Here is a 115,343-nt window from a genome sequence, read left to right on the forward strand (position 1 = left end):
GGTTTCCGCGCGCCTACTCCCGGACAGGTAAACACCCTGAATGTCACGACAACTGCTGATTCCAGCGGTAATCTGATTCCGAATGGAACATACCCGGTGAGTCACCCGGTTGCTATGGCATTGGGCGCTGCAGAGTTAAGTCCAGAGGAATCCACCAGCTTTACCTTGGGGGCGGTTTTTTCACCGTTCGATAACACCAGCGTTACTGTCGATTACTACAACATCGATATCGAGGATCGGCTGGCCTTGCGCAACAATGCGATTGGTGATGCGGAAGTTGAACTCCTTCAGAGTGCGGGAGTTGAAAATGCGGCACTTCTGAGTGGTAGTAATGCGAACTATTTTGTCAACGCTTATGACTCTGAAATTTCGGGTATCGACTTGGCAGTTACCAGTGATTTTGAGGTGGCTGGCAATTTGTTAGTGGTAGATTTACGCCATAATCATAACCAGCAGGAAGTGAGTAATGTTGCAGAAAACACCATCAATGCCTCCAGGGTTTTTGACCTGGAAAACCAGGTGCCCAGTGATCGCACCACACTAACGTTGGATTTTGATACCGGAGATATATTCAGCGGTTATTTACGTCTGAATCGTTATAGCAGCTGGGAGTCAACAGGGGGGCTGTTTGGGCCGGGTGATGCTTCGGATACCTATAGCTATGGCAGCGAGATACTGGTGGACCTGGAGGCAACCTTCACGCTCTATGAGAATTACAAAATTGCCATCGGTGGTGAGAATATCTTTGATGTACAGCCTGATGACGAACAGGATGGAACCCTGCAGTTTCTGGGCGTAGACCAGGCATTGACCTCGCCTTTTGGTTTCAACGGCGGCTTCTGGTATTTACGTGCTAGTGCAGAGTTCTAAACAGTGGAAGTAAATAGTCTTTGGCTACTTTATTTTGTTAAGAGCTATACGTCGTAAGAGGCCATTGAAAGAAATAAACCCGGCACTTTTGCCGGGTTTATTTGTATGGTATTACATGAACGACATACCAAATATTCTGTTAGCAAAGTGCGCTGCTGGCGAGAACTCGTGTGTTGAAATCCAGTACTATCTGCGGTTCATCGGTGAAAACCCCGTCTACGCCTAGTGCGGCCAGCATTGCCAGGTCATTAGGGTTATTAACAGTAAAGACATAGTTTTTGAGTCCCCGCTGTCCGGCATCAGCCAGTAAATCTGCACTAATAAAATCCAGGTTAGTGTGTAGCGAATATGCTTGTAATGGCGCGGTACAGGCAGCTAAATCAAGGGGTACTCCACTAATTAACACCCCACGGCGTACTTCGGGTAATAGGCGCAGGCATTCATACAGCTGTCTGTGATCAAATGAGGAAATAATATATTGATCGAATGTAGTGCCTTTTTCAGTGACAAAACGCCGTATTTCCTTTGCCAGTAAGGAAGCGCAATTGGGGCCTTTAATTTCAATATTTAACTGTGCGCTGCCGCCGACCAGTTCCAGTACTTCCTGAAGTGATGGAATAGTATTGCCACAAGGGAGGGGTCTTTCTCTCAAATCCTCTGGGCGCATCTCAGTAATTAGCTCACTGCCCGGGATTAGGCGTCCCAGGCGCCGATCGTGCTTTACTAGAAGTTGGCCACCCACATTCCAGATATCAATTTCAATACCCCCGACTGCCATTTCCAGTGCGTGGCCAATAGCCTGCAAGGTATTCTCGCTGGCTCGCCGCTGGTAACCGCGGTGTGCAAAGCAGAAGAGAGTGCCTGGAGTCATTACCTTTGAGTCCAATCAGTAAATTTTGAGAGCCTGCCACTAAATTATTACGAGGGGGTTATGCCGCCACCAAAGTTTATCGAGTCTATTGACCTGTTAGTATAAAAAAAAATTTTTTATAGCGCCAAGGTATGAAAAGAGGCCAAAGTAGCCCTCCGGAAAGTGCCTTGATAACTAAAAGCAAACAGATAATTAATCGCCAGCCAAGGCGCGATAGCGGCCGCGATGAAAAACCAATGGTTCGCCGCCGGGGGCGGAAAACTCCAAAACTTCGCCCAAAAGGATGGTGTGATCGCCACCTTCGATACACTGCACACGGCGGCAGTGGAAGTAAGCTGCGCACTCGTCCAGACGGGGAATGCCATTGGGTCCTTCATACCAGTGTACCTGGCCGAACTTGTCGGCCCCGCGGCCAGCAAACAGGTTGGAGACATGCTGCTGGTCTGCACGTAAAACATGCACTGCAAAGTGTTCGCGAGTGGTAAATGCTTCATAGCCAAGAGATTGCTTGTCAATGCTCCAGAGTACCAACGCTGGATCCAGGGAGACAGAATTAAAGCTGTTTGCGGTCATTCCAGCAGGTTGGCCGTTAATATCCTGGGTAGTGATGACGGTGACACCTGTGGCGAATTGACCCAAGGTATCGCGCAAAAGGCGGCTTTGTTGGGTAGATGGGGTGATGATGGGGCTTCTTTCTGTCGTCATACGGAGCTTGCTTGTACAAAATCTGTGCTAGCCGACCATTTTACGGCAAAAGCGTACTTATTGCGCGCTTTGCCTCCAATACTAGCGAAAGAAGCTCGGTTAATGGTTTGTGTGTGGAGGGCCGTCCATGATTGGCACGCATTCTTCACAGAGGCGGTCACGCGCTGAGATTGAGGAGCCGGTCAGAGCAAAACCACGTAGCTTGCCTGACGGATCACGATACTCGGCACGCACACCTTCAGAGTCTTCGAAAACTTGCCAGCGGCCTTCAGTATTGGGTTGGGGAGGGCACACAGTGGTGGGGTGCAAGGTGGTTTTTACTGCAACCGGAATGGCGCCGTAGTTCACGGGAGTCGCTTCGCCGCTCAAGGTTTTTGCCAAGGCGCGGGCACAGGCTATGAGAGGTGCCACAAAAAAAAGTTGGTGGCCGTCCACCTCGGCACAATCACCGAGTGCAAAGATATATTTATTACTGGTCTGAAGGTGTCGACTGACGCTAATACCGCGTTCGACCGCGAGTCCAGCGGTTTCTGCCAACCTTATATTTGCCTTCAAGCCCAGTGCCGCCAGGGCGATATCCCCCTGAATTGTTTCGCCGTTAACGAGTTGGGCTTCCAGCCCCCCGGAAGTACGCTTGAGGGCTTGAACAGATGAGCCAAAGTGGAAGCGTACCCCGTGCTTTTCCAATGCCCTCTGCAGGTCACGTCCAGCTTGTTCCGGCAGCAGTCTCCCAAGAGGCCAGTTAAGTGGTTCTACTACCTCTACGGCAAAGCCAGCCTGCACCAAGTCGTTAGCAAATTCGCATCCGATTAGCCCAGCACCGATAAGAATCACCCGCCTATGGCCCACCAAGGCTGTGCGGAAACGATGATAATCTCCCAGGTTATTGATACGGAACAAGTGTGATTGGGCGTCACCTTCGATGTGGGGAATAGGAGGGCAGCAGGCACCGGTGGCTAATACCAGCCGGTCATAGTGTATTTCTGATATATGCTCGCCAGTCTCCTGGTGGAGAGTAAGTGTTTTGTCTTTTGGGTTGATTTCGGAAACCCGGGTGTGCACAAGAATTTCCGCATCTAGTTCTCTGGCCATCTCCTCAGCGCTTATTTGGCTCAGTTGCTGGGCGGTTTTGCCGTGAGATAGGGAGGCAGATAGAAGGGGCTTGGAGTAGAAGGCGCCATCATCTGCAGTAATCATCAGCATGGGAGTGTGGTTGTCCAGCTTGCGAAATTCCCGCGCCAAATTATATCCGGCAAGCCCTGTGCCGAGGATTACCAGAGGCTCTCCCGTATTCGTGATTGGTTTTGCTGAGCTGATCACCACTGATACAGAGGAGACCAACACCATGTCAAATTCTTCTTTACTGACTCCGCATTGGGGGCAGCTCCAGTCTTCAGGAATATCCTCCCAGCGGGTACCGGCGGTGATTCCCTCTTCAGGACAACCCTTGGATTCATCGTATACCCAACCACATACCATGCACTCCCAGATACGGTAGGTGGCTGTAGATGTTGATGGTGAAATGTTACTAGGGCGGGTGATACCTGTAGAGACTTCGCGCATTGCAAACTGGCTTTTGCTGGCACCGCATTCCGGGCAGCACCAGTCTTCAGGTATCTCCTCCCAGCGTGTGCCTGGCGCTATGTTGTCCTCGGGCCAGCCCTTAGCTTCATCATAGATCCAGCCACAGTTTTGGCATTCCCATACGCGATATTCAGACATAACGCTTCCCTGCTCGAGCCTGGGCCCCGGCTATGGAAGGACACCGGGGCTGAAATTTTTTATAGGAGCAAATATAAGGGAGTTCGGCAGGGAGTGCTGCTATTCGTTATTGCGTTTGGCTATTTTGGCTAGGGCGTTTTGGTAGGTGTCGGCAATTTCCCCCGGGTGGCTGATAGAGACGCCGAGATCGTGTACCAGGCCGTCTTCCAGGCCATAAACCCACCCGTTAACGGAGAGTTGCTGCCCTACGCGCCAAGCATCTCTCACTATGGTGGTCTGGCAGATATGGATTACCTGCTCCAGTACATTGAGCTCACACAATAGGTCTGTGCGCTGTTGTTGCTGGAAAAGGTCAATCAGGGTGTGATGCTTGTCGCGTACATCCTGGATATGGCGCAGCCAATTGTCGATCAGGCCGAGTTGCTCATTGTGCAGTGCGGCTTGGACTCCACCGCAGCCATAGTGACCGCACACAATAATATGCTTCACCTTTAAGATTTCTACCGCGTACTGCAACACTGACAGGCAGTTGAGGTCTGTATGCACCACCACGTTGGCGACATTACGATGTACAAACAACTCCCCAGGTAATAAACCCACAATTTCATTAGCGGGTACGCGGCTGTCAGCACAGCCTATCCATAAATATTCTGGGGTTTGTTGTTTCGATAGCTTGAGAAAGAAGTCCGGATTTTCCTCACGGGTAGCCTCGGACCATTGCTGGTTATTTTTCAGTAGATGATTAAGCGGGTGCAATGCAGTTGTATCCTAATGTGACCAGGTGGACATTATGGTTGCAGGATAGCGGCTTTGTTCGCGCGGGCCAAGGGGTGTTGGTCTAACCTAGATTATGACCAATATCTTGAGCTTGGTCTAAGTGTTCTAGATCCAGGTCGAAAAAGGGAGAATAAATAATGGCAAGAAAAAAAAGTTCTGGACCCGGCAGGCGGAGAGGTTCCTCGCTGCGTTCCGGATTTATGGATCGCCACCGATTGAGAATGCGCCAGTTACTGGCTAGACGTGCCCGCCTACGCAACGCCTTATCCCGCCATACTGATGGAGGTGAGATCGAGCGGGAACCTGTTCCTGAGGGCTTCAGTATTAAGGAGATTGAGGAGGAGTCTTGCTAGAAGAAGTTTGATAACGCATTTTTAAGCTATAGGTGTTATCAAGTGCCATCAGAACTTGAGCTGGTCAATAGCCGTGGAAAACTTACCAAGTCGCCAAACTATTAAAAATCTGTTTTTATTATGGGAATATTAAAGGTATGGCGTAAAGTGTAATTTTGCGCAGAGAGCTGAAAGAGTAGTATTAATGGAGTTTGTAAAATCTGAGGAAAAGGCATCCGTGCGAGTTGCGATGGCGGATTATAGAGACAGTCGCAACGGTGCAGATATTCTCGCTTTGATGGATGAGTATTCCCGCCACCCCTTTGGGGGAGGAGAACCCCTGCCTGAACAGTGCCGCAATCAACTGCTGCCCAAGCTGGCGGAGTTTCCAGGAGCTTTTACAGTATTGGCCTACAGCAATGAAAAAGCGTTAGGCCTGATTAATTGCTTTACTGGTTTTTCCACTTTTTCTTGCCAGCCCCTAATCAATATTCACGATGTTATCGTCAGCGAGCAGGCTCGAGGTTACGGAGTGTGTGCCGCTATGATGGAGTTTGTAGTGAGAGAGGCAAAAAAAAGAGGATGCTGCAAGCTAACAATGGAAGTTCTAGAGAAAAACCTTGCGGCCAAGAATGCCTACCGTAAGGTGGGGTTTAAACCTTATACCCTAGATGAGGAGTTCGGTCAGGCAGAGTTCTGGCAAAGATACCTGTAGCATTTTGGGGCTGGTATTACTATCAACCCCTACCTCCTTTTCAGGCCTCTGCGGCAATAAGGCCCGAACTGACTTTGCGCTGGTTGTGTTATTGAAGATAAATCATGGGCTAGACCTCCAAACTCGCTTGCTTTTCTTTTCCTTTTTTAGCACGAAAAAGTGCGAATAACGCGCACACAGCAATCAGCCCCACACTGAGGAGCATCCCTAAAAGAGGTTGTTGGGGGTGCTCCTCATATAGCCAGCCTCCCAGCGCGAACCCAATGGTATATCCACCGGTGTGCATTAGAGCTAAAAGTCCAAAGAGCCTGCCTCCACGTTGCCGGGATTGACTTAATAGTGCGCTGTAACCCGGCACCAGGAAAGCAATACCGACAACAAAGGCAAGTAACCCAAAAAATGCGAGAAGGCTCCCCAGGGTGGAGGAGAGAAAAATACTACCAGTGCACAGCGATGTGACCCCCAGCATAAAGCTCAACTGTGGTGCTTTGAGCCTGCGCACTAACCCCACTTGAACCAGAAAACCGCAGATTGCCACAGTAGCCAACAACACAGCGGTAGCAGAGGAGGCTCCCAAGGCGCTCAGGCCGTATAAATCTTTAAGCGCGGGCCCCATTATTACCTGAAGCTGGCCGACGCTGACTGTGCCGAGTAATGCTGTGGCAAATAAAGCCAGCGATCCCGGCGGCAAGGCTGCTTTCTCACCGGAACTAGGTTGGGATTTATTTGTGGTGGGGGGTAGGCTCAGGGTCAAATACAGAGCTGTGAGAGGTAGCAGAACAAGCCAAGCCATGGGCCACAAGTCGCCTGCCAGCAGCGCGGGTAAGGCCAGTAGCGGCCCAAGCCCTCGCCCCAGGTTCGCTGCCGCACTTAAACCTGAGAGTATCGACAAACGTTTTTCTGGTTCCCCCAATTCAACGGCCCAGGCTTGGCAGCATGGGTAAATAGCGGCGGCATTTAACCCGTAAATGATCCGGCTAATCGCCAGAGCAAACAATGCGCTACCTTCGCTGATAAGCCCCTGTGCCAGTGCAATTAGCAGTGCCACAAAGAGGCACTGAGCGAATAGGGCGCCAGTCAGTCCCGCGAGCAATACAGGCTTGCGACCAATCCTATCCCCGAGTTCCCCCCATAGTGGCCCGGCCACCATCAGGCATAGAGTACCCAGTGCCACAAGGCCACCGATACTGGCCAAACTTAAGCCGCAACGCTCAACGATCAGTGGGATTTGGGTAAGCAGCACGACCTGAGCTGCTCCCTGGCTGGCTACTATCCAGTGGATTTTTTTCTGGTGAGGGGATCGCCGCATTGGGTACTCCGCGGATTAAATGAAAACAGCTAAACGGACGCCCGCTTCTGTGCAGAAATTCTCATCCGAATCATTTTTTCAATAAAAAGCTTGAATAACGGAAATTTTACCTGCATGATTTTCTAAATACAAATCATTCGCATTTAGTATTTTCTCAGTTAAGAACCCCATTTATGAACGATCCCCAACCCGGTTCGGTTCAGTATGACCGCACTGTTGGCATGGTTGGTACTCAAGAGATATTTATGACTGATCAATACAGCCCGGTCAATGCATTTGCTGAACGAATGTCAGCCAATTGTTTCTTTAATGCGCTGTTGAGAGAAACGGGTTGCGGCACATGGCACATGCAGGAGGGTGAACAACTTCCGGATGGAATCGGTCTTCCAGCAGTAAGTATTCCCCTGCCGGCATCTAGCGCCGAACTTTGGTTGAACATTTCCTATCACAGTGAGTGTGGTAGGCACCAGTTCGCTCTGCCCATGGTATGGCGAGCGAATGATGGGAGCAGCAAGGTGATTGAGATGGCCGAGGCTGCAGAGTTGGTCGCCCAGGACTTCTCATTTTTTCCTGGCGCCACTGTGGAATCCCGAACGCAATTTACTCGCCGAGTTGCGTCCAGTGTAAAAAATATGACCCAGGCACTGGTTGCACGTAGTGCCGATACAGAAAAGTTATTTTCCTTACCCCTCAGTTTTGCCGAGGCAGAACAGGCGCTTTTATGTGGCCACTCCATACATCCAACCCCGAAAAGCCGAGACCCATTTACCGATAAAGATGCCGAGTGCTACGCACCGGAATTTAATAATCGCTTTGCCCTGGTATGGCTGGGGGTTGATCCTCAATTTTTGCAGGGGGCCAGTGGCGCTGAAATTAGTGAAGTACAGTTCGCCGACTTGGTGCGTGGAGTAGATGGTGGCCCCGTAGCGCCCGAAGGGTTTGTCGCTTTTCCCGCACATCCTTGGCAGTGGCGAAAATTGTGTGAAGTCCAGAGTGTTGTGGAATTACTTGAGGCTGGAAAAATTGTAGAGCTGGGTGAGGGTAGTGAATCCTGGCGAGCAACTTCCTCTCTGCGCGCAATTTACAGTGGCAATAGCCCATATATGCTTAAATTCTCTCTCAGTTTGCGGTTAACCAACTCCGTGCGCACCCTGCAGCCGAAAGAAATGGTTCGCGGACTTGAAGTGCTGAAGGTAAGGGGTACACCGGTAGGACAGGAATTTGCCAACCGCTATCCGAGATTTCAGGTATTGGCAGAGCCAGCCTACCTGATGCTTGCCGACATTGATGGTAAGCAAATTATAGAAAGCCTGGTTATGTTCCGGGAAAATCCTTTCCTTGGTGAATCAGCAGAAAATACTTGCTTGTTGGCTACTTTGACACAGGATCACCCAGACGGATCTCCTTGCAGAGCCGCGCAATTAGTTCAGTGTCTTGCCGATGAGGAGAGTATTTCTATTGAGGCAGCCACTAAACGCTGGTTTAACGCCTTCCTCGATGCAGTAATAGAACCTTTATTGATTGCCCAGGCTGATTTCGGAATTTTGTTTGGTGCCCACCAGCAAAACTTGATCCTGTCGTTTGAAGGTCCCCTGCCTGTTGCTGGTTATTTCAGAGATTGCCAGGGCAGTGGTTATAGCCGTTTGGGGGAGCAACTTCTTAAACCTTATCTGCCCAATTTGGCGCAGGGTAGTGAAAATGTAATTGATGAGCAAATGGCGAATCGACTGTTTGTTTACTATCTCATCGTCAATAGTTGTTTCGGTTTGATTTGCGCCCTTTCCGCTGCGGGCTTAATCACTGAGCGGGAATTATTGCGTCAGTTGCGTCAACGCCTTCTATTGCTACATGAAGGTCAGCGAAGAGATAGTAGTTGCCTGGAGTACCTGCTCAATTCACCTGAGATCTGGGCCAAGGGCAATTTCCAATGTGCGGTTATCGGGATGAATGAGACCACGACCGAAGACCCGCTTTCTATCTATCACAAGATGGCGAATCCCCTGATATCGGCAGTAGAGCTTACAGCTGAAGAAGCCTGATTAATATGTGTAAAAAAACTGCAAGGATAGATTTATGACCAGTTTAACAGCTGTGCCTGAACAGTCCCTGGAGGAGCATGGTCAGCTTCCTGATGGACGCTCTTGGCAAATTGCTCCTGGTGGATATTGTTGTCAATTTAATGGGAAAGATTACTTCCAAATTGAATACATTCCAGGGCGGGATTGCGCACGAATTATTTTAACACACGGTAATGCGCAGCTCGTAGAATTAGACCTATGGTTTGATTGGCTCTTTGCACTGAACCCGGCATTACAAAACATAGATATCGTTGAAACAGATACAGTGGCAAGCCGGGTTTCCCGCAGTGGTTTTTATCAGCGTGCGGAGCTTTGGTATTGTGGAAATAACGCTGGAAAATTTCCTCTGCAGTGGGTGAAGAATGAGCAGGGAGTTCGCCATCCACTCCGTGCGGTACCACCAAAAGGGGAAGTCTATCGACGTTATTTCCACTCCCTGGGAATGGATTTTAGCTTGCGCCACTTAGACCCTCAGAAAGATTTGGAGCGCTTTACCGGCTGGATGAACCAGAGACGTGTAGCCCAATTTTGGGAAGAGGAGGGTGATGCAGACAAGCAGCGGCAGTTTATCGATACTGTTATTGAGGATCCTCATAAATACCCTTTGATCGCTTGTTTTGACGATGAACCCTTCGCCTATTTTGAAGTTTATTGGGCCCTCGAAGATCGTATTGCGCCCTACTACGATTGCCAGCCATTCGATCGTGGTGCACATATGCTGGTTGGTGACCTGCGTTATTTAGGCAAGCGTTTTGCCTATGCCTGGTTTAATGGTATTTCCCATTTTATGTTCCTTGATGATACACGGACTGAAAATTTGGTTGGAGAACCACGGGCGGATAACCGGGCGTTGCTTAAATATATCAACGGAACTTTTAGCTGGAAAAAAATTAAAGAGTTTGATTTTCCGCACAAACGCGCCGCGTTGGTGATGTGTAAGCGGAAAGATTTTTTTCGGAGCATGGGGGGAGTATGAGCGGGGACAAACACTGGAAGCTGGCAAATACAGCTCTATTGGTAAAGTCACTGGCTGAGCTTTGCTATGAGCAGGCGCTCAGTGCTGTAGTAGAAACAGATGGTCGATATTCTGTACACCTCTCCTCAGGGGTTGTTTATCGCTTCAAGGGCAAGTTGACCATCTGGGATTGGCTATTAATAGATCCATGTGACATTGAACGTATACGGGATACAGAAGTGAAGCCCGCCGATGATGCGGCACAATTTTTTATTGATGCCGCTCAGGATTTGGAGGCCTCGTCCAGTACTCTGGGTAATCTATTACAAGAACTTGCCAATACTCTGGTTGCCGATGTTGCTCTATTACAAAAACGCGAAAAATTAAATGCCCAAGCTCTGGCAAAATTGCCTGATGAACAGCTGCAATGCCTGCTGGATGGTCATCCTAAAGCGATGGTGAATAAAGGGCGTATCGGTTGGGGGGCACAAGAGTTTAATGCTTATGGTACAGAGGCTTCCCAGGGTGTTCGATTATTATGGCTTGCGGTCCGGCGGGAGCTGGTTGTTAGTGGAAATAATGATTCCTGGGACTGGCCAGATTTATTGGCAGAGAGCCTTAATGAAATACAACTGAAGCAGCTGTCTGAAGTGTGCCGCAAGCAAGGTATCGATTGGCAAGCATTTTTGCCACTACCAGTGCACCCTTGGCAGTGGCAACATCATATTCGCCAACACTATGCACAACAGATTTTTCGTGGCGATTTAGTATTACTTGGAGAATTTGGTGACCAGTACTTGCCACAAGTATCACTGCGTACCCTGTCGAATCTGGATCGCCCTCGAGCCCTGCATGTAAAGTTACCACTGACGGTTTTAAATACTTCTTGTTATCGCGGAATTCCGGGTAAATTTATGCGCTGCGGTCCAGGGCTATCCGAATGGATGCAGCAGCTTTGTGAACGCGATGGCGAATTACAATCTCGTGGCACAGGAGTTTTACAGGAAGTGGCGGGGTTGCACGTACCGCACTTTCATCATGAGTTAATTGATGGAACTCCTTATCGCTACAAGGAGTTGCTCGGGGCCACCTGGCGGCAGAGTCCAGCTGGACTATGTGCAGAGGGAGAGCGCCATCTTTTAATGGCTGCCTTGCTGCAGAGAGATGCCAGCGGTAAATCTGTAGCTGTGGCTCTGATAAAAGCTTCCGGGCTCTCTGCTCATGCATGGCTTGAGCATTTGTTCGAGGCGACGGTAGTGCCTCTTTATCATTTACTGAGTTGCTATGGCATAGGCTTGGTGGCTCATTCGCAAAACCTGACGTTGGTGTTGCGTAATAATAAAGTGGTGCGTGTCCTCTTGAAGGATTTTCAAGGGGATCTGCGTCTCGCCGAAGGGGAGTTTCCTGAGCGTGCAGATTTACCGGAAGCAGCGGTGCAAGCACTCGACCAGCTACCACCCAATTACATTATTCACGATCTGTTCACTGGTCACTTCGTAACAGTATTGCGATACCTGTCTGCTCAATTAATGATAGAGATCGGATTGGAAGAGCTGGAATTCTACGCAATTTTGGCTCGGGTACTGCGCCGTTATCAGGAATCTGCGCAACAGCACAGTGCTCACATGGCGAAACGTTTCCAGCTGTTTAATTTATTCCGCCCTCACATCGAGCGTGTTTGTATTAATCGTGTGCGCTTGCGGCAGGGCTATGATGACAGCGCTGAGCGCCCGGTCCCCATCGTCGGTGGTGACCTGCACAACCCTCTTTGGCTCGCTGAGCAAGAGTTCCAACAACCCAAATCACAAACAGAAACCGCTTCCGCTTTAGAGGCCTAATCATGAGTAATTTCCTAGATCTTGCCGGTATCGGGGCCGGTCCTTTTAACCTGGCCGTTGCCGCTTTAATGCAGGATAAATTCCTGAGCCATCGTTTCTTCGACGCTAAAGCGGAATTTTCCTGGCACCCGGGTTTGATGTTACCGGGCGCCATGATGCAGACTTCCTATTTAAAAGATCTGGTAACACCGGTTGACCCTACAAACCCCTATAGTTTTTTGGCATATTTAGTGGAAAACAAGCGCTTTTATGATTTTCTCCATGCAGAACAACGTACCGTGATGCGCCGGGAATTTGCCGATTACCTGGCTTGGGCTGCACGTCGTCTGGATTGTATCCAAATGAGTAGCCGTGTTCAGAGTGTGGTGGATAATGGTGATTATTTTGAGCTGGACGTACATGGGCCCAATGGTCGTGAACAGATACTTGCTAAGAATCTGTGCGTTGCGGCTGGTAAAAAGCCAAATATCCCGGAGTGTAGCCGACCATTCCTTTCTGAAAATTGTTTCCATGCGTTGGAAATAGCTTTGCGCAACCCCGATGTAAGTGGCAAGCGTGTTGCCGTGATTGGTGGTGGTCAGACTGGTGCTGAAGTGGTAATAAATCTTCTTGGCAAACACTGGGGGCGCCCGCAGCAGGTAACTTGGGTATCCCGTCGCAGCAATTATCTGCCCCTGGATGAAACACCGTTTACAAATGATTGGTTTACCCCAGAATATGTTGAGGTATTCCGCCAGCTGAGCCCTCATCGCCGTGAAGAGGTTGTTGCCGAACAGAAACTGGCATCCGATGGGATTTCTCCAGACACGCTCAAACAGCTATATCAGCTGTTTTATCGTCTCGTGCATCTGGAGAAGGATTCCGAACGAGTGACATTGATGCCCAATCGCGAATTAGTGAATATGTCCTGTCGCGGTGATTACCAGTTACAATTACAGAATCACTTACTGGGTGATGCAGATGGTAATGAGTGGATAAATGCGGATATCGTTATTTTGTGCACAGGTTTACGAGAGGCTCTTCCAGCCTGTTTAGCTCCTCTACAGGAGCGCATTCCTAGGGATGCAGAAGGGCGCCTGTTGCTTGATGATGCATTTGCAACAAAGCTTAATGGGGATGATAGTGAGCGTCGCCTATACTTCCTCGGCACTGGCCGTACCAGTCATGGTATTGCGGAACCGCAATTAAGTCTTTCCGCCTGGCGAGCTGCACAAGTAGTTAATGACTTACATGGCAAAGCGGTGTATGACAATCAGCAAGCAGGCAATTTGATGAAGTGGATTACCCCTGAAGCCCAGCAGATTGCGGTTGCTTAATTTATAGAGTTTTTTTTGATCGAATCTATCTTTTAATGCAGGGTAGATTCGATCATAAGCCTGGTTTTAGTTTTCTTTCCCCGTTGTGGTATCTATTCTGACTATCACTTGGCAACGTCAATAAAAATTCCCATATGATCGGTTACCGCGGCTGCCATGTCGGAACCGTTGACGCTAACCGGGGTGCTCTGTGAGATATAGTCCACCTTGATTACTCGAATGGTCTTGGTATTGTATGCGGCAACGTCATATTTTTTACTGGCCGTGCTGTTGGTACCAGTAAAACTACGCTGGTAGGAATCAAAAGGATTTACTTCGTCCTCTGTATGTGCATCGCGAAATAGTGTGCCTGTTGCCACACTAAGTGCGCAGGGGGTGAAACTGTCATTTCCCTGGTTAGTGTCGCCCATAACAAGGTCAATAGCGCCATAACCCTGCTGAATTAGAAGGTTATTAATATTGCGATAGAAAATGACTGATTCGCTTTCCTTCTTGGCAATACTGTTAGGTACATGCACGAACACGGCATTCACATTCCCGCTTCTGATTGCAATCCAGCCCATGCCAGAGCCGAGAATCTGATGTTGAGTGGTATTGGCTGCGTGAACACTGAAGCTGTTACAGGCCTTTCCTGTAGAACTCGACCCCACCAACCCCCCAGCATGTTGCTGCATGGAACTCCATTCGCTATTGGCTCCGTCCATTTCTCCATACACTAAAAGATCACAGGTCTGACCCAGTGAGCGATACAGGTGCTGGTGAGTCTGACGAGCTTTACCTTCAATCATACTGAGAAATTGTGCATTGTTGTGCTGGCCTTTAGCCATATAGCCGTGTGGTGCTTGTGCGACCAGCTGAGCTGGGCCGTGAATTGGAACATGAGGGTCCAAACCGTCAGCCGTTGGCATAATTAGGTGCCAGCGATCCTGGTTGGCGGCTTGATGGTTGTGAGTCATACGGGTGAAATGCTGGCTGTTGGAGGCACTGACCCCATGATTGGTACTCGCGTTTGAGTTAATGGATTGATAGGCGAAAGTTGGCATAGAAGTAACTCACTTATAATCAAAACAATTTGTCTTATTTCTAATAACATTGCTGAGCGTTAAGCTAACTTATTTTGCTTTCTACTTCGTCAATTAATTCTGGCGTTGCATTTAGATATGCCAAATATTATTTGACTGCTCTCTTGGAACGATGAAAGCATAATAATACATTTACATTGCAAATATTCGATTGAGATCAGTTTGTAATGGCCTGTATTAATCGGAATTGGACAAGAAGTGAAAAGGGAGGGAGTTACTTATTCAGGCTTTGTAATTATATGCAGAATACTTATCCGTTTTTTAAGGGGGTTAGAAAGAGGTGATAGTAATGCACAGTTAACCTGAAGATATTCATGAGTTGTGAATTTTACCCTTAAAATTAATTGCGGTTTTCACTTGTGAATACAGTTTTACTGTCTTATGGAGCCTATAGGTGGGTGTTTCACTATTTGTTATTACGTCGCCCAATTTATATTTGGTCGCTGGGCTATTATTTTATAGAGGATGAAACCCTCACAAGCAGGCGCTAAAATCTTCGTGGTCAATCTTCCATGTGCAATACTTTTTGGGTACTGAACTATCAGTCTGGTGCTTGCAGTAAGCAGGGAGGAAATCTGCAATGCGTTTGAACTCTACTCTTGCGCAAGGTCGATATCACTACAGCTGTGACGGGCGTGAAATGCCTGTGCGGGACAGCTGGCAATTGGGCCACGATTCAGAGGGGCGTCGTACCCTGGTGAGTCGACGCCTGGTAGGTGAACAGGGCTATGGAATAGAGGTTTCAGCGCTACTTTGTGCCGGCCTGGTAAGTGAGTGCCATGTCCACTGGCGCGACGAGGTGGATGAGGTAAGTGCTCATTATCGTCTAAGCAGTCCTCAGGGGTATGCGCCTCGCTTAGGGGATGAGATTGAAGCTTCCTGGGAGGGTCCTAACGGCCCCCAGCAGGCCCAATTGCTGGGCGAGTCTCGGCTGTTGTTTCCTCTGATGCGCGTGTTTATGGGGCCCCTCTTAAAGACACTTGTACAACACAAGGATGGTTTGGAAGTGGTTTCTCCGGATATTGTTGATCCTTCCCAGCGGGGGAAATTACTGTCACCGAGGGTCAGCCATCGCAGCGCTAGGACTATGGCCGGAGATCTGGCCAGCCAGCGTGCACAGGATATGGGGCCAGATATTTGCGGTTATATTTATCAGGGCGATGAAGCCGAGCGGGATGCGCACTGCTACGTTGATAGTCGCAGTCTATTGGTCGGTTACGACTGGCCATCCAGTACGGGTCGCCTATGGCAGGTTCGCCTAAGAGACCTCGAGTGGTCTCCATGTCTGACCAGTCTGGTTTGTTGAGCAATTTCGCCGACTGAGTTTGCCGAAACATGCGGTGAATGGAATGGCTTTATCAGTCGCTTGAATAGCGACTATCCATATAAAGTATCCGAGTAAACTTTTTGCCCTATTTCTGTGCTTAATATTGATTCATCTCCCAACTCCTTATTTTACCGGTATTTTCTGACTTAACATTTCCTTTCCGTTATTAATAAATCGGAAAATATACTGATTTTATACTTGCATCCGGGAACTAATGCGGCAGGATTTTTTCAGTTCTCCAGTGTAAGCTTGCGTCACTTTTACTGCGTGCCAATGGGGGAGCGCCTTTTGTCCTTTTTAAGATTCGTCACTCGCAATAGAGTTAGATTTTTTGCCTCTCTGCTTGTGGTTGCCCATTTTCCATTGAATACTGCCATGGCCAGTATTGGTGAGGAGCGCCAAGTAGAGATTAAGGAGCTGGATCAGCAGCATGAGCATGAACAGTGCCTGCAAGAACAGCTACTTATCTCTTCTGCCGATACCACCCTACGGGAAATACGCCTACTCTGTGCCGAGAGAGTGCGTGCCCAGTTGGGCATTGAGGAAGATTACTTTGAGGTAGATCCGGTAGTTGAGGAATATGCAGAGGAGCTTCCCACCGATCAGGTACTGCTGGGAGGGCGGGCCCAGGCAATTCGAGATGCAGCCAGTAACCCTTTCACCCTGGCCTCCCATAAGGCAAATTATATTTTGCCTTTCACCTACAATCCCTCCCCGGAGACAGGGGGGGTGACCGATTACGAGGACCGCGACCTGGATAATATCGAGGTACAGTTCCAGCTCTCGGTGCAGGTACCGGTGTGGCGTGGCTTTCTCGGTAGTGCCTCTTTCATGAGTGTGGCTTACACCAATCGCAGCTTTTGGCAGGCTTATAACTCGGATGATTCGGCGCCATTCCGAGAGACCAATCATGAGCCAGAGTTAATCCTGACCTGGCTCAACGACTGGAGCCTGTTCGGCTGGCATAACGTCGCCAATCAGATTGCCTTTAATCATCAATCAAATGGACGCAGTGAGCCCTACTCACGCAGTTGGAATCGAATTTATGCCAACTTTATCTTTGAGCGGGATAACTTTTCTATAGGTCTTAAGCCCTGGTATAGGATTCCAGAGGCGCGAGAGGATGATGACAATCCGGATATTGAGCACTACCTCGGTCATTTTGAATTGGGTGGGCGTTACCGGGATGGTGACCACTCTATCGCGATTATGGTGCGCAACAATTTGCGCTCAGATAATCGTGGCGCTGTTGAGCTGACCTGGGGATTCCCACTGGGAAAGCGGGTGGATGGTTATATCCGTTATTTCAATGGCTATGGTGAGAGCCTGATCGACTACGATGAGTCTGTACAGACCCTGGGCTTTGGTTTCACTCTGGCTCAGGGGTTCTAACAGCCTCTAACGGCCAGGGATGGGATCGATGGGGTTTGAAGACAGCTACCGCCTCAGTGCGCATGCGGTGATTACTAATGAAGTGGGCGAAGTCCTGCAGCTGCTGGCAACCTACGCCAATCGTAGCTGGGGGCTGCCCGGTGGGGCTCTGGACCCAGGTGAAACAGTCCACGAAGCCCTGCGACGGGAGTGTCGCGAGGAGTTGGGGCGGGATGTAGATATTGATTATCTGAGTGGTATTTATTACCACAAGGTCTATAACTCCCACGTTTTTATCTTTCGGGCCCGCTTTACCGACAGGAGGCATATCACCCTGTCAAACGAGCACTCTGAAATGGCGTATTTCCCTCTGGATCAGCTTTCCGAGGTACAGCGGCAGAGAGTCAGGGACTGCCTGGAGTTCGATGGCAGTGTGCGCAGCGCAAAGTTCTAACTTTCCACTTTTCCTTGGCAATAGATCTGGTCGGTCACCATGCATTTGGCGAATTTCGCCAAATGCTTCCCTGTCGCGGAAATCCCGCGCCTGCTCCATTAATATTTGCCCCCTGGCTTTTTAGCCGCGAAATTCCAGATCCTCCGCCATAGCTGGAGGACTTAAGAAAAGTTAATAAAATCAAATAGTTAAATAATTAAGGCGGCAGCCTGCAACAAGTTGCGGGCTATGCTGATGGATAAGAATATGGGCTTGGAATTGAAAATGCCTGAATTGGGCAACCTGAATGACAGCGCGCAGAAGCTGGAATGTCATATCGCTCTGGTGAGTGCAGACAGCAAATTGGCGGGGGACTGGATCAGTGCCCTGAACAGCACCGCCGCTCGCCATGAAAATCCTTTCGGACTGCACTTTGAAGCGGTAGCCCCCGCAGATGTAGAGCGCCTGGGGCGCGATGAAGATCGCTTACAAGCGGTTATAGTGGATGGTGGCAATGATGCTAAAGGCCTGCAAGAGGCCGACCAGTTGGCCGACCGCATCCATGCTCTGCGCTCTCAACTCAATATCTTCCTGGTGGCCCACAGTGATGTTGCCGGTGCTACCTCGCCAATTGGTGAGGCGGGGGCAGAATCCCTCGCCAACCTGCGTCGCCGCTTTGACGAGCTGTTTGATCGCCGAGAGGGCAATTTCAACCATATGTTCCGCCTGGTACAGGCGTTTATTGCCCGCCGCGCCTCCACGCCTTTTGCCGATACCCTGAAGGAATATGTATTCTCCGCACGTGACGCTTGGCATACTCCTGGTCACTCCGGTGGTGACAGCCTGCGCAACAGCCCCTGGGTTGGGGACTTTTACCGCTTTATGGGCGAGCATGTATTCAATACGGATTTGTCTGTTTCCGTACAGATACTCGACAGCCTGCTGGAACCGCACTCGGTAATTCAGGAAGCACAGGATCTTGCCGCCCAGGCGTTTGGTTCGCGCCATACCTTTTTCCTGACCAATGGCACCTCCACTGCCAACAAGGTCGTGATTCAGCAGATACTCGGTGGCGGCGGCAAGATTATTGTCGACCAGGCCTGCCACAAATCGGTTCACCATGCGATAGTGATGAATCGCTGTGAGCCGGTTTATCTGAAGTCGGTACTGCACCCTGAATTCGGCATTTATGGCCCGGTGAAGCGCTCGGATATCGAGGCGGCGCTTGATGAACATAGCGATGCGCGCTTATTGGTTATCACTTCCTGTACCTACGATGGTCTGCGCTACGATTTGAAACCTATTATCGATTACGCCCATGAGCGCGGTGTCAAGGTGCTGGTCGATGAGGCCTGGTTTGCCCACGGTTTCTTCCACCCAGAGCTGCGCCCGACCGCGCTTGAGTGTGGCGCCGACTATGTGACCCAGAGTACCCATAAGATGTTGTCGGCTTTCTCCCAGGCCAGCATGATTCATGTCCAGGACCCGGACTTCGACGAATTCCGCTTCCGCGAAAACCTGAACATGCATGCGTCTACCAGCCCGCAATACGCCATGATTGCCAGCCTCGATGTTGCCCGTAAGCAGATGGCGATGGAGGGATATGGGCGTCTCAAGCAGTGTCTGCAGATGGTGGAAACCCTTCGCCGTGCAGTCAATGAAACCGGAGTATTCCGAGCCCTCACCCGCGATGACCTGATTGCTGAGCCTCTAGCAGGTGACAATATCGGCCTGGACCCCACCAAGGTAACCATCGATATTTCCCGCAGCGGCTATTCGGGCAATGAGATGCAGATCAAGCTGTTTGATCAATACGGTATTCAAGTGGAAAAGACCACCTACAATACCATCACAGTACTGGTAACTCTGGGCAGTACTGAGAGTAAATTGTTGCGCTTGATTCATGCACTGAAGCAGCTGGCGGGGAATACTCACAAGCGTATTCATGTCGGTACTCCGCGCCGCCTGCCTGAGTTTACCCGCTTCACCTGTCTGCCGGCGGATGCCTACTTTGCCGATACGGAAGAGTTGCCGTTGATGGACAATGGGGTGGACGCTACACAGAATCTTATCGGTCGCACCAGCGCCGATGAGATAGTGCCTTATCCGCCGGGCATCCCTGTTCTGGTACCTGGCCAGGAGATTTCTGAGCAGATAGTGCAGTACTTGCAGCAGTTGTTGCAGGGGCAGAATACTACGGAGATTCACGGTCTGATTTTCCGCTCAGATGAACCTATGCTGCGTGTAGTCAAGGAAGTCGCTGAGAAATCAGAAAACAAAGACAAAAAGTCCGGCGGCAAAAAGGCAAAATAAAGCCACACGAGCTATCCGGCATGGAGGCCGGTATGTTTGATCAACCAAGGATGGTATTACTGGCGGGTGCCTCGGGCGGTTTGGCTCGCGCGATCGGCGCCGAAATTGTTCGGCGCTATCCCGATATTACTTTGGTGACTTTGAGCCGTGGTACAGTAGATCGGGTACCTGGACACGCCGGCGAGCGTCGTCACCTGACAGTCTCTCTCGCGGACGAGCACTCTACCAGGGCTGTCGAGACCTTCCTTTCTGAATTTTCCTCTCCGCCTGACTGGGTAATTAACTGTTGTGGATTGTTGCACGATGAATTTCATGGCCCGGAAAAATCTCTAGCGCAATGTGAGGATGATTGGTTGATACAGTCTATGCGTATCAATCTCCTCACTCATATGCACCTGGCCCAGGCGCTGGATAGAAAATTACAACGCAAGCGGCCGCTGCTGTGGGTATCCCTGTCTGCCAAGGTGGGTAGTATCGGCGATAATGAGTTGGGGGGCTGGTATAGCTATCGTATCAGCAAGGCGTCACTCAATATGTTGGTAAAAAACCTGTCTATTGAATGGGGGCGCCGATTGGAAAACAGTTGTGTGGTGGCCATTCATCCGGGCACTACGGATACAGCACTTTCCAAACCCTTCCAGGGTAATCTGGCGTCGGGAAAATTATACAGCCCGGCACTGAGTGCCGGGCGTATTGTGGATGTACTACAACAACTGGCGCCCGCCGATAGTGGTAATCTGTTTTTTTGGGATGGTAGCCGTTTGCCCTGGTAGTGAATCAGGGGGTCATCAAGCCTGGCCAGGTTTCATTATCTGTTGTTCTCGGATACCCACTGTATGCTTGATCAGATGTGATGGAGTAGCGTATATAGCGCTGGTTTTTGAGGAAAAAATATGCACGAAATGTGTTCCATTGGTGGGCTGCGGTAATCTCCGTAGCATAAGGACCGAGTCCTGGCCAATTGCTGTTATTGATAGGTTGGGGGTAGCCGCTGTCAAGTTGGTCTTCTTCCAGGTCATAGCGTAAATAATTCCCGTCTTTGAGAAAGAAATAAACTTTGCTATTAGGCCATTTCAGGACAGCGCGAATTTTTGTCGCGTAGGTAGCCAAACCAGGCCAAGTATTGTTGTCCACCAATTTGGGATAGCCGGAATCGACCCGATCTTCATTGAGGTCATAGCGCAGGTAACGCCCGTCATTTAAGAAGAAATAGCCTTTGTCACTGTTGGCTTTAAATGCAGCAACAATCAGGTGGGCATAGTCGCCCAAGCCAGGCCATGTACTGTTATTGGTCGTGCGCGGATAACCGCTAGAGGCTTTGTCCAGGGTTTTATTGTAGCGTACATATTGATCGTCACCGCGAAAATAGTAAGCACGTGCACTGCTCCAGTCCAGGCCAGCAGTAATTTCCAGGGCCGATTTACGCAAAGCAACTGGGGTATCGTTATGTACGAATACATAGTCTAGGACTCCCTGTGCTTCTGTATAGTCGGTCCAGCTTTGTGAGCTAGCGTCGACGACATCAATGAACTGGTCATTCTGGTGAATCTCCACGGGTCCGCCATCTGTGGAATACCATTTAATTGTCTTATTGTCAGCAGCCATCATTTTACGTATTCCAGGGCTGCCAATCAGTGGGTTACCATCCAGCTTCCAATTCGTTTGCAGCTCAATATCCATAAAACGCAACACCGTTGGCGCAATGGAGGTTTGGGCAGCATGGCCATAAATTCCCTTGAAATCTCCATTGTGGATATCTCCAATAAACTCGCTGTGCTCAGCATTTAACGGCAAATTACTGCCAATAAAAATTGTTTTCTCGCTGGCAGTTTGTGCCCCATGCCCGCAGCCGCGAGAATCACGGCCGTGGTCTGTAGTTACAAGCACTAACCATTCTTCACCTTTTGCAATACGTGTATCTACGGCATCTAACAGAGCGCCCAGCTGAGTGTCGCTTGTGCGAATGCTTTCGTTATAGTGATTGCCAAAACAGGAGCTGTGACCGACACCATCGGGGTCATCCAGGTGCAGGAAAAGGAAATCCACATGACCTGAGGATATTTCCTGCACGCCGCGTGTGGTGACATCCGCATCGGAGAGGCCACTTAAAACCAGGTTAGCCTGTGCCAGGTCGGTAGTAAAAAAGTTGGTATTTATAGGACTCCAATGGGATATGCTGCCCACCCAAAGGCTATTATCAGCCTCCTTTATCCGTTTGAACAAACTGGGGAATTCTGCATTTGCCAGGCCTGAGTCATTGGACGTGACTTGGTGCTTGTCAACCCAAACTCCTGTAAGGATAGTGGACCAGCCGGGGCCACTTTTAGTGTCCTGTTGACTTTGAGAGCCACTGATACCACCGGTATAAGCCCTGTGTAGAATTAATCGATCATAATTGGGGGTGTCTATATCCTTGAGCTTTTCGTACTGCAGCCCATCAACGCCAATTAGAAGTACCTTTTTATTATTCTGGGCAAAAACGAATTGGTTACTGGAAACAAACGAAATTAACAACAGGCAGGAGATAAGTGTCTTCATATCGAATATTCCGTATTTTCAATGATTTTCTGGTCTAGACCAGTGGTGATAGAATAGACGATAGCTATTAAATCCCAATGAAGGGATTTTTACAGCGATACTGCGAAGAAAAGACAGCTATTTAAAAGCTAACAACTAACCAATCTCCCTCATTAAAATTAAAGAGCAAGGAATTTTTTAGGTGCGGTAAAAAATAAGTACTATCTAGTGGCTACTTCCATTTCTATGGCGTGGGGTAGCCAGTATTCAATATTATAATCAATCAGATATTCAGCAGAATCATAGCGAAGTCTTAAGATTCTCAGGCCTGGAGCACCAGCGTGTATACCCAATGGCTCTGCATATTGCAACTCCAGGTTCGCAACCTGAATATTACAACGCTCGTGAGTGATATTTACCCTATAATTATCTTGCAATATTTCGGTAATAGATCCAGATAAATCGAAGTCAGATAATTCAGGAAAACACTCTGATGAGAGATAACTCTCTTCTACCATGACTGGCCTTTGGTCCAGGTAGCGGACTCTTCGGATTTCAAAGTAGCTGGTACTTTTAGTGGCGCTAAAGGCGGAATAAATATCGTATCTTACGGTCAGCTTACGGACCCCAAGTACTTTGGTGGTTGCTCTAAAACCCTGTTGTCGGGTCATGGAGTTGAAATTTACCTTTTGTGTCGGGTTCATCACAAATCGATCTGGTGCAACAAACCAACCTCTGCGATTTTGTCGGTACACCAGTCCCTCACCTTCAAGACGGTTTAAACCATCTCGTAAAGTAATACGTGTGACTTGCAGCTGCTCCGCCAGCTCGCGCTCAGCGGGCAGCTTGTGATTGGCGGCCAGGCGACCATTACCGATCAACAGTTGGATATGTGATTTAATTTCTACGTAACTGGAGGACACAGTATTTCTCTTGGGTTTGATCTAAAACTCGGTCTCAGGCCTGGGCTACCAAACTGGTATTCCTGAAGTTTGATAGCCTATCAGGGGCGTTGTCCAAGAGCCAGTCGGCGATTGATATCGACCAGTACGGGTTCAAGCTTATTGATATCGTCTATCAAATAATGAGCGCCGCAATTCTCAAGTTTTTGATAAGCGCCAATACTGTGATTTCTTTTTTCTTCCTCCGAGAGTGCTTGCCAACTTCCCAGAGATAATCCCGAAGCATTTCCTGAAAGTACTACTGCAACTGTCCACATGCCGGCATTGCGCCCCTCATAAATGCCTGCGGCGGTATCATCAATCTTGACACATTGGCTGACAGACGGAATTTCCATTTCAATGACGTTCTTTAATGCAGCTGCGGGTCCTGGTCTTGCGCCCACAGCTTCATCTGCTGCAATAACACAGTCGGGCTCTAGGCCTTGTTGTTGAGCTTTTGCCAGCATGCCCTCAATCATTATACGACTGTAACCTGTGGTGCTACCAATACGTATATTACGCTCACGCAAGCGGACAAATAGTTTGTCGGCTCCGGGTATTATTTGGCTGTGCCTATCGATTTCCTGAATCTGTATCGGGGCCAGACGGCGATATAGTCCGTCTATATCAGATTCCTGGGATGGGCGCCCATGAACCACTTGCCAGGCAGTTTGAATGGAATTTTGTTGTAGCATCTGGCGAATATGTTCTTTCTTCTCAGTACCCATTGGAATACGGGTTTGCTCTTCACTGACCGTAACTCCAGCCTCAGCAAAAATTTGCATAAACGCTTGTAAAGGGGCGCGGGAGCCAAAATCTACTAAGGTTCCGGCCCAGTCGAGGATAGCAGCTTTAAGTTGCAGTGGTTCCATGGATTATCTCCTTTTTGGTAATTGATAAGGGAGTTGAGCGGCAAAATATCTATCGACTAAGTACCTTTGAGCAGATCTTTAGCCAGTGATCCAAAGGAGCTACGGCTAAACCAGGCACTTTTCCTGAATCATCCCACTCGCGCAGACGCAGAGCATCCTCGGCGAAGGGGGTATTAAGAAAATTATCTTTTTCTTTATCTGTCATTATTTTTCCTTGTTTTTTTAGGGTTTTGTGGCTTGCTGCGGATAGCCGTGTCTCATAAATGTTATCTGTACTCATTAAAAATCTTTTAGCTTGAACATGTAGGGCGATAGGCTTCGTGACTGTATTGGAAAAACCCCACCTTTCGAGTAAATCTGCACCTATTAGGTCATGTGCACTGTAGCCTTCAGTATCCGTACCGGGTATTTTTTCCTTTATAGCGTGGAGATGGCCGATATCATGAAGAAACGCTGCAACAGTCATTTCATCGGAGATACCAGAGAGTTCCGCCAAGGTGGCACACTGGGTAGCATGCTGTAGCTGCGTGCATTTTTCTCCAAGTGTTAAATTCCCGTACTGCAAAAATAACTGTTTAATTTTATCGACAACATTAGCTCTCATCGATTAAGCACTCATCTAGAGGGATCTTGTCCAAAATACCCTTCACTACCCGTTCCATTAATGCTGGTCCGGTTGTCATACCTTTTCCTCCAATACCGGTTATTAAATGAATATTTTCTGTTGCGGATTTTAGGAATACGCCTTGGCTACTTTCCTGGCTGTAATAGCCATTCCAAATCCTGGCAACATTTAAATGGGGTAGATTAAGAATACGCTTGGCTTCAGCTACCATCAGTGAGTTGATTTCCTGACATATTTCATAGTTCAAAGTGCCTGAGTCCTGGGCAGTGAAGTACTCATGAGAATCGCCAATGATGATGCTGCCATCGGCAGATTGTCGAAACAGAAGGTGGATACCAAATTTTCCATAGCTTGGATCAATATGGGGCTTCGGTAGATTTTTATAATTAGGGCAACTTTTAAATGCTTCATAGCGGCGTATTGTCAGACCTGTAAGCAGGTTCCCTGGTATTTTGACTCCCTTGATTTGTTGGGTGCGCAACATCTGCAATTTACTAAGCCGTAGTTGTTCTGTTTGTAATAAGTGCGGAAATAAATGACTAAGTTGATGGCCACAACAAATCATTACCTGTTCTGAAATAAAAGACTCACCTGTTGAGCAGCGAAGCTGGACCCCATTTTTGACTTCCTCTACGGCTATTACCGGAGATGCCTTTTTAAAATGTAAATTTTTCGTGTCTTCAAGTAGTTTCCAAAAATACTTCATTAGCAGGGAGCTTTCGGCACTCATTTCCTGTGGATAGTAGAGGCCACCATGGCAGTAACTCTGCTTTAGTAAATTAATTTGCTTGTGACACTGCGTCGAGGTAAGAAGCCTGGAAACGTAGTTAGTCTCACGATTAATCTCATGCATTTCCTCTAGTAGATTGGCCTCTTCTAAAGAAGAAGCCACGTAGAGAGAGCCATGCTGCCAGAGTGCGTCCGGCATTATTGTCGCCAACTCGCCATAAAGTTCCAGCGATCGTCGCCCCAGATTTCGCCATAGTTTTAGATTCATACCAGATGGTACTACTTGGCCAAAATTGCGTACCGTGGCTCCGTGAGGCTTAGTGCTGGCTTCAATTAACAGCACTTTTTTTCCGGATTTTAGTGCATGGTAAGCAGCAAAACTGCCTAATATCCCGGCACCGACAATGGCAATATCAAATTTCATAACTGCTCTATAGCCTTTTTTACACTGGAGAAGTAATAAGCCTCAACCGTGAAGAAGAATTACGGTGCAAGCGGCGAAAGAAAAGAAGTGAGAGCAGCATTAACAAAATACATGCAATACCAGTAGCATAGGAAAGTTGCTGAGTAAACTGTAACCAGTTTAGGTTTGGTTGCGCGAAAGTCTTATAGAGCATGACACTAATGCTGCCGATATAACCCGCACTATCTGCCAGATAAATCACAAATCCTGCGTTACCTAGGCTCTTGGTGCAGGCGACCAGACGTTCAAATAATAAACAGTTAAATGGAACATAGCCTATATAGAGCCCGATATTGATCCCAATCATCCAGGCAGCCCCGGATACAATATCTAACTCAAATGCGAGAGTTGAAGTTATGCAGATTGCTCCCCCAGCCGCGACTAATAGCTGGTTTAGCTGCAATGCGCGATAGTTGTTACGTACAAAAATAAGTAGCGCCAGGGATGCTAAAACTATCAGTGCCACGGGTAGAGTGCTGGTAAGGAAGATCTGGGGTGCTTGACCATGACCCAAAGCTTGCCAAAGCTCTGCAGCGAAATTATCAGAGAAGTCACGAAATGCCGTTAGGAATACATAAGCGATGATTAAAGCCAACAATCCCAGATTCGTTTCATTGACGAAAGTCCAACGCATTTCATTCGTCATTGGTACTCTTTGTTTTCGTGCACGGATGTCTGCTTGATTGGGTTGGGGAATTCTACTGAGTGTAAATGTAGATAGAATCAGTGCAGGTAGAAATAATAAGCCCACGGTTGCAGGCATCCAGATTTCCGGCACTTTCCATTCCAGCATTAGATATGCGGCTACTGCTTTTACGGCTCCTGAAGAGATGATTAAGCTAACACATAAAATGGCGCCTAGTGCTTCAGTAAGACGACGCCCCTCTAAATAGCTGAATACTAGTCCCCACACCATTCCAAGTGGGAGACCATTAAAAAAAAGCATGACAACATTATAAGGAGCGGGGATCAATGCGAATGCTATCAAGGCCAGATGACTGAAAAGAATTAGAATTACCAGTATTCTTCCCCGCTGCAATGGCCGTAACTCTGAGACAACCTTAATCCCGATAATTTTTGAAAACGCATAACCCAGTACTTGGGAAATTATAAGTGCGGTTTTAAAGTCTAGAGTGAAATCCCAGCCGGAAATGTTGGCGTAAGATGCTGCTGCAAAGGGCTTGCGGAAAGCATACATACAAAAATAAGTGAAGAATGCAGCAACTCCGGAAAAGAGTAGCAAGAAAAGCTCACTGTTGAAATCTTCACTGGAATCAGATTCCTGTTTTTTACTGGTTTTTTCCATTTTATCGATAGCTGCCATTTGGTCTAGACCAGATTTTAGGTGCTTATGATTGCGTTTTTGTGACAGTCTTTTTTAAGTTCAATAACCATTCCAGATGGTAAAAATTTTTCATTTATATATTCGCAGGGAATATTCACACACCTGTTATACAAACGTCATAGCGGCAATTTAGGATTCTGGTCTAGTCCAGATTTATGTTGATGATCGAGCAAGTTAATTTGTGTCGATAAAAATTTGCCAATCATTTTTTGATTGATACAGGGGAAGTAAAATGATTTATGTCAAATTATTGCCTGCAACGATTACTCTGCTGGTGGGACAAGTAAATTACGCTCATGCACAAGAAAGTAGTAAGCAGAGTGTCCAGGATGATAGCGAAATAGAAGAGATTGTTGTGCTTGGACGAATGTTTGAGACAGAGTTACGTTCCCTGGAGTTACAGAGGGAATCCAACCGGATTGTTAATGTGGTATCGGCAGATGGTATAGGAAAGTTACCGGATCGTAACGCCGCAGAGGCAGTTCAAAGAGTCGCAGGCGTATCTATCGAGCGTGACCAGGGGGAAGGACGGTTTGTCGCTGTGCGTGGCCTCCCGTCCCAATGGAGTTCTTCTAGCCTTAATGGTCATCGTTTGCCATCTGCAGAAGAGGAAACTACCAGCAGGGCTACGGCGTTTGATTTCTTTCCATCGGAGCTGATTGAACGTATTGAGGTCTCTAAGGCTGTTACCGCGGATCAGGAAGGTGACTCTATTGGCGGCAATGTTAATTTTGTGACTCGTACAGCCCCTGAAGAACGCACTTTGGATATATCCCTATCTGGTGGCTATGCGGATAAAGCCGACGGTGATATTAAATCCATGAGCATTCTTTATGGGGATAGAAGTGAAGGTGGTAAATGGGGATTTTTGGCCAATGTAACTGGTTGGAGCAGGGATTGGGCAACAGATAACTACGAGCCTCGCCGTAAAGGGGAGGGAATATATCGATTGGAACTGCGGGATTATACCGGAATCAGAGATACCCTGGGGTTAAACCTTGCTACTGAATACCGATTGGAAGAAGGAGGTAAGATTTTTGCTCGTGGTTTGTATGGGACATTAGAAGATGAGGAGACACATTACAAGCACAGGTTGCGGTTCGATAAAGATAGAATGGAACTTCAGCATATCCACAATACTTTGATAACACGTATGCAAGGTGTTGAAGTTGGTGGAGAGCACTTTTTTGGTGATGATAAGCACCTGAATTGGAATTTAGCCAGCTATGATAATGAATTCCGCTATGGGAATACACCCAATAAAGATGATCGCTCTTATTTTGTAATGCGTTTTGATCAAACGGAAGTAGGTTATGTTGGTCTGGATGATGATGGGTTGGCTTACAACCAAATCGATGGTGGTACTGACCCAGCAGAAAATATACCCACTCACCTCCCGGATGGTTTTGTAATGGACCCAACCCAGTCCAGCCTATCTTGGGTTGAACTATATAAAGTGTATGTCAACGAAAAGGATAAAGTGGTAGCCACTTTTGACTTTTCTTCCCAGTTTTCCAGTGAGCTGGAGTTAAAGTTCGGTATGAAATATCGGGACAAGGAACGGGTGTCTGAATTCTCCGATGCATTTTACATTTGGGATGAGGAAAACTATGGGCCTGCCCCAGTTCTCTCTGACTTTACCTTGTCTGATCAGCCTGGCAGAAATGATTTCCTATCAGAGTTGGATATCAACTATGACTCCCAATTCTCTCAGGTTGCTTCAATGTCTCAATTGGAGAATTTTTGGAACCAAAACCGGGATAAATTCATTTTGATTCCCGAAGAATCAGCTCTAGTTGAAAATGGAGGGGCTCTTGGGCGAAATTTTGAGCTAACAGAGAGGCACCTATCGGCTTATGGCATGGGTAATTATGAGCTTTCAAATAGAGCCATTCTTGTAATGGGATTACGACTCACTCAGACACAAACGAAGGTGGAAAGCCAGGTATTTGTTAACGATGAAGCTAATAAAGGCTATTTGGTGCCGTTTAATGGTGATAAAGAGTATTTATCCATTTTGCCATCGGCACATCTAAAATATGCGCTCACAGAGGATAGCAATATCAGGCTCGCGCTGACCAGAACCTTTGCCAGGCCGGACTTTGGTGATCTGAATCCGGGAGGGTACTATGCCGAGCACGATAATGAGTTTATAGGAGGTAATCCAGATCTTGATCCTACTTACTCTTGGAATCTGGACTTTATGTATGAGTACTATTTTAATGACTCGGGGATTTTATCTGCTGGTTTATTTTATAAAGATATTACAGATCCAATCTTTAAAGATGTGAAAGAAGGTGAATATAATGGGGTGTCAGGAGTCGATATTTATAGTCCGGAAAATGGTGAAGATGCGTGGCTGAGGGGATTGGAATTTAATCTGGTGCGAAAAATGGATTTCCTTCCCGGATTTCTTTCAAATATCGGGTTGTCGACAAATTTAACTATGCTGGATTCAGAAATGCGTATTCCGGGCCGTGATGGTGCGGTGCCGATTTCCCGTCAAGCTGATTTATTACATAATCTCTCTATCTATTATGATGATGGTACTGTCTCCATTCGCCTGGCTCAAAACCATAAGGGAGAGTATATTGAAGAGCATGGTGGCAATAAAAATGAAGACCAGTACTACGGTGCTTACACAAGCCTGGATATGAGTGCAAATTATACGATTGGGGACAATTTAGTTATTTTTGCTGAGGCCTTAAACCTTACGAATGAACCTTTAACTTATTATATTGGTGATAAAGATAGGCCAAAGCAAGTTGAGTATTATGGGGTTCGTGGCCAACTGGGCTTTCGCTATAGTTTTTTTTAGCTGATCTTTATTTTTTATTAGAAAAAACCCGGTTATGCCGGGTTTTCAGTTTAAGTTAATATATAGCTCATTTTTTATACTGAAAGTGGGTTCCCGCGTGTGAGCAATTGTTCTATATCGACTCCCCTGGGTAGGCTACCAGTGCTATGGCCGCCTTTGCCCTCCAACCTTGATAGAATAAAAGCGCTACTGACTGCCTTATCACCAGATTGAATAAGTAGATGGGCCTGCATTGTAACTGCCATTTGATCTACGATAGCGCGAGCTCGGTACTCAAACTGATCTAAATCTGCCAATTCTTTCTTTAATGAATCTAGTGCTTTATCAAAATAATTATTCTTACCTGTGCTGGCTGCCATTTCGTCCAACCAGTGATTTACTACACTGGGTGTTTTTGTGATTGCCCGAAGGACATCCAGAGCCTGTATATTGCCAGAGCCTTCCCAGATAGCATTGATTGGAGCATCTCGGTATAGGCGGGCAGTAATAAAGTTCTCGATGACCCCATTTCCTCCCAGGCATTCCATAGCCTCATAGGCATGGTGAGGACTGCGTTTGCAGATCCAGTATTTTCCCACCGCAGCTCCCAGACGAAGTAGCATTTTTTCGTGCTCCTGGTCCTCCTGATCCATAGCCCTTGCCATACGCATAGTTAAGGCAATGGATCCCTCAATTTCTAATTGCAGGTCCGCCAGCACATTGCGCATTAGGGGGTGGTCAATCAACTTTTGGCCAAAGGCTTTTCGTTGTGAGGCATGGTAAATGGCCTGAACAACTGCTTGACGCTGACCTCCGGAAGAACCGACCATACAATCGAAGCGAGTGATGGCTACCATCTTAATAATTGCGTTTACGCCTCGGCCTTCCTCTCCTAACAACCAACCCATTGCACCTCGCATCTCCACTTCTGAAGAAGCATTGGAGACATTACCGGCTTTCACTTTGAGCCTTTGGATTTCCAGGGGATTTTTACTACCATCTGGACGCCAGCGGGGTACCAGAAAACAGGAGAGCCCTCCGGGTGCCTGGGCTAGTATCAGAAAACCGTCGCACATGGGAGCAGACATAAACCACTTGTGCCCGAGCAGCTCATAGACGTTATCCCCTAAAGGGATAGCGGTCGTGGTATTAGCACGTACATCAGAGCCGCCTTGTTTTTCCGTCATACCCATCCCGATAGTTAGAGAGGACTTTTCAAAGTAAGGGCGATTACTGTTGTCATATCCTCTGCTTAATATTTTGGGGGCCCATTCAGCGGCAACAATGGGGTTGAGTTGAATTGACGGTATAGAAGCAAAAGTCATAGTTACTGGGCATCCATGACCAGCTTCAAGCTGACATTGTAAATAGTTCTTTGCTGCCCTTACCACGTTCGCTCCCGGACGTGGATCCGTCCAGGGTGAACAGTGCAATCCTTCCGAGAGTGCCAGTTGCATTAATTGATGATATGAAGGATGGTAACGAACTATATCTATACGATTGCCGATACGGTCATGGCTTTCGAATATTGGCTTGAATTCATTGGCAGCGTAACCACGTTCAATCATTTCTGGGCGACCACATACTTCTCCATAGCGCTGTAAATCTTCCTCGGCCCAGTGTCCTCCATTGATATGTACTGCTTTTCTAAGTGCTTGATCCCCCGCGTATAAATTATGGCCCGTAAGAGGTGGAACCTGATTATTGATTGTATGAGTGGATGCATGTGCGGAGGGTTGGATACTGGTGCTCATGAATTTATTCCATGCAGTTTGGGCTGAATATAGCCTATTTCTTGGTCTAATCGGTACATTCATCCCAGCTTCAAGTGCTTTATTAACACTGGGAAGTCTGTATTTAAGGTTAAATCAACTTCAAACTGATTACTATTTATACGGAACCTGTTTGCGGATAATTCAGAAAAAATTGTGGCTGTGTTTTTAGACTTATATTTTTTGTGACTTTTATTCAAAGTAATACCGTTTGCTCTATTTCTCATTTTATTTTTATTTAATATCAATTGAATAGTACTAAACGATTTAATTTATATTTTAAGATGCTTCGTGGATTATATGTGACTGTTCACATTCTTCAGATCAGAAAAATTTGTTTTTTATCAAAATTAATCTATTAATTTTGTGGACCAGTACAAATTTCTCGATATTCGTTGAATTTTTTGTGGGCTCCTGAGTCTATACCAAAGGATGTTCTATGAGGTGGTTTACAGCTGTAAATGTAATACCTTTGTATGTAAAAATGACATTCTAAATTTATGTTGGCACACTTAAGATTGAAATTTTGATATCTAGATCACTTCTTGTTGCAGGCAGGGAGTTGATCGAATAGATTTAGCTCACAGCGAAAGACGGCCATAGAATAAATAGAAAATAAGAGCAAATCAGATATTAAGTAAGATCTTAAAAGGACCGCATGTTGGGGGAACCCAGATGAATTTGCATAAGGATTATGCACGCCTTGAAGTTGTGACTCCGGGTCATGAATCCGAAGGGCCGGAAGTAGCTTTTTTAACGGCTTCTATTAATCTTCAATCCTCTATCTTTGCAGGGCGTATAGAGGATGAGTTTAGGACTAAGTGTTCTATATTCCAGCGTTTGTCAATTTCTTCGCTTGAAGAAATTATCACTGAATATCTTCTCCTGGACTGCGCAGATCTCTCATCATCCGATCTGGACCTGATTCTGCGTGACATTCATACAATTTCCAATCCACCCAGTATTGTTCTGATTAATGTAGCGGATACAACTGATTTGGATTTTGTTCTTCACTGGGAGAAGGTTCTTGGCTTGATGCCTTCGGAATGTGAGCCCAAAGTGATCATGGAAAGATTGGGCAGGATTTTTTCTGGTGAATACTGGTTTCCCAGGGATGTACTGCATAATTTTTTACGTCAGCACCGGAAGCCAAAAAAGTGGCGGGAAAAAGCGTCGAATCTCACTCAGCGTGAGACGCAAATATTGCAGTTGATATGTGAGTGTCATACCAATGCAAATATTGCAGAAGTTTTATGTGTTAGTGAGCACACGGTTAAGAGTCATCTTTATAAGATATACAGAAAGATTGGCTGTAAAAATCGCTTAGAAGCAAGTAGTTGGGCTAGCCAGAACTTATAAAATGAGTATCTATTTTTACTGCTTTAAGAGAGTTTCTCTCCTAATTCTGCTTATCTCAATCTCCCCACTTGTCCAGTCGCAAGAGCTCGAGTCAATAGAGGGTGAGGACTCCCTTCTTACCGGGCTGGTTATCGACAGTACTGTGAGCGGTATTGGTCACGAATTTGCCCGTTCTCTTTCTATTTATATCACCAGTAACCTCACGGAATTCGATTATAACCTAACCGTTCATGAGCGACCTTCAGCAAGGTGGGGTAGCGTGGTGTGGGTTACCTATGAAAATAAACAGGTTTTTAGAACTGTGATCTACCCTGGGCGAAGGCGTTTTGGAGAGATTGCTGCTCAAGCAGCAACTCAAATAAATAACAATATTCGACAGCAGAGGCTGCAAGAGTTGTTCTCTCAAAATTTGGATTTGGCAGGGGATGAAATTTAATGAAAAGATTTTTAGTTACTCTCTTTACGCTTATATTAATGATTCCTTTTGCAGGGTATGCTACTGAGTTGATTTACACACCGGTTAACCCCTCGTTCGGTGGCAACCCATTAAATGGTAACTATCTACTGAATAATGCGAGTGCCCAGAATAGTAAGAAAGATCCAAAAGCAGGTAAGTCACCTTATTCAGAATCTTCCTCTCTAGATAGATTCACTGATACTTTGGAATCCAGATTGTTGTCTCAACTCTTGACCGATGTAGGTAATGGAAATGATGGTACTCTGGTAACCGATGACTTTATTGTAAATATAATTGATGTGGATGGAACTTTAACAATAACTATTACAGATGCTGTCACCGGCGAAATTTCTGAGATTGTCGTAGTAGGATTAGATCCGGGAAATTAACAGCCATACTGCCATTGGATGGCATTTTTGAGGATTTCAGGGGTGGTGGTGATGTTGCCTAGAATATTTCTTGTAGTATTTATTATTTTCATAAGTGGTTGTAGTTTTTTTCAGAAAACCCGTGAGGCTCTATTTGGTCCAGGATATGAGAAGGCCACTTTAACAGATCGAATGAGCACCTATGCCGACTTGATCAATTTGCCCTCTCCCAGGGGGAAAATTGTTGTAGCAGTTTATGGTTTTAGTGACCAGACAGGGCAGTACAGGCCGGCCCCATCAAGCTCGTTTTCAACTGCAGTGACTCAGGGCGCTGCTTCTATGTTGGTGCAGGTCTTAAATGAATCAGGATGGTTTGTTACTTTAGAGCGGGAAGGACTGCAAAACCTGCTGACAGAGAGAAAGATAATTCGTGCTGCACTGAAAGAGGAAGATACAGTTCCTCCTTTTGATTTACCCTCCTTGATGTCAGCAAATATTATGTTGGAAGGAGGGATTGTCGCTTATGACACCAATATCAAAACTGGTGGAGCAGGGGCAAGGTATTTTGGAATTGGCCTTTCTTCACAGTACCGTGTTGATGAAGTGACAGTAAACTTGCGCGCTGTCGATGTAAGAACGGGTCGTGTACTAAGTAGCGTGCTTACCAGTAAAAAGATTTTGTCCCGGCAGGTGCAAGGAGATATTTACACATTTGTAGAATATAAACGTTTATTAGAGGTTGAGGCTGGGATGACGACCAATGATCCTGCTCAGCTTTGTGTACTTTCGGCTATCGAGTCTGCCGTGATTCACCTTATTGCTAATGGGGTTACTGGAAATTTATGGGCTTTGCAGGATAGTAGTGAGTTTCCTGCATCGATCTTGGATGAATACTCTGAAAGTCCGGTGAAAATTCTCTGATCTCATGAAAACAATGTAATTATTGTTGATTAATAATAATTTAATTATTCAAAAAGCTGGCAATATCTATCTGAATTAAAAGTGGTTAGGTGGCCAGCTTTTTTGCGAGTTGAACTTTTCTGTAAGTTGGTGTAATTTACGGGACTCCTGGTTGCTCTCGCAGATTTTTATCTGTTTCATAGCTTTTATCTTTCCTTAATCATACAAAAGTTTTACGTTTCTGCTTATTTTTGTATAGAAAAATACGCTTTCTTCTGATTTATTCCTGTTCTTATTATTCCTATAGTTTCCTTAGTAGATGAGCTTTATATAGTTTATTTAATTTGACTGAGGAAATCTGAGTGACTGCTATTAGGGCGGCTGTTTTCTATCTGATTCTAGTTTTAATGCCCATTACATTGTCCTGGGCTGGAGATCTCGATAGTCACGATGAACTGTTATCTGGGCAAGGTGCACTTGATCTACTTCTTCAGCGGGATGATTCAATTAATGGACAGCTGGCTGAAGTAACGCAGTTAGGAGACTACAACGTAGCTGAAGTAGTACAGACAGGTCAGTACAACCAGGTATTCCTGGTTCAGGATGGTTCGTCCAATGAATCAGTAGTTCACCAAAGTGGTGACTATAACTATGCGGCTATTTCACAGTCTGGGGCTTACAACCAAGCAACTGCTATACAGAACGGTATAGATAATATTGCCCTTATAAATCAAGTTGGTTATGGAAATTCAGCCAACATCATTCAAAACGGTGATGGGCTATTTGGATTTGTCGCGCAGTTCGGTGACAACCATGCGGTGGAGGTAGTCCAGTATGACTAGCTCGCTGCTTTCTTTTTGTTTGTATTTGTTTATTTAGTCCGAGGGAGAAACATAAATGAAAAAGCTTTCACTTGCTGCCGCGATTGCAATGCTTGTAGGTGCTGGACAGGCCATGGCTGATGGTAACTACGGTGATCAACTGCAAGCTGGCAACGATAATGCCGCTGACATTTATCAGGTAGTCGAGTCTACCAATAATGCCGCTTATCAATGGCAGGAAGGTAATGACAATCTCGCTTCTACCGAGCAGTCATTTGCTGATAGTAACTTTATTGACCAGACCCAAGTTGGAAATCGCAACTATGCGACTACCAGCCAGAATAACCAGGATGGTTCACAAGCCTACACTTTCCAGCAGGGAGAGGGTAACCAGGGTGTTATTCACCAATGGGATGGTGCCAGAAACACAGCATTTGCTACCCAGATGGGCAGTGAAAACGTAATGCACCTGGACCAGTACTCTAATTCCCATGATAACACCATGGATGCTTTACAGGATGGTAATGACAATACTGCTTTCTTGCAGCAGGAAGGTGATGGCAACCTGTTTGTGAGCACCCAGGTTGGCGACTCAAACAGTGTTTGGGGCAGCACCTGGTATCCATCGGCGGATGGCTTCCTGGGCGGTCAAGTTGGTGAGGGTAACGTGGGCTTCGCTTACCAGAGCGGTGCTGAAAATACTGCAAATCTGGTGCAAACTGGAGATTACAACTACCTGGATATGTCCCAAGCGGGTATTAACAACGTTACGACCATTGCCCAGGATGGAATCGGTAACTCCAGTGTTGCAGCTCAGTATGGCGATGACAACGTAACCACTATCGCTCAGAACGACACTAATAATATTGGTGACATGTATCAATACGGCAACAGCAATACTGCTGCCCTGGTTCAAAATGGTGACATGAACTGGAGTGAGTTTTCTCAGACCGGTGATTTGAACCAGGTGACTATTGATCAGTCTGGTAGCGCTAACTCTACCTTCGGCTACAGTGAAGGCGTAGCTAACATGGTTGATATTGACCAGGTTGGCGAGCTTAACTTGGCAGAAGTTCACCAGGATATGGGCGGGGACAACATGATTGTTCTGTCTCAATCTGGCTTTGAGCATGGCGCCCACTTGGGACAGTCTGGTAACAATAACGCCACTTTTGTTACTCAATCTAGCGAGTTCAATATGGCCAGTGTTCATCAGATTGGTGATAGCAACATGGCTACGATTACTCAGAACTAACCCTGATTTTAGTTCGCCTAAACAACCCCTCCCCTTTAGGGGCAGGGGTTGTTTATTAAATAGATTGGTAGTTAGGTGAGGGTAAACCGAGAGCTAGACGCTGCGCTGGCCACTCAGGTTTAAAGTGAGCTCCAGTAGGCCCGTCCAGGGTGATTGGTGTCCAGTGCCACCCTTGATGGCGGTATCGATAGCGCGAGCGCGTAAAAGCAGAGTTTCAAGCTGGCGAGGCGCCAGCCGGGAAAGAGCGGATTGAATTAGTGGCTGACGTTTTTGAATACGCACCAGGCGAGCCAGTGGTTGGCCCTGATTGAGCTTTTCCCCAATTTCCAGCAATGAGCGAATTTCCCGTGCCAGGGCCCAAAGCACTACCGGTGCTTCAATGCCTTCACTGCGTAATCCCTGTAAAGTTGTTATTGCTTTATCGGCTTCACTGGCCAAGGCTCTATCTATTAGGTCAAATACACTATAGCGAGCGGAGCTGGTAACACTATGTTCCAGTAAGCTGACGGTAATTGTGGTGTCGCTCTTATTTAATAGCTTGAGCTTTTCTATCTCCTGGCTAGCGGCAAGTAGGTTGCCCTCCACGCGTTCTGCCAGTATTTTTACTGCTTCGGGTTCGGCAGTCAGTCCTGCAGCGCTAAGCCGCTGATTGATCCAACGTGGCATTTCCTGGGCAGGCACTGGCCAGATCTGGACTAGTACGCCTTCTTGTTCCAGTGCTTTTACCCACTTGCTGTTGAGCTGTGATCTTTCCAGTTTGGGTAGAATTAAAAGCAGAACCAAGTCCTGGCTGGCGAGGGCTGCGAATTCCTGAAGGGCCTTACTGCCCTTGTCCCCCGGTTTTCCACCAGGTGCGCGTACTTCGATCAACTTTTTCTCGGCAAAAAGCGACATATTGCCAGCAGAGGCGAGTAGAAGCCCCCAATCAAAGTTGTGCTCGGCATGGAGAAGCTCACGCTCATCAAAGCCAACCTTCTTCGCCGCCTTACGAACCTGGTCACAACACTCCTGGACCAGCAGGGGTTCATCTCCGGAAATAATATAAACCGGGGCCAGCCCCTTTTTGAGACTCTGTGGTAGTTGCTGGGGGTTGATACGCATTACTGTACAGCTACTTAGTAGCTTTTATCCTCCAGCGGGGCATTGACATCAATTCGACGCAGTCGGTCAATCATCCGGCTGATAAGTTCGCGACGCATTTCAGCACGCAGTAAGCGTTCCTCTTCGCCCTTACTCACAATCTCAGATACATCCCATTCAAGAGAACGGTAAACATCTGCCTGGGCTTTGTTTAGCAAGACTTCACCGCCACCGGTACGAACACTATAGATAGCGCTGGTGATCAGTTCGTATTCTGATGCGCGCCCCTCCGAGTCTACGGCAACTGTGAGTTTGCGTTCGATTTCCCTGTTAATAACCATTACGTAATCTGCTTCCATGGGAGTTGCAGCAACGGGAATACCACCGTTGTGGAGCAGGCGACTGAGTTCATCAGCAATATCACTGCGTGGGTTTTCGCTGGAAATATAAATAGTGCTGCCTGGAGGGAAGTTCTTTGGTGTGCCGCGTAAATGCCAGCCACAACTGGCAATGGCAAGAATGGCAATTAAGGAGATAACTCGTCTTGCGATTTTTTTCATAAACTACCTGGCTTAATCGGGCCTGAACTGTATGTGAGGCCTGAGTGAGCCGGGAGCTTATAGCTCCCGGCATTCGGGCTGCGAGTCTATTTCGCAACAATATTTACCAGTTTGCCTGGTACGACAATGACCTTGCGTACTGTGGCATCACCAATAAACTTCTGTACGTTTTCATTTTCCAGAGCCATTTTTTCCAAGCCCTCTTTATCCGCATCAGCCGGAGCATCCAGTTTTGCACGGACTTTGCCATTGACCTGGACTACCAGTGTAATGGTTGAACGTACAAGAGCCTTTTCATCCGCTTGTGGCCAAGCCGTATCAATCAATGCACTGGAATTACCCAGCACTTGCCACAATTGGTGACATATGTGCGGGGTAATTGGTGCGAGCAGTAAGACGGCAGCTTGTAGTGCTTCCCGCTCTACAGCGAGGCCCTGCTCATTATCCCGTTCTGCTAACTTACCCACTTCATTGAGCAGCTCCATAACTGCGGCAACAGCCGTATTAAAAGTTTGGCGGCGCCCGTAGTCATCACCCACTTTCTGGATGGTTTCATGGGCCTTGCGGCGCAGTTGCTGCTGCTGGTCACTCAGAGATTGTTGATCGATCTCTACATCGCTTGAACCCGCTGCGACATGACTGTGAACAGTTTTCCAGAGCTTGCGCAGGAAGCGGCTGGCGCCTTCCACTCCAGCGTCATGCCATTCCAGGGTCTGCTCAGGGGGAGCGGCGAACATAGTGAATAGACGTACGGTATCAGCGCCATACTGCTCGACTGCTGCGTGCGGGTCTATGCCATTGTTCTTAGACTTAGACATTTTCACTACTCCACCAGCAATAATCTCTTCGCCGGTCGCACGCTCAATGGCTTTGATGGGTTTCCCCTTGTCATCCCGCTCGACATCCACATCGGCTGGATTAATCCAGGTTTTATGACCGTGTTTCTCTTTATAAAAAGACTCAGCTAAAACCATACCTTGACACAGCAACTGCTTGAAAGGTTCATCGCTGTTTACCAGCCCCTCATCGCGCATTAGCTTGTGGAAGAAGCGTGCGTAGAGGAGGTGCAGGATAGCGTGCTCAATGCCGCCTACATACTGGTCGACAGGCAGCCAGTAGTTGGCGCGGTCCGGATCCAACATGCCCTCTTCAAAATCTGGGCAGGTATACCGCGCGTAGTACCAGCTGGATTCCATGAAGGTGTCGAAGGTATCGGTTTCTCGTTCTACGGCAGTGCCGTTGAACTCGTCCTTGCGCCACTCTGGGTCAGCTTTAATGGGTGATTGAACACCATCTAGCTCCACATCTTCCGGTAATAGAATCGGCAGTTTGTCCGCAGGAACCGGAATTTCCCCTCCGTCAGCTAAATTGAACATGGGAATAGGTGCACCCCAGTAGCGTTGGCGGGAGACGCCCCAATCGCGCAGACGATAGTTAGTGGTGACCCGGCCTTTGCCGGTAGCGACGAGTGCTTCGGAGATTGCGGTAAAAGCACTCTCGAAATCCAGTCCATCAAAGCTACCGGAGTTCACCAGCTTGCCTTTCTCTGTATAGGCTTCTTTATCCAGGTCAATAGGCTGGCTATCGGAAGCTTCAATTACCTGTACCATTGGTAGTTGGTACTTATGGGCAAATTCCCAGTCGCGCTGGTCGTGTGCCGGAACTGCCATTACGGCTCCAGAACCGTAATCCATCAATACATAGTTGGCGACCCAGACGGAGACTTCTTCACCAGTGATGGGGTGAATCGCTTTCAGCCCGGTATCCATTCCTTTCTTGTCCATTGTGGCCATGTCGGCTTCGGACAGGGATTGTCTTTTGCACTCAGCAATAAACTCTCTCAGTTTCGGATTACTTTCCGCCATCTCCAGGGCGATAGGATGCTCGGCAGCGAGAGATACATAAGTAACTCCCATTAAGGTGTCCGGGCGGGTGGTATAGACGTCGAAGTGATCCATGCCGGCTACAGTTGCAGGCAGGGCGAAGCTCAGCTCCACACCTCGGCTCTTGCCGATCCAGTTGCGCTGCATAGTGCGCACCTGCTCGGGCCAATCGGGCAATTTGTCGAGATCCTCGAGCAGTTCTTCCGCATAGTCGGTAATCTTGATAAACCACTGGGCTAGCTCGCGGCGTTCTACGGTAGTGCCACAACGCCAGCAGGCCCCATCTTCCACTTGCTCATTGGCAAGTACCGTCTGGTCATGGGGGCACCAGTTCACTGCGGAGTTCTTCTTGTAGACCAGGCCTTTTTCATACAGGCGGGTGAAGAACCATTGTTCCCAGCGGTAATAGGAAGGCTGACAAGTAGCTAGTTCACGGGACCAGTCAAAGCCAAAGCCAAGTGCTTTCAACTGGCCCTTCATGTAATCGATATTGGCATAGGTCCATTTGGCCGGTGCAGTCTTATTCTGGATCGCTGCATTTTCTGCAGGCAGACCAAAAGCATCCCAGCCCATAGGGTGCAATACGTTCTTACCCTGCATTCGTTGGTAGCGGGTGATTACGTCAGTGATGGTGTAATTTCGCACATGGCCCATGTGCAGCTTGCCGCTAGGGTAGGGGAACATGGACAGGCAGTAGAATTTTTCCCTGCCGGTGTCTTCCTTAACCTCGAAGCTTTTCTCTGCCTCCCAGAATTCCTGGGCAGAAGCTTCGACTGCGGAGGGGTTGTACTGCTCTTCCATCGATTGGGGACCTATACTCTGTGATCAAAAATTTGCGGGGAAACCGTTACATATATTGGATGGGACTGCTTATGATCTGCAATCCATAGGATTGATCGCGATCAATTGCTGTCTCCAGGGCATCCATTAGGATGCGTAAACGCGAGATTATAGGAGGGATACCGTGACGAAGGAACCAAAGTTGCCGCCGAAGGATGATCTAGCCGATGAGTTTCGCGAGGATCTGGAGAATCTGGTTGAGGGTGAGCTGGCAGTTGAAGACCTAACCGCGAATAAAGTCGCCTTCCTGCGTGCCTGGTTAAAGGATGACCTTCATCGTGCTTCTGATTATCTCCAAGGCCTTGGCGGCGAGTTGCGTACATTGGAAGAGCGCAGTGGCGATTGGCTGCTGAATGCGGCAGACCCGACGGAAACGGCCTGGCCCAACCTGATGCGCTGTATTCGTGAGGGAAAACCCTGGGCCCTGGCTGGCGAATATGTGGGTGCTGATGAGGAGCTGCAGTGCTTGGGGTGTGGCTACCGCGCTCTCCCACCAGAGAATACACAGATCACACCGTGCCACCGCTGTGGCTATGGTTGCTTTCGACAAATAGAGGGCGGTCTTGAATATTGATTGAATTTCATACGTTTATGACCAACCTGCTAATGCCGCCTTTGGCACCTATGTTGGGGTTAGTACTGGCGTTTTTACTACGATTTCTGCCTGAAGGATCCCTGCTGGGGAAAGTTTCCCTACCGCTGGCACTGGTTTCATTTGTTGTGCTCTGGATGAGTGCCACTCCGGCTTTTTCGAATTGGCTGGGAAAGCGCCTGGGGGCTGCACCGGACCTTGCCGGTTTTTCTCCTGAGGCAGTCATAATCCTGGGTGGTGGGCGCTATAGAAACGGGGAATCGGGCAGTGAACGTCTGTCGGCCGCTAGCCTGGAGCGTGTTCTGTGGGCTGCTGAACAGGCGCCAGGGGGGGTGCCAATTTTGGTTTCCGGAGGGCGTGTCTATCGAAATGAGCGAGCGGCTGAGTCTCAAATGATGGAGTCCCTACTGGAGGGAAAATTGGCTCGCTCTGTGAGTTGGCGTGATGATTGCAGTCGTACTACCGCAGAGAATGCAGTAAACAGCGCTGAGATATTGCGTGCAGCGGGTGTGAAACGTATTGTCCTGGTCACCCACTGGTGGCATATGCCCCGTGCAGCAGCTGTGTTCAATAAAGCCGGCTTAGAAGTACAGCCGCTTCCTGTTGGCAGCGCTGAAGAATTGTTGCCGCGGGCACAGGAGGGTTTGCTACGCTGGGTTCCCAGTGCGGCAGCCCTGTTGCAAACACAGACTTACTGGCGGGAATTACTGGGGCAGGCGTGGTACAGCATTAGGCCATTGCCGCCAACCAGGAAATGTTGAGGAACTTTTATATCAAAGGAATTTCAGAGGCCTACAGGATAAGAGGTAACAGGCGTCGAGCAAGAGAAAGTACTCTTGAATGCTAGTTGCACCGGATTTAGGATGACTGGCGCCACAGGACTAACCCACTGATTATTTTTTAACATGGAATGGCGACTGTGGATTACAAACATAACAATAAACGAGATAACCTTAAGATGAAGGGCATCCCGGTTTCTTTTACTCCCATCCAATTACACAACCGCTTGAATCGAGCGGTTTGGGTTGGCTTCAAGCGCGTAGAACAGGATGGGCGAACTCTATTATTTCTTAGTGCCGGCGCGGAGAGTGGCGCTCAGCTCAGCAAGAATTTTGAAACCTTCGCCGGGCAAATTGTCCGCGAGTACCGCTTTAACCCATCAGAGGTGGAGTTTATCGAGCTGCGCGAGAGAGCCGGTGAATCCCAGTGGTATCGATGGCACGCCCAGTGGGTAGGGTCCGCACCAATGGAGTGCCACGGGGATTTGGTAACTAGCGAATCCAGTCGTCGCTACCTATCGGAGGCGTTGGAGAGCAGTATGGCGGCTGCCTGAAGCTGTGCCCTAAGCCTGCGCTCTATTGGCTGCATTGCCGCCGTTCAGAAGGTCGGCAAGGGCCTGTTCCAAAGTGGGAAACTGGAAACTGTAGCCGTTGTCCAGAGCGGTGCGCGGCTCCACCCGCTCACTGGCCAGTAGCAGCTCCTCTGCCATATCTCCGAAGAGTGTTTTAAGCAACCACGCAGGCGAACGCATAAAGGATGGACGATGCAGCTGTTTGGCCAGCAATCTGGAAAAGCTGTTATTGGTTACCGCTTCGGGAGCACTGGCATTGAATGTTGTGCACAGGTGCTTGTCAATCGCATGTAGCATTAACCCCACCTCATCCTCCTCGTGAATCCAGCTCATCCAGTGTTCCCCGGAACCCATGGGCCCACCAAGACCAAGGCGGAAAGCTGGTAACATCTGTGGCAGGGCTCCGCCACGGGTGGAGAGTACAATAGCAGTGCGGATGATCCCGACACAGATTCCTGCTCTTTGCAGGGGAAGTGTTGCCTCCTCCCAGTCGCGACATAATTGAGCAGAAAACCCTCCTCCGGGAGGACTGTCCTCCCTAAGAAGTTCGCCACCACGGTCCCCGTAGTAACCAATTGCTGACCCGGAAAGGAAGTAATCTGGACGTTTCCTCTGAGTTAGGGCCCAGCGCACTAACTTCTCTGTGGTTTTTAATCGGGAGTTGCGAATTTCGGTCCTGCGCCTCTCACTCCAACGGCGGGAGATTGGTTCGCCCGCCAAATTTACTACCACATCAACTGCGTGTTTAACCTCTTCGGGTTCACTAATTGCTTCGACCGCCTCCCCGCAGAGTGTGCGCACCTTATCTGGCTGGCGGCTAAGAACTGTGATTGTGTCGCCGCGGGCGAGCCAGCGTTGGCAAAAAAGTCTGCCTATCAGGCCTGTGCCACCACTGATTAAACAATGCATACAAAGGCATCCCTGCCAAATTTTTACCGGTAATTTGAATGCAGCATAGCAGTCCGGTGCTGCTGGCGGCCGTAGGGTTGGTCCTGGCCCAGGAAGAATATCTGGGCATGGGATTGAGAGAGTGAATTTGGGGTCGGTTTACTGGTCAGTGGCCTCACCGGTGATAGGGCTACCGGTCTTAACGGCCTTCTTACGACGTAGAATGATTGCCAAGGCCAACATTGGCAAAGCCAGGGCAAATACGATAGAGATCCCGGCCAGCATAAATGGGGTGGAGCCGCGCATGGCACGAATGTCACCGGTCATATTGGCTTGCTCAAATTGTGGCAACTGCTCAAGGATCTGCCCGCGGGGGTTCACTATTGCCGTCATTCCGGTATTGGTGCCGCGTACCAGATAGCGACCAGTTTCCAGGGCTCGCATCTGTGCCATTTGCATATGCTGCAATGGGCCGATGGAATCACCAAACCAGGCGTCGTTGCTAATGGTGAGTAGCACCTGAGCGGAAAGGGCGCTACTGGCTACCAGACGTGGGTAAACGATCTCATAGCAAATTAATGGTGCCCAGCTGGCCCCTCCGGCATTCAGTGGGCTTTGCTCATCAGGCCCTGAGCTAATGAAGGAAGTGGGCAAATTAAAAAACTCGATGGTACCCCGGATAAAATCTTCCAGGGGGACATACTCACCAAAAGGTACCAAGTGACGTTTATGGTAGACACTGGGGTTCCGGCCATATACTGCAGCTGAGTTGTGTATGACATTGCCACTCTGGTCGGGGTCGCGTCTGTCAAAGAGAATTCCACTGATCAGGTCGATTCCGGTTTTTTCTGCATTGCGCTGTAATGCCCGCATTAGATTTGGAGCTTGGCCATAGAGCATGGGCAGTGCGGCTTCAGGCCAGATAATCACATCCACATCTTTGTCACTCAGGGCACGGGTGCCGTCTTGATAGCGGCTGATGGTTTCACCGCGAAACTCGGGCAACCACTTCTTTTCCTGTGGAATATTCGCCTGCACCAGGCCGACTGTGATAATTCCGCCTTCAGGGCGAGTCCATTCTACATTGGCCAGGGTGGCACCTATTGGCCAGGTAATTAGCGCGGCACCGAGCAATGCTATATGGCTGCGTTGTTTGAGAGGCACTAAACGACCACTGACTGCCAGGGCGAGTACTGCTGCGCTGAACGCGAGTATTAAACCGACGCCGTAAACACTCAGTACCGGGGCCCAGCCCGACAACCAGGTTTCCAGATGTGCATAACCAGAGAATAACCAGGGAAATCCGGTGAACATCCAGCTGCGGAACCACTCGCTGATAAACCAGAGGGCGGCAAAGGCCAGGGCAAAGCTGAATTTGTTATCGGTAAAACGGCCAAGGAAATAGAAGGGAGCGGCCAGCAATGCCGCCATCAGGGCAACGAATCCACCGGTAAGGGCCGCTCCTAATGGGGGGGCGGCGTTACCGAAGTTTGTAATAGAAACGTAAACCCAGGAGCCCCCGCTGGCAAACAGCCCCAGGCCAAAACAGAACGCCAGCCACAGGGCGCGACGCCCCTTTATTACCTTTCCCCCTGATGCTTGCAGGTAAACCCATGCAAGCAGGGTCAGGGACAGCAGTCCGCATACCCAGTAATTAAACGGGGCGAACGACAGTGTCATTAAGCCGCCGGCAGCGGCGCTGGTGATAGGAAAAAGTAATCTTCGCATAAATTCGCTTAGCTGATGCCGGACACAAGTGCCAGCGGATCGAATCTCTCTACCCCCAACACAGAGCGGGGAGCGCAGTCTTTGGCCCTCTCCCGGCGGTGGTCTGCGAGGAGTCGCGTCCTGGGTCAGTCCTCTTCTGGTGGTTTGCGCATATGCGCTACGCGCAGTAGGTGGATCTGTCGGCTGTCTGCATAAAGTACCCTGAACATAAAGTCTCCTAAACGGGTGACCTCATCGCGGCCAGGTAAATGACCGAAAGATTGCATAATCAAACCGCCAACCGTATCGAATTCTTCATCGCTAAATTCGCATTCGAAAAATTCATTGAACTCTTCAATAGGGGTAAGCGCTTTAACGATATAGTCATTGTCGCCAACCCGACGGATAAAGCTGTCTGCTTCTTCTTCGTCGGTTTCATCTTCGATTTCACCGACAATTTCCTCAAGAATATCTTCAATCGTGACAACGCCGGAGACTCCGCCATATTCGTCGATCACGACCGCCATATGGTACCGGTTCTCGCGGAATTCGCGCAGCAGGATATTTAGGCGTTTACTTTCGGGAATAATATTGGCGGGGCGAATAATATCTTCGAGCTGGAATTCGCCGACGCCTTTGAGGAGTAAAGGCAGCAGGTCCTTGGCCAGAAGAATTCCGCGGATATCGTCAATGCTTTCACCGACAACCGGGAAGCGGGAGTGGCCTGACTCAATAATTTTTGGTAAGAATGTTTCAGGCTTGTCCTCCAGTCCCACCACCACCATTTGCGAGCGGGGAATCATGATCTCCCGAACCTGCTGGCTGGAAACGTCCAGGGCACCCTCAATGATGGATAGTGCCTCAGCATCGACCAGCTGGTTGTCAGCTGCGTCTTTAATAATATCCAGCAATTCATCGCGGGATTTTGGCTCAGCAGAAAATGCGCTGAACAATTTTTCCAGCCAGTTTTTTTCACTCGATCGGGGTTTGTTTGAAGAGTGACTACTTGGGGGCTCGTCAGTGGTCATGGAAGTGGCCATGCTCCGGGTATCTCTCGTCTCTTGCTAATTAATTACAGTTAATCGGTAACTTTGGCTGGGCCTGGGTAGTTACCCCGCCTCTTCCAAAGGGGCATAGGGGTCGGCATAGCCTAGCCCTGTCAATAGTTTTGTCTCCAGCTGTTCCATAACCTCGGCCTCGGCGTCTTCTATATGGTCATAGCCCAGAAGGTGCAGTGTGCCATGGACCAGCATATGTGCCCAGTGCGCCGAGATCGATTTGCCTTGTTGGTCCGCTTCCATTTGTACAACTGGTGCACAGATCACAAGGTCTCCCAACAAGGGGAGATTCAGCTCCGCTGGAAAGTCGGTATGAAAGGATAAGACGTTGGTCGGTTTATCCTTACCTCGATACTGGCTGTTGAGCTGCTGGCTCTCCTCTTCGTCGACAATACGCACAGCGAGTTCCGCTTCTTCACGGTGGTCGGTCAGTGCCGTGATTATCCAGGCGCGAATATCTTCATCGGAGGGCAGGCCTGTACAGCGGCTGACCCGCTGTACATCGAGAGTTAAATCAATCATATGGGTACGACGAAACCTCAGGCGGCATTCTCGCCAGCCTTGTTGGAGACGTCCATTTCCCGATCAGCCTCATGGATATCGTAAGCTTCCACAATACGCTGAACCAGTGGGTGGCGTACCACGTCTTTGGCGCCGAAATGAGTAAAGCTGATACCGTTGACTTTGCCGAGCACTTCAACAGCGTGGCGCAGGCCCGATGCCTGACCGCGGGGCAGGTCTACCTGGCTGGGGTCCCCTGTGATTACTGCGGTGGAACCGAAACCAATTCGCGTCAGGAACATCTTCATCTGCTCGCGAGTGGTGTTCTGGCTTTCGTCAAGAATGACAAAGGCATTATTCAGGGTGCGTCCCCGCATATAGGCCAGTGGTGCTACTTCGATCACATTGCGTTCGATAAGCTTGCCAACCGTCTCAAAGCCGAGCATCTCGTAGAGAGCGTCGTACAGGGGGCGCAAGTAAGGGTCTACCTTCTGGCTTAAATCGCCAGGCAGAAAACCCAGTTTTTCCCCGGCTTCCACCGCCGGGCGCACCAGCAGAATGCGCTCTACCTGGTCCTTGAGCAGGGCCTCAACTGCGCAGGCCACTGCCAGGTAGGTCTTGCCGGTGCCAGCTGGGCCTATGCCGAAATTGATATCATTGGACTGAACGGCATGCACATACTTGCGTTGATTCAGCCCGCGCGGGCGCACGGAACACTTCTTAGTGCGAATTAAGACTACTTGGTCGACTTCTGAGGAACCTTCCTCATCGCCTTTATTGAGCAGTTCCTCGACGCCTGCCTGCTGCAGGGCCAAGTGAATCTCATCGGGCGTAAGGTGGTTTTGGGAGTCGGTTTCCTTGTAGAGAAAGCTCAGCAGTTCACCTGCAGCCTTGGCAGGCTTAGGTTCGCCATAGATGGCAAATTGGTTGCCACGATTGCGGATCTCAATATCCAGTCGTTGTTCAATTTGGCGTAGATGTTGGTCAAATTGGCCGCAGAGATTTGCGAGACGGCGGGCGTCGTTGGGTTCGAGAGTAATGCTGTGAGCTAGGGTATGAGTTTCCAAATTGGTTTCCGGCACCTTAATCTGTAGGGTTCATTGCTAGGGTATACCCATTTTCCCCGTATGGGAAAGTCTTGAGTGCTACCAATAGGTTCTAACTTTACCTAATTTTAATTACGTCTTGTAATTTAGCCAGGTTATAAGGGGCAGTTTGGCGGCAAGATGTGTTTTTAAAAAGCATCTTGCCGATGGTAAGGCTGCCTGTAGTGGCTTAGAACAGAGCCTCTTCCAATTCTGAAGTGACCAGTGTGCCACGTAATGAGTTAGGCAAGGCCTCCTCGATTACCACATCGGCAAACTTACCGATCAATGCCAAGTTATCGGCACGGAAATTGACTACACGGTTATTTTCCGTGCGCCCTTGCAATTGTCCCGGGTCTTTCTTGGAGACGCCAGTGACCAGAACCCGCTCAGTATTGCCCACCATACGCCGGGCGATGGCTGCGGCTTGTTGGTTGATACGGTTTTGCAGCAGCTGCAGGCGCTCTTTCTTCAGGTCTTCTGGAGTGTCGTCCGGCAAGTCTGCTGCCGGCGTACCCGGGCGCGGAGAGTAGATGAAGCTAAAGGAAATATCGAAGCCTACCTCCTGGATCAGGTTCATGGTGGCTTCGAAGTCCCTGTCGGTTTCACCAGGGAAGCCGACAATAAAGTCAGAAGACAGGCAGATATCCGGGCGTATCTTTTTCAGGCGGCGGATCTTGGACTTGTATTCTAAAGCTGTGTGGCCGCGTTTCATGGCCATCAGGATACGGTCTGAGCCACTTTGCACCGGAAGGTGGAGGTGGCTAACCAGTTCTGGTACCTGCGCATACACATCGATCAGGGCATCGGAGAACTCAACCGGGTGTGATGTTGTGTAGCGAATACGGTCGATACCATCGATTGCCGCTACATAAGTAATTAGCTCGGCAAAATCTACCTCGTGACCGTCTTCACCAGTGGCGCGATAGGCATTTACATTCTGGCCCAGCAGGTTGACTTCGCGTACTCCCTGGTCCGCCAGGTGCGCAATCTCTTCCAGTACATCGGTAACTGGACGGCTCACTTCCTCTCCGCGGGTATAGGGAACCACACAGAAGGTGCAGTACTTGGAACAACCTTCCATAATAGAGACGAAGGCGGTAGCGCCGTCAGCTTCTGGTTGGGGCAGTCGGTCAAATTTCTCGATTTCAGGGAAACTGATATCTACGACGACCACGCCATTTTTCTGCTCTTTGGTTTCCATCATCTCTGGCAGGCGATGCAGGGTTTGCGGACCGAAAATCAGGTCGACATAGGGCGCACGCTTGGCGATTGCCTCGCCTTCCTGGCTGGCCACACAGCCTCCGACGCCGATAACCAGCTCGGGGTTTTTTTCCTTGAGGCGTCTCCAGCGACCCAGCTGGTGGAATAGTTTTTCCTGGGCTTTCTCGCGAATAGAACAGGTATTGACCAGTAGCACATCCGCCTCTTCAGGGTCGTCGGTGGGTACCATGGCGTGTGACTCGCCGAGCAGATCGCGCATCCTGGCGGAATCGTACTCATTCATTTGGCAGCCGTGGGTTTTGATGTATAGCTTTTTAGCCGGTGTATCGGACATATTGTGCCTGATTAAAAACTGGTCAATTAAACGGGTGGGGCATTATAGCGACAGGACCAGGCACTGCATAGATGGCTATATTAGCCCTTGAGAACCTGTGCTATTCTTGCGCGCTTTTTCGGGCTTTGCCCGCTTTCTGAACAATTTCGAGCTTCGGGGTATTCCCCATCCTGAGAAACTTATGGCCAACCCGATATATAAAGTGATTTTCCACAACCAGAGCCAGGTGTATGAACTCTATGCCCGGGCTATTTATCAGAGTGATATGTACGGCTTTATCGAAGTCGAAGAGTTTGTATTTGGGGAGAAGGCCCAGCTGGTTGTAGACCCCAGTGAAGAAAAGCTGAAAACAGAATTTGCTTCGGTAACTCGCTCCTATATCCCGATGCACAGTATTGTGCGTATCGATGAAGTGGAGAAAGAGGGAACTGGTAAAATTGTCGAGGTTAAAGGCGATAAAGTTGCAAAATTCCCCTTTGCGCCGCCCATTCGTCATCCTCAGGACACCGAATAATCTTCCCTCCTTTTACCGAGTCAGCGGGCCTTGGGCCAGGCTGATTCGGGCGCCTAAAGCCCTCGCAGTCTAGCGGGTTTCACTGCAATATAAGCTTCAATAAAAATCCTCGTGACTGTCATCAAATCGCTGCAAAGTGATTGCCAGGGCGATCAGCGACCTTATTTCCATTGCTTGATCGCAGCTTGCGAACTATCGCCTGCAATCCTGGCTGAGTGGAAATGAGCTGAAGTTCACTCCCATTCTGTTGGTAGAGGCAATTGATCGCAGCTAATAACTGGTCAAATGCTGGAACCTTTCTATGAGCAATCGCTACCGCGCGCTGTGGATATCCGATGTCCATTTGGGTAGTAGAGACAGTGAGCCCCATCGTTTGGCGGATTTCCTGGCGCAAAATCGAGCCGAAACGGTTTATCTGGTGGGTGATATTTTTGATATGCATGCCCTGTCCCAAGGGCGAGGCACCTGGTGTCAGGCATCCAGCATGTTATTGGGGATGCTCTCTGAGTTGAGTAATGAGATTCCGGAAGTGATTTATATCCCCGGAAACCACGATGCACCCATGCGCAGCTGGTCAGGTAAGCGCCTCGGCAATATCCGTATAGAGCGTGACTGGGTACATACGGCCTGTAATGGTCGCCGTTACTGGGTCACTCATGGGGATCAATTTGAACACCATATAAAAATGCACCCGGTGAGCTATCACATTGGGGATCGCAGTTATTACCTGATGCTGCGTTTTAATCGTTGGATAAATTACTGGCGCAGCCGCTTCGATAAGCCTTGGTGGTCCCTGGCCAGCCAGATAAAAAACCGGGTGGGTGCGGCTAGGCAAATGATGAGCGACTTCGAAGATATTGCCGCGATATCAGCGGTAAATCGTGGCGTGGATGGTGTGATTTGTGGACATATCCATCGCCCCGCGCTACGGGAAAAAAAGATCGGGGAGGGCATTGTGACTTATGCCAATTGTGGTGACTGGGTTGACTCTATGAGCGCGGTGGTTGAACAGCACGACGGTAGCTTGGAGTTGTTGCACTGGTACAGGGCACCAAAAATTGCCAGCATAATGACGGAGGTGGTGGCAGCATGATCCAATTGGAAGCACTCCTACAAAAAAATGCTTGGTATAGCGCTGCGCCGCAAAAACCAACCCGTAAAATTGTCTCCGCAACTCTGAAAAAAATCTGTTGTGAAGAGCGGATTGTGGAGTTTGGTCGAAACTATCCACATCTGGGAGGGCTTGATTTTATTCGGCAGCTCTTTAGTGAATTGGATTTTCGCTATGAACTGAATCCCTCTGAGCTGGAAAGGATTCCGGTCAATGGACCGCTGGTTATCGTAGCCAACCACCCGCTGGGCAGTCTCGATGGGCTCGCTCTGATTGATATGGTGGCCCGGGTGCGCAAGGATGTCCGTGCGGTGGCAAGTCAGTTGCTGTGGAATATAAAACCGTTACGCCCCTATTTCCTGCCTGTGGATAATTTCCGTGGATGCACCCGCCGTGCAGATGTGCAGGGAATTTATGAGTACCTGGAAGAAGGGGGGGCGATTATTATTTTTCCCGCCGGGGAAGTATCGCGCTTTAGCCCGCAGGGGGTGCGTGACGGTCGGTGGAATCCGGGCTTCGTGCGCTTCGCAGAAAGAGTCAATGCTCCAATTCTTCCTGTACAGGTGCTCGGCAGAAATTCCTGGTGGTTTTACGGTCTGTCCATGCTGAATAAACCTCTTTCAACACTCTGGTTGATCCGGGAAATGTTTAAGCAGGAGAGACGCGGTATTGATATACGGATTGGCCATCCGCTTGAGGCGGAGCATTTCCGCAGCTGGCCGCTGACCCCTCGGGCCCAGGCGGCACTTTGGCGAAAGCATGTTTACAAACTGCAGAGTTCGCCGGCACCTCTTGGTCCAGAGTTGATTGCGCCGGCTGAATCTCAGACGGAGGTGGCGCATGTAATTGATAACTGTGAGGTGTTGGCCGAACAGGGAGCGTTTTCTGTACGTCTTTACCGGCAGAGGGCAGATTGTCCAGTGATGCGAGAGTTGGCAAGGGTGCGTGAGGTAGCTTTCCGTTCCGTGGGTGAGGGTACGGGGCAAAGCCGGGATTGGGATTGCTTTGATGCTCACTACGATCATCTGCTTTTATGGGACCATGAGTATCAGGTAATTGCAGGGGCCTATCGCATAGCAAGTACAGAGTCTCTGGGCGAGAGTGAAATTTATAGCAGCACTCTGTTCAATTACCCTCTGCCACCCAGTCAATGCCTGCCTGGGTCGGCAGAGTTGGGACGCAGTTTTCTGCTACCTCAATATTGGCGCGGGCGCGGCCTCGATTTACTGTGGAACGCGATCGGCCAGTGGGTGTTGCGCAGTAAAGTGCGTTATCTTTTCGGACCGGTATCAATGCCGGGAACTTTTTCGGTGCGTGCCAAGTCCGCAATTGTGCGCTATTTTTCCCATTATTTTTCCCCAGAGAATTCTCTCGGTGATGCTCGATTGCCTTTCTTACAGGCTGGTGAACCCCTGCCTGATCTTTCGGGGGATTCTGTTTTGGACATGCGCCAGCTAAAGCAGGTGCTACGTGAAGAGGGGGTGGTTTTGCCACCTCTTTTTAAAAAATATGCTGCCTTGACCAAACCGGGCGGAACCAGTTTTCACGCTTTCAATATTGACCCGGAATTCTGTGATTCTGTTGATGGACTTGTGGTGGTGGACCTTCATTTGGTTGACGAGAAATTCGCTAAACGATATTTGGCTAGCTGATTTAATTCCTCAATAAAAAGGCGGCCCTATTGGCCGCCTTTTTATTGGTATTTTCTACGTAGCTGTATTTAAGGGTTAAGCCAGTTTCTGCAACTGTTGTCGTATGCTCGCAAGTTTTACACAGAGAACAAATACAGCCATGGCGGTGTCGAGTTCGTCCAGAGGGGGGAAGCTTGGTGCAATACGGATATTGCTGTCTTCAGGATCCTTTCCGTAGGGGAAGGTGGCGCCTGCTGGTGTAAGTTTGACTCCGGCATCGGCAGCCAGTTTTACCACCGCTTTTGCACAACCCGGGCGGGTATTGAAAGAAACAAAGTAACCACCCTCGGGCTTTTCCCATCGACCAAGGTCAGTATCGCCGAGTCCATTTTGCAGGTGTTCCAGCACACACTCAAACTTAGGTTTGAGAATATCAGCATGTTTATGCATATGGTCTTTTAAGGTCGTGTGCTCGGCAAAAAATCGGGAGTGGCGTAGCTGATTTACCTTGTCTGGGCCGATGGTCATAGCCTGCATCTGCTGTTTTAAAGAATCCAGGTTGGCGCTACTCGCACTGACAAACGCGACCCCAGATCCCGCGTGGGTCACTTTGGAGGTGGAAGCAAACTGCAATACAGAATCTACGGTGTCATTTTCCAGAGTTGCAGAACGGATGCTGGGGAGGCCCACATAGTGACCGAGATCGTGCACTGAATAGGCATTGTCCCAGAAAATACGAAAACCAGGGTTTGCCGTATGTCCCAATTGTGCCAAGCGCTCGACGGTTTCTGGGCTGTAAGTAATGCCTGTGGGGTTGGAGTACTTGGGAACGCACCAGATGCCGATTATATCGCCATCTTCCTTGACATGTTTTTCCACGGCATCCATATCGGGCCCTCCCTCCCCCATGGGGATATTAATCATGCCAATGCCAAGTTGCTCACAAATTGTAAAGTGACGATCGTAGCCAGGTACTGGGCATAGAAATTTGGGCTCTTTTAGTTCCCTCCAGGGAGTGGTGCCGGCAAAGCCGAATAGGTAGCCGGTCATAACTGCGTGATACATCAGAGTGAGGGAACTGTTACCACAGGCGATAACCTCCTCTGTGGGTACCTGCAACATGTCAGCACCCAGCTCACGCGCACAGGTGAGGCCAATCAGGCCACCATAATTACGAGTGTCAGTGCCATCGGCGGCACGATAATCGGCAGAGAGAATCCCATCAAGCTTATCGGATAAGTTCAGTTGTTCCGCTGAAGGTTTGCCCCGGGTAATATCCAAGTTCAGTTCATGTTGGCAAATGCGTTCGTAGTGGGCGCTTAATTCCTTTTCCCATTCCGTAAGTTGGGCGCTATTAGCGGATTCAATATGCACGTAATTTCCCCTGGCAGGTCACTGGAGTTGGCGAGCTTAGCAGCCTATATGCAGATTCGTCAGCCCTGTTTAGGCACAGAATGAATAGTTTCTTTTGAATCTACTTTGGTTCTAGGAATTGGGACTGTTATTAGGGGGGGATGCTATTGACTGGCGAGGGTGCGGAAGTCTTGTGCATATTCTCTCAATGTATTGCTGAGGTGACTTCTTTGCGCTGGGCTGGTACTTAATAATATTTGCTTGGCCAACTCACGTGCTTGCTGTTTGCGTTTCTCTTGTGCCTGTTGATATTGTGGCGACCAGAGCTGCTCTGGATTCAGGAGTAGGCTACGCAGTTTGTCCAGATAATCCGTCGGCTTTGTTCGCAATAACTCCATGGCTTTTGCTTGCCAGAGTAGCCTTTGCTCACTGCGTTGCATGGGGTTGTATTCCATCTTGGATACCATAGCCGCAATCAGGTTTTTTTGTTCTTCTGTCAGGCTGCCAAGCCACCGGACGCTTTCCTTGCGGATCTGCTTGTCCCGTTTACGCCGGATTTTTTCTGGGGACTGCTGCCATTTCTTCAGTTTTTTTTGATCTTCTTTCAGAAGATTGCCTTGTAATTCATCAACTTGCTCATCATTGAGCTGCGCGGCAATAGGCAATAGTAAGTTGTAAGCATTTTCGCTGGCAGAATTTAGGAACAGCTCAACCTGTTTCTCCACAGGCTCCAACTGAGGATTCTCCAAACCGCCCTCATCAACTCTGTCTGCCAGATTGGTGAGGAAATCGGCGTAGCGGGGTAGCTGTGTTTGCCGGTGCCACCGGAAGAAGCTTTGTAATGCAGCTTGAAGTTCGCCTTTCTGTATCCTGTCCAGATTAACGTAGTCGTTAGCCTTCCAGCGTATCCAGTAATCGACGTTGTTGTAGACAAATTGAATACTGGAGCAGCTACTGATTAATAGAAGGGTGACAATTAGCGCGACATTGCGCCAGAAAACAAATGTTGGCGTACCAGCTGGCTTTGCCATCGACTCTTTCCTGTGGAAATTGTTCGGCCGCTGCCGATGGGTCAATCCCAAGCATAGATGATGAACTATTGGCCTGTGATGTGGCGCCTTAAAGATTGTGCATACAGTGAATACAGCACCTTGCTGGCAGGGGTATATGCTAATGGCAAACCATAGTGCTAATTAGGTATGGCCTGTGTGTGGCCAGCATTTAGACTAGTTGTTGCAGCACTGTTTTTTTGTCCTGTGCAAGGCGCAAAGCCGCGCAAAAATATCATCGCGAGTGGAGTTCGGCATGGCTACCACCTTAATGGAAGTCGAGGCTCGGGAGGCTCCGGCAAGAATTGCTGAGCAGCTACAGAATAATGCAGGGATTATGGCGTACCTCGGTGAACGCCTGCGCGCGCAGCCCCCGCGCTTTGTCATGATTGTGGGACGCGGGTCCTCCGATCATGCCGGCGTTTTTGCTAAGTATCTGATTGAAATTGAAACGGGGACGCCTACCTTTGCTGCGGCACCCTCTGTTTCCAGTGTTTATGGGCGAAAGCTGAAGTTGGAAGGCGCGCTTGTGCTGGTGATATCTCAATCGGGTCGCAGCCCGGATATCCTTGCCCAGGCACGTATGGCAAAGGAGTGTGGCGCCTTTACCGTGGCATTGGTGAATGATGAGGAGGCGCCGATTGGGGATATTGTCGATCAGGTGGTCCCTTTAAAGGCAGGGCCGGAAAGGGCTGTGGCGGCAACCAAAAGTTATCTGGCGACTCTGTCTGCTGTTTTGCAGTTGGTGGCATTCTGGACTGGAGATCAAGCTTTAAAAGAGGCTCTGGAGAAATTGCCGGATACTCTGGAGGCTGCCGTACGCGCGGATATCCAGCTGCGTCCTGAAGATTTGGCTGCGGTGCAAAATCTGGTAGTACTCGGCAGGGGGCCCGGCTATGGAATCACGCGTGAATTGGCGCTTAAGCTAAAGGAAGTGTGCAACATTCATGCAGAGTCTTTCTCCAGTGCCGAGTTTTTACATGGCCCTGTCACTTTGGTTGAAGATAAATTGACCGTGGTGAATGTCCCCATTGAAGATGAATCTTTCAGATGCCATAGCGAACAAATCGATGACATTATCCGGCGGGGCGGTGCCCTGATTAATTTGCATGTGCCGAGTAAAGGTGTGCACCCGCGAGTAGCGCCATTGGCACTATTGCAGCGCTTTTATATTGATGTTGCCCATGTAGCGGTGAGCCGGGGTATTAATCCAGATGAACCCGCGGGGCTGAAGAAAGTTACCCATACCGTGTAATAATTTGCCCGTAAACCCGCCGTGGGGAGATTAAGTGAGGAGGGGAGCGTGGGTTTTGCCCTGGTAGCAGAGCGATTATTTGATGGTGAGGAGATCCTTGAGGACGTGGCACTGGTTGTCGGTGATGACGGGCGAATTGTTTCTCTTGGAGGTGTTGCGCCAGCACACGCCCAGTATGTCCACGGCTTGATAGCTCCGGGTCTAGTGGATATACAGGTTAACGGTGGTGGTGGTGTACTGTTTAATCAGGAGCCGAGTGTCGAGGCACTGCGAACAATAGGGAAAGCTCATGCGCAATTTGGTACCAGTGCATTTCTCCCCACCTTGATTACTGACCGTCTCGACGTAATGCAGCTCGCTGCCAGTGCAGTCAGCGAGGCCCTTCGGCAGGAAATTCCTGGAGTTATCGGTATTCATTTTGAGGGGCCACATCTGAGTGTGCCTAAAAAAGGCACCCATGAGCAATCATTTATTCGCCCTCTGAGTGATGCCGAATGGGCCCTATATGCACGCGACGACCTGGGAATAAAAGTTGTTACCCTGGCTCCGGAAACCGTACCGGTGGAGGATATCCATCGGCTGGTATCTATGGGAGTCTGTGTATGCCTGGGGCACTCCAATTCGGATGGGAAAACCGCGCTTGCTGCGCTGGAAGCCGGAGCGACAGGGTTTACCCACCTATATAACGCCATGTCGCCACTGCACTCACGCGAACCGGGTATGGTGGGCACAGCCTTGATCAGGGATGAGGCCTGGTGTGGCTTGATCGCCGATGGTCATCACGTTTGTGTCGAAGCAATGAAACTTGCCTTAAAGGCCAAGCCCCGAGGCAAATTAATATTGGTTACTGATGCGATGCCTTTGGTGGGCAGTGATGCGCTTAGTTTTCCACTGTTTGATCGGGTGGTGACTCGGGAGAGAGATAAGCTGACCTCCAGTACCGGGGAACTGGCCGGCTCGCACTTGGATATGATTGGTGCAGTACGCAATATTTGTCGCTGGTGTCATTTGAAGATTGAAGAGGGGTTGCGCATGGCAAGCCTCTACCCAGCGCAGTTCCTGGGCCTGCATATGGGCAGAATCTCACTTGGCAGTAGAGCTGACATGATCCTGCTTGATAAAGATATACAGGTACAGAAAACCTGGATTGGCGGTTACCAGGTTTTTACCAGGTAACCTCAGTGTTTGCTGAATTGGGAGGAGTCATCTTCTGGCATTTTTTTGCGGAGCGGCTCCAGTGGATTCACGCACGACCAGCTTTGGGGTGAAGTAGCAGCCAGTATTGCTTTTCTGCTTAGTTGATTTTGCGCCATTCTTTTCTTTTATGCCCTTTTCCTCACAGCTCTTGAAGTGAATACGCTCCAGGGCCAGTTCCGCTGCGCGCTGGGCGATTTCCTCGTTAGGCTGGTGAGCGGTGGTGAGTTTTGGCCATGTTTGGCGTGAAAAAGGGCTATCCTCAAAACCGGCAATAGACAGCTGTTCTGGAACGTCAATATTGAGCATGCGTGCCGCAAACAGTGCGCCAGCGGCAATCTCATCATTGCCGGCAAAAATTGCTGTCGGCGGTTCGGCAGACTGCAACAGCTTAGTGGCACTTTTTACGCCGGAATCAAAAGAGTATTCCCCCTGTTCAACTAGCTGCTCATCGAAAGGTAATCCAGCATTTTGGAGGGCCTTCTTGTAGCCCTCCAGGCGTCCCTGGGTGGAAAAGTGCTCAGTACCCCCGCTTAGGTAAGCAACGCGTTTGTGCCCAAAATCCAGCAGGTGTTGCGTGATTGCAAAAGCGGCGGCGGTGTCATCGATCAGGATGCAATTACTTTCCGCCACTTTGTGGCCGTGAGATGAGACAATACGTACAAACTCTACATCCATAGCTTTGAGCGTATTGATTACCTCCTGGCTTTCTGAAAATGGGGGGGTTAGCACCAGTCCCGCGACTCTGCTCTGCTCCACCAGGCGGCGCAACTCCTCATGAATGGTACTGGATTGGGCATTGCTGGGGTGTATCAGCAATTCGTAGCCCTGTGCCCGACACGCATCGAGTATGCCATTTTGCATATCGATGACGTAGTAAGCGTTGGGATTATCGTAGATAAAACCGATTGAGTAAGAGTGTGTTCCGGCCAGGTTGCGTGCAGCCAGATTGGGGCGGTAATTCAGTGCTTCCACCACCTCGAGAACCCGCGCTCTGGTGCTTGAGCGAACTGAGGGTTCATTGTTTATGACCCGTGAGACGGTCTTTATCGATACGCCGGCTCGCTCCGCCACGTCATTGATAGTGACTTTCATTGATATCGATCCTTCCTGCGGGAACTCTCCCTTGAGACTGCCTGGTTACTAGTTTGGCAGTAGTTGGCCCTCTGCCTCCACCAGGCAAAGATTCTAGCAGTGCCTTACCGTCATTCACCGTTCAGGTGTCAGAGCCTTTTTTGGCTCACTCTGTGAATACCTTTAGTTTGTGTAAATTTCTTACAGTTTGACTGCTGTGTCGATAGTAGCGACTTTGATTAACTCGCCGTTACTCCCTTTAAGATTGGTATTTTAGAGGTGTATGACGCCATTTTTAATGTACTTAGCTCTTTCTCCTGAATTCTATGTGTGAGTACTTGAATTTTTTTGTAGTTTTACTACATAATTGGCGCAAATTAAGGTTGGGCTGCCTTTAAGTGGGTTTTGGAGGTTCGCTGGGCGTTAAAAGCTTCTACCCCGGAACAGGGGAGGAGGTGGCTGCCACATAGCCCAACTAACATGCGAGCTGGCCAAGCTGAATATTGCAGGCTGTGGAGTTTTGGTCGGAAAGTGGATGGTTTTCAGTAAAACGGTGCTCTTAGAGGCTAGGAACTGGTCTCTTAGTTACAAACCTATTTTTTTTATGAAATAAATTTTTAATCTTTATCGCAGTGGCGCAAATAGATTTTTTTACTTTTAGCGCTGTTGCCGGGTGATAGATCTGCAGCCGCACTACAACCGAATAGTTGGGATGGGACTCCCTCAATTGGACTGCTTATTCAAGGATGGATGTTTAGCGGTGGTTGAAATATCGCCGGAGTACGACCTGGGCTAATTGGGCCTTTGTCGGTGTTAAAGCAAAATTAATACGGAATAGTCATGGTTCACAGCAAGGTTCAGGCAGTTACCGATCGCATAACCCGGCGGAGCGAGGAAACCCGTGCCCAATATTTGGCACAGGTTGAAAAAGCGCATATTGAGGGCCGGGCGGCTGCGCACCTGTCGTGTGGCAATTTGGCCCATGCAATTGCGGCCTCTCCAGAAAAGGAAAAGCAGCTTATCGCCTCAGGGCGAGGCCCTAATCTGGGGATTGTAACCGCCTATAACGATATGCTTTCAGCGCACCAGCCCTACGGTACCTATCCCGCACGCCTCAAAGAAGCAGCGGCTCGTCATGGTGCCACTGCCCAGGTAGCAGGGGGGGTGCCCGCCATGTGTGATGGTGTCACCCAGGGGCGCCCGGGTATGGAGCTGAGCCTTTTTTCCCGCGATGTGATTGCCATGTCCACAGCCGTAGCCCTGTCCCATGATGTATTTGAGGGCGCTATGTTCCTCGGCATTTGTGACAAGATTGTGCCCGGCCTGGTGATAGGTGCCCTGGCCTTCGGTCACTTGCCATCCATTTTTATTCCTGCAGGCCCAATGCCTACGGGGCTTTCCAATGCAGAAAAAGTTCGAGTGCGTCAGCTCTATGCTGAGGGCAAGGTTGGTCGTGAAGAATTACTGGAAGCGGAGAGCGCCTCTTATCACAGTGCTGGTACTTGTACTTTCTATGGCACCGCCAACAGCAATCAGATGCTAGTGGAAATTATGGGGCTGCAGTTACCAGGCAGTTCTTTTGTTAATCCGGGGACTGGTCTGCGTGATGCCCTGAATGAAGCCGCGGTGGCGCAGCTAGCCCAAATTACTGAGCCCAGCCAGCACACACCAATCGCTAAAATTCTTACCGAAAAGGCTTTTGTAAATGGTGTAGTTGGCCTTCTGGCTACAGGCGGCTCTACCAATCATACCTTACACCTAGTAGCTATGGCCCGCGCCGCAGGTATTCAGCTGACCTGGCAGGATATGGCAGATCTCTCTGAAGTGGTGCCCTTGCTGTGTCATGTTTATCCGAATGGCAGTGCTGATATCAACCACTTTGCTGCGGCTGGTGGTATGCAATTCCTGATTCGTGAGCTGCTCTCCGCGGGGCTCCTGCACGGCGATGTACACACAGTACTGGGCGACACCGGACTCAAACCCTATTGCAATGACCCCTTCTTTAACGATGCGGGTGATGGTGTGGTATGGCGTCCAACTGCGGAAGAGAGTGGCGATACTTCCGTTATTCGCCCGGTTAGTGATCCTTTCTCTCACCACGGTGGCCTGCAGTTGCTCGAGGGTAATCTGGGACGCAGCGTGATTAAGGTATCGGCGATTAAGCCGCAGCACCTCAAAGTCAAAGCCCCCGCAATTGTCCTGCATAACCAGGATGAACTGTTGGAGAGGTTCAAAGCAGGTGAGTTGGAACGGGATTTTGTTGCGGTTGTGCGCTTTCAGGGCCCTCAGGCTAATGGCATGCCGGAATTGCACAAATTAACTCCGACTTTGGGGGTGTTGCAAGACCGCGGTTTTAAAGTAGCACTTGTTACCGATGGGCGCATGTCAGGAGCTTCGGGGAAAGTACCTGCAGCTATTCATATGTCACCAGAAGCGGTTGAAGGTGGCCCCATCGCCAAGGTACGCGATGGCGATATTATCGAGCTGAATTCGGAGGCTGGTGTTCTGCAGGTACATGTGGATGAAGCGGAATTTGCCGCACGTGAAGCTGCACAGTGTGATCTGTCTGAAAATGCACGGGGCATGGGTCGAGAACTCTTTGCCAATATGCGCGCGATCGCCAGTGGTGCAGAGAGCGGTGCCAGTATTCTTTACTAATTAACGCGGTGCTTATTGGCACTGCAGAAATACGAGCTTAGAGCGAAATTTATGCTTAACCCTTTTGATATGGTGTTGTTTGGTGGCGGTGGCGATCTTGCGTTGCGCAAGTTAATACCAGCCCTGTACCGCGCATACAGGGAGGGCAGCCTGGTGAATGGTTGCCGTGTTCTTCCCGTATGTCGCCGCCGGGAAGATGCCGATCAATATTTAACGACTGCTCACCAAGCGCTAAAGCAGTACTTGCGTGAAGGTGAGTACAGTGATTCCAGTTGGGATGGCTTTAGCCAACTGCTGCGTCCAATAGCATTGGATATCGCTGTTCCCAATGAGCAGTGGGAGCATCTGGCAGATATTCTCGGTACAGATCCCGAGCGGGTACGTATTTTTTACCTGGCAATTCCTCCTGCGGTATTTGGTCCCTGCTGTGAAAACCTCTCTATCAAGGGATTGATTAGCAAAAACTCCCGAGTAGTTGTTGAGAAACCCTTGGGTTATAACGCGCAGACCTCTGACGAAATTAATAGCAAGATTGCCAGTTACTTCCCGGAAAATAATATTTTCCGCATTGACCACTACCTGGGTAAGGAAACTGTACAAAACCTGCTGGCGCTGCGTTTCAGCAATGTACTGTTTGAGCACTTGTGGGATGCCAAGAGCATTGATCATATCCAGATTAGTATTTCTGAAACCGTTGGTCTCGAAGGTCGCGCCGGTTTTTATGACGAAACCGGAGCCTTACGCGATATGGTGCAAAACCACCTGTTGCAGTTGTTGTGCCTGATTGCAATGGAATCGCCTAATACCATGTCCGCAAAAAATATCCGTGCGGAAAAAATTAAAGTGCTGGAAGCTTTGCGCCCACTTACCGGATTGGAAGTGGACAAAAATGTAGTTCGTGGACAGTACATAGCTGGTGACATTGATGGACAGCAAGTGCCTGGATATCTGGATGAACTGGAAGGCGGTGTCAGTTCCACGGAAACATTTGTCGCAATCCAGGCGCATATCGATAGTTGGCGTTGGGCTGGCGTGCCTTTCTATTTGCGGACTGGCAAGCGTATGGAAAAACGTTGTGCAGAAATTGTGGTGCAGTACAAAAACGTATCCCACCACGTCTATGACGAAAGCGCCGGCAAAGTTATTCCCAATCGCCTGGTTATTCGCCTGCAGCCCGAAGAGAGCATCAAGTTGGTGCTAATGGCCAAGAAAATGGACAGCCTTACTACTGAACTACAGCCAGCGGAACTGAATTTAACTCTTTCGGATACTTACGACAGCTTCCACAGCGATGCCTACAAACGTTTGATGCTGGATGCAGCGGCGAATAATTCGGCTCTGTTTATTCACCGTGATGAAGTGGCAGCAGCCTGGGCTTGGGTCGATCCAATTATTGAACACTGGCGAGAGACTAATAACCAGCCAAAAGATTATATCGCTGGTAGCTGGGGTCCGAAGGAATCTAGTGAATTACTGGCCCGTAGTGGCCGTCACTGGTTTAACGCCAAGTAATGATTATGGGGTATGACTGGCTAAATGCGGGCATGTCTCCTCTAAAAAATGGAAATCTCCATGGCTGAAGAAAAATTTTACTCAGATCGAGAACGCCTGGTGCAGGCACTGGTTCACGACTGCGCCAGTGAGCTGCAAAAAGGTATAAAAGATCGAGGGCAGGCCACATTTCTGGTTTCTGGTGGTAGTACTCCTGAACCGGTTTATCGGGAGCTTTCCAAGCGCCCTTTGCCCTGGTCAAAGATAACCGCCGCCCTGGTAGATGAACGCTGGGTAGATAAATCCCACAGTGGTAGTAACCAAGCATTTATTGAAAACAGTTTAATTCAAAATAATGCGGCGGAAGCCACTTTGTTGGGCATGAAGAATCTACATGCCACTGCTGCTCAGGGTGAGGCTGATTGCGAGCGCGCTTATGCCGAGCTGTGGCGCCCTTTCGATATTTGCATTCTGGGAATGGGTAGTGATGGTCATACCGCCTCACTATTTCCCCATGCACAAGGTCTTGAGGATGCTTTGAGTCCAGATTCTGAAAAATTATGCAGTGCAATTACCGCTAAGCAGAGTGAGGTTACCGGTACAAATACCGAGCGCATGACATTGACTTTGAGTGCAATTTTACAGGCTAAAAATATCAAACTGCTAATTACTGGTGAAGAAAAACTCAAAGTTTATCGTGAGGCTTTACTAGGCAGTGATGAGATGGAAATGCCGGTGCGCAGTATCCTCAAACAGGGGCTGAAACCAGTCACTGTCTATTGGGCACCTTAACGAACGATTGGAATTGATTGATGCAGAAGAATATCGCCGACATTTTGCAGGCTGCTGGCGTTGTCCCAGTGCTGGTTATAGAACAGGTTGAAGATGCTCTACCTTTAGCTACGGCACTGCTTGAAGGTGGTTTGAATGTTCTTGAGGTGACTTTGCGCACAGAGGCTGCGCTTGGTGCTGTGGAGCAAATTGCCAAGCATTTACCAGAGGCACATGTGGGGACAGGCACTGTATTAAATAGCGATGACCTGCGTCGATCCACTGATGCCGGAGCCGGTTTTATGGTTAGCCCCGGAGCTACAGAGCAATTGCTGTCCGCGGCTGATGGTAGCGATGTGCCGTTGTTGCCTGGCGCAGCCAGTGCATCCGAGGTAATGCGCCTTTTTGAACGCGGCTATAGGTACCAGAAATTTTTCCCGGCCCAGGCCGCCGGCGGTGTGCCCATGTTGAAATCTCTCGCGGGGCCACTGGCTGAAGTCCGATTCTGCCCAACCGGAGGAGTTAGCCCGGATAATGCAGCGGACTATCTGGCCCTGAATAATGTGGTTTGTGTGGGGGGGTCCTGGATGGCATCCAGTAGCCTGGTACGCGAGAAGAACTGGGCTGAGATTACCCGCCTGTCAAAGCAGGCTGCGACATTGAAGTCTTGACCTAGCACTGACCTGGACTGGTGCTAGCTCCTGAAGAAATGATTTTTTTATTTGCAGGAGTGATCGTCCAGCAAGTTATGGATGGCTTGTTACATTTCCGAGTTAATTGTCACAAACGTTCGGTAAGGTGCATCCGTTGATGGGTGCAGCATGGAAAACCAGAAGCTAATAAACAGGGTAAAGCCAGATGAAAATTAAAATTGCAATCAATGGTTACGGCCGTATCGGCCGCAACGTCACCCGAGCCATCTACGAGTCCGATTATAGTGATCGTATTCAACTGGTTGCGATTAACGACCTCGCCCCGGTGGCATCCAATGCGCACCTGACCCGATTTGATACCATCCACGGCCGCTTTGGCACGGATGTGAAAGTAGATGGTGATGCACTGGTAGTTGGTGGTGATCGAGTGCAGGTGTGCCAGGAGCGAGATCCGGCCAAGTTGCCTTGGAAAAAACTCGGAGTGGATTTGGTGCTGGAGTGTACTGGCCGCTTCACCGATAAAGCCTCCGCTTCTGCACACCTCGAAGCAGGCGCCTCTGCGGTGCTCATCTCTGCGCCGTCAAAGGATGCTGACCTCACTGTTGTTTACGGAGTTAATGACGCCAACCTGACCGCAGATCACCGCGTGGTTTCCAATGCATCCTGTACTACTAACTGTCTGGCGCCAGTGGCCCAGGCGTTGCACCGCGAGCTCGGTATAGAGCGCGGCGTAATGACTACGGTACACGCCTATACCAATGACCAGAACACCCAGGATGCTGTCCACGCTGATATTTATCGGGCGAGGGCTGCAGCTGACAATATGATTCCTACCAAGACCGGTGCAGCCGCCGCTGTTGGCCTGGTGCTACCTGAATTGAAAGGGCGCCTGGACGGTATGGCTGTAAGGGTTCCGGTAAGCAATGTTTCCCTGGTGGACTGCCAGTTTATTGCCGGTCGCGACACTACGGTCGAGGAGATCAATCGTATTATGCAGCAGGCAGCGGAAGCCAGTAATGGCGTCTTGACTTACTGTGACCAGCCACTGGTATCGGTAGACTTTAATCACACCAGTGCTTCCAGCCACTTCGATGCCAATCACACTCGTGTAAATGGCAATTTGGTGAAAGTGATGGCCTGGTATGACAACGAGTGGGGCTTCTCCCATCGTATGCTGGATACCAGTTTGGCCATGGCTGCGGCACTGCAATTGGACTTGCCTGTGGCCGAGTCGGCCTGATTCGATTGAGCGGAACGCCGGCTTAGTGCCGGAATATAGGTGCGGGATAACCCATAAATTCGTCTTGTACTTTAAGGGCTGGTAAAAACCATCAGGGAATAAGGTTGGCCAGTCCAAAGAACTTTTTTCAAACTGAATAGCTGACGGGACCATATGATTCGCCATACAAAAATTGTCGCCACCCTGGGACCCGGCACAGACAAACCCCACGTAATCGAGGAGATGATTCGTGCCGGGGTAAATATTGTGCGCCTGAATTTTTCCCACGGCTCCGCCGAAGACCACCGCCGCAGGGTGGAAGAGGTGCGCGAAGCCGCAACAGCACAGGGTAAAACTGTGGCTGTGCTGGGGGATTTGCAGGGACCCAAAATACGCATAGCGCGCTTTGCCAACGGTAGCGTTGACCTGGAAAATAATGACGAATTTACTTTGGATCTCGACTGTCCCCCCGAAGGTGGTGATGAGCACCGTGTTGGGGTTGATTATCCTAGCCTGATTAGTGATTGTGAGTCTGGCAATATCCTACTTCTGGACGATGGCAAGATCCGCCTTGAAGTAACTGGTACCACACCGAGTAAGCTTTATTGTCGGGTATTGCAAGGTGGCAAGTTATCTAACAACAAAGGCATCAATCTTCTTGGGGGTGGCCTTTCCGCACCGGCTTTGACAGAGAAAGATTACCGGGATATTGAGCTGGCCGCTGAGTTAGCGGTAGATTTTCTCGCGGTGAGTTTCCCTCGCTGTGCGGAAGATCTGGAAACTGCTCGCAAGGCTATGCAGGCAGCTGGCAGCCAGGCAGCGATAGTGGCCAAGGTGGAGCGCGCTGAGGCAGTTGCTGACAATGCGGAGATGGATGCATTGATTCTTGCATCCGATGCCATCATGGTCGCTCGAGGTGACCTCGGGGTTGAGATTGGCGATCCGGCCCTGGTGGGTGTACAAAAGAAATTGATCAATCGCGCTAATGCGCTCAATCGTGGCGTGATTACTGCGACTCAAATGATGGAGTCCATGATCACCAGCCCGACACCCACCCGCGCAGAAGTGATGGATGTTGCCAATGCAGTGTTGGATGGTACAGATGCTGTGATGCTCTCTGCTGAGACCGCTGCGGGTGATTACCCGGTGGCGGCAGTGGAATCCATGAGTGAGGTGATTGTGGGTGCTGAACAGTATCTTGGCAGTGTCCCATACACCCCTGAGGAGCATGGTGCCTCCGACCGTATTGACACGGTCATTGCCCAGGCTGCGATTGATGTCGCCTCTCGAGTGGAGAACCTCTGTGCCGTGGCTGCCCTGACAGAATCAGGGCGTACACCACGGATGATGTCACGGGCCAATACTCGCCTACCTATTTATGCAATGACACGACACCCGAATGTTGCGCGCCAATTGGTATTGTTACGTGGTGTTGAGCCCATCAGCTTTGATCCGGCGGCAGTTCCACTGGGGCATCTTACCGAGTCCATTATTGAAGTGCTCAGTTCGCGTATTGACCTACAGAAAGGGCAGAGAGTCTTGATCACCCAAGGTGAACGCTTGAATGTAGGTGGACACACCAGCTCCATGCGTATTAAAGAGATCGAGTAACCAATTATTCGGTGTAAGCCATCACCTGCCCTGAACCCAAGAGGGCTGGTGATGGTGCAGCAGTTGTTGATGTAATTTAATGGCTGTGACCTCAAAAAATTTTCCTGCGCTTTTTTATTCTTTTCTTATATTTTGGTTGTTATTTGCGCAAAAATATAAGACTACAGTTCCATATTGTTTCCTTATTTATTGATTTTTTGCTGTTCTAGGCAAATAAATATGTTTATTGCCTATTAAAAAACCACAGCATTTTCAGGGCTACTTATCTTGTGTATGGGTAATTCTGCGGCAGGGCTTTGCTGCTGAATTATATTTTCCAATAGAGCTCTTTCTGTAAATTATCTACGGTTGTTAACTCCGAAATAAAACAATTAAACTATTTTATTTGATTATTTCTTTTTTCCCTGGGTGTCAAACTGACTCCTTGGTTTGTCTTATTCGTGTAATAACACTTATCTATCCCAACCAGCCTATTTGCGGTAACCTGCTTCAACAGGTCGCAATTTCAGGTATCTCCTGCCAGTAGCTTTGGCCTCACCTCATCCTAGTGCCGGTGAATTAGAACTATTGGCGAGTAGAATTTCCATAAGCCAGAAAGGCGGTGATTTTCACTATTTAAGATTTCACAAATTGCGATTACCCTAATTCAATATGTTTTCTAGAGGTATTCAACCGTGCGGAAAACAGGGTTTTTGATTGCAAATTGAGCAAGTCAAAGGTGAATCCGGCTCTTTGAGTTGGTATTCCCAATGCCGAGACCAAAAATAAATCAAGACGATTTATTGGGTCAGGAAATGATAACTAGAGGCTGGCGCACAGCGGGCTTACGGCGTTTGAAGGATTATCCATGCAGCTAAGTGTCGAGAACAGGCAAGGCGTTCGTTATATGGTCAGAGTTGGTTGGGCATACCAGATGGGTATTCCCCTGAAGGTCAATGCCAGCCAGCTGTTGTCCATGTTTGATGATGCTGTAATCCAGGAGATTCACGAACACTTCTTTGGCATGAATGGTATCTCCTGTAATGCGCTGAGTGTCAGTATTCAATCAAGCCAGGCGGGCACTGTCTTCTTAGGGCCACTGAGTGAAGCGCCCGGCCATCTTTCCAGTCGAGAACAGGAAATTTACCTGGCCCTGATCCAAAATCGCCTGATTATTGAAGAAGCCCCGTTTGCAGCCACGGCGCTTGCTGATAAGCAGTCAGAGTTGATTGCCAAGATTCGCATGGGGCTGCAGCAGATTATTGCCCAAGAACGAGCTGAGGCAGCGCTGATCCAACAGCGTCACGAGCAGCGTTCCACCTTAGAGAAAGTGGGTGCCTATATTGATCGCGGTGCTACCGGCTTAGGCAATGCCGCTTGGGGCCTGGCGGTTTGGGGCAAGGACGTGATGGAAGTAGCTGCGCTAGTTAATCCCATGCGCCAGGCCAGGGAACTCAGCACGGCAACAGCAAACTACCTTTTGTACGATAAGAGCTTCGAGGAATCCGGCAAAGAGTACCTCTCTGCAGTGCATCGGGAAGCCGTTGATGTGCTTGGCTTTGATCCATCCAAGATCACCAAGCAGCAGCTGGAGCTGGCCCTCGAAGTGGCCCAGGTGATTTATGACGAGCCGGCACTACGCGATACGATTTTCCGTTTTGCTCAGGATTATGTAAAAGCCCAGCACAGCCTCGAAATCACCGAGATGGCCGGTGGTGGTGCATTCGAGATTATTCTTACTATCGTCTTGGCTGCAGTCACAGGTGGTGCCGGTGCTGTGGCATCCCTGGTTAAAAATGCCCGTCTGCTGAAGGCTTTCCGCGGTATTGGTGATTTGATGCTCGACTTCGCCAAGCTGAAAAAGCAACGTAATCTGCTTTCCAAAAAGCGAGGTGGTAATGCCAAGGGTAATGGAGCCAGCTTTTCCGACCTGAGCTCTTCCGATGCAGCCGCCCCATCCAATTCGAATGGCCCCTCTTCGAGCAGTTCGAGCTCCAGTGGCAGCTCCAGCAGCTCTGGTGCCAATAACAGTAACCAAAGCGGAAATAGCTCTGGTAATAACAGCAATAATTCTCAGGCTAGCGATAGCAGTAAGACCAGCCAATCCAGCGAAGCGGATAAAACCAATAGCCAAACCGGGAAAAACCATAACGGAGATAGCTCCCAATGTAATGGCAAGGCTTGCGAAGGCGGCGAACCTATTAACTTAAAAACGGGTGAAGAACGCCTTACTTTGGTCGATGCCGTACTGGATGGTCCACTGCCACTCACCGTGGCGCGCACCTACCGCAGCAGTAATTCCAAAGACTTCGGCCTGGGCCACGGCTGGACCCACACCCTGGGTGAAAAGCTGGTGTGGCGCCCGGGTAAAGCAGTGCAGTTCCACGATGCCGAAGGCAGGGTGATCAGTCTGCCTGCTCCAGGAGACAGCGGCCGCAGTCACAACGTAGTGGAGCAGTTAAGCCTCACCCGCATTAATGACGATCACTGGATAGTGACTCCTTACGGTGCTCCCAAAGGTGTACAAAAACACTTTAAAGCCACCGGAGATAAAGGCTCCCTCAAGCTTGCAGAAATCCGCGATGGCTACGGCAATTATTACCTGTTCCACTATGTCGACGAACGTCTGATCTGTATCGAAAGCAGCATCGGTGAAGCCCTGCATATCAGCCCGCCGCCAGGGCAGCCAAACAGCCAGCGTATTGGTGAGCTGAAAAAAGAAACCCGCGACGGCCGTATTAAAGTACTCGCAAATTATGAGTACAGTGGTGAAGGGGACCTGATCAAAGCCATCGACGCCGACGGACACAGCGAGCAGTACCAGTACCATCAGCACGTCATTAAGCAGCGCACCCTAAAAACCGGCTACCGCTTTCACTTTGAATGGGATGCCGAAGGCCCCTCCGCCCGCTGTGTGCGCCAGTGGGGCGATCCTATCGATGGGCAGGATACTTACAATTACCAGTTTGCCTGGGATGATGATGGCAAGGGCGTTACCGTTACCGACACCCGCGGCGGTAAAGAGCGCTACCGCTTTAATGACCGTGCCCTACCAATCTATCACCGCGACCCGGAAGGTGCAGAGACTCTCTATAGCTACAACGACCTGGGTCAGGTCACCCGGGTACAGCTGCCCAGCGACGATGGCAGCCTGCGCGAAGAAATTTACCAGTACGATAATCAGGGTCGCCTGATACAAAAGACCGATGCCGCCGGCAACAACCACCGTATCGAATACAACGGTGAAGGCCTGCCCGCAAAAGTTACCGACCCCGCCGGTAATAGCTGGCAACGGGAATACAACGAAAATGGCCAGATCGTTGCCAGCAAAGACCCCCTCGGCAACAGCACCCAATACGGCTATAACCCTGTTGGCTTAATCGGCAGCGTTACCGACCCTCTCGGCAATACCACCCGCTACCTTTGGAACCCCGAAGGCAATCTTGCCGCGATCAAAGATCCCATGGGCCGCGCCCAGCACTACCGCTACGACGGTGCTCGTCGCCTGGCTGAAGTGCAGCATGCTCCGGGCCAGATAACCCGCTATGAATACGATGCCCAGGACCGTATCCATGCGGTGACCACCCCAGACGGTGCCCGGACTCAATACAGCTATAACCCCCAAGGATTGCTTGCCGAAGTCATTGACTCTGAAGGCCGCAGTACCTGCTACGCTTACGACGGCCTCAGCCAGGTAAAGACCCGTACCAACCCGGACGGCAGCCGCCTGGAATATCACTATGATGGCGAACGCAACTTAATTGGCCTAGCCAATGAAAATGGCGAGCGCTACCAACTTAAATACGACCTCAATGAACGCCTGATTGAAGAAGTTGGCTTCGATGGCCGCGTTACCCGCTATGCCTATAACCGCGCCGGCCATCTGGTAAGCTCCAGAGCCGTAACCGACACAGACAGCGGCAAAGGCATCGACACCATCTTTGAGCGCGACCCCTTCGGCCGCCTATTGGAAGAAACCACCCCGGACGGAATTACCAACTTCCGCTACAATCGCAGCGGACAACTTATCGAAGCAGAAAATACCCACCGCAAACTGCGCTGGGAATACGATGCCAATGGCCGCGTTACCACCGACTGGCAGGGCAAAGATAAACTGAGCCACCAGTACGATGCCGCCGGCAACCGTATCGCCACCACACTACCCGATGGCGAGGTACTTAACTTTGCTTTTAACCCCGCCGGTCAATTCCAAAGCCTGCACCGCCGCCCCTTAGGCCGCGATACCGATCAGCTGATTACCAGTATCAGTCACGACGAACAGGGCAGGGAAAGCCAGCGCCAACACGGCAACGGACTGGAAAGCCAAAGAGACTACGATCCACAAGGCCGCCTGCACAAGCTGCGCCTGGGCAAAACCGGCAATGCAAACCAGAGCCCGGTGTCCGATCCCACCCAGGACACAAGCTCAATTCTGGAGCGCAGTTACCAGTACAACAAAGCCGGCCAGATCGCCAAGATCGAAGACAGCCTGCGCGGAACCCGCAGCTACCACTACGACGCCTTGGATCGCCTGACTCAGGTAGACGGCCCCAACCCTGAATATTTTGTGCACGACCCCGCACACAATATTCTCGCGGCCGGCAACTCAAAAGACGAAGCCAAACAGCAGGCCAGTGCCACCCAGGTCAAAGGCAACCGTTTAGCCTTCCGCGGTGATACCCACTACCGCTACGATATCCACGGCAACCGCATTGCCGAACTACGCGGTAAAGGGCAAAAACTGCAAACCCGCTACCACTACAACAGCCGCCAGCAGCTGGTACGTGTAGAAAAGCTCAAGGTAGAAAAGGGCACAGAACAGTTCCAACAGGTGATCCACTACCAATACGACCCCCTGGGCCGTCGTATTGGCAAAGTCACGAACAGCGAACTAACCGACTTCCTCTGGGATAGCGATGTTCTCCTGCAGGAAAGCAAAACGGACAACCAAACCAAACAGGATCTCAGTACCCGCACCTATTACTTCGAACCGGGCACCTTTAAACCGGTTGCTTTAAAGGAAAGTCAGCAAGATAAAGAGCAGGTCTATCACTACCATCTGGATCACCTGGGAACGCCTGATACCTTGACCAGTCAGGAAGGTGAAGTGGTCTGGAGCGTTGCCTACAAGAGCTATGGCAATATTGCCCTGGCCCATGAAAATCAGATAGAGCAGCCAATCCGCTTCCAAGGTCAGTACTTTGATGAAGAGACTGGGCTGCATTACAACCGGTTTAGGTACTATGATCCGCAGGTTGGGGAGTTTACTCAGCAGGATCCGATTGGGTTGTTGGGGGGGATTAATAATTATCAGTATGTGCCTAACCCAATAATATTTATTGACCCGTATGGCCTAAAAGCTAAGGATTGTGGAAATAACCCTAACGGCTACTCTACGAATGATGTTGATCAGCATGGGCGCCTAAGTCCAGGAAAAAATAGAGCTGAAGGCTATAAAAACACTAAAAATGATAATTTCGTACAGTCGCATCACCCAGTACAAGATAAATGGGCTCAAAAAAATGTCGAAGGCTACAACAGAAATGATGCACCTGCTGTTCTTTTAGAATCGGCATCAGGCAAACCACATGCGAAAATATCTGCATCTCAGCGAGCACGTCGCAGAACGATGAAAGTAGATGGTGTAGATCCATACTCAACTTCTATTGGTGAAGAGTTCAGCACCGGATATAGAGAGATGATTGATGCTGGAGTGCCTGAAAAAACGGCACAAAAAGCAATTAAAGACAGTTATAAATATTTTGATTCTTTAGGAGCTTTTGAATGATAGACCTAGATGCTCTAGATGATTTTGAATCTTTTGGTTCTGGTGTGTCTGAAACGCAACTTCAAAAACTGGAAGATGACTTGAAAATTAAACTTCCTGATGATTATGTGGCGCTAATGAGGAGGACAGATGGATTTGCGCTTGGTAATGGTCTTACTATTTATAGGTCTGAAGATCTCGTAGAGAGAAACGAAACTTTTGAGGTGTTCGAATATGCCCCAGGATATCTTGCTATTGGAGATGATAGTGGAGGGCTTTCTATCTTAATTAGCCTGTCAAATGGAAAGGTGTATTCAGTTGATCAAGGAAGCATGGATGAGGACGATATGGAGATACTGGGGAACAGTCTGTTTGAATGGCTTTCTGCTGGGGGATTGTTGGCAGAAAGTTAGTTTATTAAATTAGGTACGATTCATGCCGATTTTGGGACACCCAATGATTGTAAGGATAGAGAAACGTAATTCGGGACACCCATTGATTGGGAGGAGCGTCCGCCCTCAACCTTCGACGCTAGGCCCTACGCAGGTAAAAATGACGCGCTGTCGCCTTGCTTTCGTTTTAGCTTCGAACAAGAGCTGACAGTCTGCGTAGCTTGGCGGGAGTCTGTGCAAGCTCCACGCCAGACGCCATTGCCCTTTCCTAGCCATGCCTCTCCAGGCGCGCAAAAAACGCATACCTCCCCTATGAAGGGCTGACAGGTTATCAGAGGTACCTTACTTGCGAGGTCAGAATAAATCAAAAATTTTTATGCAGATTCCTTGGGATATTGGAGGAGTTGAAGTTGTATCCGAATCTCCAATTGATGGGAAGTAGCCTTGAATAAAAAGCTACAGAGATTGGTAGCTCTTCTCGAAAATAGGAGATGTTTTGGTTGCTGAAGGCGAATTGAACTGGATAAACGGAATTGGCTTTATTGTTAGGAAAATAGATTCTCAGAATTGAGGTTGTGTCGAGCACATAAAGAAAGTGAAATTTTTGAGTCTATGTATGCTGGTTACGGAGGTTTTTGAGAATTTATGATTTGGTGAGAGTATTTTCATGGGCGTAAAAAAGTGAATCAGTATTTTGAGAGTTTGATAGATGCAGTTTAGATTATTCTCCATCCATGACGTTTTTTGCTCAAATTCTAGAAGATTGAGCAATTTAATATTATTCTTTAAGCTGGAATTTTTTATATAGGATCATAATGGAGGTTTATTTGGGTGGTGCTTTCTCAAAATCTTTAGGTTAACTATTTTTTATTCTTCTAAAACCTCATATCTATTAACATGGTAGGGTAGTTAAAATAAAAAAGTGCTGTTAGTGTTGCCAATCCAGATTCTGGAAAAAATATATTTAATGTGTGCTCATTTTTTTGAGTTTAAGGCTTAATAAAGTTATAACGTAAAGGGGGCAATTGTGAGATGCGACCTATATGCATCTTTAGTGGTAGCTCGGAAAGAGGGTATAAACCAGAGGCAGCTGGACTATAAGAATTCTGAGTAGTATTGTAAAACATACTGAAGGCTAAACAAATTTAGCAGTTTCGATTCCACCCCTAAAAGGTACCAGGATCATAGTGTTGGACAAAAGACTGGATAATGTTCAGCTTCATTTGGTGAAGGTGTAGTCCAGTCCTGCTCCCTGATGGTTGAACTCTAGTAATATTTAGAGAGAGTATGCAAAAACTATAATCAACTTAGAATAGCTTAGTGTTATCCGGTCTGGGTTGAGCATTTCCTATTGGCAGACTCTTTTATTAAACGGTTTCTATTGGTCAGTTCTAGTTTTTTTGGATACGCTTGTAAATTTCCTCGCGATGAACAGGTAAAGATTTGGGAGCTTGTATTCCTATCTTCACTTGGTTACCTCTAATCTCCAATACTGTGATTGAGACATTAGCCCCAATCCTTAGGTTTTCGCCGGTCCTGCGCTTCAAGATCAACATATTCGTTTCCTATTTAAACTCTAACCATGGGTAGACCTTCCGGGATGAGAAGGCTTGGAAAGTAATGCTGGCAGGAAAGGAAGGGTGGGGCACGAGAACGGTAGGCGTGAAATAAGAAAAGGCGGACGCTACGCTCCCAGAGCTTGGAAAATCGCTCCAAGCTACTGAATGTGTTCGCCTTTATTGAAGACGAGCAGGTTTCTAGCGTACTATGCATATAGCCACTTTGATAGGTAGGTTATCAATTTGGTTAGCTGGCCCCTGGTGTTGGTAGCACCTTGGGTCAGCGCCTTTTATCTGTACTTACTTCACGCTAACGTTCTCCTTAGAGAAAATGGGTCATTTAAAAAGATCTTAGGTATCTTTAGTTATCTTTAGTTATTTGGGGGTATGAACTCATAGAGGCTTGTTCGAGTACGGCCCATATTGCTGATCAAATTCTATTGATTTTACGTAGTTTTGATGCTGAAAAAAACTTAATAAAATTGAATAAGATTATTTGGGCGCCTATTTTTATTCATGTCGTCTCTCGATTAGAAAATTTCTAAAACTCGCTACCGCTCCAGCACAACAAGCTGAACGGCCCTAGGATTGTTGGCTGTGTAAGTGATGGCCTAAATAACTGCTAAACCTTTCAGGTCCAATAATATATTAAGCGGTCCAGGCAATAATTAAATAACTTGCCATTCCATACATCACTAAAAGACTAACTCATAAATAAGCCACGCAAATTGTTGTTGCCTGTACGGTAGGTCAGTATGACCAGGTCTGGCTACGGCGAATCCAGGAAATGGTGGCAATTATGGAAGGAAAAGCCAATATGAATGGCAATACAAAGGCAGCAAAGGAGTAAGTATTTTCTGTTAAATTACGATGAGCATTATGGTCTCTCTCTAGCTCCTGCATTGCTAGTTCAGATGTATCCTTCTGGCTGAGACCACTTTCTTAGTATTCTTCCGGAGTAGCGTACATCTTGAATTTTACTCTGGTTATCTCTGTGGTTGTCATTAATAAGCTGTGATTCACGATTAAAATTAAAGCCGCACTAATGATAATGCATATCTGGGTTTTCGAATATATGCCAATTTCAATAGCATTTATATCAATAAAAAAGGTTAATTGGTGTAGAGCCGAGAAATACGGCAAAGGGGTAGGTGATGATAATTGCTGAGATTTTTGTTTGTTTGGAATTTGGCCCCACCTTTTAATTGCTCTTTTTGTTGGAGTTGCGGTGGCTCTTATATCTATGGTTGTTTAAATATTTTGTGTTGTATTCAAGGGTTGTATTTGTTTTGGGTATAGCTTGCCGATTTTAATAGGTCCCTTATTTTTGCTTTGAAAATAATTTCTCTTGAAACTATTTTTCCTGTCATTGGTGTATTTTTTATTTTCCTTTGTTGGTTGGGTTTTTTCCCGCTTTATGGGGGGGTGGTTTTTTATGTCGAACTTGCCGCCCTATAAAAGAAATTGATGTCATTATCACGCTTTTGAGATTTGGTACTATTGACATGAGTTGGTTTGAGAGTGGAAGGTGATCGGGCTGTCTGGGGTTATCAATTTAATAAAAAAAATTAAGGTTCCGGTTATGAGAAAAGCTAATCTTTCAACTTCAATAAAAGCTGCATTATCTTTGTGTTTGCTAATATCACCTGCTGTCGGTTTTGCTGAGAGTGATTCTTCGATTGAGCGTGCTAATGACAATGCTAAATTTAAACGTTGTGGCACTAATCATCCTTCTGTTCAGGAGGCTGCTTTGAAAGAGCAGCATTTTACTGCGCTGCGTGGACAGTCTCGTAATATAAGCAGTGGAGGTCATACACTACGTCCAGCTGGCTCTGTAACTATTGATGTGTACTTTCATGTTATTACTGATAACGCAAATAATGGTTCGCTACCCAGCAATGTAATTAATTCGCAAATGGCGGTGCTTAATGATGCTTATGCGAGTACACCATTTACTTTTAATCTGATTTCAACTTCAGTAACGGCCAATAATTCTTGGTATAACGTTGGTTATGGTTCCTCCGCAGAGCGCGCTATGAAAAGCTCATTGCGTGTTGGTGATGCGGGAGACCTGAATATCTATGTGGCTGATATCGGTGGTGGCCTACTTGGGTGGGCAACTTTCCCAAGTAGCTATTCCTCAGATCCACTGGATGATGGGGTAGTTATTTTAACCGGTTCTGTGCCTGGCGGCGATGCTGCGCCTTACAATGAGGGCGATACCCTTACACACGAGGTTGGCCACTGGTTAGGTTTGTATCATACCTTCCAGGGCGGCTGTGGTGGAAATGGGGATTATGTCTCTGATACTCCTGCAGAAAGGTCACCGGCTTATGGGTGCCCAGTAGGCAGGGATTCCTGTACAAGGGGACGCAACGCAGCCGGTCTTGATCCGATTACAAATTTTATGGATTACACGGACGATAGCTGCATGTACGAATTTACAGAGGGGCAGGCCACTCGCGCTGATGAGCAAAGCAGTACCTATCGCGGCCTATAATAATTTTTCGGGGGGATTATTCCCCCCGATACACTGACAATTATGAACAGCATCCGATTATTTATCCTATGTGCCTTGATATTGGTGAGTACGTCTAAGGTAACTGCCCAGAGGCTCGCTGTGCCAGGTTATGTCACTTGTGATAGAAATCAGTTGACTTCCTGGCAGGGAGAGGTGACAAAATTGGTGCGTGAAGGAAACAGTATTAAGGTATGGATTTCCACTGATTACGACACTAAAGAATCATTAGTGCTGACAATGCCTAGCTGGAAAGCACTTTTAGGGCAGTTCCGCCTACAAGGGAAAGAGTTTCTGGCGAGTGACTGGGGAAAAGTGACTGATCCACAAGCAGGACTTAGGCCTGGGGTTCGAGCAGTGATTTGGTTATGCGAGAATAAGGCCTATCCCGCTGTGATCAATTGGCAACCTCCACCAGAGTAGGCACCTGCATGTTTACTTTTTGATGTTTACTTTTTGTGTAGTTAAGATTTAAATAAAATTTTAGTGTCTCCTTAATTAATTCACGGAAACCTTTTATGATGATTAGTAATTCTTAAATCAAAGGTTGCAAGCCGTTGAAAAGTAATCCCTCGATAAGGTTCGGAAAGCTGGCCCTGTATCGAGAGATATTCTCGGAGCTTATGATTTTTTTGGTAGATTCAATTCCAGGGGTTCCCATCAATAAATCGATTTCTTCCACCGTAGAGCATTTTTGCATTTCCGTTTGCACGAAAATCAACGTCTCCCCTATAAATTAGTTCTCGATATGGGCTGCTGGAGCTAACGGCATAATCCTCAAGTTCAACGCCTTGCTTGAATATAAAAATAAACATATGAGTGGCACTATTTTTATATCTATCTTCTGAGAAAAAAAGAAGGGTGTGGGCATCGCTTGGGCTAAAGCACTGTGTTGAAGGCGTTAAATAAACTCCAGTTTTAGCAGACAGACCCCGGCGTGTCCTGTCTGGGGTTCCTTTAATAAATTTGTCTATCATTAAGATCTGATTAAACCCAGCTTGACTTGTGTAGTGAATATATATTGGGTTTCCCCCTTCGGATCCTCTATTCATAAGAACGTCTACTAAAGGCGAGGCTCCTCCAGTTGGATAAATTTTGTTTCCTATGGGATTGTTTGGCATGTTTATCTCCTTGTGTGATTTTTATATTTGGAAAGAAGATAAAATAACTGGATAGGGTAGTAAAGTTTGAGCTTAACTACTTTCAAAAAATTATTTTGACCAACAGAGGGTCCCTTGGTTAAGGGGTTAATATTTTTTAAACTTAGAACTGGCTCAGTTTTTTGGTATTCCCTGATCCAAGAACCCAGCATCGACACCAAACCAAAAGCTTCCATCTTTGTTGTCGAAATACATATATCGAATGTTTCCTCCACTGGGTACGGTAGTTTGGCTGACAAATTTTTGTGTTTCTATATCAAAAGCAAAGATGATGTTAGGAATATCGCCGGTGTCTGCTACCCATAGCCGGCCTTTGTTATCCATTGCGGTTCCGTAGGGGCGAGGGTTTTCAGTGGGGAGCTTCCACTCCTTGAATTCTTTTGTGCTGGGCGTATATCTGCCAAGATAGCCTTCTGGATAGTCTACGTACCAGATATTGTCGGAGGTATCGATTTCCAGCCTACGAGGCCGAGCGTTCGGCCGGGGAATTGAGATTTCGTTTACCGCCATGGTTTTAGGGTCTACCCAAGCTAATTTATTCGTACCAAATAGGGCAACCCAGGGGCGATTTTGTGAATCTACCTTGATTCCGTAAGGACGTGCGTTGGCCGTTTGAGGTGTGGCTATTTTCACTTCTCCACTATTGACATCCAATATGCCTATGCGGTTGCTCTGCTGGGCTGTAAACCAGATGTTGCCATCATGGTTGAAAACCAGTGTATGTGGATCATTTACGCCTTTAGGCATTGCGTATTGAGTGATTTTACCTGTCTCTGCATTCATACGCCCAATGTGAGCATTGCGGTTGCCTGCATACCAGATCATATCCTGTTTATCCACTATCAGATTATGAGGGTGTGTTCCTTCAGGAACCTCGAATTTTTTAAATTGCTGATCGGATGGGGTAAATCGACCGATATAGTTGCCGGCCTGCCCACAGAACCAAACTTGCTGTTTGTTATCCACATGGGGGTCTCTGGGCAGCCCCTGCCAGGGTACTTTCCACTCATTTAACTTGAGCCTGTCTGGCAGTTTATTTTCTTGTACCTCAGAAGTTAATGGAGTAGATAAGAAATAAATGGCGCAGATAGCGATTTTTAGTGACAGCGTATGAAGTTTTGGGTAGATATTCATATGCCAGTTCCAATGATTAAGCCGTCAAGGAGAATTTATGTGTTTATACCCTAGCATGGAAATATATGTGAGCTGAGTCCTGGTCAAAGCATAGGTGATAATTGGTGCTCATTTATAAAGGTTTACAAAATCGATATTTCGCAGAAGAGCGGTTTCAAACAGCCAGTTAGATGTCAGGAATATAATCGGTACACCCAATTATATTCACGAGGAGAGACTAAAGTTCCAGAGTTCCATTTGGCGAGTTCTTGTTGAGTTTGTGGGGCTCAATTGAGAGGAGTCTTGTTTTTACAGCTGAGTAGAATTAACAGGCGGTTTTTCGGTACCTGGCAGTCATATTACCCTCAATTTACACGTCAACGTGGTATAGCGTATATTGCTGCCCTTATTGTAGGAGTCCCGCCATGTTACAACGCCTCCGTCGACCGGAAATTCTGCTGTTAGTCCTTGCAGCCTCAATGCCACTGTCTTTTTCTGTCTGGAATACTCTCCTTAATAACTTTGTGATAGCCAAGGCTTCATTTACCGGAGCTGATATTGGCCTGTTACAGAGTGTCAGGGAAATACCCGGGTTCCTGGCGTTTACAGTGATATTTGTATTGCTACTTATCCGGGAGCAGCGCTTAGCACTTCTCTCACTTGTAGCGACCGGGATTGGCGTGATGCTGACCGGTTTTTTTCCATCTCTCACAGGTTTATTACTCACGACATTATTGATGTCGATCGGCTTTCATTTCTATGAAACCCTGCAAACCTCTCTGGCTTTGCAGTGGTTTCCAAAGAAGACTTCGGCAATCTGGATGGGGCGTATGGCCGCTGCAGGTTCATTTGCAGCGCTTCTAGCCTATGGTCTGGTTTGGTGTCTGATGGACTTTGCCGGTTTAGACTACTCGTGGGTTTATATGATCGGCGGTGGCGTCACTGTTCTTATTGCTTTGGCTGCCTGGGTACTTTTCCCGCAGTTTCCTCAACCCCATAGTCAGCGCAAGCAATTAGTGCTACGTAAGCGCTACTGGCTTTATTATGCGTTAACGATGATGAGCGGCGCGCGACGACAAATCTTTATTGTCTTTGCCGGTTTTCTAATGGTGGAAAAATTTGGTTATAGTGTTGGCGAAATTGCTGCGCTCTATACAGTAAACCACCTGCTCAATTTATATATCGCGCCAAAAATCGGTCAGTTTATCGTAAGGTTTGGAGAGCGCCGTATCCTTACTTTGGAATATATCGGTTTGATACTGGTTTTTGCCGGTTATGCTTTAGTGGAGAGTGCGATAGTAGCTGCGGCGCTCTATATTATTGATCATCTGTTCTTCTCTATGGCCATTGCAATCAAAACTTACTTCCAAAAGATTGTGGATGAGCGTGATATCGCCGCATCTGCGGGTGTTAGTTTCACTATTAATCACGTTGCAGCGGTTATTATTCCGGTTCTATTCGGCCTGCTCTGGCTGACCTCTCCTGCTATGGTGTTCTTTGCCGGATCTTTGATGGCCCTGGTCTCTCTTGGTTTGGCCCAACTAGTGCCGGAGCAACCTGGACCAGGCAATGAAGCGCGCCTGGGGCAGGGGGTGGCTGCAACTTAGCAGCTCCCTACTAATTCTAGGTCGGGAATTTTAATAAATAGGAATTCTATATGCGTGTAGCTCTCTTAATAATGATATTTACTCTGCCGCTAAGTACATTTGTAAATTCAGAGACAATCTCTGTTGGTGAATATCATATTGAATATGAGATCAAAGGCTCTGGTGAGGCCACCTTGTTTCTCGAAGCCGGGGGTTCGGCCGGGATGCAGGATTGGGATTCCATCTATGATGACTTGGCGAAGCATGCACGAGTAATACGTTATTCTCGTGTGGGCAACGGAAAATCAACGGCCATTAAGAAGCATTTTAGCTCTGAGGATTATGCTCAAGGGGCCAGGGCTTTATTGGCGGCTTTGGGGGTTAAAGAGAAAGTTACTTATATTGCGCACTCCTATGGTGCTCATGTAGCCCGAACTTTTGCCGCACGGTATCCTGAAAGAATGGCAGCGTTGATGCTGATAGAGCCTTCTTCCGAGCATGATGTGGATATTATGCGATCGCTGAATTTGGAGTTGGCCGAAGAGCAAATTGCTCAGGTAAAACTGGATGATATGAAGAACGGCATGTCGAATCAGTACCTGGACTTTTGGTCTAAACGCCCTTTACCTGATTATCCACAAATCCCCGATATACCCGTCACAGTAATTGCCTCCATTAAAAAGTATGATAACCCTCCTCTTCTTTTCTTTACTGATGAGGCCCGGGATAGGTGGGGGGAATTACATTCAAATTGGGCCAAAGCGTTTCCACGGGGTAAAGCTGTTTTGACTGAGAAGAGCTATCACTATCCTCAAAATGATGAGCCCGAAATGGTGGTGAAAGAAGTACTAGCGCTGATTTCCAGAGGTTATAAATAACAGATAAGGATAAATAGGAGGCAAATAAGATCATTTCATACCACTGGTTTCGACAAATTGTTGCCTTGTTAAGTTAGTCTACATTTACCAACTTTTCTAAATGTATAAAATGGGAACCCTAATAAATTTAGGGTTTTTATTGTGCTTAAAAAGATTGCTCTGGCCTTTTCAATTGCTGTTACCACCACCAGCTCTGTATACGCAGATAACGTTAATGAGGTAACAGAAAATTTATCCGATGCAGAAAAACTGTATGGTTTATCTCTCTACTGGAAAGAGGTTAGCTATAACTTCGCTTTCTTCGATCAGGTTCCTGAACTGGACTTTGATGCAAGGTATCAGGAATTTATTCCGCGGGTTTTGGCTACAGAAAACACTTATGAGTATTATCGTGAGCTAAAGCGGCTTAATGCACTCCTGCAAGATGGCCATACCAATATTTATTACCCTAAAGGTATGTCAGCCAAGTACCTGGATTGGCCTGCTGTTCGCTTGGCCGAAGCTGGCCATCAAGCAATAGTTACGGGGGTCGAGAAGGGGGTGGAGTCCGTGATTCCACTTGGCTCTGTTGTCGTTTCGGTAAATGGGCAGGATCTTCAAACCTATTTAAAGGAGCAGGTAATGCCTTATATTGCCAGCTCGACCCAGCATATTCTCTGGAGTACTGCGGTTCGGGATGCCTTGGATGGTAAACCGGATACCACGGCAGAATTCACTATTGAGACTCCAGACGGCAAAGTGAAAGAGGTTCAGGTTAAACGGGATGCGCGTGGGAGGAAGATTGATTACATCTCTATTACACAACCTCAGTCGAATGGCGAGCCATTTGAGCTTAAGTGGCTTGATGATGATATAGCCTATGTAGCTTTAAATACTTTTGAGAAACAGGAGGTTGTTGATCAGTTTAAATCTCACCACGATGAGATTGTTAAGTCCAAAGGGTTGATTATTGATCTGCGCTTTAATAATGGAGGTAACTCTGCTTATGCCGGAGAGATAATCTCTTACTTGGCTGATCGTATTTTACAGGGTTCTGTTTGGAAAACTCCCAAACATATTGCGGCTTATAAAGCTTGGGGATCATTTGCCAATCAGTTCGAGCAATTAGAGAAGTATCGCCCCTATGCAGAAGGCACTATATGGGAGTTTGGTGAAGACTCCGGGGATATAGTTGAGCCCAAATTGGATAGTAACCACATAGTGCCAACCTATGTGTTGATCGGCCGAAATACCGTTTCAGCAGCTGAGGACTTCCTGGTATATGCAGATTCTCTCGAACATTTTACTACTGTGGGTGAGCCAACTTATGGCAGCACGGGGCAACCTATGTTCGTGGACCTCCCAGGAGGTGGTACTTTCAGGGTGTGTACCAAGCGGGATACCTTCCCCGATGGCAGGGAGTTTGTTGGCTATGGTATTAAGCCGGATATCCTGGTTGAGAGTACGCTGGATACGGTGCGCTCTGATAAGGACGAAGTACTCGAGAGAGCGCTGAACGAGCTTAGGGTTAAGCTTTAATTCCTCCCTGATATGAGCTGGCTCGCGATTATCGATTCCGTTCGACGGTCAGGTTCCTCCCATGTATTTAAGGGAGCCCCTTGCTGTTGTGGATACTGTGCGTCATAGATTTTGAAGGTGCCTGCAACAGGGGCTTTTATCAGAAGGTGCCATTATTGGCTATTTCCCGTTTCTATGGGGGTCTGAAGCCACTATTGGCACTGCTGTCTTGAAAACAGTCTCTATAATCGATTAGTTTTTGCTTTAAGGCATTTACAACAGGCTTTGTTTGCCTGTTGGCTCGCTTACCTGTTTAATGCTGGCTTTGGTTTCCGGCGACGGCGGGAAAGCGTTTGTCATCGTTAGTGCGCCGATAAAGTGGTACGTTAGGGTATCTCTGAAAATTAAGTAACTATAAAAGTAGCTAGGAGTTGTACTTATGGCACAGATTAAAGCTTTGGATAAAAAGGCACATGCCAACCTGAAACTCACCCAAGACATTACTTTTGACCATGTCAGCGGCAACCACATTCTGCCTTTGGTAGTTCAAGAGATTGTTCAGGCGGCCCAGAGCTACCCGATCCTGTTTGTGAAAGATCAGAATACTGAGCAGTTTAAAGTGGTTGCCTTAACTGGTCTGCGTCCGGGGGAGAACCTGTTCTCCGGCTCTGAAGGTTGGAATGGCAGCTATGTTCCTTTGCAAGTTCGCACCTACCCGTTCGTGCTGGTGAAAAATCCGGAAAATGCCGATCAGGCGGTTCTCTGTATCGATGAAGATTCCAATATGCTGAGTGAGTCTGAAGGTGAGCCGTTGTTTGATGGTGAAGGTGAGCAGACTGACTACCTGAAAAACCGTGCCCAGGCAGTGATTGAAACTGCCCAGCGTGTAGCGGTTACCGAGTCGTTTATTGAGTTCCTGGTGTCTAAAGACCTGTTGACCCAGAAAAAACTGACTTTGCGTGTGAGCGAAGATGATAAGCCTTACGATCTGACTGGTTTCTTCGTGGTTGATGAGGAGAAGCTGAACAATCTGTCTGATGAGGACTTCCTTGAGTTGCGTAAGCGCGGTGCTTTGCCGGCTATCTACGCTTCTATGATGTCCTCCATGCAGGTTCAAAGCCTGATTCGCCGGAAGCGTCTGAACTGATCCTGTTCCGCCCGGCAGCTGTGGTTGTCGGGCGGCCTATAGTCGTCAGATTTTCGGGATGTAGTTATCAGCATTCTGTATCCCGCCTTGATCCCTTCTCCTTGTCGTACCACTATTAGCGCCCTCTGACGTTTTAGCTCGCGAATAATAAGATGAAATACCTAGCGCGGCTTTCCCTCCGCTACTGGTTTGCTTGGTTGGCGGTTTTCTACGGGGTGTGGCTATTTCTGATTGTCCAAGGGGACAATCTGACATTGGCCCTGGAAAACTGGTCTATGGCATTGGCCATGGCGATTGGCAGTTATGCGGCTGGCTCTACGCCGATGGGTGGCGGTACCGTGGGGTTTCCTGTCTTGGTGCTGCTGTTTGATATGCCGGCCAGCCACGGTCGTGATTTCAGCTTTGCTGTGCAATCCATTGGTATGGTCAGTGCGAGCCTCTTCATTCTTTGCCGGCAGCAGCAATTGGCATGGTCCATGTTGCGCGGAGCTCTATTGGGGGCACTCCTGACAACACCCGCAGGAATTCTGCTGTTTGCACCACTGATTCCCGAGCTGTGGGTAAAACTGTCTTTCGCCGTGCTTTGGGGCAGTTTCGGAATATTTCACTTGTGCCGACTTAGCGAGATCACCGACTGTGAGCATGCGGGCGACCCTCAGTGCCCAACAGATTTTCGGGTGGGCTTGTTATTGGGGGCCTTTGCAGGTTTCAGTGTTGTGGCAGTCACTGGTGTGGGTGTGGATATGTTGGTCTATGCAGCTCTGGTGCTGTTGAGTCGCGTAGACCTCAAGGTGGCTATCCCTACTTCGGTAGTGATTATGGCGTTTTGCTCTGTGCTCGGGGTACTGGTGAAGTCTTTGGTCGGAGACTGGCAGCCGGGTGTATTTGGCAATTGGCTGGCAGCGGCGCCGGTGGTGGCTCTGGGCGCCCCCCTGGGTGTCTTTGTGGTTGGCCTGATTGGGCGCAAGCCCACGCTTCTGATTGTGGCCTTCCTGTGTGTGGTACAGCTTGGGTGGACCTGTATGTCTGAGGAAGAGGCTATGCGCGGTTATGGTGGTTGGCTGGTGCTGTTGGCATTACTGATCTGCCTGGCGGGTTTTGAGTGTTTGCGGGCTCTGGGGTTGCGCCGGGAACAGAACAGGCAGTTATCGGCTGGCTGTCAGGATCTGGTGGGTGAGCGTGGTTCAGTGGATACCGACCCGGTGCTTGTACAGGGTCTTAAGTAGTTACTGTTCTAGCTAGATAGAGGCGAATGGAGCTGTACTCTGAAATCAGCACGCTAGTTTTTGGGTTGCTGCCCTGGACTGGGCCTGAAGAATAAATTTTGGAAGATGGCTGGGGCGGAAGGATTCGAACCTTCGCATGACGGGATCAAAACCCGCTGCCTTACCGCTTGGCTACGCCCCAGTTTCAAGACCCACAAAGAATAGTCTCTGTGGTTTGAAATGGTAGCAAGGGGGAGACTCGAACTCCCGACCTCAGCATTATGAGTGCTGCGCTCTAACCGGCTGAGCTACCTTGCCATTTCTTTTGTTGCCTCGGCCTTACCGAGGGCGCGCATTATTAATCGATGGGCTGGGTGTGTCAACACCTTTTTTGTATTCTTTTCAGTTAGTTAGCGATTTTTTTTATCTGAACCCAGGGGCTTGCTGGGGTGGCGCCCGGAACTGATAGCGGCAAATGCCGAACCCGCTACTACGGCAACGGCGCCAGCCCAGCTGATCCAGTTCAGAGGCTCAACAGCAATATAGTCCGGCCAGATACTACTGATCAGCGTACTGAGCAACAGGGTGATCACTGGCACTAATGACAAGGTAGCGCTGACACTGGATGCCTCCCAATTTGCCAGGGCTTTACTGAAGGCGCCGTATGCGATCAGGGTGTTTGCAGTAAGGAAGGCGAGCAGGGCCCACTCCAGCCAGCCGAGGTGGGAAACCTTCATTGGATCGGCCATTGGCAGGAAGCACAGGGTGCCTGCGATATAAATCACTACCAGTAGGTCCTGAGGTGTTGCCCTGCTCAAGATTTTCTTCTGGAAGAAACCGTACACAGCCCAGGTGACAGCGGCAATCAGGATATAACCAAGCCCCAGCAGATAGTCTCCACCCGCACCACTGGTGAGTTCTTCCAGGCGCTGGTTGAAAAACAGTAGCAGGCCGATCACCACCAGAGCTACACCACCCCATTGGCGAAGGGAAAAACTTTCCCCCAGCCAGAGCACGCTGGAGATAAGCAGAAGCAGGGGCGCCAATTGGATAACCATCTGAGCGGCACCAGGGGTGATGTAATTCAGCCCGCTGGCATAGGCGAGATAGTTTACCAGGAGGCCGATTACAGCCAGCAGTGTGAATGGCAGGAGTATGCGGCTAAATAGTGGTCGCAAGTTTAGTGCGCGCGCCTGGCCGTAATAGAGCCCTGCGAGCAGAGCTGCACCGGCAAAGCGATACCAGGTGGCGGTACCAGGGCTGATATGCCCGAGGAGCCCTTTGAGGGCGATGGGCAGCGTCGCCCACATAAATATGGTGACCAGGGTCAGGGGCAGGCCCACTTTCCAGTTTGATTGCGCCATTGCTTCTACGCTGATGGGAAAAGCCTCCCCTCTGGGGGGGAGGCGAAAAAGGGAGAGGGTATTAGACGTTAAAACGGAAGTGGATCACGTCACCATCGGCAACAATGTAATCTTTGCCTTCCAGTCTCCATTTGCCGGATTCCTTTGCGCCAGCCTCACCATTGTTGTTGATAAAATCGCTATAGCTGACCACTTCCGCGCGGATAAAGCCCTTTTCGAAGTCAGTATGGATCTTGCCCGCCGCATTCGGCGCGGTAGCTCCCAGCGGAATGGTCCAGGCGCGCACCTCTTTTACACCGGCGGTGAAGTAGGTATGCAGGCCCAGCAGTTGGTAGCCGGCGCGGATAACACGGTTCAGCCCGGGTTCTTCCATACCCAGTTCTTCCAGGAATTCCTGTCTCTCATCGTCATCCAGCTCGGCAATTTCCGCTTCAAGCTTGTTACAGATTGGCACCAGTACCGCATTCTCTTCGGCGGCGATGGCAGCAACGGCATCCAGGTGTGGATTATTCTCGAAGCCGTCTTCGTGCACGTTGGCGATATACATGGTTGGCTTAACGGTGAGCAAGCTCAGCTCGCGCAGGTCTGCCAGCTCATCCTCGGAAAGGCCGAAGGAGCGCAGTGGTTTGGCTTCATCCAGGTGCGGCTGGATTTTCTCCAGCAGCGCTTTCATCTTGATAGCGTGCTTGTCCTGGCCTTTAGCCGCGCGGGTAAAGCGCTGCAGAGCTTTTTCAACGGTATCCAGGTCGGCGAGGGCCAGTTCGGTGTTGATCACCTCGATGTCAGCAACAGGGTGCACCTGGTTGGCCACGTGGATTACGTTGTCATCTTCAAAGCAGCGTACAACGTGGGCGATGGCATCGGTCTCGCGGATATTGGCGAGAAACTTATTGCCCAGGCCTTCGCCCTTGGAGGCGCCCGCAACCAGCCCGGCGATGTCCGTGAACTCCATCGTGGTCGGAATAACTTTCTGTGGCTTAACGATTTCCGCCAGCTTGTCGAGGCGGGTGTCTGGTACCGGCACTACGCCGGCATTGGGCTCGATGGTACAGAAAGGGAAGTTCTCTGCATCGATGCCCGCCTTGGTCAGTGCGTTAAATAAGGTGGATTTGCCCACGTTAGGCAGGCCGACTATACCGCAAGTAAAACCCATGGTGATATTTTTCCGTTTGCCTGAGGCGCGAAGCGCGCACTCTGCTAATTGCGTTTGAAGTCCGGTAGTGATTGCGCTGGCGGAAGTCTGGGCAGGCTGGGTAGCGCGGCCGCTGAATGATCCGGGCCAGTCGGGAAAATACCGGCAATTTGGCGCAGCACACTATCGAGATTTCCGGGGCAAAAGGCAAGCTACCCGGGGGGATCTATTTGGCGGTGTGCAGCGTTTTCATGGCTGAGCCCCAGTCGCCAGTGGCGGCGGTGGGCAGTACGTCGATCGAGCGATCGATGGCATCAGCCAGTGTTTCCTGTTCCGCTCTGGGAGCTCGCTGGAGTACAAACCGGGACACTTCGCTCGAACTGCCAGGGTGGCCGATGCCGAGTCGCAAGCGCATAAAGTTTCGGTTGTTGCCCAGTGCGGCAATGATATCCCTCAGGCCATTGTGTCCGCCGTGACCGCCGCCGGCTTTCAGGCGCGCGATACCGGGGGCGAGGTCCAGCTCATCGTGAGCGACCAGTATGGCTTCCGGGGGAATTTTGAAAAAGTTCGCCAATGGGCCGACAGACTGGCCGCTGCGATTCATATAGGTGGTGGGGATCAGCAACCGGATTTCCCGGCTGTCGATCCGCACACGGCCTGTGAGGCCGTGGTATTTGCTGTCCTGGCTGAGCTGGGTGCCATGTTGGCGGGCCAGCTCGACAACAAAATCAGCACCGGCGTTGTGCCGTGTCCGATCGTATTCCGGCCCGGGGTTTCCCAGGCCGACAATCAACTGGATCGGGGTATCCGGTGCCGCAGCCAAGGCGATTACTCTTCGCCTTCGCCAGCTTCGGCTTCAGCGTCAGCTTCAACGGCGCCGCGAGGCTTGTGGATAGACGCTACAACCAGGTTGTGGTCTTCGCCGTGGCTCAGGTCTGCAGACTCAACGCCTTCTGGCAGTTTCAGGTCGGAGATATGCAGGATGCCATCCAGCTCCAGGTCTGCCAGGTCCACCTCAATGAACTCAGGCAGCTTGCCAGCAGGAGCATTCACTTCCAGCTCGGTCAGGGTATGGGAAACGATACCGCCGGCTTTAACGCCTTTGCTGGTGTCTTCGTTAAGGAAGTGCAGAGGCACTTTAACGTGTACTTTGGTGCTGGCAGAAACGCGCTGGAAATCGATGTGCAGAAGCAGCTGCTTGGCGGGGTGGCGCTGCAGATCGCGCAGGATCACTTTCTCTTCTTTACCATCGATGTCCACGGTCAGCATGGAAGAGAAGAATGCTTCATTTTCCAGGGCCTTGAACAGGTCTTTTTGCAGCAGGGATACGGATTGCGGCTCAGCTTCACCACCGTAAACGATGCCGGGTACACGGCCTTCCAGGCGACGCAGGCGGCGGCTCGCACCTTTCCCTTCATCGCTGCGGGCAATGGCGTTCAGTTTGATATCAGACATGGGTTAAACCTCGGGTTGTCTGTCCAGAGAGACCTGCGACCGGACCGCTCTGGCGTTTGTGTAAATTGGGCTGTTGGGCCCAAAAGTAATCGCCCGGCGGTGCCGGGCGGGCGCGTATTCTACGGGAATCAGAGCCAAAGGCAAAGTGCCCCGCATAGCGGGACACTCTGTGTTTATTTGGTATGCACTCCCATTCCGGTCTTAACGGAACATCGCGGAGAGGGATTCTTCATTGCTGATGCGACGCATGGATTCGGCCAGCATTGCGGACAGGGTCAGCTGGCGAATCTTCGGGGCCTTCTCCATCTTGTCCCCCAGGGGGATGGAGTCGGTCACTACCAGCTCGTCCAGTACGGAGTTGTTCAGGTTACTGATGGCGTTACCGGACAATACCGGGTGGGTACAGTAGGCAACTACCTTCTCCGCACCATGTTCTTTCAGGGCGTTGGCGGCATTGCACAGGGTGCCGGCGGTATCGACCATGTCATCTACCAGCAGGCAGGTGCGGCCGCTGACTTCACCGATGATGTTCATCACTTCTGCGACGTTAGCAGCCGGGCGACGTTTGTCGATGATAGCCAGCTCACAGTCGAGGCTCTTGGCTACTGCGCGAGCGCGCACCACACCGCCGATATCCGGGGATACTACTACCAGGTTCTGGTACTTCTGGCGCTCGATATCGTCGAGCAGTACAGAAGAGCCATATACGTTATCTACGGGCACATCGAAGAAGCCCTGGATCTGTTCAGCGTGCAGGTCGACAGTCAGTACGCGGTCGATGCCCACGCTTACCATCATATCGGCAACTACTTTTGCGGAAATAGGTACACGCTGGGATCTTACGCGGCGATCCTGGCGGGCATATCCGAAGTAAGGTACTACGGCGGTAACGCGGCCAGCAGAGGCGCGGCGCAGGGCATCTACCAGAAGGATCAGCTCCATCAGGTTGCGGTTGGTGGGTTGGCAGGTGGACTGCACAACGAAAACGTCGCGACCGCGTACGTTATCGGTAATTTCAACTGCAATCTCACCGTCGGAGAAGCGCTTAACCGCAGCTTCGCCCAGGGGGATCGCCATATGGTCGACAATTTTCTGTGCCAGTTCCGGGTTTGCGTTGCCGGTAAAGACCATTAAGTCAGCCACTGCGAGTTCCTTTGATTCTGTCTTGATGTGAATTGAAGTGTAGATGCCCGCATTTTCCGCTAGAAGTTGGGATGCGATAGCATCATTTTTATACTCGGGAATGCAGGGGGGAGCGAAGCAAAGTTGGAGTAGATTGCTGGCTTGCCCTGGTCATCCAGGTGATTGCTCTTAGCTTTGGGGAGCCTCCAGGTTGTCGAAAGGTGTTTGCCAAAAAGCTTGCCTGTGACATCTCTGTAAAATTGGGGGGAGGCTGCTCTCAGCCCTATGCGGATGGCCCGGGCCGGCTGGGTCAGTGTCGGCTGAGACATGTCGGAACCGGTTTTTGCTTGCGCCACAGCATACAAAAGAAAATGGCTGGGGCGGAAGGATTCGAACCTTCGCATGACGGGATCAAAACCCGCTGCCTTACCGCTTGGCTACGCCCCAGTATTTTTCCTCAATCTCTTGAGGTTAATTTCGCGAGCTTCTGGTGTACAGGTGAAACCTGGATACCATTTGCTATAAAACCCTGCCATTTTCGCGGTAGCCTGGCAAGTGCCGATTTGGCTGCTTGCTCAGTTTGGAAGGCGGTGAAGACACAGCTTCCAGTGCCTGTGAGTTGAGCTGGTGCAAATTGCTCTAGCCACTCTCTGGCATCGCGAACTTCAGGGTGGAGACTCTCAACCAGTGCCTGGCAGTCATTACCGGAAAAAGCTTCCAGTTTTTCACTGCTGAGCGGCGTTTCTGTGAGCTGCCCCTCGCGAAGGGCCGCTAATGTAATTGCGACAGAATCTCTTGTCAAACGCGAATCGTGAAAAATTTTTGCAGTGCTCACTTCGCAACCAGGAGACACCACCAAGTAGTGGCGTTTTTCAGTGATAACAGGAGTTAATTTTTCCCCAACGCCTTCGGCCCAGGCAGTATGTCCGCGGACAAAAAGTGGAATGTCGGCACCGAGTTGGCGGCCCAACTCGGCCAGGGTATCCATAGGCAGGTTGCAGCGCCAAAGATGATTAAGGCCCAATAAAGTAGTGGCTGCGTCACTACTGCCCCCGCCGATACCCCCACCGTGCGGTAGTTTTTTAATCAGACGAATATGTGCACCAGGCAATTTTTCACCAGCAAGCTTGGCTTCCTTTCGAAGAAGCAGGGCAGCCCGGTAAACCAGGTTGTCCCGCTCGGCTACATCCAGTTCACCGGCATCTACGCTGATGACATCATCAGCGCGTGCAGAAAACTCCAGTTCGTCACCGTAGTCGAGTAATTGGAAAAGGGTTTGCAACTCGTGATAGCCGTCGGCACGTCGGCCAAGAATACGCAGGGTCAGGTTCAGTTTTGCGGGGGCGGGTAACTTCAGCATGCGTGGTGGTTGGGTCGGTTAGCTTTGTTTGGCCCATGATACCCGCATGCTGAGGTTTCGGCATTTAAAAACCCCAGTCCTTGATAACCAGGGTTACATTCACGGGTCCGGCGGCGGCGTTGGTTTGTGCCTTGATGCGGGTGGGCAGGGTGAAAGGCCCATTTTGACGATAGTCGCTAAAGCTGAGGGTCCAGCCAGATTGCTGCAGGCTTTGCAACAGTCCCTGATCATTGTGTCTTTCTGCACCCCTGGGCCCGGGAGCAGGCAGACCTCGTACCCAGTAAAACATTTCACTGGCGGGCAGTGGCCAACCCAGGATTTGCTCAGTGAGTTGGGCTGCGTTGCGCGCGACAACCGGAGCCTCATCACCGCGCACCAAGCTGACGCCGCCTGCGGAGCCGGAAATGACTGTAGTGCCGGCACCAAGCGGGCCACTCAGGTGAATACGAAAGTTTTGCGCACCGCTTTGCTGCCATGTCAGGTTGGCGCTGCCATTATCGGCCGGCGAGCGCACCCCGAGCTTGCCCTTAATCGTCCACTGCTTAAGCTGTGCCACCGATGTGGGTGTTGCAGTTTCTTGTGGGGTATCGGCTGCCGGTTGTTCCTTGGCTTTTTGCCCTGCACAGGCTGACACCAATAGAGCGAGGGTGGCCACCAGTAAAAAATAGAACTTTCGTGTAACGGTGGTTTCAGTTGTCAGATGCATGCTGTTCCAGTGTTTCTTTAATTTGTAAACGCTTCATTGCGGCCGGAATAATTTTGCTCTGGGGGTTGAGCTTCATTCCATCCCTCCAGATTTTTAAAGCTCCTTCACGATCGCCCTGTACCCAGAGCACTTCTCCCAGGTGCGCAGCAATCTCGTGATCGGGTAGTTTGTCCATAGCCTGACGTAAATACTTTTCCGCAGCAGAAAAATTACCGAGACGGTACTGGACCCAACCCATGCTGTCGATAATGGCTGGATCTTCGGGTTCCAGTTTCAGCGCTTTACTGATCAGCTCAAAAGCCTCCTGGAGGCGGGCATCATCATCAATCAGTTTGTAGCCCAGGGCATTGAGTACAGTGGCATTTTCCGGGTCGCGCTCCAGCAAGTTGCGCAGGTCATGCTCGAAGGCAGTGGCATTGCCAAGTTGGTCGTTGAGAAGTGCACGCGTGTACATCAAACGACCACTGCCACTCATTACTTTTAGTCCCTGCTCAACCCGCTCCAGGGCTTTTAGTGGTTCATCATTTTTTCGCAACAATTCGACCTCCATCAGGAAAAAATGTTCTTCCTGTCGAGGGTGTTGTTGGCGAAGTTTGGTAAACCACTTTTCATTTTCATCATGCTTGCCACTGGTTGCGAGCAGCTTTGTGCCTTTGGTAATGGCTTCCACATAATCGTTGCCGGGCTCCACTTGGCGGAAGTGTTTCACGGCAGTGGCAATCTCTCCTCGCTTTTCGGCCAGGCCGCCAAGATAAAAATGTGCTGCTGATTCGTGTTGTTCCAGCTCCAGAAGTTTATCGAGCAGTGGTTTGGCCAAATCCAGCTGATTGGTTTCGTATTGAATCAGGGCCAGTGACAAGATTAGGTTGCCGTCTTCAGGTCGTTGTTTGACCAGCTCGGCGAATTGCTGGCGCGCCAGTGCAAGGTCTTCGCGTATTAGCAGGCGCGCATATTGGAGGCGCAGGCGAGTCTCATTGGGGTGCACGCTGACCAGTTTTTCCAGGAGCTCAATGGCTTCACGCCGCTTGCCCAGGTCCACCAGCAGATGGCTCTGTAACAGTGGAGCATCCAGTTGGTCTGGATGACTCTCCTGGATACGGCGCACTACTACTAGTGCCTGGTTGTATTGCTCGGTAGCGCGTAGCACCATTGCATGGGCCAGTGCCACTTCGTCGTTGTTTGGGTGCGCCCGCGCCAGCCTGGCAAATTCTGCGCGTATCTGATCGTCGAGCTTTTCACGGCCAATGGCTGTGGCGGCGAGGGATTGCAGCGGTGCTTTGCCTCCCAATTTTAGAGCCTGCTCCGCGTGGACCATGGCCTCTGAGAGTTCTCCTGCAAGAGTTAGCTCAGCAGTGAGCGCCAATTGGGCATCGGCATTGTCTGGTTCCAGCTCAACCCAAAGCTGTGCTGAGCGCAGGGCAGCCTGACGGGCATTCAGGAAACGGGCGATACGTGTGGCTCGTTCGGCGACGCCGGCGTCCTTGGTAACTTCTGCCTGGTGGTAGTAGTTGGCCAGTGCTACATCATACTGTTCACGAATACCGGCAACTTCAGCCACCAGAAGTGTGTAGAAGGTATCGATAGGAAAAGCGCGGGGTTCGCTCTCTGGGGAGGCGTCGGCGCCATCCTCTTTTAGGTTCTGAGCCACTGGTGGTGATTTGGCATCAGTAGCTGCCTCTCGGGGCTGAACCTGGACACAGGCTGCCAGCAGCAGGCAGATGGTCAGAAGCAGGGTGGCCGAGGCATTATGATTTGAATCGGGCTGTCGGGGTGGGAGCATAGATCGTGTCCATACGTTGCTGCGGCGCGTAAGCTGTATACGAGTGGCGTGTTTTAAACGATTATCGCCATATAATTCTAGTCGCGAATCCGCTTCTGGACGCTGGGTCCCGGTCCGCTAAGTCAAATCAGCGCGCAATTAAACCGTCTCCCGACCTTGCAAGCAAAGCGGCGGCCCGTGAAAATGCGCCCCCTATACGGATGATGTACTCCTAGATTTATAGCCGACGGAACTCTATGCCAATTCTTACCCTGGGGATCAACCACGATAGTGCACCGATAGAGGTGCGCGAACGGGTCGCCTTTGCGCCCGAGGTGATGCCCGGTGCCCTGGGGGATGCGCGCAAAGCGCTCGACTGCCGGGAGCTTGCGATTCTATCCACTTGCAACCGCACCGAAATCTACGGGAACCTGGAGGCGGAGCCTCTGTTGCGGTGGTTGGCAGAATACCACCAGATACCGCTCGAACAACTGAGGGGCTGCAGCTATGCCCACACTGGGGAAGCGGCGGTTCGCCACATGATGAGTGTTGCCTGCGGCCTTGACTCACTAGTTCTGGGCGAACCGCAAATCCTTGGCCAGATCAAGTCTGCTTATGCTGTGGCGAGGGAGTCTGGCAGTGTGGGTAGTGAGCTGCACCGGGTATTTCAGCGCGTGTTCACTGTGGCAAAGAAAGTTCGTACCGAAACGGCTATCGGCGAAAACCCGGTGTCTGTGGCCTATGCTGCCGTTTCTCTCGCTTCACGCATTTTTACCGATCTGAAAAAGCAAACCGCACTTTTGATTGGTGCGGGCGAGACAGTAGAGCTGGTTGCGCGTCATTTACTGGATCAGGGCATCAAACAACTCATTGTGGCCAACCGTACCCTCAGTCGTGCGCAGTTGCTGGCAGAGAATTTTGGTGCTGAAGCGATTCTGCTTGCCGATATTCCCGAACATCTTGCCCGCGCGGATATTGTAATTAGCTCTACTGCCAGCCAACTGCCAATTTTGGGTAAGGGAGCAGTGGAGTCGGCTTTGCGCAAGCGTCGTCACAGCCCGATGTTTATGGTGGATATAGCGGTACCGCGGGATATAGAGCCCCAGGTTGGTGAACTCGATGATGTATACCTCTACACCGTAGATGACTTGCGCGGAGTGATTGATGAGGGCATGCGCTCTCGAGAGAGGGCGGCAGAGGCGGCGAGAGAAATTATTGAAGTCGCCGCGGCAGAATTCTCTAAAGAGAGTCGGGCGCTTGGTGCAGTGGATACCATCCGCAGCTATCGACAGCGTGCACAGCAAATCAGCGGTACTGAATTAGAAAGGGTACTCTTGCAACTGGATAAGGGTGAGGATCCTCGCCGCCTGATGGAGCAGTTGGCCCGCTCACTGACAAATAAATTAATCCATGCGCCTACGATCAGCCTCAAAAAAGCGACAGCTGAAGGCGACCTGGAGCGGCTGCGCATTGCCCGCGAAGTGGTTGGGTTGGATGACCTTGCCGATATCGAATCAGAGAAAAAACACAGATGAAAGAATCGCTACTGAATAAACTGGAAAACTTGCAGGAACGTCACGAGGAAGTGTCGGCGCTGCTAGGTGATGCCAGTGTGATTTCCGACCAGGATCAGTTCCGCGAGTTATCGCGGGAATACTCCGAGCTGGAAGAAGTGGTCAAATGTTATGGCCGCTATAAACAGCTTAAAGAAGATATGGCAGCTGCGCAGGAGATGCTCGATGAGAGCGATCAGGAAATGCGTGAAATGGCCCAGGAGGAGCTGCGCGAGGCCGAGGCCCAGGTGGAACCCCTGGAGCGTGAGTTGCAGACTTTGCTGCTACCCCGCGACCCCAATGATCGCAAAAATGTCTTTTTGGAAATTCGTGCAGGCACTGGTGGCGACGAGGCGGCAATTTTCTCTGGTGATCTATTTCGCATGTATTCGCGCTACGCGGAGAAGCAGGGCTGGCGTATTGAGATCGTCAGTGAGAATGCCGGCGAGCATGGAGGCTACAAGGAGATTATCACTAGAGTGGCCGGTGAAGATGTGTATGCCAAGCTGAAATTTGAGTCCGGTGCTCACCGTGTGCAGCGAGTTCCGGAAACGGAATCCCAGGGGCGTATTCACACCTCCGCCTGCACAGTGGCGGTGATGCCTGAGCCCGATGAGCGCGATGCTATTGAAATAAACAAGGCCGACCTGCGTGTGGATACCTATCGCGCCTCGGGTGCCGGTGGCCAGCATGTAAACAAAACTGACTCCGCTGTGCGCCTGACCCATTTGCCCACCGGAATTGTGGTTGAGTGCCAGGACGAACGCTCTCAGCATAAAAACAAAGCCAAGGCGATGGCGCTTTTACAGGCCAAGCTTTCCAGTGAACAAGAGGCCGCTGCCGCACAGGAAATTTCTGATGCGCGCAGGAGTCTGGTTGGCAGCGGAGATCGCTCCGAACGCATCCGTACTTACAATTATCCCCAGGGGCGGGTGACTGACCACCGTATTGGCCTGACCTTATACAAACTCGATGAGGTGATGCAGGGTGCTCTGGAGGAGGTGATTGGCCCGCTACGCACTGAGCACCAGGCGGACCAGCTGGCAGCTATGGGGCAGTAGTTGAAGTTCAGTGTGACGTTATTGGGTAGAGTTTTCCTATGAGCAGTGTGAAGGGCAATCTCGCCCGTAGTGTTGAACTCACTAATAGCGAGTCGGCTCGTCTCGATATAGAAGTGCTGCTTGCACATATTCTCGGCCGTGAGCGCACCTGGCTCTATACATGGCCAGAATATGAACTCACTACTGCCGAGCAGTATGAGTTTGACGTATTGCTTGTGCGGCGTAAAAACGGCGAGCCGGTTGCACATTTAACCGGTGAGCGGGAGTTCTGGTCGCTCACCTTAAAAGTCGATGCCTCTACCTTGATTCCCCGCCCTGATACCGAGCTGCTGGTGGAAACAGCCCTGGCACTTTGCCCTCAGAGCACACTGCGAGCGCTCGACCTGGGTACCGGTACTGGAGCTATTGCACTGGCGTTAGCTTCTGAAAAACCTGGCTGGCAAATTGTGGCTGCGGAGAAATCTGCAGCGGCGCTGGCACTGGCTGAGAGTAATCGTAAACGGCTTGGCTTCGGTAATGTGCAGGTTTTGGAGAGTCATTGGTTTGCACAATTGCCACCGCAGCACTTTTCATTAATCGTCAGCAATCCCCCATATATTGATGCCGCCGACCCCCATTTAGTAGAAGGGGATGTACGCTTTGAGCCGCGCTCGGCCCTGGTGGCAAAACGGGAGGGGCTGGCAGATATAGAGCTGATTGCTGAGCAAGCCGGAGATTTTCTGGATGAAGATGGCTGGTTGTTGGTAGAGCATGGTTGGCAGCAAGCGGAATCCGTTCGGAAGATTTTTATTGCAGCGGGGTATAGGGATGTTGAAAGTCGCAGGGATTATTCCGGCTGGGAGAGAATAACGTTGGGTCGGAAGTAGCTGTGGCCCGGCACTAAAAAATAGTCTGGAGGACTGATAGGGAGGGAGTCTATGCACGATCACGTCCACCACCGCAACGGCAATGGTGCATTGCGCCCACTCGTTATTGCCTTGCTTCTCACACTGAGCTTTTCAATTGTTGAGGCCATCGGAGGATGGCTGTCGGGTTCCCTCGCTCTGCTCGGGGATGCCGCCCACATGCTCACAGATACATTTGCCCTGGCGCTTGGAGCTATTGCCGCGGTGCTGGCGAAGAAGCCTGCGGACCGTGAGTTGTCTTTTGGCTGGGGGCGTGCGGAAGTACTGGCGGCAGTGACCAATGGTCTGATTATGCTGCTGATTGTCGTGGGAATTTCCTTTATGGCCATCAACCGCTTGCGTAACCCGCAGCCGGTACACGGTAGCACCGTGATGCTGATAGCTACAGCAGGCCTATTGATCAATATCCTGGCGGCCTGGGTATTGTTACGGGGGGAGCGCACGCTCAATATTCGCGGCGCACTGCTACATGTGATGGGAGATATGCTGGGCTCAATAGCAGCTTTAGCGTCGGGGGCAGTGATTTATTTCACTGGCTGGGTGCCGATTGACCCTTTGTTGTCGCTGCTGATCTGCTTCCTGATTCTGATTTCATGTGTGCGCCTGCTGCGCGATGCTGTAGATGTTTTGATGGAAAGGGTGCCGCGTGAACTGAGCCTGCCAACAGTGGGGGAGACCCTCGTGCAGGTTACCGGAGTGCGTTCAGTACACGACTTGCATATCTGGCGGCTGGACTCCAGTACCATCTCTCTTTCGGCGCATATTGTGGTGGATGATCTGCAGGCTTGGCCGGCGGTGTTGGAGCGCTTGCGGGAGACCCTGATCAAGCGCTTTGGTATTGATCATATTACCCTGCAGCCGGAGCCTATAGCGCAGGAAAGTATCACTATTATCGATAATGTCAGCGGCGCTTAGTCCTCTTCGCCCCGCAACTTCGCTGGGTTTTCAGTAGAGGGGGCAGCTGCTGAAGCTTTGCTGGCTTTGTTGTGGGTGTTTTCCTTGGCAGGCCCTTCCGCGACAACTTCCTGAGGCTGGCTGATCTGCTCCTGAGGGGCCTGGATGCCGATATGGTAGGCGGCGAATCCGGGCTGCACTACCTGGTCCAGAGCCATACCAAGTACTCTTCCGTCGTGCTCTGAACGTATCTCGGTACGCACATTGGTAATGGGGTTGGTGACTGTACCTAGCAGGTCTCCTTTGCGTACGAACTCACCCAGCTGAACTTCACTGAAAATAATGCCGCCATTGGAGGACCGCTGCCAGGTGGAGTTGTAATACACGGGCTCAGGATCCCCCCACAGGCGGAACTTACTTACCATTCCCAGCTGGTTAAGCAGGGTGCGAATGCCTTTCACACTGTGGCTGACAGAGCGTTCATCCAGGACCATGGGTGCGCCGGCTTCCAGGGTCACTGTGGGGATGCCCGCCTCCACGGCTGCTCGGCGCAGTGTGCCCTTGGCCCCGGCACTGTGCAGTACCACGGTAGAGCCAAAGCCCTTGGTCATTTTTACAATTTTTGGATTGGTCAGGTCGCCGCGTAACTGGGGCAGGTTGGTGCGGTAAAAGGAACCTGTGTGCAGATCAACCACTGCATTACAGTGGGTGATCACTTCGTGAAAAAAAGAATTTGCAATGCGAGAAGCGGAGGAGCCATTGGGATCACCGGGAAAATGCCTGTTGAGGTCGCGGCGATCCGTGAGATAGCGGGAGCTGCGGTGGAAACCCTGTAAATTGACAATAGGTACCCCAATAACCGCACCGTTTAGCTGCTCAGCATCCAGGTCATACATAACCCTGCGCACTGTTTCGACACCATTTAGTTCATCTCCGTGAACCGCAGCGGTAAGGCAGAGTACCGGTCCGGGCTTTGCTCCATTGACCACGAGTACAGCAGTAGGGCTGTAAACCCCCTCAAAATGCTGGCTGGGTGACCAAGCCAGGCGAGTGGAGGTGGCTGGAGGTACCTCGGCGCCGAGCAGGCGAAGGGGTTTGGCCTTTTCTACCTCTATGGAAATATTTCCCTGGGAGCTTGGGGTTGCCTTGGATACTGGCTGAGCAGAGGGGTTGGTTTCCGGCTCTTTCTTGGTGGTGGGGGTAACTTCGAGCTCGCCGATTGGTTGATCCAGCTGCAGATTCTCTGCCTGTGGCAGAGGTTGCTGCTCCGCGCTTTTCTCATTCCCTGTAGTTGCCGGTACAGTTTCTGTACTGTTGTCGTCATCACTGGCTCCTGTCGGTGGGCCTAGCTCTGAGATAACTGGCTGATCCAGTTGTAAGTTTTCCGCTTTGGGCACGGCCTGCTCCTGTCCCTTATCACCCTCACTCAGGGCTGTGGCCTGGGTCGAGGTAAAAAATAGGGCGAGGCTAAGCAGGCGGTGCGGCCTGGTCAGGGAGAGGCGCAAAATCATTCGGTACTCCGGTCAACTTCGTATGGCGGGCTGTGCTGATTATTGGCTGGTGTTCAGCACGCTTGGGGACTTGGAGCGCCAGTATAGTCAAAGCGTTCCCTGAGAATGTGATACATCGCCAACTACAGGGGCTATCTAGCGCGTGTTATCGCTACACGGCTGGTATGCCTAAATCGTAGTATCATTAAAACTGAAGCGGTTCCGAGGCCAATACACACACCGGTCCAGTAGCCGTAAACACCCCAGAAATTTTCTCCCAGCCAGTAGGCGCTGGGGAGGCCAACCAACCAGTAGGAGAAAAGTTGGACATACATGGGAACCCTGGTGTCTTTGTAACCCCGAAGTGCTCCCCAAGTCATAGCTTGGACGACATCCACCAACTGGAAAGCGGCGCAGAGCAACAGCAGGTTTGTGGCTACAGCGATAATTTCCGCATTATCTGTGTAGGCTTGTACAAACAGGCTGCGCAGAGTAATTAACAGCAAACCGGTCCCCAAGGCATAGATTACACCGGTACCGATGCCCACTTTGCCAGTAAACATCGCCCGCTTTGGGCGGTCCTGGCCGAGAAGATGCGCTGTTCGAATGCTAAGTGCTTGCGCTAGTGCCAGTGCCACCAGGTAAAAAATCGAGCCGACATTCATGCTGATCTGGTGGGCAGCTACGATGGCTGCACCATAGGGGGCCAGTAAAACTGTCAAGCTTGCGAAGAATGTTACCTCGCCAGCAGCGCCCACGCACACAGGCAGGCCTACCGCGAGCAAATGACGCAGGGTTGGCCAATGGGGTTTATCAGGTATTAACCTGAGCTTTAAGGAGTGATAAACCGGATCATTACCTGCATGCCAGAACAGTGCCAGGGCAATAAGACAGCTGACTGCAGCGGTGGCCCAACCACAACCAGCGCCGCCCATGGCGGGAATGGGGCCAGCACCAAACACAAAGAGGATATCCAGCGGAATATTAAGCAGGGCGGCAGCTAAATAGATGCGCATGACCGGGCGCACCTGCCCCATACCCTCGCAGTAACCGCGCAGTGCGGTGCCCAGGGCAAATGGTAGCGTGCCGGCGGTGAGAGCCAGAATATAGCCCTCTAAAACCTGGCGAACTGGTTCTTCCGTATCAATCCACTGGCTCCATATGGGGACCGCAAGCAGCGCGAGAAGTACGAGTATCCCGCCAATAAGGGCAATCCACAGGGCTTGGTGCAGTTGCTTGGCACAGCCTTCTTCATCTCTTCCGCCGCGTAGGTGGGCAACTGCTGGGGATACTGCGGCAAGAAGACCGATCAGGGTTACAGCGCATACTGCCCAGATGCTGGAGCCGAGCGCCAAGCCCGCCAGGTTCACCTCACCAGCGCGGCCGGCAACAATAGTATCCACAACCCCCATACTCACTACCGCCAGGTTACTGACCACTAGTGGTCCCCCCAGCGTAGTCAGGTGGGATAATTCGGTGGAGATGGCGCGTCGATAAAGCTTAAACAATGGGTGAACCAGATTTCTTGGAATAGTGCCTGTGGATAACTGTGAGATACCAGCCAATTCCACCAGAAGACTGTGGCAATACAGTTTTTATCGAATTGACCGGCTTTGCCAAATGGCCTTAAAGGCTAGGTGGGGGGCTGAAAGGGAAGTACAGCACAGGTAACCCGTCGCCAAAAAGGTCGCTTATTCTACGGTGAAATCTGTTCTTCGCCCAGCGGTTAGGAGGGGATTTCCTGCAATAGTTTGGCGACTGTTTGCGCCGCATTGATGATACAGCCATGGCTCTCGGCAATTTCAAGGTAATGCCACCCGGGGATTTTGCGTGCCTGTTCGCCACTGATGTTGGCAGGGGGGTAATAAGGCTTGGTGCAACGAATATATGTACAAGGCGGCCCTTGTGCCGGGGCTTGGCTCAGTTGGATTGGGTCCAGGTAGGTTTTTACCGGGTGTGGTGTCATATGCCTACGCAGCCAGTTTAGCTCCTGTGACTTCTTAATCCCCATCAACCTCGGGTCCATCGGCATAAAGCAGCGAGTACCTTGAGTCTCTTTTGCCGCGGCTAACCGCCGGGAGCGTATTTTTTCTGGCAGCTGTTCAGCAAAAGCGTGGCCGGGTAGTGGAATAGCGCCATCCAGGTAGACCAGGCGGCGAATACGTTGCGGCATGGCATCTGCGGCACCAGTAGCGGCCATGCCGCCAAAGCTGTGGCCTACCAGGATAACCTGTTCCAGCTCCTCGAATTCAATCACATTTACCAGGTCCTGGATAAACGTATCCATCCCTATGGATGGGGATAGCAAATGGTGTCGTTCGCCTAAACCTGTCTGCGTGGGGGTGAAAACCCGGTGCCCGGCGGTTATCAGGTGCTGTACTACGCGGGCCCAGCACCAGCCCCCGAGGAACATACCGTGGACAAGTACATAGGTGTTCACCCAACTGTCCTCATATTGCCATTGAAGGAACAAGCATAGTTGGCTGTGGCAGGGACTCTCTTGTAAGAGATGCCGTATTCGCTCGACTAAAGTGAACAAATACAGCAAAGAGAGTGATGATAATGAGTGGTGCGATGAATACCCTGAGCAACTGGTACGGTTGCTTTTTGCATTTCGTGCACAAGATTGACTGGCTTGGGCCTCTAGCGTTACGAATCTACTTGGCACCCATATTTATTTTGGCCGGGCTCAACAAAATGGGCAGTATTGATGAGGTGGCTGCGTGGTTTGGCAATCCTGACTGGGGCCTGGGCCTGCCGGCGCCAATGTTTATGGCTTGGGCAGCGGCGCTGATTGAATTCTTTGGTGGTATTGCCATTCTGTTTGGCTTTGCTACCCGCGTGGTGGCGATTCCACTGATGTTTGTAATGGCAGTGGCTGCGATCACCGCGCACTGGGAGAATGGTTGGTCGGCCCTGCCGGATAAGACGTTAGTGGCTCCTTGGGAATGGCGTGAGGATTTGATTGATGAGGCCATTACCCGTAAGGAAAGGGCGGTTGAGCTGTTGAAGGAGCATGGTAATTATCAATGGTTATCCGAGGCGGGCAGTATCACTGTCCTGAAGAACGGTATTGAATTCTCCGCAACCTATTTCATTATGTTGTTGGCGCTGCTCTGCAGCGGGGCCGGGCGCTTTGCCAGCCTTGATTATTGGCTGTGCCGCCATTTTAGCAGGCGGGAATCCGTCTAGAGTGATGGTATACTCGCCGATTATTTGAACATTTGAGCGAGTATTTCACTTGATAGGAAAGTTGTTCCGTCGTTCCTCCTCTAAAGAGGATAAGAGCCCACGCCAGGGAGATGAGCGCTCCAAGCGCCGCAAAGATGACCAGAATCCAGCGGATCGCGCCTCAAAAGGCCATTCTGCTCGGGACAAGTCTGGTCAGGGCGAGGGTAGGTCGCGCCGGAGCGGCGGTAAAGCTTCCCACAAGGGGCGCCAGCGCAGTCGCAAACCCAAGGTGGAGATTGCGGTGACACCTTGGTCACTGGATGACTTCCAGGTTCCTGAACAAGAGGGCAAGGTACGCTTTCACGATCTGGGTTTGCCCCCGGAACTGATGCGGGGAATTCACGACCTGGGCTTCCAGTATTGCTCCCCTATCCAGGGGCGCTCCCTGCCGCATACTCTGAATGGTCACGATTTAGTCGGTAAGGCGCAGACGGGTACTGGTAAAACGGCGGCCTTTCTGATTACTGTCATTGAAGACTTACTTCGCCACCCCTTCGAAGGCGAGCGCTATGCCGGTGAGGCCCGTTCACTGATTATTGCACCTACGCGTGAATTGGTGATGCAGATCGCTGATGACGCCAAGGCCCTGTGTAAGTACACGGGCCTGGAAATCCATACCCTGGTTGGTGGTATGGATTACGACAAACAGCAGCGCAACCTGAATGAGCGTTTGGTGGATATCCTGGTTGCCACGCCTGGGCGCCTGCTAGACTTTGTCGGTAATCGCGATTGTTATCTGGATCAGGTAGAAGTCCTGGTAATCGATGAGGCGGATCGCATGCTGGATATGGGATTTATCCCCCAGGTTCGTAGAATTGTGCGCCAAACTCCCCGCAAAACTCATCGCCAGACGATGTTTTTTTCTGCCACTTTCACGCCCGAGGTGGATGCACTGGTTGAGCAGTGGACCGATGATCCGGTAATTGTGGAAATCGAGCCTGAGCGGGTTGCCACAGACAGTGTGGAGCAGCATGTATACCTGGCCGCTAGTGAGGAAAAATATGCGCTGCTTTACAACATCCTACAGCGCGAGGAAGTCGATAGTCTGATTGTATTCGCCAACCGCCGCGACCAGTGCCGACGACTGCACGAACATCTCCTTGCCCACGGTATTGCTGCTGGTTTGCTCTCAGGGGAAGTCGCACAGAACAAACGTGTGCGCACCCTTGACGACTTTAAGTCGGGCAAGACCAAAGTCCTTGTGGCAACAGATGTTGCCGGACGTGGTATCCATATCGATGGTATCAGTCATGTGGTGAATTTCACTCTACCGGAGGAGCCGGAAGATTACGTGCACCGAATTGGTCGTACAGGCCGGGCGGGCAAAACAGGTACCTCTATCAGCTTTGCCTGTGAAGATGATGCCATGCGCCTTGAGCCGATTGAGCAACTGTTGGGCCAAAAGTTGAAATGTGAAGTGCCGCCGGAGGAACTATTGGTAGAGCCCCCGCGAGTGAAAATTCAGCGAAGCCGTGAGGATAGAGGTAGCCGCAGTAGCGGAGGTCACCGTCGCCACCGCCGGCATTAAGGCGTTAAAACCCAATACAAAGCATATCTATCGATACTGAGAGTTAGTGGTTCCAAGGTTTTGAGTAGTATTGGTTATCGACGCGATATCGACGGGTTGCGCGCTTTAGCGGTTCTGCCGGTAGTTTTTGCCCATGCAGGGCTAGAAGGGTTTTCAGGTGGATTCGTCGGTGTCGATGTTTTCTTTGTGATATCTGGCTACCTGATTACCAGTATCCTGGTGAGGGAGGTTGAGGCAGGTAGCTTCTCCCTGGCAAATTTTTACGAACGGCGCGCCCGTCGCATCCTACCTGCCCTTTTTGCTGTCTTAATAACAACGATTGCGGTGGGGTGGTTTGTTTTACCGCCGGAGCCTCTGAAAGAGCTTGCTCAATCGGTGCTCGCTACAGTCCTGTTCGTCTCGAATATATGGTTTTGGCAGAGCACAGAGGATTATTTTGGGGCTGGCGCAGATTGGCAGCCTCTCCTGCATACCTGGTCCCTCTCGGTTGAAGAGCAATTTTACCTGGGTTTCCCTCTTTTAATATGTCTCTTGGCTGCCCGAGGGCGCGGCCCGATGTGGCTTGTTGTGGCGGGAATATCACTGCTTTCTCTCGGCCTTTCAATCTGGGCCACCAGTGCACAACCTTTTGCTAATTACTTCCTTACTCCAACTCGGATATGGGAGTTGGGGATTGGAGCGTTAGTAGCACTGGGAGCATTTCCGAATGTGAAGCGGGCTTGGCTTCTGGAGCTGGCAGGGGCGCTCGGCACCTTAATGATCCTCACCAGCGTGTTTTTATTTGATGCCTCTACTCCCTTCCCGGGTGTTGCCGCTTTATTGCCTTGTGTGGGCACTGCCACGCTGATCTGGGCCGGCAGTCAGCGACTAACAGTGGCCGGCTTTCTTCTATCGTCGCGGCTTCTGGTTTCGGTAGGCTTGATTTCCTACTCTCTATACCTTTGGCACTGGCCTGTGTTGGTTTTGTTTAGGTTTTTAAATGGCTCGGCTGAGCTTCCATTTGAAATAGCCATAAAGGCAATCCTGGTGTCGGGGGGGCTTGCCTGGGTGAGCTGGAAGTTTGTGGAAGCACCTTTTCGCCAGCCCTCCGCGCGAGGGGTATCAAAACGTGGCCTGGCAAACACTTTCGGTGTAATGGCGATGCTGATCGTTTCTGTCTCCCTGGTAATCAATGTCAAAAAGGGTGTGCCTTCCCGTCTTCCCGAGCCATTATTTGCCACCTATCAAAATGCCAAAGAACGAACGTCTAAAGAGCGTCGTTGTATGGAGCGTTTACCTGAAGAAGGGCTCTGTGAATTGGGTGAGGCGAGCAGTGGAGCCTCAGTGGATTACCTGCTCTGGGGGGATTCCCATGCAGGTGCGTTTCTGCCTGGTTTTGAGCACTGGCTGAAAGTAAAGGGTTATCGCGGTATTGTGGCTGCAAAATCTGCCTGTGCGCCACTCCTTGGTATTGTTCGTCTAGAGATGGGCGCTATGCATGGATGCGATACTTTTAATGCCCAAATAATGGAGATGCTGGAACAGCGAAAGGATGTGAAGACCGTAGTTTTAGTGGCGCGGTGGGCGCTGGTAGTGGAGGGGAGTCGTTCCGCCGGTGAAAGTGGCCCGCCGGCAGTAATGGGGTTGGCAAAGACGGCATATGAAAAGCCCTCTTCTGGAGGAGCTTCTGTGAATAATTTTGAGCTGGTTGCCCAAGGTCTCCATCAGACTGTTGCTCGTATCCGTGCGAGTGGGCGTGAGGTAATAATTGTAGAGGGAATCCCTGAAATTTCTTTTTCTGTTCCGCTTGCCATCGCCAGCGCCGAATTTATCGGCGCACAACTGCAGGGCGCTCCGACCAAGAGAGATGTAGAAGAGCGTAATAAGAGAGTTACAAGAATCTTTAATAGTCTGGGAAAGGAGTTCCAGATAGAGCGCGTAAGCTTGGTGCCAGAATTATGTCCATCTCGATGCCAGATTCAGGTTGATGGGGAGCCCCTGTATCGTGATGATGATCACCTGAGCACTTTTGGCTCAATACGCTTGGTCCCGCAGATGATGGATAGTATCCCCAATGGTTAGGCCTTGATGCCCGCTAGTAATAAAGTTACTGCTGTCATGAGTCTACAGAGATACTGTCTCATCGGCGGGTAGGATTAGCATTGGGATAATAGCTGTGCGTCTTCAGCCCTCTTCAATCATTTAAGTTTGTTTTTGAATTAAATTGGATACTGTTGCTCCAATAACACACAGGGTGCAGTTGACCCTGGGGCGTGTCAGCATTCGAAAATTTCTCCCTTACATGAAATTGTTATAGTGCGAATGCGGACTCTCTCCCCTCATCCATAAAATTGAGTCCAGCTTTTACAGCACATCCTCAAGCAGAATTTACAGCAGTTGAGAAGTGAGGGAGTCGAGTTTCTATCCTTAGGGAAAAGAGGAAACTTCTATGGCTACATCGACGTGTGCAAAAAAATGGCCGATTGACCTTTTACCTGAATCAGCGCCTTGAGATCTTCTCAGCTGAGCGCCTCGGTTTAAAATTAAGCTCTTCCAGTAAGTTATTGGAGCATTCTGGGTGCGCTTTCCCAACCTCAATGAAAATATCGAGATTTACTATGACTACTTTTCAGAGCTAAATCTGTGTAGAAAAGTATTCGGCAGGGACTCCTTACCTATTTGTGGCAGGCATTAAGGGTCCCGTGGGCTTATACGATGCGTTGTTAGTAAACCGAATTCAGACACTGCTAGCTGGAAATTTATGGTCCCTGTCCTGGAAGAATTGGATGGGTTGCCTCATTGACGTGTTTAGACAGCACATATTGCCCGGATGCAAAAGACCTAGTATCGCTTAGCTCAAAGAAAAAAGTGCTCAGAAAGGTAAATAGGGATGCTGCAGAGGTTTGATTCAGGGCTCGGTATCGAGCCCCTGAGGCTAAAGTTTAAGTAATGCTTTTACTTGAAGAGTTGCTTTGCTGTTGGGTAGGGAAGCTATCTGTACCGGGATCACCCTCTTGTCGCAGGCGTTCAATCCACAGTGCAGTGCCACCGGCTACAGCTGCTGGCATTACAAAGATATTCAGGATCGGCACCATCTTTGCCAACATCACTGTGCCACCAAATGTGAGACTGGTTAGTTTACGACGGCGCAAGACACTTTTAAGCTCATCAAATGGCCGTTGGTGATTGTCGAGGGGGTAGTCCACATATTGGATGGCCATGGACCAGGCACCCCAGACAGCAGTTAATACTGCTGGGATAATAATTGTCCAACTGGTGGCCGTAGCCACCAATAAAATAATTAGCCCCCAGAATATAAAGTAGCCCAGCTTACGCAGTTCTCGGCCAAGGGTGCGCCAAATCATTTGCAGTAACGGCTCTGCCGGCGGTGTCTTTCCGGTGAGAAGCTCCTCTACCTTTTCAGCCAGAATACCATTGAAGGGTGCGGCAATAATATTGGTAATTACAGCAAACAGATAACCGTAAACAAGAAAAAAAAGAAACAACACCAGGAATGCAATAATCCAGGCAAGCCAGCGAAAAATGCTGGCGGCCCAGGCGGCACCTTTGGCCATGATTGCTTCCCACCAGGACATATTCGCGGTATCGACAGGGGTGTGAGATAGCAGGCTGCCAATATAGTCGCTGAGTCCTCCCAGTTGCGAAATCATGATGCCACTGATAATGATAAACAGCACCAGATTGATCAGTAATGGAACCAGGATAAAAGGGCGCAGTTCGCGCCGGGTTATCAGGTGCACACCGCGCACTAGCGCGTCGATACCGTGGATGGGGTTTGAAGTCATAAATTTACCTCTTACCGGTGCGGCGATAGTCTTTATTGTTCAGCGCCGGCGGCTTTCAGTATTTCACCGTACTCTTTACCCTGGCGGTGCTCTTTAATTCGGCTCAATAGGGTTTTACCATCGGGGCCAGGGCTGTTGAGGTCTTTCCCTTCGGCAAGAAATAGTTGAACAAAGGAGGCAAAGCTCTCTGCTTTCATACTGCGGTAAGCACGCTCAAGCAGGTGGTAGTCGAGGTTTACTCCCTTGGGGGCTTCTCCAATCAGGAAGCCGGCAATACGCTCCGTATCAAAAACTTCCCCGAGAACTTTTTGCTTGTCTTTTTTCTGGCTCAAAATCTTTTCCTTACTGCTGTCTTTACTGCCGGGATGTTACCCAGCTCAAGTATTCAAGGGTTAATAATTAAAGCAGGGCGTCCAGCTTTTCCTTGAGAATTTTGTTGATCATTTGTGGGTTTGCCTGACCCTTGGAGGCTTTCATGATCTGGCCAACAAAGTAGCCCATCATTTTGGGACGCTTGGATTCGTCAGCTCTACGGTAATTATCCACTTGAGCGTCGCTTGCGGCGATAACTTCATCCACCATTTTTTCGATGGCGCCAGTATCAGATACTTGCTTCAGGCCGCGTTTTTCAATGATGTCATCAGCGCTGCCTTCACCTTCACAGATTGCCTCAAACACCTGCTTGGCAATCTTGCTTGAAATAGTGTTGTCTTTTATACGGGTAATTAGGCCTGCCAGCTGTGTAGCGGAAACGGGGGACTCGGCAATACTGATTTCCTTGCGATTTAGCAGCGCAGCCAGCTCACCGGTTATCCAGTTGGCGGCCAGCTTGGGTTCGCCGCAGGACTTACATACAGTTTCGAAATACTCCGCACTGTCGCGATCCTGGGTCAGTTGATCGGCATCATATGCAGATAGATTGAATTCGGACTGGAAACGCTCGGCTTTGGTATCCGGCAGCTCCGGCAGTTCCTTGCGCAGCTGTTCAATATATTCTTCGGTGAGTACTACCGGCAGAAGGTCCGGGCAGGGAAAGTAGCGATAGTCATTGGCAACTTCCTTGCTGCGCATAGAGCGGGTCTCATTTTTGTCGGCGTCGTAGAGACGGGTTTCCTGCTCGATACTGCCGCCGTCTTCGAGGATATCGATCTGGCGCTCTGCTTCCACTTTGATGGCCCGCTCAACGAAACGGAAAGAGTTGATATTCTTTAGCTCGGTGCGGGTGCCCAGTTTTTCCTCACCTTTTAATCGCACGGATACATTGGCATCACAGCGTAGGGAGCCCTGGGACATATCTCCATCAGAAATTCCCAAATAGGTCACGATGCTATGAATTTTCCTGAGGTAAGCAACTGCTTCGGCAGCACTTCGCATATCGGGTTCGGATACAATTTCAATCAACGGGGTTCCGGCTCGGTTGAGATCAATTCCAGACATGCCATGGAAATCTTCGTGTAGGGATTTACCTGCATCCTCTTCAAGATGAGCATGGTGCAAGCGCACTTTTTTGCTGCCTCCATCCTCCAGGTGAATTTCCACTTCCCCTGCTCCGACGATGGGCTGTTCCAGCTGGGTAGTTTGATAGCCTTTGGGTAGATCTGGATAGAAATAATTCTTACGTTCGAAAACGGATCGTTTGCTAATTTCCGCATTCATTGCCAGGCCAAACATTATCGCATAGCGAAAAGCTTGTTCATTGGGTACTGGCAAGGTACCGGGCATGGCCAGATCTACAGCACACGCTTGAGTATTGGGGGCGGCGCCAAAACGGGTGCTCGCACCGGAGAATAGTTTTGATTCGGTGGAGAGCTGGACGTGAACTTCCAGCCCGATAACGATTTCCCATTCCACGATATTTCTCCTTATACGGCGCTGGCTTTGTGCCAGTCTGTTACCTGCTGATATTGGTGCGCAATATTAAGCATGCGAGCCTCATCCAGGTAATTTCCGGTGATCTGCAGACCTACAGGCATATTATTTACAAGCCCGCAGGGGATAGACATTCCAGGGAGGCCTGCCAGGTTAGTGGCGATGGTATAAATATCTTCCAGATACATAGCAACCGGGTCGGCGCTCTTGGCACCCAGTTGGAAAGCGGGGGAGGGGGTGGTGGGTCCCATTATAACATCCACTTTTTCAAAGGCCTGCATGAAGTCCTGCTTGATCAGGCGGCGTACCTGCTGGGCCTTGTTGTAGTAGGCATCGTAATAGCCGGCTGACAAGGCATAGGTGCCCACCAGGATTCGGCGTTGGACCTCTTCGCCGAAGCCTTCGCCCCGGGAGCGCATGTACAGATCACGCAGATCGGAGGGCTGTTCACAGCGATGCCCATAGCGCACACCATCGAAGCGGGACAGGTTAGCAGAGGCTTCCGCCGGTGCGATGACGTAATAAGCGGGAATTGCCAACTCAGTGTGCGGCAGGCTGATATCGACCAATTCAGCCCCGAGTTTTTCAAATTCCTTGAGAGCATCCTGCACCCGGACAGCGGTATCACCATCGAGCCCCTCGCCGAAGTACTCCTTGGGTACACCAACTTTGAGCCCGGTGACGGAATCATTCAGTCTCGCGGTATAGTCCGCTTGGGGGCGATCCAGGCTGGTGGAATCTTTTGAATCATGGCTGGCCATAGCGGATAGCAAATAGGCTACGTCTTCTGCATTGCGCGCGATAGGACCGGCTTGATCCAGGCTTGAGGCATAGGCGACGATGCCCCAGCGGGATACACGGCCATAAGTGGGTTTCAAGCCGGTCGTATTGGTCAATGCTGCTGGCTGGCGAATAGAGCCGCCGGTATCGGTAGCGGTGGCTCCCGGGACGAGGAGGGCTGCCACTGCGGCTGCTGAGCCGCCTGACGAACCGCCGGGTACGTAATTAGTGTCCCAGGGATTTTTTACCGCGCCATAGTAGCTGCTTTCGTTGGAGGAGCCCATGGCAAACTCATCCATATTGGTTTTGCCCAGGGTAACGGTGCCAGCCGAATTCAGGTTTTCCACGATTGTGGCGTTGTAAGGCGGAATAAAATTGTCCAGCATTTTTGACGCGCAGCTGGTGCGAATGCCCTTGGTGCAGACAATGTCCTTGTGTGCGATAGGAACGCCACACAAGGCAGGAGCTTCCCCGGCAGCGAGGCGCTCGTCGGCCGCTTTAGCTTGGTTGAGGGCGAGCTCTTCAGTGACAGTGATAAAGCTGTTGTAGTTGCTATCCAGCTGCTGGATACGCTTGAGCAAATGTTGGGTAAGCTCAGTACTGGAGAACTCTTTACCCCGCAATCCGCGAATGATCTCGGCGATAGTAAATTGATGCATGATATTCCCTTAAGGCTTTGGCGGGATCAGATGATTGGCTTTCGAGTGGGCTTTGAAGTGATGGGTCCCGGCTCAGTCAATCACCTTGGGTACCAGATAGAGCCCCTCATCTGACTGAGGGGCCAAAGACAGGAAACTATTTCGCTGGTCGGTTTCGGTTACCGCATCGGCACGGAGGGTTTGCACCTCATCAAGGGGGTGTGCCATGGGGATTACACCATCGGTGTTGATGGCCTGCAGCTGGTCTACCAGTTGTAGAATGTCACCAAGGCGGCTGCTGACTTCCTCTATGGTTGCGTTGGATATGGCGATGCGGGCTAGCTCGGCCAGCTTTTCTACGGTTTGTGTATCCACGGCCATGGAACTCCTCCAGCTTGAGTTGCGAATCAATGCTTACCCAGACGCATGCCGGGCAGAACCGGCAAATTTAGCACAACATGCTGTTATTCTCATCGGCCCTGGCAACTCGGGATTATTGCAATCGATTAGTCCAGCTTCAGCCTTGCTCTGAACCGGCGCCATTGTTAGAGTTTGCCGAATCCTGCCGGGCGGTGAGAGACTCCGGTGTGTTGCGTAAATTCCGATTCGAAATGCGGCTCGGAACTCAGAATTATTTGCGCGGACTAATTAGGATTTATATCCATAAAATAAGCCGCGCCCGCAGTGCCCGACCTGGGGGCTGACAATTAGTACAAGGTAATCGAATTCCATGTTTAAACGTTTGCGGGGTATGTTCTCCAGTGATCTCTCCATTGACCTGGGAACCGCCAATACGCTGATTTACGTTCGCGATCGCGGCGTAGTTCTCGACGAGCCATCAGTCGTCGCTATTCGTCATTACAATGGCCAGAAAATCGTTGAGGCCGTCGGTGTAGAAGCCAAACGTATGCTCGGCCGAACTCCCGGTAATATCACTGCTATCCGCCCCTTAAAGGATGGTGTTATCGCCGACTTCCAGGTAACTGAAAAAATGTTGCAGCACTTTATTAAAAAAGTGCATGAAAACAGCTGGATGCGCCCAAGCCCGCGTGTGCTGGTATGCGTGCCCTGCCAGTCTACCGAAGTGGAACGCCGTGCGATCCGCGAGTCTGCGCTTGGTGCTGGCGCCCGCGAGGTGTCCCTGATTGAAGAGCCTATGGCCGCAGCAATCGGTGCCGGCCTGAATGTGGAGGAGGCGAGTGGTTCCATGGTGGTAGACATCGGTGGTGGTACCACTGAGATTGCCATTATCTCCTTGAACGGCGTGGTTTACTCTGATTCAGTGCGTATTGGCGGTGATCGTTTTGATGAGGCCATCGTCAACTATGTGCGTCGTAACTACGGCAGCGTTATTGGTGATGCCACTGCCGAGCGCATCAAAGAAGAGATTGGCTGTGCCTATGCGGGCAGTGAGGTACGTGAGATCGATGTGCGTGGTCGTAATCTGGCGGAAGGGGTGCCCCGCAGTTTCACCCTCAATTCAGATGAAATTCTCGAAGCCCTGCAGGAGCCATTGACTGGTATTGTACAAGCAGTGAAGAGCGCTCTGGAGCAATCGCCCCCCGAGCTTGCTTCGGACATTGCTGAGCGCGGTATGGTGTTGACCGGTGGCGGTGCTTTGCTTCGCGATTTGGACCGATTGCTGATGGAGGAGTCCGGTTTGCCGGTAATTGTTGCAGATGATCCTCTGACCTGTGTGGCCCGTGGTGGCGGTAAGGCCCTGGATATGCTGGATCGCAGCCGTTTGTATCTGATGTCAAACTAAGTCAAGTAAGGTCGAGGCAGTGTTCCGATGAGAATAGCGGGGCCGTCTTGGCAGTTAGTTTCACGTTTCAGTGACATCCGATATATATTGTGAGAACAATAAGCATTGATCTTTATAAAGGGGGCTGCCCTTGAAACCGCTATTTACCCGCGGCCCCTCCCAAGAGACCCGCCTGATTACTTTGGCTGTTTTGTCAATCGCCCTGTTTGTAATCAGCTACTCT

Annotated in this window: 96 protein-coding genes and 3 tRNA genes (2 of these 99 cut by a window edge); 51 read left to right on the forward strand and 48 right to left on the reverse strand. The window is 49.9% G+C overall.

All coding sequences use genetic code 11. The features are described 5' to 3' along the window. Nucleotides 1–870 carry the end of a TonB-dependent receptor plug domain-containing protein gene (locus tag G367_RS0107375; protein WP_020412475.1) on the forward strand. It extends 1,752 nt beyond the left edge of the window, so the window shows 870 of its 2,622 coding nt (coding positions 1,753–2,622); its start codon lies off the left edge, out of view; the stop codon is at nucleotides 868–870. A gap of 139 nt (nucleotides 871–1,009) precedes the next feature. On the opposite strand, the gene G367_RS0107380 is transcribed toward G367_RS0107375, so the two are convergent. From G367_RS0107380 to can, 4 genes are all read right to left on the reverse strand, one after another. Then, nucleotides 1,010–1,741, reverse strand: coding sequence for a glycerophosphodiester phosphodiesterase (locus tag G367_RS0107380; RefSeq protein ID WP_020412476.1), 732 nt, complete (start codon nucleotides 1,739–1,741; stop codon nucleotides 1,010–1,012). Between the two features lie 192 nt (nucleotides 1,742–1,933). After that, nucleotides 1,934–2,446, reverse strand: coding sequence for a flavin reductase family protein (locus tag G367_RS0107385; RefSeq protein WP_020412477.1), 513 nt, complete (start codon nucleotides 2,444–2,446; stop codon nucleotides 1,934–1,936). 99 nt (nucleotides 2,447–2,545) lie between these two features. Then, nucleotides 2,546–4,168 carry an FAD-dependent oxidoreductase gene (locus G367_RS0107390; RefSeq protein WP_020412478.1) on the reverse strand — a complete coding sequence of 541 codons (1,623 nt, stop codon included), beginning with the start codon at nucleotides 4,166–4,168 and terminating at the stop codon, nucleotides 2,546–2,548. A gap of 99 nt (nucleotides 4,169–4,267) precedes the next feature. Then, nucleotides 4,268–4,924 (reverse strand): carbonate dehydratase, encoded by a 657-nt coding sequence (gene can / locus G367_RS0107395; RefSeq protein ID WP_020412479.1) that lies wholly within the window; start codon nucleotides 4,922–4,924, stop codon nucleotides 4,268–4,270. Nucleotides 4,925–5,082: 158 nt separating this feature from the next. Here can and G367_RS26090 point away from each other — a divergent pair, with 158 nt between their 5' ends. Together G367_RS26090 and G367_RS0107405 are read left to right on the forward strand one after the other, a co-directional pair. Then, nucleotides 5,083–5,298 (forward strand): hypothetical protein, encoded by a 216-nt coding sequence (locus G367_RS26090; RefSeq protein ID WP_157533410.1) that lies wholly within the window; start codon nucleotides 5,083–5,085, stop codon nucleotides 5,296–5,298. A gap of 184 nt (nucleotides 5,299–5,482) precedes the next feature. Further along, nucleotides 5,483–5,992: a GNAT family N-acetyltransferase gene (locus tag G367_RS0107405; protein WP_020412481.1), complete on the forward strand. Its 510-nt coding sequence runs from the start codon at nucleotides 5,483–5,485 to the stop codon at nucleotides 5,990–5,992. A gap of 109 nt (nucleotides 5,993–6,101) precedes the next feature. Here the strand turns inward: G367_RS0107405 and G367_RS0107410 are convergent, their stop codons facing one another. Next, complete coding sequence (locus tag G367_RS0107410; protein WP_020412482.1) at nucleotides 6,102–7,301, reverse strand: MFS transporter; 1,200 nt, start codon at nucleotides 7,299–7,301, stop codon at nucleotides 6,102–6,104. A gap of 173 nt (nucleotides 7,302–7,474) precedes the next feature. Here G367_RS0107410 and G367_RS0107415 point away from each other — a divergent pair, with 173 nt between their 5' ends. Genes G367_RS0107415 through G367_RS0107430 form a run of 4 tightly spaced genes read left to right on the forward strand, consistent with a single transcriptional unit; the run spans nucleotide 7,475 to nucleotide 13,488 of the window. Beyond that, nucleotides 7,475–9,340, forward strand: a complete 1,866-nt coding sequence (locus G367_RS0107415; RefSeq protein ID WP_020412483.1) for an IucA/IucC family protein — start codon at nucleotides 7,475–7,477, stop codon at nucleotides 9,338–9,340. A gap of 34 nt (nucleotides 9,341–9,374) precedes the next feature. Next, a complete protein-coding gene (locus tag G367_RS23320; RefSeq protein ID WP_020412484.1) occupies nucleotides 9,375–10,355 on the forward strand; it encodes a GNAT family N-acetyltransferase in 981 nt (326 codons plus the stop codon). Next, nucleotides 10,352–12,172: an IucA/IucC family protein gene (locus G367_RS0107425; RefSeq protein WP_020412485.1), complete on the forward strand. Its 1,821-nt coding sequence runs from the start codon at nucleotides 10,352–10,354 to the stop codon at nucleotides 12,170–12,172. The genes G367_RS23320 and G367_RS0107425 overlap by 4 nt, the downstream gene beginning before the upstream one ends. 2 nt (nucleotides 12,173–12,174) lie before the next feature. Continuing rightward, nucleotides 12,175–13,488 carry a lysine N(6)-hydroxylase/L-ornithine N(5)-oxygenase family protein gene (locus G367_RS0107430; protein WP_020412486.1) on the forward strand — a complete coding sequence of 438 codons (1,314 nt, stop codon included), beginning with the start codon at nucleotides 12,175–12,177 and terminating at the stop codon, nucleotides 13,486–13,488. A 104-nt stretch (nucleotides 13,489–13,592) separates the two neighbouring features. Here the strand turns inward: G367_RS0107430 and G367_RS0107435 are convergent, their stop codons facing one another. After that, complete coding sequence (locus G367_RS0107435) at nucleotides 13,593–14,531, reverse strand: hypothetical protein (protein ID WP_020412487.1); 939 nt, start codon at nucleotides 14,529–14,531, stop codon at nucleotides 13,593–13,595. Between the two features lie 619 nt (nucleotides 14,532–15,150). Between G367_RS0107435 and G367_RS0107440 the strand changes: the two genes are divergently transcribed. The 5 genes from G367_RS0107440 (at nucleotide 15,151) to G367_RS0107460 (ending at nucleotide 20,787) form a co-directional block, all read left to right on the forward strand. Beyond that, nucleotides 15,151–15,876 (forward strand): hypothetical protein, encoded by a 726-nt coding sequence (locus tag G367_RS0107440; RefSeq protein WP_020412488.1) that lies wholly within the window; start codon nucleotides 15,151–15,153, stop codon nucleotides 15,874–15,876. Between the two features lie 309 nt (nucleotides 15,877–16,185). Further along, nucleotides 16,186–17,289 (forward strand): phospholipase A, encoded by a 1,104-nt coding sequence (locus G367_RS0107445; protein WP_245556669.1) that lies wholly within the window; start codon nucleotides 16,186–16,188, stop codon nucleotides 17,287–17,289. Between the two features lie 28 nt (nucleotides 17,290–17,317). Next, nucleotides 17,318–17,722: an NUDIX hydrolase gene (locus G367_RS0107450; protein WP_020412490.1), complete on the forward strand. Its 405-nt coding sequence runs from the start codon at nucleotides 17,318–17,320 to the stop codon at nucleotides 17,720–17,722. A gap of 234 nt (nucleotides 17,723–17,956) precedes the next feature. After that, nucleotides 17,957–20,014, forward strand: a complete 2,058-nt coding sequence (locus G367_RS0107455; protein WP_245556670.1) for an aminotransferase class I/II-fold pyridoxal phosphate-dependent enzyme — start codon at nucleotides 17,957–17,959, stop codon at nucleotides 20,012–20,014. A gap of 32 nt (nucleotides 20,015–20,046) precedes the next feature. Beyond that, entirely contained in the window at nucleotides 20,047–20,787 is a 741-nt protein-coding gene (locus tag G367_RS0107460; RefSeq protein WP_020412492.1) for an SDR family NAD(P)-dependent oxidoreductase, read from the forward strand. 4 nt (nucleotides 20,788–20,791) lie between these two features. On the opposite strand, the gene G367_RS0107465 is transcribed toward G367_RS0107460, so the two are convergent. The 6 genes from G367_RS0107465 to G367_RS0107490 all read right to left on the reverse strand — a co-directional run bounded on the left by G367_RS0107465 (nucleotide 20,792) and on the right by G367_RS0107490 (nucleotide 27,485). Then, nucleotides 20,792–22,552 carry a hemopexin repeat-containing protein gene (locus G367_RS0107465; protein ID WP_020412493.1) on the reverse strand — a complete coding sequence of 587 codons (1,761 nt, stop codon included), beginning with the start codon at nucleotides 22,550–22,552 and terminating at the stop codon, nucleotides 20,792–20,794. A 200-nt stretch (nucleotides 22,553–22,752) separates the two neighbouring features. Next, a complete protein-coding gene (locus G367_RS0107470) occupies nucleotides 22,753–23,454 on the reverse strand; it encodes a UTRA domain-containing protein (RefSeq protein ID WP_020412494.1) in 702 nt (233 codons plus the stop codon). A gap of 80 nt (nucleotides 23,455–23,534) precedes the next feature. Further along, nucleotides 23,535–24,344 (reverse strand): phosphonoacetaldehyde hydrolase, encoded by an 810-nt coding sequence (gene phnX, locus G367_RS0107475; RefSeq protein WP_020412495.1) that lies wholly within the window; start codon nucleotides 24,342–24,344, stop codon nucleotides 23,535–23,537. 49 nt (nucleotides 24,345–24,393) lie between these two features. After that, nucleotides 24,394–24,948, reverse strand: a complete 555-nt coding sequence (locus tag G367_RS0107480) for an HD domain-containing protein (RefSeq protein WP_020412496.1) — start codon at nucleotides 24,946–24,948, stop codon at nucleotides 24,394–24,396. Further along, on the reverse strand, nucleotides 24,938–26,122 hold the full coding sequence (locus G367_RS23325) for a TIGR03364 family FAD-dependent oxidoreductase (protein WP_020412497.1): 1,185 nt from the start codon (nucleotides 26,120–26,122) through the stop codon (nucleotides 24,938–24,940). The genes G367_RS0107480 and G367_RS23325 overlap by 11 nt, the downstream gene beginning before the upstream one ends. Nucleotides 26,123–26,141: 19 nt before the next feature. Further along, complete coding sequence (locus G367_RS0107490) at nucleotides 26,142–27,485, reverse strand: DUF5690 family protein (RefSeq protein WP_020412498.1); 1,344 nt, start codon at nucleotides 27,483–27,485, stop codon at nucleotides 26,142–26,144. Between the two features lie 253 nt (nucleotides 27,486–27,738). Here G367_RS0107490 and G367_RS0107495 point away from each other — a divergent pair, with 253 nt between their 5' ends. Then, nucleotides 27,739–30,324, forward strand: a complete 2,586-nt coding sequence (locus tag G367_RS0107495) for a TonB-dependent receptor (protein ID WP_020412499.1) — start codon at nucleotides 27,739–27,741, stop codon at nucleotides 30,322–30,324. Nucleotides 30,325–30,398: 74 nt separating this feature from the next. Here G367_RS0107495 and G367_RS0107500 read toward each other — a convergent pair whose 3' ends face one another. Continuing rightward, nucleotides 30,399–32,057, reverse strand: coding sequence for an acyl-CoA dehydrogenase family protein (locus G367_RS0107500; RefSeq protein ID WP_020412500.1), 1,659 nt, complete (start codon nucleotides 32,055–32,057; stop codon nucleotides 30,399–30,401). Nucleotides 32,058–32,750: 693 nt separating this feature from the next. Here G367_RS0107500 and G367_RS0107505 point away from each other — a divergent pair. From G367_RS0107505 to G367_RS0107530, 6 genes are all read left to right on the forward strand, one after another. Beyond that, nucleotides 32,751–33,434 carry a helix-turn-helix transcriptional regulator gene (locus tag G367_RS0107505; RefSeq protein ID WP_020412501.1) on the forward strand — a complete coding sequence of 228 codons (684 nt, stop codon included), beginning with the start codon at nucleotides 32,751–32,753 and terminating at the stop codon, nucleotides 33,432–33,434. Between the two features lies 1 nt (nucleotide 33,435). Then, entirely contained in the window at nucleotides 33,436–33,870 is a 435-nt protein-coding gene (locus tag G367_RS0107510) for a CsgE family curli-type amyloid fiber assembly protein (RefSeq protein WP_020412502.1), read from the forward strand. Continuing rightward, on the forward strand, nucleotides 33,870–34,280 hold the full coding sequence (locus tag G367_RS0107515) for a curli assembly protein CsgF (protein WP_020412503.1): 411 nt from the start codon (nucleotides 33,870–33,872) through the stop codon (nucleotides 34,278–34,280). The genes G367_RS0107510 and G367_RS0107515 overlap by 1 nt, the downstream gene beginning before the upstream one ends. A 51-nt stretch (nucleotides 34,281–34,331) precedes the next feature. Next, a complete protein-coding gene (locus G367_RS0107520; RefSeq protein WP_020412504.1) occupies nucleotides 34,332–35,180 on the forward strand; it encodes a CsgG/HfaB family protein in 849 nt (282 codons plus the stop codon). A gap of 341 nt (nucleotides 35,181–35,521) precedes the next feature. Continuing rightward, a complete protein-coding gene (locus tag G367_RS24975; RefSeq protein ID WP_020412505.1) occupies nucleotides 35,522–36,001 on the forward strand; it encodes a hypothetical protein in 480 nt (159 codons plus the stop codon). 55 nt (nucleotides 36,002–36,056) lie between these two features. Further along, nucleotides 36,057–37,235 (forward strand): hypothetical protein, encoded by a 1,179-nt coding sequence (locus G367_RS0107530; RefSeq protein WP_020412506.1) that lies wholly within the window; start codon nucleotides 36,057–36,059, stop codon nucleotides 37,233–37,235. 93 nt (nucleotides 37,236–37,328) lie between these two features. Here G367_RS0107530 and holA read toward each other — a convergent pair whose 3' ends face one another. The 3 genes from holA to leuS all read right to left on the reverse strand — a co-directional run bounded on the left by holA (nucleotide 37,329) and on the right by leuS (nucleotide 41,559). Further along, entirely contained in the window at nucleotides 37,329–38,336 is a 1,008-nt protein-coding gene (gene holA / locus G367_RS0107535; RefSeq protein ID WP_020412507.1) for a DNA polymerase III subunit delta, read from the reverse strand. A gap of 14 nt (nucleotides 38,337–38,350) precedes the next feature. Beyond that, on the reverse strand, nucleotides 38,351–38,875 hold the full coding sequence (locus tag G367_RS0107540; RefSeq protein ID WP_020412508.1) for an LPS-assembly lipoprotein LptE: 525 nt from the start codon (nucleotides 38,873–38,875) through the stop codon (nucleotides 38,351–38,353). A gap of 86 nt (nucleotides 38,876–38,961) precedes the next feature. Further along, nucleotides 38,962–41,559 carry a leucine--tRNA ligase gene (gene leuS, locus G367_RS0107545; RefSeq protein ID WP_020412509.1) on the reverse strand — a complete coding sequence of 866 codons (2,598 nt, stop codon included), beginning with the start codon at nucleotides 41,557–41,559 and terminating at the stop codon, nucleotides 38,962–38,964. Nucleotides 41,560–41,722: 163 nt separating this feature from the next. Here leuS and G367_RS0107550 point away from each other — a divergent pair, with 163 nt between their 5' ends. The 3 genes from G367_RS0107550 to G367_RS0107560 all read left to right on the forward strand — a co-directional run bounded on the left by G367_RS0107550 (nucleotide 41,723) and on the right by G367_RS0107560 (nucleotide 43,523). Then, entirely contained in the window at nucleotides 41,723–42,172 is a 450-nt protein-coding gene (locus G367_RS0107550; RefSeq protein WP_020412510.1) for a zinc ribbon-containing protein, read from the forward strand. Further along, nucleotides 42,169–42,951, forward strand: coding sequence for a YdcF family protein (locus tag G367_RS0107555; protein ID WP_245556671.1), 783 nt, complete (start codon nucleotides 42,169–42,171; stop codon nucleotides 42,949–42,951). The genes G367_RS0107550 and G367_RS0107555 overlap by 4 nt, the downstream gene beginning before the upstream one ends. 149 nt (nucleotides 42,952–43,100) lie before the next feature. Next, nucleotides 43,101–43,523 (forward strand): hypothetical protein, encoded by a 423-nt coding sequence (locus G367_RS0107560; RefSeq protein ID WP_425411205.1) that lies wholly within the window; start codon nucleotides 43,101–43,103, stop codon nucleotides 43,521–43,523. Nucleotides 43,524–43,532: 9 nt separating this feature from the next. Here the strand turns inward: G367_RS0107560 and G367_RS0107565 are convergent, their stop codons facing one another. The 6 genes from G367_RS0107565 to miaB all read right to left on the reverse strand — a co-directional run bounded on the left by G367_RS0107565 (nucleotide 43,533) and on the right by miaB (nucleotide 50,338). Continuing rightward, entirely contained in the window at nucleotides 43,533–44,450 is a 918-nt protein-coding gene (locus tag G367_RS0107565; protein ID WP_020412513.1) for a TIGR01777 family oxidoreductase, read from the reverse strand. A gap of 138 nt (nucleotides 44,451–44,588) precedes the next feature. Next, the gene (gene lnt / locus G367_RS0107575) at nucleotides 44,589–46,157 is read right to left on the reverse strand and encodes an apolipoprotein N-acyltransferase (protein ID WP_020412514.1); all 1,569 of its coding nucleotides are present in this window, start codon (nucleotides 46,155–46,157) and stop codon (nucleotides 44,589–44,591) included. A 125-nt stretch (nucleotides 46,158–46,282) separates the two neighbouring features. Beyond that, entirely contained in the window at nucleotides 46,283–47,176 is an 894-nt protein-coding gene (locus tag G367_RS0107580; protein ID WP_020412515.1) for a CorC family transporter, read from the reverse strand. A 69-nt stretch (nucleotides 47,177–47,245) separates the two neighbouring features. After that, on the reverse strand, nucleotides 47,246–47,716 hold the full coding sequence (gene ybeY, locus G367_RS0107585; RefSeq protein WP_020412516.1) for an rRNA maturation RNase YbeY: 471 nt from the start codon (nucleotides 47,714–47,716) through the stop codon (nucleotides 47,246–47,248). 17 nt (nucleotides 47,717–47,733) lie between these two features. Then, nucleotides 47,734–48,762, reverse strand: a complete 1,029-nt coding sequence (locus G367_RS0107590) for a PhoH family protein (protein ID WP_026304992.1) — start codon at nucleotides 48,760–48,762, stop codon at nucleotides 47,734–47,736. A gap of 208 nt (nucleotides 48,763–48,970) precedes the next feature. Beyond that, nucleotides 48,971–50,338, reverse strand: coding sequence for a tRNA (N6-isopentenyl adenosine(37)-C2)-methylthiotransferase MiaB (gene miaB, locus G367_RS0107595; protein ID WP_020412518.1), 1,368 nt, complete (start codon nucleotides 50,336–50,338; stop codon nucleotides 48,971–48,973). Nucleotides 50,339–50,519: 181 nt separating this feature from the next. Here miaB and G367_RS23335 point away from each other — a divergent pair, with 181 nt between their 5' ends. The 3 genes from G367_RS23335 to olsF all read left to right on the forward strand — a co-directional run bounded on the left by G367_RS23335 (nucleotide 50,520) and on the right by olsF (nucleotide 53,615). Continuing rightward, on the forward strand, nucleotides 50,520–50,852 hold the full coding sequence (locus G367_RS23335; RefSeq protein WP_211214910.1) for a DUF1820 family protein: 333 nt from the start codon (nucleotides 50,520–50,522) through the stop codon (nucleotides 50,850–50,852). Between the two features lie 301 nt (nucleotides 50,853–51,153). Beyond that, nucleotides 51,154–51,945, forward strand: a complete 792-nt coding sequence (locus G367_RS23340; protein ID WP_040628410.1) for a UDP-2,3-diacylglucosamine diphosphatase — start codon at nucleotides 51,154–51,156, stop codon at nucleotides 51,943–51,945. Further along, on the forward strand, nucleotides 51,942–53,615 hold the full coding sequence (gene olsF / locus G367_RS0107610) for a bifunctional ornithine lipid synthase OlsF (protein WP_020412522.1): 1,674 nt from the start codon (nucleotides 51,942–51,944) through the stop codon (nucleotides 53,613–53,615). The genes G367_RS23340 and olsF overlap by 4 nt, the downstream gene beginning before the upstream one ends. Nucleotides 53,616–53,690: 75 nt before the next feature. On the opposite strand, the gene G367_RS0107615 is transcribed toward olsF, so the two are convergent. Further along, complete coding sequence (locus tag G367_RS0107615) at nucleotides 53,691–54,968, reverse strand: aspartate aminotransferase type Ic (protein WP_020412523.1); 1,278 nt, start codon at nucleotides 54,966–54,968, stop codon at nucleotides 53,691–53,693. A gap of 143 nt (nucleotides 54,969–55,111) precedes the next feature. Beyond that, nucleotides 55,112–55,978, reverse strand: a complete 867-nt coding sequence (locus tag G367_RS0107620; RefSeq protein ID WP_020412524.1) for a DUF6279 family lipoprotein — start codon at nucleotides 55,976–55,978, stop codon at nucleotides 55,112–55,114. 274 nt (nucleotides 55,979–56,252) lie between these two features. On the opposite strand from G367_RS0107620, the gene nagB-II reads away from it, so the two are divergent. Both nagB-II and nagA read left to right on the forward strand, forming a co-directional pair. Next, nucleotides 56,253–57,251, forward strand: coding sequence for a glucosamine-6-phosphate deaminase NagB-II (gene nagB-II / locus G367_RS0107625; RefSeq protein ID WP_020412525.1), 999 nt, complete (start codon nucleotides 56,253–56,255; stop codon nucleotides 57,249–57,251). A gap of 48 nt (nucleotides 57,252–57,299) precedes the next feature. Beyond that, entirely contained in the window at nucleotides 57,300–58,427 is a 1,128-nt protein-coding gene (nagA, locus tag G367_RS0107630) for an N-acetylglucosamine-6-phosphate deacetylase (protein WP_020412526.1), read from the forward strand. Between the two features lie 27 nt (nucleotides 58,428–58,454). On the opposite strand, the gene G367_RS0107635 is transcribed toward nagA, so the two are convergent. Beyond that, complete coding sequence (locus tag G367_RS0107635) at nucleotides 58,455–59,540, reverse strand: LacI family DNA-binding transcriptional regulator (protein ID WP_020412527.1); 1,086 nt, start codon at nucleotides 59,538–59,540, stop codon at nucleotides 58,455–58,457. A gap of 819 nt (nucleotides 59,541–60,359) precedes the next feature. Here G367_RS0107635 and edd point away from each other — a divergent pair. The 8 genes from edd (at nucleotide 60,360) to G367_RS0107675 (ending at nucleotide 74,081) form a co-directional block, all read left to right on the forward strand. Further along, nucleotides 60,360–62,177, forward strand: a complete 1,818-nt coding sequence (edd, locus tag G367_RS0107640) for a phosphogluconate dehydratase (RefSeq protein WP_020412528.1) — start codon at nucleotides 60,360–60,362, stop codon at nucleotides 62,175–62,177. A gap of 51 nt (nucleotides 62,178–62,228) precedes the next feature. Next, a complete protein-coding gene (gene zwf, locus G367_RS0107645) occupies nucleotides 62,229–63,689 on the forward strand; it encodes a glucose-6-phosphate dehydrogenase (protein ID WP_020412529.1) in 1,461 nt (486 codons plus the stop codon). A gap of 60 nt (nucleotides 63,690–63,749) precedes the next feature. After that, nucleotides 63,750–64,460 carry a 6-phosphogluconolactonase gene (gene pgl, locus G367_RS0107650; RefSeq protein ID WP_020412530.1) on the forward strand — a complete coding sequence of 237 codons (711 nt, stop codon included), beginning with the start codon at nucleotides 63,750–63,752 and terminating at the stop codon, nucleotides 64,458–64,460. Nucleotides 64,461–64,480: 20 nt separating this feature from the next. Further along, a complete protein-coding gene (locus G367_RS0107655; RefSeq protein ID WP_020412531.1) occupies nucleotides 64,481–65,110 on the forward strand; it encodes a bifunctional 4-hydroxy-2-oxoglutarate aldolase/2-dehydro-3-deoxy-phosphogluconate aldolase in 630 nt (209 codons plus the stop codon). Nucleotides 65,111–65,297: 187 nt separating this feature from the next. Further along, on the forward strand, nucleotides 65,298–66,332 hold the full coding sequence (gap, locus tag G367_RS0107660; protein ID WP_020412532.1) for a type I glyceraldehyde-3-phosphate dehydrogenase: 1,035 nt from the start codon (nucleotides 65,298–65,300) through the stop codon (nucleotides 66,330–66,332). A 153-nt stretch (nucleotides 66,333–66,485) separates the two neighbouring features. Further along, entirely contained in the window at nucleotides 66,486–67,922 is a 1,437-nt protein-coding gene (gene pyk / locus G367_RS0107665) for a pyruvate kinase (RefSeq protein WP_020412533.1), read from the forward strand. 847 nt (nucleotides 67,923–68,769) lie between these two features. Beyond that, nucleotides 68,770–73,689, forward strand: coding sequence for an RHS repeat-associated core domain-containing protein (locus G367_RS0107670; protein ID WP_157533412.1), 4,920 nt, complete (start codon nucleotides 68,770–68,772; stop codon nucleotides 73,687–73,689). Then, nucleotides 73,686–74,081 carry an SMI1/KNR4 family protein gene (locus G367_RS0107675; protein WP_020412535.1) on the forward strand — a complete coding sequence of 132 codons (396 nt, stop codon included), beginning with the start codon at nucleotides 73,686–73,688 and terminating at the stop codon, nucleotides 74,079–74,081. Before G367_RS0107670 ends, G367_RS0107675 begins: the two co-directional genes overlap by 4 nt. A 1,370-nt stretch (nucleotides 74,082–75,451) precedes the next feature. Here the strand turns inward: G367_RS0107675 and csrA are convergent. Together csrA and G367_RS26615 are read right to left on the reverse strand one after the other, a co-directional pair. Further along, nucleotides 75,452–75,616: a carbon storage regulator CsrA gene (gene csrA / locus G367_RS0107680; protein ID WP_020412536.1), complete on the reverse strand. Its 165-nt coding sequence runs from the start codon at nucleotides 75,614–75,616 to the stop codon at nucleotides 75,452–75,454. 1,500 nt (nucleotides 75,617–77,116) lie between these two features. After that, the gene (locus tag G367_RS26615) at nucleotides 77,117–77,341 is read right to left on the reverse strand and encodes a hypothetical protein (RefSeq protein ID WP_211214911.1); all 225 of its coding nucleotides are present in this window, start codon (nucleotides 77,339–77,341) and stop codon (nucleotides 77,117–77,119) included. A gap of 28 nt (nucleotides 77,342–77,369) precedes the next feature. Between G367_RS26615 and G367_RS0107685 the strand changes: the two genes are divergently transcribed. Both G367_RS0107685 and G367_RS0107690 read left to right on the forward strand, forming a co-directional pair. Then, nucleotides 77,370–78,119, forward strand: coding sequence for a zinc metalloprotease (locus G367_RS0107685; protein ID WP_211214912.1), 750 nt, complete (start codon nucleotides 77,370–77,372; stop codon nucleotides 78,117–78,119). Between the two features lie 42 nt (nucleotides 78,120–78,161). Beyond that, nucleotides 78,162–78,560: a hypothetical protein gene (locus G367_RS0107690; protein WP_020412538.1), complete on the forward strand. Its 399-nt coding sequence runs from the start codon at nucleotides 78,162–78,164 to the stop codon at nucleotides 78,558–78,560. 218 nt (nucleotides 78,561–78,778) lie between these two features. On the opposite strand, the gene G367_RS0107695 is transcribed toward G367_RS0107690, so the two are convergent. Further along, nucleotides 78,779–79,258, reverse strand: a complete 480-nt coding sequence (locus G367_RS0107695) for a hypothetical protein (RefSeq protein ID WP_020412539.1) — start codon at nucleotides 79,256–79,258, stop codon at nucleotides 78,779–78,781. 153 nt (nucleotides 79,259–79,411) lie between these two features. Beyond that, a complete protein-coding gene (locus tag G367_RS0107700) occupies nucleotides 79,412–80,431 on the reverse strand; it encodes a Vgb family protein (protein WP_020412540.1) in 1,020 nt (339 codons plus the stop codon). A 404-nt stretch (nucleotides 80,432–80,835) separates the two neighbouring features. On the opposite strand from G367_RS0107700, the gene G367_RS0107705 reads away from it, so the two are divergent. From G367_RS0107705 to G367_RS0107725, 5 genes are all read left to right on the forward strand, one after another. After that, nucleotides 80,836–82,017 carry an MFS transporter gene (locus G367_RS0107705; protein WP_020412541.1) on the forward strand — a complete coding sequence of 394 codons (1,182 nt, stop codon included), beginning with the start codon at nucleotides 80,836–80,838 and terminating at the stop codon, nucleotides 82,015–82,017. A gap of 50 nt (nucleotides 82,018–82,067) precedes the next feature. Continuing rightward, nucleotides 82,068–82,874 (forward strand): alpha/beta fold hydrolase, encoded by an 807-nt coding sequence (locus tag G367_RS0107710; protein ID WP_020412542.1) that lies wholly within the window; start codon nucleotides 82,068–82,070, stop codon nucleotides 82,872–82,874. 141 nt (nucleotides 82,875–83,015) lie between these two features. Next, entirely contained in the window at nucleotides 83,016–84,392 is a 1,377-nt protein-coding gene (locus G367_RS0107715; protein WP_020412543.1) for a S41 family peptidase, read from the forward strand. 418 nt (nucleotides 84,393–84,810) lie between these two features. Beyond that, nucleotides 84,811–85,518: a SapC family protein gene (locus G367_RS0107720; protein ID WP_020412544.1), complete on the forward strand. Its 708-nt coding sequence runs from the start codon at nucleotides 84,811–84,813 to the stop codon at nucleotides 85,516–85,518. Nucleotides 85,519–85,670: 152 nt separating this feature from the next. Next, complete coding sequence (locus tag G367_RS0107725) at nucleotides 85,671–86,744, forward strand: sulfite exporter TauE/SafE family protein (RefSeq protein ID WP_020412545.1); 1,074 nt, start codon at nucleotides 85,671–85,673, stop codon at nucleotides 86,742–86,744. A gap of 106 nt (nucleotides 86,745–86,850) precedes the next feature. On the opposite strand, the gene G367_RS0107730 is transcribed toward G367_RS0107725, so the two are convergent. The 11 genes from G367_RS0107730 to G367_RS0107785 form a co-directional block, all read right to left on the reverse strand. Then, a tRNA-Gln gene (locus G367_RS0107730) sits at nucleotides 86,851–86,925 on the reverse strand. A 39-nt stretch (nucleotides 86,926–86,964) separates the two neighbouring features. After that, nucleotides 86,965–87,041, reverse strand: a tRNA-Met gene (locus G367_RS0107735). Between the two features lie 92 nt (nucleotides 87,042–87,133). Then, complete coding sequence (locus G367_RS0107740) at nucleotides 87,134–88,087, reverse strand: DMT family transporter (protein WP_020412546.1); 954 nt, start codon at nucleotides 88,085–88,087, stop codon at nucleotides 87,134–87,136. A 61-nt stretch (nucleotides 88,088–88,148) separates the two neighbouring features. Beyond that, nucleotides 88,149–89,240 (reverse strand): redox-regulated ATPase YchF, encoded by a 1,092-nt coding sequence (gene ychF / locus G367_RS0107745; RefSeq protein WP_020412547.1) that lies wholly within the window; start codon nucleotides 89,238–89,240, stop codon nucleotides 88,149–88,151. 205 nt (nucleotides 89,241–89,445) lie between these two features. After that, nucleotides 89,446–90,042: an aminoacyl-tRNA hydrolase gene (gene pth, locus G367_RS0107750; protein ID WP_020412548.1), complete on the reverse strand. Its 597-nt coding sequence runs from the start codon at nucleotides 90,040–90,042 to the stop codon at nucleotides 89,446–89,448. 5 nt (nucleotides 90,043–90,047) lie between these two features. Further along, nucleotides 90,048–90,674: a 50S ribosomal protein L25/general stress protein Ctc gene (locus G367_RS0107755; protein ID WP_020412549.1), complete on the reverse strand. Its 627-nt coding sequence runs from the start codon at nucleotides 90,672–90,674 to the stop codon at nucleotides 90,048–90,050. Nucleotides 90,675–90,875: 201 nt separating this feature from the next. Then, nucleotides 90,876–91,805 carry a ribose-phosphate pyrophosphokinase gene (locus G367_RS0107760; RefSeq protein WP_040628500.1) on the reverse strand — a complete coding sequence of 310 codons (930 nt, stop codon included), beginning with the start codon at nucleotides 91,803–91,805 and terminating at the stop codon, nucleotides 90,876–90,878. A gap of 363 nt (nucleotides 91,806–92,168) precedes the next feature. Further along, a tRNA-Gln gene (locus G367_RS0107770) sits at nucleotides 92,169–92,243 on the reverse strand. Between the two features lie 10 nt (nucleotides 92,244–92,253). Next, nucleotides 92,254–93,156 carry a 4-(cytidine 5'-diphospho)-2-C-methyl-D-erythritol kinase gene (gene ispE / locus G367_RS0107775; protein WP_020412551.1) on the reverse strand — a complete coding sequence of 301 codons (903 nt, stop codon included), beginning with the start codon at nucleotides 93,154–93,156 and terminating at the stop codon, nucleotides 92,254–92,256. Nucleotides 93,157–93,220: 64 nt separating this feature from the next. Next, a complete protein-coding gene (gene lolB / locus G367_RS0107780; RefSeq protein ID WP_020412552.1) occupies nucleotides 93,221–93,862 on the reverse strand; it encodes a lipoprotein insertase outer membrane protein LolB in 642 nt (213 codons plus the stop codon). Further along, nucleotides 93,846–95,642: a tetratricopeptide repeat protein gene (locus tag G367_RS0107785; RefSeq protein ID WP_020412553.1), complete on the reverse strand. Its 1,797-nt coding sequence runs from the start codon at nucleotides 95,640–95,642 to the stop codon at nucleotides 93,846–93,848. Before G367_RS0107785 ends, lolB begins: the two co-directional genes overlap by 17 nt. A gap of 236 nt (nucleotides 95,643–95,878) precedes the next feature. Here G367_RS0107785 and hemA point away from each other — a divergent pair, with 236 nt between their 5' ends. From hemA to G367_RS23345, 4 genes are read left to right on the forward strand one after another with little or no spacing between them, the layout of a single operon-like run. Continuing rightward, nucleotides 95,879–97,156 (forward strand): glutamyl-tRNA reductase, encoded by a 1,278-nt coding sequence (gene hemA / locus G367_RS0107790; protein ID WP_020412554.1) that lies wholly within the window; start codon nucleotides 95,879–95,881, stop codon nucleotides 97,154–97,156. Then, nucleotides 97,153–98,235 (forward strand): peptide chain release factor 1, encoded by a 1,083-nt coding sequence (prfA, locus tag G367_RS0107795; RefSeq protein WP_020412555.1) that lies wholly within the window; start codon nucleotides 97,153–97,155, stop codon nucleotides 98,233–98,235. Before hemA ends, prfA begins: the two co-directional genes overlap by 4 nt. A 38-nt stretch (nucleotides 98,236–98,273) precedes the next feature. Beyond that, a complete protein-coding gene (prmC, locus tag G367_RS0107800) occupies nucleotides 98,274–99,101 on the forward strand; it encodes a peptide chain release factor N(5)-glutamine methyltransferase (protein ID WP_020412556.1) in 828 nt (275 codons plus the stop codon). Between the two features lie 51 nt (nucleotides 99,102–99,152). Then, a complete protein-coding gene (locus tag G367_RS23345; protein ID WP_020412557.1) occupies nucleotides 99,153–100,055 on the forward strand; it encodes a cation diffusion facilitator family transporter in 903 nt (300 codons plus the stop codon). Here the strand turns inward: G367_RS23345 and G367_RS0107810 are convergent. From G367_RS0107810 to G367_RS0107820, 3 genes are all read right to left on the reverse strand, one after another. Further along, complete coding sequence (locus G367_RS0107810) at nucleotides 100,052–101,545, reverse strand: succinylglutamate desuccinylase/aspartoacylase family protein (RefSeq protein WP_020412558.1); 1,494 nt, start codon at nucleotides 101,543–101,545, stop codon at nucleotides 100,052–100,054. The genes G367_RS23345 and G367_RS0107810 overlap by 4 nt on opposite strands. Nucleotides 101,546–101,676: 131 nt before the next feature. Then, on the reverse strand, nucleotides 101,677–103,095 hold the full coding sequence (locus G367_RS0107815; RefSeq protein WP_020412559.1) for an MATE family efflux transporter: 1,419 nt from the start codon (nucleotides 103,093–103,095) through the stop codon (nucleotides 101,677–101,679). 155 nt (nucleotides 103,096–103,250) lie between these two features. Then, on the reverse strand, nucleotides 103,251–103,964 hold the full coding sequence (locus tag G367_RS0107820) for an alpha/beta fold hydrolase (RefSeq protein ID WP_026304995.1): 714 nt from the start codon (nucleotides 103,962–103,964) through the stop codon (nucleotides 103,251–103,253). 122 nt (nucleotides 103,965–104,086) lie between these two features. Here G367_RS0107820 and G367_RS0107825 point away from each other — a divergent pair, with 122 nt between their 5' ends. Genes G367_RS0107825 through G367_RS0107835 form a run of 3 tightly spaced genes read left to right on the forward strand, consistent with a single transcriptional unit; the run spans nucleotide 104,087 to nucleotide 108,344 of the window. Then, the gene (locus G367_RS0107825) at nucleotides 104,087–104,716 is read left to right on the forward strand and encodes an HvfX family Cu-binding RiPP maturation protein (protein ID WP_020412561.1); all 630 of its coding nucleotides are present in this window, start codon (nucleotides 104,087–104,089) and stop codon (nucleotides 104,714–104,716) included. 49 nt (nucleotides 104,717–104,765) lie between these two features. Further along, on the forward strand, nucleotides 104,766–106,283 hold the full coding sequence (rhlB, locus tag G367_RS23350) for an ATP-dependent RNA helicase RhlB (RefSeq protein ID WP_157533416.1): 1,518 nt from the start codon (nucleotides 104,766–104,768) through the stop codon (nucleotides 106,281–106,283). Nucleotides 106,284–106,343: 60 nt separating this feature from the next. Beyond that, the gene (locus tag G367_RS0107835) at nucleotides 106,344–108,344 is read left to right on the forward strand and encodes an acyltransferase family protein (RefSeq protein ID WP_020412563.1); all 2,001 of its coding nucleotides are present in this window, start codon (nucleotides 106,344–106,346) and stop codon (nucleotides 108,342–108,344) included. Between the two features lie 860 nt (nucleotides 108,345–109,204). Here G367_RS0107835 and cysZ read toward each other — a convergent pair. From cysZ to gatC, 5 genes are all read right to left on the reverse strand, one after another. Beyond that, nucleotides 109,205–110,068 carry a sulfate transporter CysZ gene (cysZ, locus tag G367_RS0107840; RefSeq protein ID WP_020412564.1) on the reverse strand — a complete coding sequence of 288 codons (864 nt, stop codon included), beginning with the start codon at nucleotides 110,066–110,068 and terminating at the stop codon, nucleotides 109,205–109,207. Nucleotides 110,069–110,100: 32 nt separating this feature from the next. After that, nucleotides 110,101–110,400: a PA4642 family protein gene (locus tag G367_RS0107845; RefSeq protein ID WP_020412565.1), complete on the reverse strand. Its 300-nt coding sequence runs from the start codon at nucleotides 110,398–110,400 to the stop codon at nucleotides 110,101–110,103. A gap of 67 nt (nucleotides 110,401–110,467) precedes the next feature. Beyond that, the gene (gene gatB, locus G367_RS0107850) at nucleotides 110,468–111,919 is read right to left on the reverse strand and encodes an Asp-tRNA(Asn)/Glu-tRNA(Gln) amidotransferase subunit GatB (protein WP_020412566.1); all 1,452 of its coding nucleotides are present in this window, start codon (nucleotides 111,917–111,919) and stop codon (nucleotides 110,468–110,470) included. An 11-nt stretch (nucleotides 111,920–111,930) separates the two neighbouring features. Next, nucleotides 111,931–113,376: an Asp-tRNA(Asn)/Glu-tRNA(Gln) amidotransferase subunit GatA gene (gene gatA, locus G367_RS0107855; RefSeq protein WP_020412567.1), complete on the reverse strand. Its 1,446-nt coding sequence runs from the start codon at nucleotides 113,374–113,376 to the stop codon at nucleotides 111,931–111,933. Between the two features lie 72 nt (nucleotides 113,377–113,448). Further along, nucleotides 113,449–113,736 carry an Asp-tRNA(Asn)/Glu-tRNA(Gln) amidotransferase subunit GatC gene (gene gatC, locus G367_RS0107860; RefSeq protein ID WP_020412568.1) on the reverse strand — a complete coding sequence of 96 codons (288 nt, stop codon included), beginning with the start codon at nucleotides 113,734–113,736 and terminating at the stop codon, nucleotides 113,449–113,451. A gap of 349 nt (nucleotides 113,737–114,085) precedes the next feature. Here gatC and G367_RS0107865 point away from each other — a divergent pair, with 349 nt between their 5' ends. Next, nucleotides 114,086–115,120: a rod shape-determining protein gene (locus tag G367_RS0107865; RefSeq protein WP_020412569.1), complete on the forward strand. Its 1,035-nt coding sequence runs from the start codon at nucleotides 114,086–114,088 to the stop codon at nucleotides 115,118–115,120. A 130-nt stretch (nucleotides 115,121–115,250) separates the two neighbouring features. Next, nucleotides 115,251–115,343, forward strand: partial view of a rod shape-determining protein MreC gene (mreC, locus tag G367_RS23355; protein WP_020412570.1) — the 5' end (the start) only. The gene runs 750 nt beyond the window's last position; the window shows 93 of its 843 coding nt (coding positions 1–93); its start codon is at nucleotides 115,251–115,253; its stop codon lies off the right edge, out of view.

The organism is Microbulbifer variabilis ATCC 700307 (assembly GCF_000380565.1).
GTDB classification, from domain to species: Bacteria; Pseudomonadota; Gammaproteobacteria; order Pseudomonadales; family Cellvibrionaceae; genus Microbulbifer; species Microbulbifer variabilis.

Bases quoted from the DNA above. Each gene is read 5' to 3' on its own strand.
- G367_RS0107380 (WP_020412476.1), bottom strand. From the start codon at position 1,741: ATGACTCCAGGCACTCTCTTCTGCTTTGCACACCGCGGTTACCAGCGG.
- G367_RS0107385 (WP_020412477.1), bottom strand. From the start codon at position 2,446: ATGACGACAGAAAGAAGCCCCATCATCACCCCATCTACCCAACAAAGC.
- G367_RS0107390 (WP_020412478.1), bottom strand. From the start codon at position 4,168: ATGTCTGAATATCGCGTATGGGAATGCCAAAACTGTGGCTGGATCTAT.
- G367_RS26090 (WP_157533410.1), top strand. From the start codon at position 5,083: ATGGCAAGAAAAAAAAGTTCTGGACCCGGCAGGCGGAGAGGTTCCTCG.
- G367_RS0107405 (WP_020412481.1), top strand. From the start codon at position 5,483: ATGGAGTTTGTAAAATCTGAGGAAAAGGCATCCGTGCGAGTTGCGATG.
- G367_RS0107410 (WP_020412482.1), bottom strand. From the start codon at position 7,301: ATGCGGCGATCCCCTCACCAGAAAAAAATCCACTGGATAGTAGCCAGC.
- G367_RS0107415 (WP_020412483.1), top strand. From the start codon at position 7,475: ATGAACGATCCCCAACCCGGTTCGGTTCAGTATGACCGCACTGTTGGC.
- G367_RS23320 (WP_020412484.1), top strand. From the start codon at position 9,375: ATGACCAGTTTAACAGCTGTGCCTGAACAGTCCCTGGAGGAGCATGGT.
- G367_RS0107425 (WP_020412485.1), top strand. From the start codon at position 10,352: ATGAGCGGGGACAAACACTGGAAGCTGGCAAATACAGCTCTATTGGTA.
- G367_RS0107430 (WP_020412486.1), top strand. From the start codon at position 12,175: ATGAGTAATTTCCTAGATCTTGCCGGTATCGGGGCCGGTCCTTTTAAC.
- G367_RS0107435 (WP_020412487.1), bottom strand. From the start codon at position 14,531: ATGCCAACTTTCGCCTATCAATCCATTAACTCAAACGCGAGTACCAAT.
- G367_RS0107440 (WP_020412488.1), top strand. From the start codon at position 15,151: ATGCGTTTGAACTCTACTCTTGCGCAAGGTCGATATCACTACAGCTGT.
- G367_RS0107450 (WP_020412490.1), top strand. From the start codon at position 17,318: ATGGGGTTTGAAGACAGCTACCGCCTCAGTGCGCATGCGGTGATTACT.
- G367_RS0107455 (WP_245556670.1), top strand. From the start codon at position 17,957: ATGGATAAGAATATGGGCTTGGAATTGAAAATGCCTGAATTGGGCAAC.
- G367_RS0107460 (WP_020412492.1), top strand. From the start codon at position 20,047: ATGTTTGATCAACCAAGGATGGTATTACTGGCGGGTGCCTCGGGCGGT.
- G367_RS0107465 (WP_020412493.1), bottom strand. From the start codon at position 22,552: ATGAAGACACTTATCTCCTGCCTGTTGTTAATTTCGTTTGTTTCCAGT.
- phnX (WP_020412495.1), bottom strand. From the start codon at position 24,344: ATGGAACCACTGCAACTTAAAGCTGCTATCCTCGACTGGGCCGGAACC.
- G367_RS0107480 (WP_020412496.1), bottom strand. From the start codon at position 24,948: ATGAGAGCTAATGTTGTCGATAAAATTAAACAGTTATTTTTGCAGTAC.
- G367_RS23325 (WP_020412497.1), bottom strand. From the start codon at position 26,122: ATGAAATTTGATATTGCCATTGTCGGTGCCGGGATATTAGGCAGTTTT.
- G367_RS0107490 (WP_020412498.1), bottom strand. From the start codon at position 27,485: ATGGCAGCTATCGATAAAATGGAAAAAACCAGTAAAAAACAGGAATCT.
- G367_RS0107495 (WP_020412499.1), top strand. From the start codon at position 27,739: ATGATTTATGTCAAATTATTGCCTGCAACGATTACTCTGCTGGTGGGA.
- G367_RS0107500 (WP_020412500.1), bottom strand. From the start codon at position 32,057: ATGAGCACCAGTATCCAACCCTCCGCACATGCATCCACTCATACAATC.
- G367_RS0107505 (WP_020412501.1), top strand. From the start codon at position 32,751: ATGAATTTGCATAAGGATTATGCACGCCTTGAAGTTGTGACTCCGGGT.
- G367_RS0107510 (WP_020412502.1), top strand. From the start codon at position 33,436: ATGAGTATCTATTTTTACTGCTTTAAGAGAGTTTCTCTCCTAATTCTG.
- G367_RS0107515 (WP_020412503.1), top strand. From the start codon at position 33,870: ATGAAAAGATTTTTAGTTACTCTCTTTACGCTTATATTAATGATTCCT.
- G367_RS0107520 (WP_020412504.1), top strand. From the start codon at position 34,332: ATGTTGCCTAGAATATTTCTTGTAGTATTTATTATTTTCATAAGTGGT.
- G367_RS0107530 (WP_020412506.1), top strand. From the start codon at position 36,057: ATGAAAAAGCTTTCACTTGCTGCCGCGATTGCAATGCTTGTAGGTGCT.
- holA (WP_020412507.1), bottom strand. From the start codon at position 38,336: ATGCGTATCAACCCCCAGCAACTACCACAGAGTCTCAAAAAGGGGCTG.
- G367_RS0107540 (WP_020412508.1), bottom strand. From the start codon at position 38,875: ATGAAAAAAATCGCAAGACGAGTTATCTCCTTAATTGCCATTCTTGCC.
- leuS (WP_020412509.1), bottom strand. From the start codon at position 41,559: ATGGAAGAGCAGTACAACCCCTCCGCAGTCGAAGCTTCTGCCCAGGAA.
- G367_RS0107560 (WP_425411205.1), top strand. From the start codon at position 43,101: ATGGCGACTGTGGATTACAAACATAACAATAAACGAGATAACCTTAAG.
- G367_RS0107565 (WP_020412513.1), bottom strand. From the start codon at position 44,450: ATGCATTGTTTAATCAGTGGTGGCACAGGCCTGATAGGCAGACTTTTT.
- lnt (WP_020412514.1), bottom strand. From the start codon at position 46,157: ATGCGAAGATTACTTTTTCCTATCACCAGCGCCGCTGCCGGCGGCTTA.
- G367_RS0107580 (WP_020412515.1), bottom strand. From the start codon at position 47,176: ATGGCCACTTCCATGACCACTGACGAGCCCCCAAGTAGTCACTCTTCA.
- ybeY (WP_020412516.1), bottom strand. From the start codon at position 47,716: ATGATTGATTTAACTCTCGATGTACAGCGGGTCAGCCGCTGTACAGGC.
- miaB (WP_020412518.1), bottom strand. From the start codon at position 50,338: ATGTCCGATACACCGGCTAAAAAGCTATACATCAAAACCCACGGCTGC.
- G367_RS23335 (WP_211214910.1), top strand. From the start codon at position 50,520: ATGGCCAACCCGATATATAAAGTGATTTTCCACAACCAGAGCCAGGTG.
- G367_RS23340 (WP_040628410.1), top strand. From the start codon at position 51,154: ATGAGCAATCGCTACCGCGCGCTGTGGATATCCGATGTCCATTTGGGT.
- olsF (WP_020412522.1), top strand. From the start codon at position 51,942: ATGATCCAATTGGAAGCACTCCTACAAAAAAATGCTTGGTATAGCGCT.
- G367_RS0107620 (WP_020412524.1), bottom strand. From the start codon at position 55,978: ATGGCAAAGCCAGCTGGTACGCCAACATTTGTTTTCTGGCGCAATGTC.
- nagB-II (WP_020412525.1), top strand. From the start codon at position 56,253: ATGGCTACCACCTTAATGGAAGTCGAGGCTCGGGAGGCTCCGGCAAGA.
- G367_RS0107635 (WP_020412527.1), bottom strand. From the start codon at position 59,540: ATGAAAGTCACTATCAATGACGTGGCGGAGCGAGCCGGCGTATCGATA.
- edd (WP_020412528.1), top strand. From the start codon at position 60,360: ATGGTTCACAGCAAGGTTCAGGCAGTTACCGATCGCATAACCCGGCGG.
- zwf (WP_020412529.1), top strand. From the start codon at position 62,229: ATGCTTAACCCTTTTGATATGGTGTTGTTTGGTGGCGGTGGCGATCTT.
- pgl (WP_020412530.1), top strand. From the start codon at position 63,750: ATGGCTGAAGAAAAATTTTACTCAGATCGAGAACGCCTGGTGCAGGCA.
- G367_RS0107655 (WP_020412531.1), top strand. From the start codon at position 64,481: ATGCAGAAGAATATCGCCGACATTTTGCAGGCTGCTGGCGTTGTCCCA.
- gap (WP_020412532.1), top strand. From the start codon at position 65,298: ATGAAAATTAAAATTGCAATCAATGGTTACGGCCGTATCGGCCGCAAC.
- pyk (WP_020412533.1), top strand. From the start codon at position 66,486: ATGATTCGCCATACAAAAATTGTCGCCACCCTGGGACCCGGCACAGAC.
- G367_RS0107670 (WP_157533412.1), top strand. From the start codon at position 68,770: ATGCAGCTAAGTGTCGAGAACAGGCAAGGCGTTCGTTATATGGTCAGA.
- G367_RS0107675 (WP_020412535.1), top strand. From the start codon at position 73,686: ATGATAGACCTAGATGCTCTAGATGATTTTGAATCTTTTGGTTCTGGT.
- csrA (WP_020412536.1), bottom strand. From the start codon at position 75,616: ATGTTGATCTTGAAGCGCAGGACCGGCGAAAACCTAAGGATTGGGGCT.
- G367_RS0107690 (WP_020412538.1), top strand. From the start codon at position 78,162: ATGAACAGCATCCGATTATTTATCCTATGTGCCTTGATATTGGTGAGT.
- G367_RS0107695 (WP_020412539.1), bottom strand. From the start codon at position 79,258: ATGCCAAACAATCCCATAGGAAACAAAATTTATCCAACTGGAGGAGCC.
- G367_RS0107700 (WP_020412540.1), bottom strand. From the start codon at position 80,431: ATGAATATCTACCCAAAACTTCATACGCTGTCACTAAAAATCGCTATC.
- G367_RS0107705 (WP_020412541.1), top strand. From the start codon at position 80,836: ATGTTACAACGCCTCCGTCGACCGGAAATTCTGCTGTTAGTCCTTGCA.
- G367_RS0107710 (WP_020412542.1), top strand. From the start codon at position 82,068: ATGCGTGTAGCTCTCTTAATAATGATATTTACTCTGCCGCTAAGTACA.
- G367_RS0107720 (WP_020412544.1), top strand. From the start codon at position 84,811: ATGGCACAGATTAAAGCTTTGGATAAAAAGGCACATGCCAACCTGAAA.
- G367_RS0107725 (WP_020412545.1), top strand. From the start codon at position 85,671: ATGAAATACCTAGCGCGGCTTTCCCTCCGCTACTGGTTTGCTTGGTTG.
- G367_RS0107740 (WP_020412546.1), bottom strand. From the start codon at position 88,087: ATGGCGCAATCAAACTGGAAAGTGGGCCTGCCCCTGACCCTGGTCACC.
- ychF (WP_020412547.1), bottom strand. From the start codon at position 89,240: ATGGGTTTTACTTGCGGTATAGTCGGCCTGCCTAACGTGGGCAAATCC.
- G367_RS0107755 (WP_020412549.1), bottom strand. From the start codon at position 90,674: ATGTCTGATATCAAACTGAACGCCATTGCCCGCAGCGATGAAGGGAAA.
- G367_RS0107760 (WP_040628500.1), bottom strand. From the start codon at position 91,805: ATGGTCTTTACCGGCAACGCAAACCCGGAACTGGCACAGAAAATTGTC.
- ispE (WP_020412551.1), bottom strand. From the start codon at position 93,156: ATGCTGAAGTTACCCGCCCCCGCAAAACTGAACCTGACCCTGCGTATT.
- lolB (WP_020412552.1), bottom strand. From the start codon at position 93,862: ATGCATCTGACAACTGAAACCACCGTTACACGAAAGTTCTATTTTTTA.
- G367_RS0107785 (WP_020412553.1), bottom strand. From the start codon at position 95,642: ATGCTCCCACCCCGACAGCCCGATTCAAATCATAATGCCTCGGCCACC.
- hemA (WP_020412554.1), top strand. From the start codon at position 95,879: ATGCCAATTCTTACCCTGGGGATCAACCACGATAGTGCACCGATAGAG.
- prfA (WP_020412555.1), top strand. From the start codon at position 97,153: ATGAAAGAATCGCTACTGAATAAACTGGAAAACTTGCAGGAACGTCAC.
- prmC (WP_020412556.1), top strand. From the start codon at position 98,274: ATGAGCAGTGTGAAGGGCAATCTCGCCCGTAGTGTTGAACTCACTAAT.
- G367_RS23345 (WP_020412557.1), top strand. From the start codon at position 99,153: ATGCACGATCACGTCCACCACCGCAACGGCAATGGTGCATTGCGCCCA.
- G367_RS0107810 (WP_020412558.1), bottom strand. From the start codon at position 101,545: ATGATTTTGCGCCTCTCCCTGACCAGGCCGCACCGCCTGCTTAGCCTC.
- G367_RS0107825 (WP_020412561.1), top strand. From the start codon at position 104,087: ATGAGTGGTGCGATGAATACCCTGAGCAACTGGTACGGTTGCTTTTTG.
- cysZ (WP_020412564.1), bottom strand. From the start codon at position 110,068: ATGACTTCAAACCCCATCCACGGTATCGACGCGCTAGTGCGCGGTGTG.
- gatA (WP_020412567.1), bottom strand. From the start codon at position 113,376: ATGCATCAATTTACTATCGCCGAGATCATTCGCGGATTGCGGGGTAAA.
- gatC (WP_020412568.1), bottom strand. From the start codon at position 113,736: ATGGCCGTGGATACACAAACCGTAGAAAAGCTGGCCGAGCTAGCCCGC.
- G367_RS0107865 (WP_020412569.1), top strand. From the start codon at position 114,086: ATGTTTAAACGTTTGCGGGGTATGTTCTCCAGTGATCTCTCCATTGAC.